The sequence below is a fragment of the Bacillus sp. ES1-5 genome (assembly GCF_022487605.1).
Lineage (GTDB): Bacteria > Bacillota > Bacilli > Bacillales > Bacillaceae_G > Bacillus_A > Bacillus_A wiedmannii.
Genome location: NZ_JAKVPU010000005.1, coordinates 1 through 115343, shown reverse-complemented (window position 1 = coordinate 115343; position 115343 = coordinate 1). Strand labels below are relative to the sequence as shown.

113 protein-coding genes, 2 pseudogenes and 1 riboswitch (1 of these 116 running past the window's edge) are annotated in these 115343 nt (G+C 37.1%); of the genes and pseudogenes, 29 read left to right on the top strand and 86 right to left on the bottom strand.

What is annotated here, in order from left to right:
* The 6 genes in view from nuoI to nuoA are tightly spaced (at most 25 nt apart) and all read right to left on the bottom strand, a layout consistent with a single transcriptional unit that may run on beyond the window.
* A protein-coding gene (nuoI, locus tag MKO96_RS17480) for an NADH-quinone oxidoreductase subunit NuoI (RefSeq protein ID WP_000677191.1) crosses the window boundary here: on the bottom strand, nt 1–284 show its 5' portion. Its footprint begins 136 nt before the window's first position; 284 of the gene's 420 nt are visible here — the first part of the coding sequence; its start codon is at nt 282–284; its stop codon lies beyond the left edge, outside the window.
* Nucleotides 285–309: 25 nt separating this feature from the next.
* On the bottom strand, nt 310–1311 hold the full coding sequence (nuoH, locus tag MKO96_RS17475; RefSeq protein ID WP_000573437.1) for an NADH-quinone oxidoreductase subunit NuoH: 1002 nt from the start codon (nt 1309–1311) through the stop codon (nt 310–312).
* Complete coding sequence (gene nuoD, locus MKO96_RS17470) at nt 1311–2411, bottom strand: NADH-quinone oxidoreductase subunit NuoD (RefSeq protein ID WP_240588204.1); 1101 nt, start codon at nt 2409–2411, stop codon at nt 1311–1313. The genes nuoH and nuoD overlap by 1 nt, the downstream gene beginning before the upstream one ends.
* A gap of 3 nt (nt 2412–2414) precedes the next feature.
* Complete coding sequence (locus MKO96_RS17465) at nt 2415–3476, bottom strand: NADH-quinone oxidoreductase subunit C (protein ID WP_240588203.1); 1062 nt, start codon at nt 3474–3476, stop codon at nt 2415–2417.
* The gene (gene nuoB, locus MKO96_RS17460; protein WP_000236331.1) at nt 3473–3991 is read right to left on the bottom strand and encodes an NADH-quinone oxidoreductase subunit NuoB; all 519 of its coding nucleotides are present in this window, start codon (nt 3989–3991) and stop codon (nt 3473–3475) included. The genes MKO96_RS17465 and nuoB overlap by 4 nt, the downstream gene beginning before the upstream one ends.
* The gene (gene nuoA / locus MKO96_RS17455; RefSeq protein WP_050279514.1) at nt 3982–4350 is read right to left on the bottom strand and encodes an NADH-quinone oxidoreductase subunit NuoA; all 369 of its coding nucleotides are present in this window, start codon (nt 4348–4350) and stop codon (nt 3982–3984) included. The genes nuoB and nuoA overlap by 10 nt, the downstream gene beginning before the upstream one ends.
* A 282-nt stretch (nt 4351–4632) precedes the next feature.
* Here nuoA and MKO96_RS17450 point away from each other — a divergent pair, with 282 nt between their 5' ends.
* Nucleotides 4633–7362, top strand: a complete 2730-nt coding sequence (locus MKO96_RS17450) for a putative bifunctional diguanylate cyclase/phosphodiesterase (RefSeq protein WP_240588202.1) — start codon at nt 4633–4635, stop codon at nt 7360–7362.
* A 16-nt stretch (nt 7363–7378) separates the two neighbouring features.
* Here MKO96_RS17450 and MKO96_RS17445 read toward each other — a convergent pair whose 3' ends face one another.
* The 19 genes from MKO96_RS17445 to MKO96_RS17355 all read right to left on the bottom strand — a co-directional run bounded on the left by MKO96_RS17445 (nt 7379) and on the right by MKO96_RS17355 (nt 21593).
* Entirely contained in the window at nt 7379–8032 is a 654-nt protein-coding gene (locus MKO96_RS17445) for a DUF975 family protein (protein ID WP_048560283.1), read from the bottom strand.
* Between the two features lie 47 nt (nt 8033–8079).
* Nucleotides 8080–8862, bottom strand: a complete 783-nt coding sequence (locus MKO96_RS17440; protein ID WP_087983306.1) for a DUF975 family protein — start codon at nt 8860–8862, stop codon at nt 8080–8082.
* Nucleotides 8863–8992: 130 nt separating this feature from the next.
* Nucleotides 8993–9394, bottom strand: coding sequence for a F0F1 ATP synthase subunit epsilon (gene atpC, locus MKO96_RS17435; protein ID WP_000847207.1), 402 nt, complete (start codon nt 9392–9394; stop codon nt 8993–8995).
* 20 nt (nt 9395–9414) lie between these two features.
* Nucleotides 9415–10824 (bottom strand): F0F1 ATP synthase subunit beta, encoded by a 1410-nt coding sequence (gene atpD, locus MKO96_RS17430; protein WP_240588201.1) that lies wholly within the window; start codon nt 10822–10824, stop codon nt 9415–9417.
* 117 nt (nt 10825–10941) lie between these two features.
* Entirely contained in the window at nt 10942–11802 is an 861-nt protein-coding gene (gene atpG, locus MKO96_RS17425; RefSeq protein WP_000157704.1) for a F0F1 ATP synthase subunit gamma, read from the bottom strand.
* Nucleotides 11803–12007: 205 nt separating this feature from the next.
* Nucleotides 12008–13516 carry a F0F1 ATP synthase subunit alpha gene (gene atpA, locus MKO96_RS17420; protein ID WP_000027511.1) on the bottom strand — a complete coding sequence of 503 codons (1509 nt, stop codon included), beginning with the start codon at nt 13514–13516 and terminating at the stop codon, nt 12008–12010.
* A gap of 11 nt (nt 13517–13527) precedes the next feature.
* Nucleotides 13528–14070, bottom strand: coding sequence for a F0F1 ATP synthase subunit delta (gene atpH / locus MKO96_RS17415; RefSeq protein WP_000064683.1), 543 nt, complete (start codon nt 14068–14070; stop codon nt 13528–13530).
* The gene (gene atpF, locus MKO96_RS17410) at nt 14067–14573 is read right to left on the bottom strand and encodes a F0F1 ATP synthase subunit B (protein ID WP_076541432.1); all 507 of its coding nucleotides are present in this window, start codon (nt 14571–14573) and stop codon (nt 14067–14069) included. Before atpF ends, atpH begins: the two co-directional genes overlap by 4 nt.
* 129 nt (nt 14574–14702) lie before the next feature.
* Nucleotides 14703–14921 (bottom strand): F0F1 ATP synthase subunit C, encoded by a 219-nt coding sequence (gene atpE / locus MKO96_RS17405; RefSeq protein ID WP_000052064.1) that lies wholly within the window; start codon nt 14919–14921, stop codon nt 14703–14705.
* A gap of 56 nt (nt 14922–14977) precedes the next feature.
* On the bottom strand, nt 14978–15697 hold the full coding sequence (gene atpB / locus MKO96_RS17400; RefSeq protein ID WP_000399874.1) for a F0F1 ATP synthase subunit A: 720 nt from the start codon (nt 15695–15697) through the stop codon (nt 14978–14980).
* A gap of 7 nt (nt 15698–15704) precedes the next feature.
* Nucleotides 15705–16097: an ATP synthase subunit I gene (locus tag MKO96_RS17395; RefSeq protein ID WP_000567600.1), complete on the bottom strand. Its 393-nt coding sequence runs from the start codon at nt 16095–16097 to the stop codon at nt 15705–15707.
* Entirely contained in the window at nt 16097–16321 is a 225-nt protein-coding gene (locus MKO96_RS17390; RefSeq protein ID WP_001171220.1) for an AtpZ/AtpI family protein, read from the bottom strand. Before MKO96_RS17390 ends, MKO96_RS17395 begins: the two co-directional genes overlap by 1 nt.
* A 26-nt stretch (nt 16322–16347) precedes the next feature.
* Nucleotides 16348–16461, bottom strand: a complete 114-nt coding sequence (locus tag MKO96_RS17385; protein WP_000232961.1) for a DUF4024 domain-containing protein — start codon at nt 16459–16461, stop codon at nt 16348–16350.
* Nucleotides 16462–16831: 370 nt separating this feature from the next.
* Nucleotides 16832–17461 (bottom strand): uracil phosphoribosyltransferase, encoded by a 630-nt coding sequence (gene upp / locus MKO96_RS17380; protein ID WP_000517539.1) that lies wholly within the window; start codon nt 17459–17461, stop codon nt 16832–16834.
* Nucleotides 17462–17733: 272 nt separating this feature from the next.
* Entirely contained in the window at nt 17734–18975 is a 1242-nt protein-coding gene (gene glyA / locus MKO96_RS17375) for a serine hydroxymethyltransferase (protein WP_140386953.1), read from the bottom strand.
* Between the two features lie 253 nt (nt 18976–19228).
* A complete protein-coding gene (locus MKO96_RS17370) occupies nt 19229–19846 on the bottom strand; it encodes a TIGR01440 family protein (protein ID WP_240588200.1) in 618 nt (205 codons plus the stop codon).
* A 21-nt stretch (nt 19847–19867) separates the two neighbouring features.
* A complete protein-coding gene (gene rpiB, locus MKO96_RS17365) occupies nt 19868–20311 on the bottom strand; it encodes a ribose 5-phosphate isomerase B (RefSeq protein WP_000869917.1) in 444 nt (147 codons plus the stop codon).
* A gap of 96 nt (nt 20312–20407) precedes the next feature.
* Entirely contained in the window at nt 20408–20848 is a 441-nt protein-coding gene (locus tag MKO96_RS17360; RefSeq protein ID WP_240588199.1) for a low molecular weight protein arginine phosphatase, read from the bottom strand.
* A gap of 247 nt (nt 20849–21095) precedes the next feature.
* On the bottom strand, nt 21096–21593 hold the full coding sequence (locus tag MKO96_RS17355) for a PTS sugar transporter subunit IIA (protein WP_000473649.1): 498 nt from the start codon (nt 21591–21593) through the stop codon (nt 21096–21098).
* Between the two features lie 386 nt (nt 21594–21979).
* Between MKO96_RS17355 and MKO96_RS17350 the strand changes: the two genes are divergently transcribed.
* Nucleotides 21980–22366 (top strand): DoxX family protein, encoded by a 387-nt coding sequence (locus MKO96_RS17350; RefSeq protein WP_000968694.1) that lies wholly within the window; start codon nt 21980–21982, stop codon nt 22364–22366.
* 159 nt (nt 22367–22525) lie between these two features.
* Nucleotides 22526–23137, top strand: a complete 612-nt coding sequence (locus MKO96_RS17345) for a flavin reductase family protein (RefSeq protein WP_000949076.1) — start codon at nt 22526–22528, stop codon at nt 23135–23137.
* Between the two features lie 391 nt (nt 23138–23528).
* Here the strand turns inward: MKO96_RS17345 and MKO96_RS17340 are convergent, their stop codons facing one another.
* The 16 genes from MKO96_RS17340 to spo0F all read right to left on the bottom strand — a co-directional run bounded on the left by MKO96_RS17340 (nt 23529) and on the right by spo0F (nt 37001).
* A complete protein-coding gene (locus MKO96_RS17340) occupies nt 23529–24044 on the bottom strand; it encodes a hypothetical protein (protein WP_061680025.1) in 516 nt (171 codons plus the stop codon).
* A gap of 10 nt (nt 24045–24054) precedes the next feature.
* Nucleotides 24055–24330, bottom strand: a complete 276-nt coding sequence (locus MKO96_RS17335) for a DUF3935 domain-containing protein (protein WP_000197468.1) — start codon at nt 24328–24330, stop codon at nt 24055–24057.
* A gap of 81 nt (nt 24331–24411) precedes the next feature.
* A complete protein-coding gene (locus MKO96_RS29405; RefSeq protein WP_255290233.1) occupies nt 24412–24543 on the bottom strand; it encodes a hypothetical protein in 132 nt (43 codons plus the stop codon).
* A 19-nt stretch (nt 24544–24562) separates the two neighbouring features.
* Nucleotides 24563–25111 (bottom strand): manganese efflux pump MntP, encoded by a 549-nt coding sequence (locus tag MKO96_RS17330; RefSeq protein ID WP_000142485.1) that lies wholly within the window; start codon nt 25109–25111, stop codon nt 24563–24565.
* 74 nt (nt 25112–25185) lie between these two features.
* Entirely contained in the window at nt 25186–26229 is a 1044-nt protein-coding gene (locus MKO96_RS17325) for an L-threonylcarbamoyladenylate synthase (RefSeq protein ID WP_087983316.1), read from the bottom strand.
* 108 nt (nt 26230–26337) lie between these two features.
* Nucleotides 26338–26796, bottom strand: coding sequence for a GNAT family N-acetyltransferase (locus MKO96_RS17320; protein WP_240588198.1), 459 nt, complete (start codon nt 26794–26796; stop codon nt 26338–26340).
* Between the two features lie 49 nt (nt 26797–26845).
* On the bottom strand, nt 26846–27709 hold the full coding sequence (gene spoIIR, locus MKO96_RS17315) for a stage II sporulation protein R (protein WP_240588197.1): 864 nt from the start codon (nt 27707–27709) through the stop codon (nt 26846–26848).
* Between the two features lie 112 nt (nt 27710–27821).
* Entirely contained in the window at nt 27822–28673 is an 852-nt protein-coding gene (prmC, locus tag MKO96_RS17310) for a peptide chain release factor N(5)-glutamine methyltransferase (protein WP_240588196.1), read from the bottom strand.
* Nucleotides 28673–29740, bottom strand: a complete 1068-nt coding sequence (gene prfA / locus MKO96_RS17305; protein WP_002096180.1) for a peptide chain release factor 1 — start codon at nt 29738–29740, stop codon at nt 28673–28675. The genes prmC and prfA overlap by 1 nt, the downstream gene beginning before the upstream one ends.
* Before the next feature lie 191 nt (nt 29741–29931).
* A complete protein-coding gene (locus tag MKO96_RS17300) occupies nt 29932–30516 on the bottom strand; it encodes a thymidine kinase (RefSeq protein WP_000281086.1) in 585 nt (194 codons plus the stop codon).
* Between the two features lie 110 nt (nt 30517–30626).
* Entirely contained in the window at nt 30627–30872 is a 246-nt protein-coding gene (locus MKO96_RS17295) for a type B 50S ribosomal protein L31 (protein ID WP_000643447.1), read from the bottom strand.
* Nucleotides 30873–31315: 443 nt separating this feature from the next.
* Nucleotides 31316–32587 (bottom strand): transcription termination factor Rho, encoded by a 1272-nt coding sequence (gene rho, locus MKO96_RS17290; RefSeq protein WP_001053898.1) that lies wholly within the window; start codon nt 32585–32587, stop codon nt 31316–31318.
* Nucleotides 32588–32858: 271 nt separating this feature from the next.
* Nucleotides 32859–33824 carry a class II fructose-bisphosphatase gene (glpX, locus tag MKO96_RS17285; RefSeq protein ID WP_000442336.1) on the bottom strand — a complete coding sequence of 322 codons (966 nt, stop codon included), beginning with the start codon at nt 33822–33824 and terminating at the stop codon, nt 32859–32861.
* 117 nt (nt 33825–33941) lie between these two features.
* Nucleotides 33942–35231: a UDP-N-acetylglucosamine 1-carboxyvinyltransferase gene (gene murA / locus MKO96_RS17280; protein ID WP_000413265.1), complete on the bottom strand. Its 1290-nt coding sequence runs from the start codon at nt 35229–35231 to the stop codon at nt 33942–33944.
* 332 nt (nt 35232–35563) lie between these two features.
* Complete coding sequence (locus tag MKO96_RS17275) at nt 35564–36421, bottom strand: class II fructose-bisphosphate aldolase (RefSeq protein ID WP_001131858.1); 858 nt, start codon at nt 36419–36421, stop codon at nt 35564–35566.
* A gap of 211 nt (nt 36422–36632) precedes the next feature.
* Complete coding sequence (gene spo0F / locus MKO96_RS17270) at nt 36633–37001, bottom strand: sporulation initiation phosphotransferase Spo0F (RefSeq protein ID WP_000398593.1); 369 nt, start codon at nt 36999–37001, stop codon at nt 36633–36635.
* 202 nt (nt 37002–37203) lie between these two features.
* On the opposite strand from spo0F, the gene MKO96_RS17265 reads away from it, so the two are divergent.
* Nucleotides 37204–37728 (top strand): DUF2529 domain-containing protein, encoded by a 525-nt coding sequence (locus MKO96_RS17265; protein ID WP_087983320.1) that lies wholly within the window; start codon nt 37204–37206, stop codon nt 37726–37728.
* Between the two features lie 31 nt (nt 37729–37759).
* Here MKO96_RS17265 and pyrG read toward each other — a convergent pair whose 3' ends face one another.
* The 8 genes from pyrG to MKO96_RS17225 form a co-directional block, all read right to left on the bottom strand.
* Entirely contained in the window at nt 37760–39367 is a 1608-nt protein-coding gene (pyrG, locus tag MKO96_RS17260; RefSeq protein ID WP_240588195.1) for a CTP synthase, read from the bottom strand.
* Nucleotides 39368–39624: 257 nt separating this feature from the next.
* Nucleotides 39625–40158, bottom strand: a complete 534-nt coding sequence (gene rpoE, locus MKO96_RS17255; protein WP_240588194.1) for a DNA-directed RNA polymerase subunit delta — start codon at nt 40156–40158, stop codon at nt 39625–39627.
* 154 nt (nt 40159–40312) lie between these two features.
* On the bottom strand, nt 40313–40942 hold the full coding sequence (locus MKO96_RS17250; protein ID WP_000238598.1) for a TetR/AcrR family transcriptional regulator: 630 nt from the start codon (nt 40940–40942) through the stop codon (nt 40313–40315).
* A 66-nt stretch (nt 40943–41008) separates the two neighbouring features.
* Nucleotides 41009–42148 carry an acyl-CoA dehydrogenase AcdA gene (gene acdA / locus MKO96_RS17245; RefSeq protein WP_000545531.1) on the bottom strand — a complete coding sequence of 380 codons (1140 nt, stop codon included), beginning with the start codon at nt 42146–42148 and terminating at the stop codon, nt 41009–41011.
* 21 nt (nt 42149–42169) lie between these two features.
* The gene (locus MKO96_RS17240) at nt 42170–43300 is read right to left on the bottom strand and encodes an acyl-CoA dehydrogenase (protein WP_240588193.1); all 1131 of its coding nucleotides are present in this window, start codon (nt 43298–43300) and stop codon (nt 42170–42172) included.
* Nucleotides 43301–43372: 72 nt separating this feature from the next.
* Complete coding sequence (locus MKO96_RS17235; RefSeq protein ID WP_240588192.1) at nt 43373–44224, bottom strand: 3-hydroxybutyryl-CoA dehydrogenase; 852 nt, start codon at nt 44222–44224, stop codon at nt 43373–43375.
* A gap of 56 nt (nt 44225–44280) precedes the next feature.
* Entirely contained in the window at nt 44281–45564 is a 1284-nt protein-coding gene (locus MKO96_RS17230) for an acetyl-CoA C-acetyltransferase (protein WP_240588191.1), read from the bottom strand.
* 9 nt (nt 45565–45573) lie between these two features.
* On the bottom strand, nt 45574–47685 hold the full coding sequence (locus MKO96_RS17225; protein ID WP_240588190.1) for a (Fe-S)-binding protein: 2112 nt from the start codon (nt 47683–47685) through the stop codon (nt 45574–45576).
* Between the two features lie 352 nt (nt 47686–48037).
* On the opposite strand from MKO96_RS17225, the gene cls reads away from it, so the two are divergent.
* From cls to MKO96_RS17210, 3 genes are all read left to right on the top strand, one after another.
* Nucleotides 48038–49231: a cardiolipin synthase gene (gene cls / locus MKO96_RS17220; RefSeq protein WP_240588189.1), complete on the top strand. Its 1194-nt coding sequence runs from the start codon at nt 48038–48040 to the stop codon at nt 49229–49231.
* 33 nt (nt 49232–49264) lie between these two features.
* Entirely contained in the window at nt 49265–50218 is a 954-nt protein-coding gene (gene uvsE, locus MKO96_RS17215) for a UV DNA damage repair endonuclease UvsE (RefSeq protein ID WP_240588188.1), read from the top strand.
* 128 nt (nt 50219–50346) lie between these two features.
* A complete protein-coding gene (locus MKO96_RS17210; RefSeq protein WP_240588187.1) occupies nt 50347–53025 on the top strand; it encodes a DUF4084 domain-containing protein in 2679 nt (892 codons plus the stop codon).
* A gap of 16 nt (nt 53026–53041) precedes the next feature.
* Here MKO96_RS17210 and MKO96_RS17205 read toward each other — a convergent pair whose 3' ends face one another.
* Nucleotides 53042–53188: a quorum-sensing peptide PapR gene (locus tag MKO96_RS17205; RefSeq protein ID WP_000734732.1), complete on the bottom strand. Its 147-nt coding sequence runs from the start codon at nt 53186–53188 to the stop codon at nt 53042–53044.
* An 87-nt stretch (nt 53189–53275) separates the two neighbouring features.
* Nucleotides 53276–54133, bottom strand: coding sequence for a transcriptional regulator PlcR (gene plcR / locus MKO96_RS17200; RefSeq protein ID WP_000542917.1), 858 nt, complete (start codon nt 54131–54133; stop codon nt 53276–53278).
* Between the two features lie 168 nt (nt 54134–54301).
* Here plcR and MKO96_RS17195 point away from each other — a divergent pair.
* Nucleotides 54302–54863, top strand: a pseudogene (locus MKO96_RS17195) (M4 family metallopeptidase); the annotation flags it as partial.
* A gap of 15 nt (nt 54864–54878) precedes the next feature.
* On the opposite strand, the gene MKO96_RS17190 reads toward MKO96_RS17195, so the two are convergent.
* The 4 genes from MKO96_RS17190 to MKO96_RS17175 are packed head-to-tail and all read right to left on the bottom strand — an operon-like array spanning nt 54879 to nt 58242.
* Nucleotides 54879–55481 carry a response regulator transcription factor gene (locus tag MKO96_RS17190; protein WP_240588186.1) on the bottom strand — a complete coding sequence of 201 codons (603 nt, stop codon included), beginning with the start codon at nt 55479–55481 and terminating at the stop codon, nt 54879–54881.
* A complete protein-coding gene (locus MKO96_RS17185) occupies nt 55478–56608 on the bottom strand; it encodes a sensor histidine kinase (RefSeq protein ID WP_240588185.1) in 1131 nt (376 codons plus the stop codon). The genes MKO96_RS17190 and MKO96_RS17185 overlap by 4 nt, the downstream gene beginning before the upstream one ends.
* Nucleotides 56609–57343 (bottom strand): ABC transporter permease, encoded by a 735-nt coding sequence (locus MKO96_RS17180; RefSeq protein ID WP_001202423.1) that lies wholly within the window; start codon nt 57341–57343, stop codon nt 56609–56611. It lies immediately after the preceding gene.
* Nucleotides 57340–58242, bottom strand: coding sequence for an ABC transporter ATP-binding protein (locus MKO96_RS17175; RefSeq protein WP_240588184.1), 903 nt, complete (start codon nt 58240–58242; stop codon nt 57340–57342). The genes MKO96_RS17180 and MKO96_RS17175 overlap by 4 nt, the downstream gene beginning before the upstream one ends.
* A 157-nt stretch (nt 58243–58399) precedes the next feature.
* Here MKO96_RS17175 and map point away from each other — a divergent pair, with 157 nt between their 5' ends.
* From map to MKO96_RS17155, 4 genes are all read left to right on the top strand, one after another.
* Complete coding sequence (gene map, locus MKO96_RS17170) at nt 58400–59194, top strand: type I methionyl aminopeptidase (protein WP_002081265.1); 795 nt, start codon at nt 58400–58402, stop codon at nt 59192–59194.
* A gap of 827 nt (nt 59195–60021) precedes the next feature.
* Nucleotides 60022–69879 carry a SpaA isopeptide-forming pilin-related protein gene (locus MKO96_RS17165; RefSeq protein WP_240588183.1) on the top strand — a complete coding sequence of 3286 codons (9858 nt, stop codon included), beginning with the start codon at nt 60022–60024 and terminating at the stop codon, nt 69877–69879.
* A 488-nt stretch (nt 69880–70367) separates the two neighbouring features.
* Complete coding sequence (locus tag MKO96_RS17160) at nt 70368–71768, top strand: M28 family metallopeptidase (RefSeq protein WP_240588182.1); 1401 nt, start codon at nt 70368–70370, stop codon at nt 71766–71768.
* Between the two features lie 147 nt (nt 71769–71915).
* Nucleotides 71916–72290, top strand: a complete 375-nt coding sequence (locus tag MKO96_RS17155) for a hypothetical protein (RefSeq protein WP_240588181.1) — start codon at nt 71916–71918, stop codon at nt 72288–72290.
* A 25-nt stretch (nt 72291–72315) separates the two neighbouring features.
* Here the strand turns inward: MKO96_RS17155 and MKO96_RS17150 are convergent, their stop codons facing one another.
* The 5 genes from MKO96_RS17150 to MKO96_RS17130 form a co-directional block, all read right to left on the bottom strand.
* Nucleotides 72316–72987, bottom strand: a complete 672-nt coding sequence (locus MKO96_RS17150) for an ABA4-like family protein (RefSeq protein ID WP_240588180.1) — start codon at nt 72985–72987, stop codon at nt 72316–72318.
* Nucleotides 72971–73285, bottom strand: coding sequence for an anti-sigma factor (locus tag MKO96_RS17145; protein ID WP_076541365.1), 315 nt, complete (start codon nt 73283–73285; stop codon nt 72971–72973). The genes MKO96_RS17150 and MKO96_RS17145 overlap by 17 nt, the downstream gene beginning before the upstream one ends.
* Complete coding sequence (locus MKO96_RS17140) at nt 73272–73799, bottom strand: RNA polymerase sigma factor (protein ID WP_240588179.1); 528 nt, start codon at nt 73797–73799, stop codon at nt 73272–73274. The genes MKO96_RS17145 and MKO96_RS17140 overlap by 14 nt, the downstream gene beginning before the upstream one ends.
* 200 nt (nt 73800–73999) lie before the next feature.
* Nucleotides 74000–75670 carry an arginine--tRNA ligase gene (gene argS, locus MKO96_RS17135; RefSeq protein WP_240588178.1) on the bottom strand — a complete coding sequence of 557 codons (1671 nt, stop codon included), beginning with the start codon at nt 75668–75670 and terminating at the stop codon, nt 74000–74002.
* The gene (locus MKO96_RS17130) at nt 75670–76107 is read right to left on the bottom strand and encodes a YwiB family protein (RefSeq protein ID WP_000414868.1); all 438 of its coding nucleotides are present in this window, start codon (nt 76105–76107) and stop codon (nt 75670–75672) included. The genes argS and MKO96_RS17130 overlap by 1 nt, the downstream gene beginning before the upstream one ends.
* A gap of 202 nt (nt 76108–76309) precedes the next feature.
* Here MKO96_RS17130 and MKO96_RS17125 point away from each other — a divergent pair, with 202 nt between their 5' ends.
* Nucleotides 76310–77296, top strand: coding sequence for a S66 family peptidase (locus tag MKO96_RS17125; protein WP_240588177.1), 987 nt, complete (start codon nt 76310–76312; stop codon nt 77294–77296).
* A 25-nt stretch (nt 77297–77321) separates the two neighbouring features.
* On the opposite strand, the gene MKO96_RS17120 is transcribed toward MKO96_RS17125, so the two are convergent.
* Nucleotides 77322–77684 carry a YxeA family protein gene (locus MKO96_RS17120; RefSeq protein ID WP_000779940.1) on the bottom strand — a complete coding sequence of 121 codons (363 nt, stop codon included), beginning with the start codon at nt 77682–77684 and terminating at the stop codon, nt 77322–77324.
* Between the two features lie 234 nt (nt 77685–77918).
* Between MKO96_RS17120 and MKO96_RS17115 the strand changes: the two genes are divergently transcribed.
* The gene (locus MKO96_RS17115; RefSeq protein WP_087983355.1) at nt 77919–78956 is read left to right on the top strand and encodes a PTS sugar transporter subunit IIC; all 1038 of its coding nucleotides are present in this window, start codon (nt 77919–77921) and stop codon (nt 78954–78956) included.
* A 112-nt stretch (nt 78957–79068) separates the two neighbouring features.
* Here the strand turns inward: MKO96_RS17115 and speB are convergent, their stop codons facing one another.
* The 4 genes from speB to MKO96_RS17095 form a co-directional block, all read right to left on the bottom strand.
* Nucleotides 79069–79941 carry an agmatinase gene (gene speB, locus MKO96_RS17110; protein ID WP_001209823.1) on the bottom strand — a complete coding sequence of 291 codons (873 nt, stop codon included), beginning with the start codon at nt 79939–79941 and terminating at the stop codon, nt 79069–79071.
* A gap of 218 nt (nt 79942–80159) precedes the next feature.
* Nucleotides 80160–80987 carry a polyamine aminopropyltransferase gene (gene speE, locus MKO96_RS17105; RefSeq protein ID WP_000424696.1) on the bottom strand — a complete coding sequence of 276 codons (828 nt, stop codon included), beginning with the start codon at nt 80985–80987 and terminating at the stop codon, nt 80160–80162.
* Nucleotides 80988–81173: 186 nt separating this feature from the next.
* A complete protein-coding gene (locus tag MKO96_RS17100; RefSeq protein ID WP_240588176.1) occupies nt 81174–82337 on the bottom strand; it encodes an MFS transporter in 1164 nt (387 codons plus the stop codon).
* Nucleotides 82338–82342: 5 nt separating this feature from the next.
* Nucleotides 82343–82750 (bottom strand): MerR family transcriptional regulator, encoded by a 408-nt coding sequence (locus MKO96_RS17095; RefSeq protein WP_000276564.1) that lies wholly within the window; start codon nt 82748–82750, stop codon nt 82343–82345.
* A 152-nt stretch (nt 82751–82902) separates the two neighbouring features.
* Here MKO96_RS17095 and MKO96_RS17090 point away from each other — a divergent pair, with 152 nt between their 5' ends.
* Together MKO96_RS17090 and MKO96_RS17085 are read left to right on the top strand one after the other, a co-directional pair.
* Nucleotides 82903–83628, top strand: coding sequence for a glycerophosphodiester phosphodiesterase (locus MKO96_RS17090; protein ID WP_087983359.1), 726 nt, complete (start codon nt 82903–82905; stop codon nt 83626–83628).
* Between the two features lie 102 nt (nt 83629–83730).
* Nucleotides 83731–85782 (top strand): transglycosylase domain-containing protein, encoded by a 2052-nt coding sequence (locus MKO96_RS17085; RefSeq protein WP_240588175.1) that lies wholly within the window; start codon nt 83731–83733, stop codon nt 85780–85782.
* Between the two features lie 34 nt (nt 85783–85816).
* On the opposite strand, the gene MKO96_RS17080 is transcribed toward MKO96_RS17085, so the two are convergent.
* On the bottom strand, nt 85817–86326 hold the full coding sequence (locus tag MKO96_RS17080) for a YwhD family protein (protein WP_240588174.1): 510 nt from the start codon (nt 86324–86326) through the stop codon (nt 85817–85819).
* Between the two features lie 25 nt (nt 86327–86351).
* The gene (locus MKO96_RS17075) at nt 86352–87026 is read right to left on the bottom strand and encodes a site-2 protease family protein (protein WP_098273105.1); all 675 of its coding nucleotides are present in this window, start codon (nt 87024–87026) and stop codon (nt 86352–86354) included.
* A gap of 111 nt (nt 87027–87137) precedes the next feature.
* Between MKO96_RS17075 and MKO96_RS17070 the strand changes: the two genes are divergently transcribed.
* Entirely contained in the window at nt 87138–87323 is a 186-nt protein-coding gene (locus tag MKO96_RS17070) for a 2-hydroxymuconate tautomerase (RefSeq protein ID WP_001147171.1), read from the top strand.
* A gap of 39 nt (nt 87324–87362) precedes the next feature.
* On the opposite strand, the gene MKO96_RS17065 is transcribed toward MKO96_RS17070, so the two are convergent.
* The 6 genes from MKO96_RS17065 to MKO96_RS17040 form a co-directional block, all read right to left on the bottom strand.
* Nucleotides 87363–88667 carry an HD domain-containing protein gene (locus MKO96_RS17065; RefSeq protein WP_000262747.1) on the bottom strand — a complete coding sequence of 435 codons (1305 nt, stop codon included), beginning with the start codon at nt 88665–88667 and terminating at the stop codon, nt 87363–87365.
* Between the two features lie 146 nt (nt 88668–88813).
* Nucleotides 88814–89761 carry an ABC transporter substrate-binding protein gene (locus tag MKO96_RS17060; RefSeq protein WP_151630147.1) on the bottom strand — a complete coding sequence of 316 codons (948 nt, stop codon included), beginning with the start codon at nt 89759–89761 and terminating at the stop codon, nt 88814–88816.
* A 189-nt stretch (nt 89762–89950) separates the two neighbouring features.
* Nucleotides 89951–90763, bottom strand: a complete 813-nt coding sequence (locus MKO96_RS17055; RefSeq protein ID WP_000212065.1) for an ABC transporter ATP-binding protein — start codon at nt 90761–90763, stop codon at nt 89951–89953.
* Between the two features lie 15 nt (nt 90764–90778).
* Entirely contained in the window at nt 90779–91795 is a 1017-nt protein-coding gene (locus tag MKO96_RS17050; protein WP_001260774.1) for a FecCD family ABC transporter permease, read from the bottom strand.
* On the bottom strand, nt 91792–92847 hold the full coding sequence (locus MKO96_RS17045) for a FecCD family ABC transporter permease (protein ID WP_000388283.1): 1056 nt from the start codon (nt 92845–92847) through the stop codon (nt 91792–91794). The genes MKO96_RS17050 and MKO96_RS17045 overlap by 4 nt, the downstream gene beginning before the upstream one ends.
* Nucleotides 92848–93160: 313 nt before the next feature.
* The gene (locus tag MKO96_RS17040) at nt 93161–93385 is read right to left on the bottom strand and encodes a YuzB family protein (protein WP_000526075.1); all 225 of its coding nucleotides are present in this window, start codon (nt 93383–93385) and stop codon (nt 93161–93163) included.
* Between the two features lie 284 nt (nt 93386–93669).
* Here MKO96_RS17040 and MKO96_RS17035 point away from each other — a divergent pair, with 284 nt between their 5' ends.
* The gene (locus MKO96_RS17035) at nt 93670–94362 is read left to right on the top strand and encodes an RsfA family transcriptional regulator (RefSeq protein WP_240588173.1); all 693 of its coding nucleotides are present in this window, start codon (nt 93670–93672) and stop codon (nt 94360–94362) included.
* Between the two features lie 28 nt (nt 94363–94390).
* Here MKO96_RS17035 and MKO96_RS17030 read toward each other — a convergent pair whose 3' ends face one another.
* Nucleotides 94391–94981 (bottom strand): lipoprotein BA_5634 family protein, encoded by a 591-nt coding sequence (locus MKO96_RS17030; RefSeq protein ID WP_240588172.1) that lies wholly within the window; start codon nt 94979–94981, stop codon nt 94391–94393.
* 175 nt (nt 94982–95156) lie between these two features.
* Here MKO96_RS17030 and lipL point away from each other — a divergent pair, with 175 nt between their 5' ends.
* Nucleotides 95157–96002, top strand: a complete 846-nt coding sequence (lipL, locus tag MKO96_RS17025) for an octanoyl-[GcvH]:protein N-octanoyltransferase (RefSeq protein ID WP_240588171.1) — start codon at nt 95157–95159, stop codon at nt 96000–96002.
* Between the two features lie 48 nt (nt 96003–96050).
* Here lipL and pta read toward each other — a convergent pair whose 3' ends face one another.
* The gene (pta, locus tag MKO96_RS17020) at nt 96051–97022 is read right to left on the bottom strand and encodes a phosphate acetyltransferase (protein ID WP_000067226.1); all 972 of its coding nucleotides are present in this window, start codon (nt 97020–97022) and stop codon (nt 96051–96053) included.
* Between the two features lie 279 nt (nt 97023–97301).
* Here pta and hemQ point away from each other — a divergent pair, with 279 nt between their 5' ends.
* From hemQ to gerQ, 4 genes are all read left to right on the top strand, one after another.
* Nucleotides 97302–98045: a hydrogen peroxide-dependent heme synthase gene (hemQ, locus tag MKO96_RS17015; RefSeq protein ID WP_001287595.1), complete on the top strand. Its 744-nt coding sequence runs from the start codon at nt 97302–97304 to the stop codon at nt 98043–98045.
* A gap of 349 nt (nt 98046–98394) precedes the next feature.
* The gene (locus MKO96_RS17010; RefSeq protein ID WP_240588381.1) at nt 98395–99672 is read left to right on the top strand and encodes a serine hydrolase; all 1278 of its coding nucleotides are present in this window, start codon (nt 98395–98397) and stop codon (nt 99670–99672) included.
* A 175-nt stretch (nt 99673–99847) separates the two neighbouring features.
* Entirely contained in the window at nt 99848–100270 is a 423-nt protein-coding gene (cwlJ, locus tag MKO96_RS17005; RefSeq protein WP_000538163.1) for a cell wall hydrolase CwlJ, read from the top strand.
* A gap of 27 nt (nt 100271–100297) precedes the next feature.
* On the top strand, nt 100298–100726 hold the full coding sequence (gene gerQ / locus MKO96_RS17000) for a spore coat protein GerQ (protein WP_000068647.1): 429 nt from the start codon (nt 100298–100300) through the stop codon (nt 100724–100726).
* Between the two features lie 31 nt (nt 100727–100757).
* On the opposite strand, the gene MKO96_RS16995 is transcribed toward gerQ, so the two are convergent.
* The 3 genes from MKO96_RS16995 to MKO96_RS16985 all read right to left on the bottom strand — a co-directional run bounded on the left by MKO96_RS16995 (nt 100758) and on the right by MKO96_RS16985 (nt 102478).
* A complete protein-coding gene (locus MKO96_RS16995) occupies nt 100758–101126 on the bottom strand; it encodes a DUF423 domain-containing protein (protein ID WP_000688322.1) in 369 nt (122 codons plus the stop codon).
* A 65-nt stretch (nt 101127–101191) separates the two neighbouring features.
* Nucleotides 101192–101479: a YwdI family protein gene (locus tag MKO96_RS16990; RefSeq protein ID WP_087983379.1), complete on the bottom strand. Its 288-nt coding sequence runs from the start codon at nt 101477–101479 to the stop codon at nt 101192–101194.
* A 6-nt stretch (nt 101480–101485) separates the two neighbouring features.
* Nucleotides 101486–102478, bottom strand: coding sequence for a potassium channel family protein (locus MKO96_RS16985; RefSeq protein WP_240588380.1), 993 nt, complete (start codon nt 102476–102478; stop codon nt 101486–101488).
* Nucleotides 102479–102573: 95 nt separating this feature from the next.
* Between MKO96_RS16985 and MKO96_RS16980 the strand changes: the two genes are divergently transcribed.
* From MKO96_RS16980 to MKO96_RS16970, 3 genes are all read left to right on the top strand, one after another.
* Nucleotides 102574–103857, top strand: coding sequence for a purine/pyrimidine permease (locus MKO96_RS16980; RefSeq protein WP_240588170.1), 1284 nt, complete (start codon nt 102574–102576; stop codon nt 103855–103857).
* 433 nt (nt 103858–104290) lie between these two features.
* Entirely contained in the window at nt 104291–105112 is an 822-nt protein-coding gene (locus MKO96_RS16975; RefSeq protein WP_087983385.1) for a Cof-type HAD-IIB family hydrolase, read from the top strand.
* A 209-nt stretch (nt 105113–105321) separates the two neighbouring features.
* Complete coding sequence (locus MKO96_RS16970; RefSeq protein WP_061680068.1) at nt 105322–105615, top strand: DUF3817 domain-containing protein; 294 nt, start codon at nt 105322–105324, stop codon at nt 105613–105615.
* A 41-nt stretch (nt 105616–105656) separates the two neighbouring features.
* Here MKO96_RS16970 and MKO96_RS16965 read toward each other — a convergent pair whose 3' ends face one another.
* From MKO96_RS16965 to MKO96_RS16945, 5 genes are read right to left on the bottom strand one after another with little or no spacing between them, the layout of a single operon-like run.
* Nucleotides 105657–106334: a uracil-DNA glycosylase gene (locus MKO96_RS16965; RefSeq protein ID WP_240588169.1), complete on the bottom strand. Its 678-nt coding sequence runs from the start codon at nt 106332–106334 to the stop codon at nt 105657–105659.
* 19 nt (nt 106335–106353) lie between these two features.
* Complete coding sequence (locus MKO96_RS16960) at nt 106354–107346, bottom strand: ABC transporter permease subunit (protein ID WP_240588168.1); 993 nt, start codon at nt 107344–107346, stop codon at nt 106354–106356.
* Nucleotides 107339–108256 (bottom strand): ABC transporter ATP-binding protein, encoded by a 918-nt coding sequence (locus tag MKO96_RS16955; protein ID WP_088047717.1) that lies wholly within the window; start codon nt 108254–108256, stop codon nt 107339–107341. The genes MKO96_RS16960 and MKO96_RS16955 overlap by 8 nt, the downstream gene beginning before the upstream one ends.
* Nucleotides 108253–109134: an SGNH/GDSL hydrolase family protein gene (locus tag MKO96_RS16950; RefSeq protein WP_141525220.1), complete on the bottom strand. Its 882-nt coding sequence runs from the start codon at nt 109132–109134 to the stop codon at nt 108253–108255. The genes MKO96_RS16955 and MKO96_RS16950 overlap by 4 nt, the downstream gene beginning before the upstream one ends.
* A 10-nt stretch (nt 109135–109144) precedes the next feature.
* Entirely contained in the window at nt 109145–110122 is a 978-nt protein-coding gene (locus tag MKO96_RS16945) for a LacI family DNA-binding transcriptional regulator (RefSeq protein ID WP_240588167.1), read from the bottom strand.
* Nucleotides 110123–110220: 98 nt separating this feature from the next.
* Here MKO96_RS16945 and MKO96_RS16940 point away from each other — a divergent pair, with 98 nt between their 5' ends.
* On the top strand, nt 110221–110847 hold the full coding sequence (locus MKO96_RS16940) for a YczE/YyaS/YitT family protein (RefSeq protein ID WP_240588166.1): 627 nt from the start codon (nt 110221–110223) through the stop codon (nt 110845–110847).
* A 30-nt stretch (nt 110848–110877) separates the two neighbouring features.
* Here the strand turns inward: MKO96_RS16940 and MKO96_RS16935 are convergent, their stop codons facing one another.
* From MKO96_RS16935 to MKO96_RS16925, 3 genes are all read right to left on the bottom strand, one after another.
* Complete coding sequence (locus MKO96_RS16935; RefSeq protein WP_240588165.1) at nt 110878–112173, bottom strand: homoserine dehydrogenase; 1296 nt, start codon at nt 112171–112173, stop codon at nt 110878–110880.
* A 141-nt stretch (nt 112174–112314) separates the two neighbouring features.
* A complete protein-coding gene (gene metA / locus MKO96_RS16930; protein ID WP_240588164.1) occupies nt 112315–113220 on the bottom strand; it encodes a homoserine O-acetyltransferase MetA in 906 nt (301 codons plus the stop codon).
* Nucleotides 113204–114502, bottom strand: a complete 1299-nt coding sequence (locus tag MKO96_RS16925) for a bifunctional O-acetylhomoserine aminocarboxypropyltransferase/cysteine synthase (RefSeq protein WP_240588163.1) — start codon at nt 114500–114502, stop codon at nt 113204–113206. Before MKO96_RS16925 ends, metA begins: the two co-directional genes overlap by 17 nt.
* 93 nt (nt 114503–114595) lie before the next feature.
* Nucleotides 114596–114700: riboswitch (SAM riboswitch) on the bottom strand.
* Between the two features lie 281 nt (nt 114701–114981).
* On the opposite strand from MKO96_RS16925, the pseudogene tnpA reads away from it, so the two are divergent.
* A pseudogene (tnpA, locus tag MKO96_RS16920) lies at nt 114982–115224 on the top strand (IS200/IS605 family transposase); the annotation flags it as partial.
* 3 nt (nt 115225–115227) lie between these two features.
* Nucleotides 115228–115343 (top strand): helix-turn-helix domain-containing protein (locus tag MKO96_RS16915; RefSeq protein WP_240588379.1); only part of this gene is annotated, 116 nt, incomplete at its 3' end.

Sequence of the window (115343 nt, the reverse complement as noted above, 5' to 3'; positions counted from 1 at the left end):
GTACATAAATCACACAGAATACAAATTTCAAAATTAATATCGTACGTGTCGATAATTTTTCCTTTTTTCGTAGGATCCGGATGTTTTTTCCCCGTTAACTGAATACAGTCTGTCGGACAAATGTTGGAGCACTGGTTACAAACAATACACTTTTCCGGATAAAACTTTTGAATACCTCGAAAGCGGTCTGGCAATGGCAACGGTTGATTCGGATAATCGTAAGTCACCTTCTTCTTACTCAAATTGCTTAATGTATATTTTAATCCTTTAAATAGTCCTTTCATCTCTTACTGGCACCCCCCTCATAGATTAGAAGAATAACTCCTTAATCAATGCCGTTAAGAAAATATTCGCAAGTGCAATTGGCAATAATACTTTCCAGCCAAACTCCATTAACTGGTCACCTCTTATACGCGGAAACGTAACGCGGAACCAAATTAATAGAAAGACTACACTGCTAAATTTCAAAGCAAACCATACAGCTCCTGGAATAAATCCAAGGAACATAACTGGATTCCATCCGCCTAAAAAGAGCACTGTAATTAAAGATGCCATTCCGAAGAAATATACGTACTCTGAAAGCATGAAAAACGCCCATCGAAACCCTGAGTATTCCGTATGATATCCAGAAACAAGTTCCGACTCTGCTTCTGGTAAATCAAACGGCGTCCTATTTAACTCTGCTACCGCCGCGATCAAGAAAACGACGAAACCGATTGGCTGCACGAAAATGTACCAAACATTCTCCTGCGCCGCTACAATTTCATTTAAATTCAGGCTACCAGCTAACAAAACGACGCCAATTACACTCATTACGAGCGGAATTTCATAAGAAATCATTTGCGCCGCCGCACGCATCCCTCCTAAAAGGGAATATTTATTATTTGATGCCCATCCTCCGGTTACGACACCAATCGTCGTAATGCCAGAAACAGCAATGTAATACAGTAAGCCTACGCCAATATCCGCGAACTGAAATTTATCAGTAAACGGGATGACTGCAAGCACCATAAATGCCGGTGCGAATGCAATGACAGGCGCTAATATAAACAACGGTTTATCTGCCGCTTTCGGAATACTATCTTCTTTCAGTAATAGTTTTAAAACATCAGCTACCGTTTGCAGTAAACCGAACCGGCCCCCAACTTGGTTTGGGCCAATCCGCCCTTGCATAAAACCCATCACTTTCCGTTCTGCCAAAATACCATATGTAACGAAGCCAAGGACTGCAAATAATAGAAGCACCGCTAATCCGAAAAAAATGAAGAAATTCGTCCAGCTTGAAGGTGATTGTAAGAGCGTTTCAATCATTAGCCATCAACCTCCCCAAGTACAATATCAACTCCACCTAAAATCGTAATTAAATTGGCGATGTTTTCACCTTTCAATAATTTTGGTAAAATTTGCAAATTATAAAAAGACGGCCTGCGAAACTTCAAGCGGTACGGCTCTTTCTTTCCATCACTAGCAATATAGCAACCAATCTCTCCTCGCGGTGATTCTATACGGACGAACGCTTCCCCTTTAGGCGCCTTAATGATTTTCGGCACTTTCGCTAGCACAGCTCCGTCTTTCGGGAACTGCTGGACAGCTTGCTCAACAATTTTTAATGACTCCTCAATCTCTTGCATACGGCAAACGTAACGATCCCAAGCATCTCCCACACTCCCAACAGGAATATCGAAATCAAAACGATCATAAATGGAGTACGGTTCATCCTTGCGAAGATCCCAGTTTACTCCGGTACACCGCAAATTCGCTCCGCTTAAAGAATACGAAATCGCTTCTTCCGCGCTATATATACCAACGCCTTTTACGCGATTTAAGAAAATCTCATTACCGCTAACGAGATCATGATAACCTGCCAATTGCTCTCGCATATACGGAACAAACTCTTCCACTTTTTCAATCCAACCGTCCGGCGCATCCCACTTTACACCCCCGACTCTCATATAGTTAAAAGTAAGCCGGGCACCGCATAATTCATTTAATAAATTTATAATCATCTCTCGTTCACGAAACGCGTATAAAAACGGGCTGACCGCTCCTATATCAAGAAGATTTGTCCCCCACCAAACGAGGTGGCTCGCAATCCTTCCAAGCTCCATTGCAAGTACTCGCAAGTATTCAGCCCGCTCCGGGATTTCAAGCCCCATCATCGTCTCTACAGCATGGCAAATGACGTAATTATTCGTCATGGCCGATAAATAGTCCATTCGATCTGTATAAGGGATAATTTGCGTATAATGTAAGCTCTCGGCAATCTTTTCAGTCCCGCGATGCAAATATCCAATAACTGGTGTAGCTTCTTTAATAATTTCCCCGTCAATCTTAATAACAAGCCTGAACACACCATGCGTACTCGGGTGCTGAGGCCCTACATTCAAAAGCATTTCTTCCGTACGGATCATAAGCTACACCTCCACATCATGCGGTTCATAATCTTTCCTAAGCGGATACCCTATCCAATCATCAGGCATTAAAATACGTGATAAATTCGGATGTCCCTTAAATACAATGCCGAGCAAATCATACGCTTCTCGTTCTGGCCAGTCCGCGCCTTTCCAAAATGCTGTTACCGATTCTACTTGCGGCTCTTCCCTATCCAGCTTCACCTTCACCGCTACTGACTGTTTCTTTCCATATGAAAATAAATGAACATACACTTCCATATGTGTCACAAAATCCGTCGCATGTAACTCTGACATATAATCAAAAGCAAGTCCCTCATGGAATCGCAGTAACTCCATTACTTCATAATATTTTGAGGGCTCCACCACAAGAGTTGGCACGTCTTTTGAAAGTTTATTAATGTAGGAATCTACTAATGTATCCTCTCCAATTTTCCCCTTAATAACTTCAACATACTGATTTAAATACGGCTGATTCACGGATGGCTCTTCCTGCTTCGGCTCCTCTTCTGCTTTGCCCTCAGCGCCCTTTGTCTTCGCCCTTGCTGCCGCAGCCGCTTTTGCCTTCGCTGCTGCAATTGCCTTCGCCTTTTCATCTCCCGAATCCCCGTCACCTTGAGAGGCCTTCTGCTTCGCTAACGCCGCTGCTTTTGCCTTTGCGGCCGCCACGGCCTTTGCTTTCGCCTTTGCCTTGTCTTCTTCCGTTACCTCTTCTGTTCCTTCTCTTTTTTGCTTCGCTAATGCCGCCGCTTTTGCTTTTGCCGCCGCTGCTGCCTTCGCCTTCGCTTTGGCCTTGTCTTCTTCCGTTACCTCTTCTGTTCCTTCTCTTTTTTGCTTCGCTAATGCCGCCACTTTTGCTTTTGCCGCCGCTGCTGCACGTCGTTTTGCTTCTTCCACAGTCATACCATCATTTTTTGGTAGCGCTTTCTCTTTTTCTCGATCTTCTTCCTCAAGTTTCCTTATTTCCGCATCATGTTTCGCAACGAGACGCTTTCTCGCCTCTTCTTTCGCACGCCTAGCCGCTTCTCTTTTCAAATCCTCTAAGTCTTTATTTGGATCACTCATTTATTCGTCACCTGCTTTCCCGTCTTTGCCTCGTAACGAATTTTTTCTTTCAGTTTATTAATTCCATAAATTAAAGCGGCGGGGTTTGGTGGGCAGCCAGGAATATACACGTCAACTGGTACAATTTGATCTACACCTTTCACAACAGCGTATGAATTTACATATGGACCACCTGCTGTCGCACAAGATCCCATTGCAATCACCCATTTTGGTTCAGGCATTTGATCATATAAACGCCGAACAATAGGAGCCATCTTCTTCGTTACCGTTCCCGACACAATCATAACGTCCGATTGCCTTGGTGAAGTCCGAAAGAATGACCCAAATCGATCTAAATCGTAATGTGACGAACCTACTCCCATCATTTCAATTGCACAGCATGCTAGTCCGAATGTCATCGGCCATAAAGAATTGCTGCGTGCCCACCCTTTCAACTGCTCCAATGTAGAAAAAAAGATATTTCGTTCTAATTCCGCTCGTTCATTTGGATGTAATTCCTCAAAATTTATAACCATTGTAACACCTTCTTTTTCCAAGCATACGCTAATCCAACTAGCAACATTACAACAAAGATGAGCATTTCAATCAGTGCAAATAAACCGAGCTTGTCATATGCAACAGCCCATGGATATAAAAATAAAGTTTCTACATCAAAGATGACAAACAATAAAGCAAAAATATAATAACGAGCATGAAACCGAATGTTTGCATCATGAAAGGGCTCAATCCCACTCTCATACGTCGTCGCTTTCGCTGCACTTGGTTTGTTTGGACGCAGCATCCTTCCTAATGTAAGAGCCACTACCGGCAGCAATATACCTAATAGCAAGAAAATCAAAACGATCATATAACTATTTTCATATACACTTACCATTGTGAAACCCTCCCCCCTGAATTAAGAACAAGTTCACTTAGTAAACAATATGTCCTAGTTGCAGTAATTATTATTTTTAAATTTTTCTAAATAATGCAACTATTTTAATCATTATAGCAAACTTCAAATTCCTATGTCGATATGTTGGGGACAGAAACGAGAATTATTAAAATCTATTTTTATAACTCGCTATACCTGTGCAAAATAAGTATAGAAATTATATATGTTTTTCAATAAAAAATAAAAAGAGGAATTTATATGTATATACCGTGGGTGAGATAAATGAAAAAACAAACACATGTAAGTATTCTTATAAGCATTATATTATTGTCTATAGCGATTCATTACGTGGCAATGCCTTTTCTATATGAATACTCATTTCCTTTTCAAATATTAATTGGAATGAGTACCTTATTCATTGATATTATCGCTTGTAGTTATATACTTTATTTTTCAAATAGAAAAGAAGGGTTACCTCGTTTATTTTGGACCATATTATCTGTTGGAACCCTCTCTTATTTCATTGGTGATTTAGTCGTTGCCTATCAACGTTTAATTTTAAAGGATTACTATACATTCGTTGATCCGTCTGACTTTTTTTACCTACTTTTTTTAATTAGCTTTGCATTTGCCTTTCTATATGAAATCATCTATAACCGAGATTTATTAGAAAAGCTTTTTATGATATGTGATATTTGTATTATTGTTACAGCCCAATTCACTTTAAGTTACTACTTACTTATCGAACGAACCATTCACGTTTCTTCAACATCCTATATTGACATATTTGTTCAACTTACCTATCCAATGGCCGATTTACTCTTTTTTCTCATAGGAATCAATCTTTTATTCAAACCTTTATCCTTATTATCAAAAAAAGTTGGTGCGCTTCTTGGCGGTGCTTTAATTTTGTATGCCACTACAGACGCGATTTATGCTTATATCAAATACTTCACACCAGAGTATTCTATGTTTACAGTTACTCCTCTCTATCAAGTAACTTTAGTACTAGTAGCAATGGCCTGTATTCTGCATACAAAAGAACCTGAAAAACAAGAGCAAGTACTATTAACCCCTAAACTTGGGGAATCGATCAGATTATCATTACCTTATATTTCTGTAGTAATGCTTATTGTTTTTATATTAGTTGAATATGTTTTTGCACCTATTGTAGTAATCGGGCTTATGATAACTTTCTCCTTCGTTCTCATACGACATAGTTTAGTTCGAAGACAAAATAAAATATTATTACTAGCCCAAATGCAATTCAACTCGGAGCTCGAAAAACAAATTGAACTACGTACAGAAGATTTAGTAGAACAAAAAAATGAACTATATCATAACCAACAGATGTTTAAATCTTTATACGAGCATCATCCAGATCCAATCTTCACCTTAGATTTGTACGGTAATTTTCTCAAAGTGAATAACGCTGGTACTACTTTGCTCGGTTATCAAACGAATGAATTATTAAATCAGCCTTACTATTCACTTATGTATGAAGAAGATTTGGAAGAAATCATTACTGCCTTTCATCGCGTAAAAAAGGGGAAATCTATTTCTTTAGACATACGGGCATATCATAAAAATAGAGATATTTACTACTTGCATGTTACAGCTGTTCCTATCTTTTTAAAGAATCATATTTCTGGCGTTTATTTAATGATTAAAGATATTACGGAAAGCAAACAACAACAAGAACAAATTAATTTTCTGGCATACCATGATACTTTAACAGAGCTTGCAAATCGCCGTGCATTTCATCAATATGTAGAACAGGCAATTGCTCGATCCGAAATATCAAAAAGGTCTTTTGCTGTTATGTTTCTCGACCTAGACCGCTTTAAGGTTATTAATGATACCCTCGGTCATAGGGTAGGAGATCTTCTATTAATTGCAGTAGCAAAAAGACTCGAAAGACTATCGACACCAAATATGAAGCTTGCCCGGCTAGCTGGAGATGAGTTCACAATCCTTATCGAAAATTATAAAAAAAGACCAGATGTAAAAAAAATAGCTGATACGATTGTAGCAGCCATGAACGAACCATTCGAAATCGAAAATCAACATTTACAAATCTCACCGAGCATCGGGATTGCAATATATCCTGAAGCAGGTGAAGATCCATTGTCTATTTTACAGCATGCCGATATGGCCATGTACGAAGCAAAGAACAAAGGAAAAAATGGTAGCTCTCTGTACACGAAAGAATTGTATAAAAAAATGGAACGAAAAGCCCGAATTGAAAAAGATTTACCACTCGCTTTAGTAAACGAAGAATTTTATCTCGTCTATCAACCACAAGTTGATATTACGACGAAAAAGATTATTGGTGCCGAAGCATTAATACGCTGGAAACACCCACTCCTAGGTGACATTCCGCCATGTGAGTTCATTCCAATTGTAGAAGAGACGCCACAAGTCGTTCCGCTCGGTCATTGGGTATTAAAAGAATCTTGTCGCCAGTTAAAAATATGGCATACTTTCGGCTACACAGATTTAAAAATAAGTGTGAACTTATCAGCAAAAGAGTTCCAGCAAGAGAATTTAATTAAGAACATTTCACAAATACTAACAGACATTAAAGTCGATCCAAAGCATGTAACACTTGAGCTAACAGAACGAATTGCGATGATCAACGAAAAAGAAACATTATCCAGGCTAAAGCAATTAAAGGAATATGGTATTCAAACGTCCATTGATGACTTCGGTACCGGCTATTCTTCTCTCGCTTATTTATCAATTTTCCCTATCGATACATTAAAAGTACCGAGAGAATTTACACAACTAGCCGATCATCGGCCTGAGGAAAGAGCCATCGTTTCCACTATCCTTTCCCTTGCGAATACTTTAAACCTTTCTGTCGTTGCTGAAGGAATTGAAACAGAAAAACAACTTAAGTTTCTACAAAATAACAACTGTAAATATATGCAAGGTTACTATTTCAGTAAACCACTTACTAGTCATCAATTTATAAAATTTCTACAAAAAACACCCAGTATGAACCAATAGCTCATACTGGGTGTTTTTATAATGTCGGAATTTTTTTCTCGTAATATTCCTCTGCAATTTCTTCATAAAAAGCTGCTGACGTCGTATAAAAATATGGAATGAGCCATAGGAATCCAATCCCTAATGTAATACAACTTAATATAAACCAACCAATAAAGCTTAAACATAAAATGAAATACTCCATCTTATGTCCATCCATCATACGACGGCTTTCTGTAATAGCTTGGTTTATAGAATACTCAGGATGATCATTTATAATAAAGTACGTCATCGCATAAGAAAATGATTTAATAATGCCCGGAATAATAAATAGTAAAAACCATAAGAAAATATAAATGTTTACTACTATATATAATAAAAATGACTTTATAAACTTACTTCCTTCTGTAAACCATCTGAATATATGCCCAATACGCGCTTCCTTTTCACGAATGATATGCAGTGCTAAACAATAACCACCTAGCGTTAATGGACCTACCATCAATATTGAAATAACGTCTACTGAAAGTGAGCCATTTACTTCTTTCCAATCCCAAACCTGAGAGAAAACGAAATCAATACTAAAACTAAAAGCTGAAATAAGAATCGAAATCAATAATGTTGCACCGACAGCTAATCCCCATTTCCCTTCTAATGAATCAAGCGCTTCTCCTTTTAAGTCACTAATCATAATGTTCCTCCTATACGTAATAACTCTATTAGTATAGCATGTCCCTACTACAATTCATCTTTTGAAAGATAGCGATAAAAATGCGCTGTCGTTGTACTCATATACGGGCTAAGCCAAAGAAAACCTATTCCAAGTGTTAAAATCGCTAAAATACCCCATCCTATAAAACTAAGCCATAAAAGAAACAAATCTAACTTATGTCCCTTCATAAGATGCTTACTTTCTTTCATTGCTCGTGACACACTATACTCTGGGTTTTCAATCATTACATAGTACGTCATCGTATAAGAAAAATACATCACAATCATAACAACGATTGAAATAGCTAATAGTACAAAGAAAGCGATAGTAAACGACGTATTTCCTTCTTCACCGAAAAATGCGAATAAGGCTACTAGCAACATTGGAATCCATGTACCTGTATATAACAAAATCGCAAGCATTGCCCACATCGTTTTCATCATTCTTTTAAAGCCACGAAATCCTTCGAATAAGTGATCTACTTTAGCACCTTCTCGTTTACTAATCTGTAAAAATACATTTGTATAACCGTATGATGTAATTCCATACGATGCGTTACTCAAAATTATTATGATGCAATAAAAAATACCAAATGTAATACCTGCTCCAATTGATATCGTTTCCTCTTCAACTGATCCAGTTAAGCTAATAACTAAGAAAAATATAATAATTCCTGGAATTAACAGTATAAGCATTGCAGCCATTGAAACAACATAACTTAAAATAAAATATAAAATCGTTGATCCAACACCTAGTCCCCATTTTCCCTTTAAAGAGTGCAACGCTTCTCGTTTCATTTCACCGATCATTTATTCATCCCCTTTATAAATTGTTGTACATTCTCTACTTATACGAGCATCAATATAATTATACCATTTTTGTAAAATTATCCATGAACTACACAAAAAAATCCGTAAAGGCAAAGCCTTTACGGATTTTTTATTTCATATCGGAAACGTTTAAACGGTTCACAGCACGTTGTAATGCCATTTCTGCACGTCTAAAGTCAACATGTGCTTGTTTATCTTGCATACGTTGCTCAGCGCGACGCTTCGATTCATTTGCACGATGGATATCGATATGGTTTGCTTCTTCAGCAGATGATGATAATACAGTTACTTTATCTGGACGAACTTCGATAAAGCCACCGCTTACTGCTACATAATCAGTGTGTCCACCATGTTTCAGACGAACTGCACTAATCTTTAATGGTGCAACAGTTGGAATGTGACCCGGTAAGATCCCCATTTCCCCACTCTCTGCTTTTACGCTTACCATTTCTACTTCTTTTTCGTAAACCGGTCCATCAGGAGTTACAATACTGACTGGAAATGTCTTCATAATTCGTCCCTCCTAAGGCCTTACGCCATCATTTTCTTCGCGTTTTCAATAACTTCTTCAATACTACCTACAAGACGGAATGCATCTTCTGGAAGGTCATCATATTTTCCTTCTAGAATTTCTTTAAATCCGCTAACTGTATTTTTTACAGGTACGTAAGAACCTTTTTGACCTGTAAACTGCTCAGCTACGTGGAAGTTTTGAGATAAGAAGAATTGAATACGACGAGCACGATGTACAACTAACTTATCTTCTTCAGATAACTCATCCATACCTAAGATAGCGATGATATCTTGAAGCTCTTTATAACGCTGTAAAGTTTGCTGTACTTGACGAGCTACTTCATAATGCTCTTCTCCTACGATTTCTGGAGAAAGTGCACGAGATGTAGATGCTAATGGATCTACGGCTGGGTAAATACCCATTTGTGTTAAACGACGCTCTAAGTTTGTTGTTGCATCTAAGTGAGCGAACGTTGTAGCTGGTGCTGGATCCGTATAGTCATCGGCTGGTACATATACCGCTTGGATAGACGTGATAGATCCTTTATTTGTAGATGTAATACGCTCTTGTAATTGACCCATTTCTGTTGCAAGTGTTGGTTGGTAACCTACCGCAGATGGCATACGACCAAGAAGGGCAGATACTTCAGAACCTGCTTGCGTGAAACGGAAGATATTATCGATGAACAGAAGTACGTCTTGTCCTTGCTCATCACGGAAATGTTCAGCCATTGTTAAACCTGTTAATGCAACACGTTGACGTGCTCCAGGTGGCTCGTTCATTTGTCCGAATACCATCGCAGTTTTCTTAATTACGCCAGAATCGCTCATTTCGTGGTATAAATCGTTACCCTCACGAGTACGCTCACCTACACCAGCGAATACAGAGATACCACCGTGTTCTTGTGCGATGTTATTAATTAATTCCTGAATTAATACCGTTTTACCTACACCGGCACCACCGAATAGACCGATCTTACCACCCTTAATGTAAGGAGCAAGTAAGTCTACTACTTTAATACCAGTTTCAAGAATTTCTACTTTAGTAGATAATTCTTCGAATGCAGGTGCTTGACGGTGAATTGGATCACGGTGTACATCCGCAGGAAGTTCACCATCTAAGTCAATTGCATCACCTAATACGTTAAATACACGACCAAGTGTTGCATCACCAACTGGTACAGAGATTGCTTTACCAGTATCTTCTACTTCTGTGCCACGAACAAGTCCATCTGTGGAAGACATTGCAACTGTACGAACTGTGTCATCACCTAAATGAAGTGCAACTTCAAATGTTAAGTTAATGTTTGTTCCGTTTTCGTTGCTTTGTTTTACCGTAAGGGCGTTGTAGATTTCTGGTAGCTTTCCGCCATCAAACTTAACGTCTACAACCGGACCCATGATTTGCGTAACGCGCCCTTTATTCATCGGGTTCCCTCCTAGCTTTCTTTTAATTAGCCAGCTTTCTAAGAGAAGTCGGCTTTTAATTTTTTATTAGTGTAGCTTTCGCAGTTCTCCTGAAAAAACCGCTTCCGCTTTTTAATACTATTCTAACGCTGCTGCTCCACCAACGATTTCCGTAATCTCTTGCGTAATCGCTGCTTGACGCGCACGGTTGAATGAAAGTGTAAGTGAGTCGATAACTTCCATTGCGTTGTCTGTAGCACTCTTCATTGCTGTCATACGCGCTGCGTGTTCACTTGCTTTACCGTCTAGTAATGCACCGTACACTAAGCTTTCTGCGTATTGTGGCAATAATACTTTTAAAATTTCTTCTTCAGAAGGTTCGAATTCATAAGCTGTCGTCGGTTTGTCAGACGCCACATCAGTAAGCGGTAAAATTTTATTTTCCGTTACTTCTTGTGAAATTTTACTTACGTAATGGTTGTAGTAAATATATAGCTCATCATAAGCACCATCTGCGAACATCGCAATTGCTCGAGAAGCAAGGTCTTTAATATCAGTAAATGATGGGTGGTCAGATAATCCAACTACTTCATCAATGATGTTAAAGCCGCGACGTTTTAAATAATCACGTCCTAGTCGGCCAAGCACAATAATTGAATATTGGTTTGAATCCATATTATGACGTTCACGAATTACGTTACTTACTGTACGTAATACGTTACTGTTATAACCACCTGCTAGTCCGCGATCAGATGTAATAACGATGTATCCTGTACGCTTTACAGGGCGCGAATTTAGCATTGGGTGATTAATCCCTTTACTTCCTTGCGCAATGCTCGCTACTACTTCTTGAATCTTTTCCATATACGGAACGAAAGATTTAGCATTTTGCTCTGCACGGTTTAACTTAGATGCAGATACCATCTCCATCGCTTTCGTAATTTGGCTCGTTTTCTTTGTCGAGGTAATCTTCGCTTTTATATCGCGTAAAGATGCCACAGGTTTTCACCACCTTTTTTCCAGAAGTTGGCACGATTAGTAAGAATCCTCTTCCTAATCTACGTTGCAAGATATTCTTGCTCATGATTGAAGGAAAAGAATAGGTGCACCTACTCTTTTCCTTTACATAACCGTCAGCAATCTCAAATCTTGAGATGCCTTTTATATGATCTAGCTAAGCCACAATCGGCTTCACTTTTATTTATTATTCAGAAGCTACGAATACTTTTTTAAATCCGTTAATTGCTGCTGCAAATTTGTCGTCATCCGCAAGTTTCTTAGTTGTGCGGATTTCTTCTAATAAGTCAGTCGCATTAGAATCTAACCAAGCATGGAATTCTTCTTCGAAACGAGTGATATCTACTACTGGGATATCATCTAGGAATCCACGTGTTAAAGCGTAAAGAATGATAACTTGTTTCTCTACACGTAATGGTTTGTGTAATCCTTGTTTTAATACCTCAACAGTACGAGCACCACGGTTTAGTTTCGCTTGAGTTGCTTTATCAAGGTCAGAACCGAACTGAGCGAACGCTTCTAACTCACGGTAAGATGCAAGGTCAAGACGAAGTGTACCTGATACTTTACTCATTGCTTTAATCTGAGCAGATCCACCTACACGAGATACAGAAGTACCCGCATCGATCGCTGGACGTACGCCAGAGAAGAATAGGTCAGATTGTAAGAAGATTTGTCCATCCGTAATAGAAATTACGTTTGTTGGGATGTAAGCTGATACGTCCCCTGCTTGTGTTTCGATGAAAGGTAGTGCAGTTAAAGAACCGCCGCCTCTTGCATCACTTAATTTTGCTGCACGCTCTAATAAGCGAGAATGTAAGTAGAATACATCCCCTGGATATGCTTCACGACCTGGAGGACGACGTAATAGTAATGAAAGCTCACGGTAAGCCGCTGCTTGTTTTGATAAGTCATCATATACTACTAATACGTGTTTACCATTGTACATGAACTCTTCACCCATTGTTACACCAGCATAAGCAGCTAAGTATAATAATGGAGCTGGTTGAGAAGCTGATGCAGTTACAACGATTGTGTAATCTAATGCACCGTGCTTACGTAGTGTTTCTACTACGTTACGTACAGTTGATTCCTTTTGTCCGATAGCTACATAGATACAAATCATATCTTCATCTTTTTGGTTAATGATTGTATCAAGTGCAACTGCTGTTTTACCTGTTTGACGGTCACCAATGATTAACTCACGTTGACCACGGCCAATTGGTACAAGAGCATCGATCGCTTTAATACCTGTTTGAAGTGGCTCATGAACAGATTTACGATCCATTACACCTGGTGCTGGACTTTCGATTGGACGAGTGTTTGTTGTATTGATTGGGCCTAAACCATCAACTGGTTGACCTAATGGGTTTACAACACGACCGATTAGTTCTTTTCCTACTGGTACTTGCATGATGCGACCAGTACGACGAACTTCGTCACCTTCACGAATTTCTGTGTAAGGTCCTAAAATAATGATACCTACGTTGTTTTCCTCTAAGTTTTGTGCTAGTCCCATAACGCCGTTAGAGAACTCTACAAGTTCACCAGCCATAACGTTATCAAGACCATGAGCACGCGCAATACCGTCACCAACTTGGATAACTGTACCAACATCACTAACTTCGATTTCAGACTGATAGTTCTCGATTTGTTGCTTTATCAGTGCGCTAATTTCCTCAGCTCTGATGCTCATGTGCTTCACCCCTATCTATTCTTCATTAATTCACGCTGAATACGTGCTAATTTTCCTTGTAAGCTTCCGTCGTAAATGCGATTTCCAATACGTACTTTAATGCCGCCTAGTAAATCTTCATCTACAACATTTTTTACGCGAATTGCATCTTTTCCCGTTCTCTTTGCAAATGCTTCTGCAATGTTAAGCTTCTCTTCTTCTGATAGAAGACGAGTAGAATATACAGTTGCGTCGGCTACGTTACGTTCTTCATTAGCAAGAACAACATATTCATCTGCAATTTCAGGTAAGATATCAATACGTTTGTTATCAATTAAAATATATAACGTATTTAAAATAGATTCAGAAACAGATCCGAATACGTTTGCAAGAAACGTTTTCTTCTGCTCTTTTGAAATGTTCGGTTGCGTTAAAAAGCTATGTAGTTCTCCGTTCTTTACATAAACGTTTTGTACAAGGCGTAATTCCTCTTCAAACATTTCTAATACGTGTTTTTCTTTTGCAATTTTAAAAAGAGCGACAGCATAACGTTTTGCTACAATCCCATTGCTCATCGCGCTTCTCCTACTTCTTTAATATAATCGCGAATTAACTTAACTTGATCTTCTTCTTTTAACTCTTTTTCAATTACTTTAGAAGCAATTTGAACAGATAAAGAAGCGACTTGTTCTTGTAAAGCAGCAATCGCTTGCTCTTTTTCGCGTTGAATTTCTTGTACAGCAGATGTTTTAATTGATTCTGCTTCTTCTTTCGCAGCAGCAACAATAACATCCTTTTGATCTACAGCTTGTTTCTTCGCTCTTTCGATTAACTCTTGTGCTTCAACACGCGATTGTTTTAACATTTCACGTTGTTCTTCTACTAATTTCTTCGCTTCAGCATTACTTCTTTCTGCAGCGTCGATTTCATTAGTAACATGCTCTTCACGTTCTTTCATAATTCCCATTAAAGGACCCCACGCGAATTTGCGTAGCATTACTAATAGAAGTAAGAAAATGAACAATGTATAAGCAATCGTTCCAAATGGAATGGAAGCCCCTAATAATAAAGTTGGCACAAGGATTCACTCCCTTCAAAATATCTAAATTGATCATATGAAAAAAAAAGACATACGTTTCGTTCATAAAGCAATGGCGAAGAAAGTTCGGAAAAACACTCTTCGCCATCTATGTAAGGGGAGTCTCCCTTATTTGTTCATTACGATGAATGCAATAACTACACCGATGATTGGAAGTGCCTCAACTAAAGCAACCCCGATGAACATAATTGTTTGAAGCGCGCCTTTTAATTCTGGTTGACGAGCAACACCTTCGATTGTACGTGATACGATAAGACCGTTACCAATACCTGCACCTAATGCTGATAAACCAATTGCAATTGCAGCTGCGATTACACCTAAACTCATTTAATTTGTCCTCCTTTGTATTATAAAAAAATAAATTTTTTCTTACTTAAATTATATTAATGGTCATGGCTTACTTTATGAGCCATATAAACCATCGTTAACATAACGAAAATAAATGACTGGATTGATCCAACGAATACACTGAATCCCATCCATGCTAACATTGGTACAAGCGCACCTAATGCTCCAAGGAATGATGCCCCGCCTAACTTAGCAAGTAATCCTAATAAGATCTCACCTGCATAAATGTTACCGAATAAACGAAGACCTAACGTTAATGTGTTAGCAAACTCCTCAATAACCTTTAATGGGAATAAGAATTTCATAGGTTGGAAATAACCTTTTACGTATTCTTTCGTACCCTTCATCTTAATTCCATAATAATGGGTGAGGGTAACTACCATCACGGCTAATGTTAATGCAACTGCTGGATCAGACGTTGGTGATCTCCACCATGCAATATGTTCGCCAGCCTCAACTGTTGAATACATGAATGGTAAACCAAGGAAGTTCGATACGATGATAAACATGATAAGCGTAACGCCAAGCGTTAAGAAACGTCCACCTGTTTTCCAGTCCATCGTACTATTGATAATCCCTTTCACGAAGTCAAACACCCATTCCATGAAGTTTTGCATACCGGTTGGGCGAAGGGCTAAACTGCGAGTTCCGATAACAGCGATTAAGAAAACAATAACTGCTGCTACAGTAACCATCATAACTGATGACAAATCGAACGTTAAACCTAGAAATTCAACTAATTTACCGTGTTCCACTAGTAATTCACCTCTCTTCCCTGCTCTTATACTCTAAATAAAGAAAATCTATGATCATGACAAGGTATCCTGTCAGCAATCCTACACCTAGGCCCCACATCGCAATTAACTCTTGATATTTGGCTGCAAATAAAATTAATAACCCAATCGTGGCGAATCTTGAATATGTACTTACCGCTGTCGCCTTAAACTTCACGTTTTCTCCATTTGTTACGCGATCCAACAGCTTGTCTGTTCTACGTGCAATGATGCGCAAACTAAGAAAACTGAAAATCGTTCCGATAATCAGCCCAAGAAATACATCCTTGTAAGAGGTGAATCCCCATCCTAGCACTAGAAGCGCAAGCAAGTAGTACATATATTTCTTTTGTCTTTGGACAAGTCCATGTACGTCTATCATCATTGCTCTCCCGAATAGTAATGTCGAATGAGTCGAATCATTGCGTATATCCCTGTTCCTAATCCGAGTAATAACCCTATAATAAGAAACAATGGAAACGTTCCAACCTTACTATCAATCCACTGCCCACCAAAGATTCCAATAAGAATAGAACCGACTAATTGAGCAAGAATACCTGACATTAAAGCATAAGCTTTTATATGGCTGCGATCGTTTTTTTGCAAGGATTCATCCCTCCAATATGTAACCCTCATTCACGATGTGTTAATAATAACTCATTTTTTTGCATAAATCCTATACAAAACAAAAAGTTTACATTTTCGTCACGGAATAGATGTATTTTTGTCACTGAAAGCCCTACCATCTATCCCCGTTGTTAGCATACAATAGGGTATTAACAGTGTCAACGAGAAATCGTAAAAAATCAAAAAATTTGAGTATCAGGTATTTCCTCCCAAAAATGAAAACGTTACCCTTCTAAATACTGGTTATAGATATGCAATTTCTAACAGTTTTCTATTTATAATAGAAGAGAATGTTCACAAGTTTGTCACTATTATGTTTTTAAAATATAACGCTTCCCTTCCATATATAGTGTTTGCTAGACGTAAGACTTCTATATTATATGTGATGTGTATACAACTTATGTTGTATATAGCCTGTATATTTATCTCCCTCCCCTGCTTGCTTAGGACACAAAAAAACGAGAGGGGAATCCCCTCTCGTCAGTTGTCTTACTTCGTTCCGAATAAACGGTCACCAGCATCACCAAGACCTGGTACTACATATCCGTGGTCATTTAATTTCTCATCTAATGCTGCTACATAAATATCAACATCAGGATGTTCTTCTTGTACTACTTTTACTCCTTCTGGAGCTGCAACGATACACATTAATTTAATTTGTTTTGCACCGCGCTTTTTCAGAGAGTTAATTGCTTCAGCTGCAGAACCACCTGTTGCTAGCATCGGATCTAGTACGATAAAGTCACGCTCTTCTACATCCGTTGGAAGTTTCACATAGTATTCTACCGGTTGCAATGTTTTAGGGTCACGGTATAAACCAACGTGTCCTACTTTTGCTGCTGGAATTAATTTCAGAATTCCATCAACCATTCCTAAACCTGCACGTAAAATCGGAATTAAACCAAGCTTTTTACCAGCGATCACTTTTGTTGTCGCTTTGCTTACAGGTGTTTCAATTTCAATGTCTTTAAGTGGAAGATCGCGAGTAATTTCGAAAGCCATTAAACTCGCTACTTCGTCCACTAATTCACGAAAATCTTTCGTACCTGTATTCTTATCGCGAATATATGTAATCTTATGTTGAATTAACGGGTGATCAAATACATACAGTTTTCCCATGTGAATCTCTCCTTTAGATGATATTCATGCGTTCGCACGCTTTTTTACACTATTTACGATTGTAAAGAAAACGCTACTAATATTCAAGGGCAAATTTGGCAAAATCATGATTTTACGATGAATCTATCTAGTATCTTTACCAATTATGGGAGCTGTATCCTTCATTATATCGCCAAAATTTATTCATCATTTGTATACATACTTAAAGAACAATATATGTCCAAAAAAAAACTGCCAAAACAATTACGTCTCAGCAGTCTTCTTTAATTCTATTATAGGTCTGTGTACATTGGGAATTTGCTCGTTAACGCTTCTACACGCTTACCTGCTTCTTCTAATGCAGCTTCATTTTCATGATTTTTTAATGTGTAAGCAATAAGTGACGCAATTTCATCCATTTCTTCTAAACCGAAACCACGAGATGTTACAGCTGCCGTACCGATACGTACACCGCTTGTTACAAATGGGCTTGCTGTTTCAAATGGAATTGTATTTTTGTTCACTGTAATACCAACTTCATCTAATACGTGCTCTGCTACTTTACCTGTGATTTCTAAGTTACGAACATCAATCAGGATTAAATGATTGTCTGTTCCACCAGAAACAAGTGTAAGTCCTTCTTTTTGAAGACCTTCAGCTAAGCGGTTCGCATTATTAATGATATTTTGTGCATATGTTTTAAAATCATCTTGTAGCGTCTCACCAAATGCAACAGCTTTTGCAGCAATTACGTGCATAAGTGGACCACCTTGAATACCAGGGAAGATTGATTTATCAATTTGTTTTGCAAATTGCTCTTCACATAAAATCATACCACCACGTGGACCACGTAATGTTTTATGTGTTGTCGTTGTAACGAAATGTGCATGTGGTACTGGGTTTGGATGTAAACCAGCAGCTACTAAACCAGCGATATGTGCCATATCAACCATAAAGTATGCACCCACTTCATCTGCAATCTCACGGAATCGTTTGAAATCGATAACACGAGGATATGCACTTGCACCTGCAACGATTAATTTTGGTTTATGTTCTTTCGCTTTTGCTAATACATCATCGTAATTAATACGGTGAGATTCAGCATCCACGCCATATTCTACGAAATTATATTGTACTCCACTGAAGTTAACAGGGCTTCCGTGTGTTAAGTGACCACCATGAGATAAATTCATACCAAGTACTGTATCGCCTTGCTCTAAAATCGTGAAGTATACTGCCATGTTCGCTTGTGCACCAGAATGCGGTTGAACATTTACATGCTCTGCGCCAAAAATTTCTTTCGCGCGATCACGTGCGATATCTTCCACTACGTCTACGTGCTCACAGCCACCATAGTAACGTTTTCCAGGATATCCCTCAGCATACTTATTCGTTAAAACAGAACCTTGCGCCTCCATTACTGCTTCACTTACGAAGTTTTCCGAAGCAATTAACTCAATCTTTGAACGCTGTCTTCCTAGTTCTGCCTCAATTGCAGCAAATACCTTTTCATCTTGACGTTTTAAATGATCCACCAAAATCCCCCTTTTCTGAACGAATTACATCGATTCCCAATAGTTTTTTCTCATTTATTCAGAAAAAACGAAAATTCAGGTTGTAATTCTTTCGAACCTTCATGTTTTCAACTACATTCTAACATGACTTTCTATATCATAAAAGAAAAAAAAGACCGAAAATCGGTCTTTTCTTTCTTCTATTATAAAGTCAGACTACATACCTTTTATCTTTCGATATAAAGCTATTATGCGACTTTATAATTTTTCATGTCTAACGGCAAGAGATAGTCTCTTCCTTCGCCGCATAAACAGCACGTGCTCCACCAATTAGTTTTCCACGTGTCGTTGCCATCGTTACATGCGCACCTCCAATTTCCTTCACACTTGTACGAACCGGAACAGCTACATGCTTTAAATGCATACCGATAAATGTATCACCAATATCCATTCCTGCATCTGCTTTAATAAATTCAATTACTACCGGATCTTTCAAATTGTGATACGCATATGTTGCTAATGCACCACCTGCTGATCTAACAGGCGTAACTGTTACAATTTCAAATTGATATTTCATCGCTAACTCTCTCTCAACTACTAAAGCACGGTTTAAATGCTCACAACATTGAAACGCCAACTCAATACCTGTTTGCTCTTGAAATTGTTTTAACTCAGAAAAAATCGCCTCTGCTACTTCCATCGTTCCTGATGTTCCAATTCTTTCTCCTAGCACTTCGCTCGTGCTACACCCCACTACAAAAATTTGACCACTTTGTAATGAAGCTTGTTCTTGGAAATCAGAAAGCGACATTTGTAACTGTTCTCTTACCTTTACGATTTCTGTCATTACGCCTCTTCCTTTCACAGGTTGGTTCACCAGATTATATTTCATACTACTTCTAGTTAGAATCTATTACTTTGTTTCGTATGTTTTAATTTTTCCTACGCGGTTTTCGTGACGACCACCTTCATAGTCAGTTGTTAACCAAATTTTTGCGATATCACGTGCTAGACCTGCACCAATTACACGCTCGCCCATTGCTAACATGTTCGTATCATTATGCTCTCTCGTTGCTTTCGCACTGAAAGTATCATGAACTAATGCACAACGAATACCATTTACTTTGTTTGCTGCAATTGACATACCGATGCCTGTCCCACAAACTAAAATACCACGATCTACTTCGCCATTCGCTACCATTTCCGCTGCTGGAAACGCAAAATCAGGGTAATCAACAGAACCAGCTTCACATTCACAACCTAAATCAATATATTCAATATTTAACTCTTCTAATAAACTTACAAGTTCTTTACGGATATTCATGCCGCCGTGATCAGATGCTACTACTACTTTCATTTTTACCCCTCCAAAGTTTCAATCATTTATCTTCATTTCTCACTCACTACCATAATGGAACAAAGTGATCTCCAATATCGTATTATACACGAAACATCAACCTTCTGAATGTTTTTTCAGTAAAGTTTGTACAAGTTTTTCCATCTCTTCTAACGTTTCTTTATAAATAGAAAGTGATCCGCCAAATGGATCTGAAATATCCTTACTTATCCCCTCAGTTACTCCATATAATGTATCTACTTTCTTTTCAACACTCGGGTAATGCCCAAGTACAATTTGCTTATGGTTTTCCGTCATCGTTACTACAATATCTGCCCAATCAATCAAAGTTTCATTTACCTGCTGCGAAGCATGATCGATTGCAATTCCCTTTTCAACTAAAGCTTCCTTTGCATATATCGACGCATCACTTCCTGGATAGGCGAAAACACCGGCAGATTGCACTTCAAACTTACCTTCTCCATAGTGACGAAGTAACGCCTCGGCCATCGGGCTACGGCATGTATTTCCAGTGCAAATAAATAACACTCGTTTCATCCAAACCCACCCCTTTTCTTCTTTTTCCTACTTTTTATCATAACGTACATAAGAATAGAACAAAAGAAATGTGAATATACGAAAGGCGCATTTCTCTTATATCTTTTCTAAGAAAAATGCGCCTTATCCACATATATGTGAAACCCTATTTCCAAGTGCCCAAAGTATTTTACCATACATAAGGAACAGACTACAAAACAAAATAAGGAATCCATTTCATACGAAACGGATTCCTCTTATACAATAATTATTTCATTGTAACTTTCATTACTTCTGTTGAACCTTTTGTAGCTGTTACACCTACAGTTGTTTTAATAGACTCAGCTGCATCTGTGTTTGTAATAACGATTGGAGTAATTGTACTTTTCGCTTTTTCACGGATTAATTCTAAGTCGAATGAGATTAATTTATCTCCCGCTTTTACAGCTTGGCCTTCAGAAACGTGAGCTTCGAAACCTTCGCCTTCCATTTTTACAGTTTCTAATCCAACGTGGATTAAAATTTCTGTACCGTTTTTCGCTTTAATTCCTACAGCATGTTTTGTGTGGAATAACTGTACAATTTCACCATCAACTGGAGATACAACTACACCTTCAGTAGGATCGATTGCAACACCTTCACCCATCATACGACCAGCGAATACTGGATCTGGTACTTCTTCAATATTTTTCACTGCTCCAGTTAATGGAGCTACGATTGTTTCTTCATTTGTTTTTGAACCAAAACCGAATAATTTTTTAAACATAGGATAGTCCTCCTCATAATTTACCTAAAAGTTTATAGGGCAATCCCTAGTAAAACTCGGGATACATGTAAGACTTCATACTTCGAATATTATACTGTAAAAACGCTTTCGAAATAAATTACGTCATTACTAATAGACTCTTATTGTAGCTCTTTGCAAAATTCCAGTCAATTCTGATTGTCTGAATAACAATAAGAAGTTAACTTCTACTTATATTTTCTCTTTTTTTACCCAACTTGTCTAGAGGTCTTTACTACATTTTGTTTTTTGTCGCTAATTTGTAAAATTAATTTCAAACTTTTTTCGAAATCCACTTGACTAAAGTAAGTAACTATTTTATTATTACTTACATAAGATAAGTTAATAACTTTTAGGAGGTTTTTGAAATGATGGATATCGGTCTTCTTATTATTCGTCTTATTATAGGTATTACATTCATGGGTCATGGTGCTCAAAAATTATTTGGGTGGTTCGGCGGTTACGGTTTAAAGGGAACTGGCGGCTGGATGGAATCAATCGGTTTACGTCCTGGTGTATTCATGGCATTTATGGCTGGCGCAACTGAATTATTAGGTGGCTTCTTATTCGCATCAGGTATTTTCACTGCAATTGGTTCACTATTTATCGTTGGAACAATGTTAATGGCAATCTTCACTGTTCACGGAAAAAATGGTTACTGGGTAACACAAAACGGATATGAATACAATTTAATGTTAATCGCTGTTGCGATTGGTGTAGCTTTAATCGGACCTGGCGCATACGTTTTATTATAATTTTTATCTTGAATTCGAGATTATTTAGACAGAACTTACTTCATTGTGATTGAAGTAAGTTCTTTTCATGTAATAAAAATATTATTTTCAGCAGGAGTTTTCCACTAACATCTTGTAAACAAACAATAAGTCGTCATATTTAGAAAGGGGATTTTTAGCATGTTATCCATTAATCCAAATGAACAAACGGAAAAAGAGAATTACAAATTATTAACGGGAAGTATCATTCCACGCCCCGTCGCATTCGTTACTTCTGTAACAAAAGACGGCGTATTAAACGGAGCACCATATAGTTATTTCAATATTGTCGCTGCTAACCCACCACTTATCTCAGTTTCTGTACAACGAAAAGCAGGAACACCGAAAGATACTTCTCGAAACGCAATTGAAAAGGGTGAGTTTGTCGTACATATTTCTGATGAATCTTACGTAGAAGCAATTAACGAAACAGCAGCTAACCTCCCGCCAAATGAGAGTGAAATTGAACTAGCAAAACTAACACCAATTGAAAGTGATGTCATCTCCGTTCCAGGTGTAAAAGAAGCAAATATTCGAATGGAGTGCGTACTAGAACGCGCAATCCCTCTTGGCGGAACAGAAGACTCACCAGCTTGCGATCTACTAATCGGGCGCGTCGTTCGTTTCCACGTCGCAGAACACCTATACGAAAACGGCCGCATTCATGCAGAAGGACTAAAACCAGTAAGTCGCCTAGCAGGACACAACTACGCTAAACTAGGCGAACAATTCGAGTTGGTAAGACCAGTTTAAAAGCGGAGGCGGCTCGTTCAGAATCGCAGGGGGATGGAGCTTCTGACGCAGGGGCGTTTTTTGCCTCGCAGGAAGACGCGAAGCCACCAGAGATTCTAGCCGCTGGAGCTGGATATCACCCCCAAAAGCGGCAACAGTTCAATCAAAATAGGAGTAACAGTAAAGTAAAAGAGGCTGTACCAAATTACTTTGGTACAGCCTCTTCATAGAAGAAGAAAAATAATTTTTCATTATTGGTCATCGACCTCTTTTACCATCATTGGTCATTGGTAAAAAGTAACAGTGTGATTGGTTATTGGATGATTGGTTGTACCCTTTGCCATCACAAAATCTCATTTTACAAAAGTGGTCTTCTTCTATGCCTTGAAGCGGAGTCTCACCACTTCAAGGTTTAAAAGTATTTTTCACCATCGAAGTCTAGTTCAATCGCGTAGTTTTTCGCATTAATTAAATTGGACAATCTATTAGCTTGTCTCTCTAACTCTAAACCTTTTACACGATATACTTCCGGATCAAACATCGCTACTTTTAAAAGAGACGATGTTTCACCGTAAGAATATACATGTTCTTCTTTCTTACTCACGCCAAACTCTTTACACTTTCGAGCTTTCGCACGTAACTGTGTTGCGAGCTCTATCGCTTCAACAATCGTTACGTTTTCTCCGTTGAAATTAACTTCATTTTGAATATTTGCTTCATACATCAATTTATCTAAAAGACGAAAATCAGCGCGAACTTCATCTAGTTCCTGTTCAACCTGTACCAATGTACGCGTCTGTTTTGGAAGTGTATCACCTTTTTCAATTTCAACAAATCCAATTTGATTCATCTCTTCTTCTAATTCATGTATTCTTTTCGACAATACACTTTTTAATTTTACAGCTTCTGCTAAAGAAATGTTAGACATAGTCTCCCCCTTATATCTCTTCCTTCTGCTCCTCTAAAGTAGGTACTTTCTCTTTTTTCGGTTTCCCAAGCTTAATTACTAAGAAATATAGGGAAAGCAATGTAATAAGAAAAACGATTATAAACGGATACGGAGAATAAAAGGCACGCGCCGCCTCCGTTTTTCCCGCAACAAACTTCAATGACTCAATATCTAAAAACTCAGCAAACATTTGTACACCGAGCATACTAAACCAAAAAACAAAAAAACTAATAATAATACCAAAAACTTGTTTCAATCTCGTCATTCATCTCATCCTTTCTATATGTGTAATTTTTTAGCGCAATCAGTATAGTATAAATAAAACTATGCACAGAAAGGAGCTATCTTACCATTCGCAAATTAACTTCATCCAACCTAAAATTGAAATTTGTAAAATAATACCCCAAATAACAAGCAGTCGCAACCATCTAGGAAAGAAAGTGACAAATCGAATATACCATTCCAATAGCTTGTTCATAACGCCCTCCTCCTTAAAATTATATAGGAAAAAGGAGATATAATCCAAATCCAACCAAAATGATACCGCCTACTATCTCACCATATGTACCGAGCATATCTTTCGCATGCCTACCAATTAATAAACCAAGCCACGCTAATAACATACTAACAAACCCAAAAAGTAATATCGTAATAAGTGTCTGTGCCCCGTAAATACCAAGACTAAGACCTACTGAAAAACTATCTATACTAACACCAAATGCAAATACGAATAAACTAATTCCAATAGGGGCTGTTCTAGTCTCTTCATTCTCCAAAATAGATGAATATACAATATAAAATCCTAGTCCAATTAATAAAATAGCACCTGCAAAATGTGCAATGTCTCCATACTGCTCTGATAAAAAGCGACCTAATACCATCCCTATAAATGGCATGATAATATGAAATATCCCTATCGTCATACCGATATACAGGATTTGTCTTCCCTTTAAGGTCATCATTCCCATACCAAGACTCACCGAGAACGCATCCATCCCTAGGGCGAATGCCATAATTGTTAAAGGTATTAGCTGTTCAAACGTCATTCATGTCCCTCCTCGGACGTGCTACTTCAAAATATGCTTATCCGAGGAGAAATATTCGGTTTGCTAATCGTACCTTATGATTCAGTAATAACCTGATGTCCTGCCGCTTTCGTTAAGCGATTCATAATGGCATTCCCTATTCCTTCATTCGGGAATGATTCACTAAAAATAACATCCACTTCACTTGCATCAAACGTTCTAAGCACATCATATAATTTAGTCGCAACGCTAGCTAAATCACTTCGAACACCACAAGATAATACAACATCCGCACTATATACATGCTGATATTCTTCTGTCGTTAATATACCTACTTTAAACCCTTCTTCTTTCTTCTCATCCACAAGGCGTTGAATAAATTCACGCGAACCTTCCACAATACTCAGTGGCGCTTTCGGTGCATAATGTGTATATTTCATTCCAGGTGATTTCGGTTTTTCCTTCTCGTCCTTTAAAGCTGGATCTAAAGAAACAGTACCGATTACCGCTTCTAATTGTTCTTTCGTAATCCCACCTGGGCGTAATATCGTTGGAACCTCGCTCGTACAATCAATTACAGTCGATTCAACACCTACTCCCGTCGCACCACCATCTACAATACCTGCAATTTTTTCATTTAAATCTTCATATACGTGAGACGCTAGCGTCGGACTTGGGCGCCCAGAACGATTCGCACTCGGTGCTGCAACAGGTACATTTGCCTCTTCAATAAGAGCAAGCGCTACTGGATGATCAGGCATTCTTACTCCAACCGTATTAAGTCCTGCCGTCACCTTCTCTGAAATCCCTTCTTTTCTAGGTAAAATAATTGTTAACGGGCCTGGCCAAAAATGCTCCATTAACTTCTCTGCAACTGGCGGAATTTCTTTCACAATCCCATCTAACTGTGACTTTGTACCGATGTGGACAATAAGTGGATTATCACTCGGTCTTCCTTTCGCTTCAAAAATTTTCGCGATTGCTTCATCATTCATCGCGTTTGCGCCTAGTCCATATACCGTTTCTGTAGGGAAGGCAATCGCCTCGTTTTCCCTTAATAATTTTGCTGCTTCTTGTAACTGTGGATAATATTTTTTTCTTTCCACAACATTATCCACAACCCACATATTTGTATGCATTTTTTCCCACGTCCTTTTCTACCCTGAAATACTTGTCTATTTTTAGTTTACTATGAGATTTATCCAAAAGACAAACAAGGTTTATCCACAAAATGTGGATAAACCTAATTAATCCGTGGATAACTTTGTGAATAGCTGACAATTTAGTATTATTGCATTTGGCTCTTTTATATTTTTACAAAAGTGTTCTAACTGTCGAATTCCCTCTGGTACGTTTTCTTTCTCTATAGTAACAAAGTCAAAAAACTGAAAGATTGTTATAGATTGTGGATGATTTGTTAGTAAGTACAATTGTCGAATATTTTTTTCGTTCATATACTGCAAAAACATTTCAAAAAAATATAAGAAAGTCTGTTTATCCACATTAGGTGTGAATAAACAAGAACGAATCAGTGCGTGTTCTTCACTTTGTTCATATCCGATAACAGCCCGTGTTTCTTCCGCCTCTTCCAAAATCATAAATTGCGCGTACAGCTCATTTATTTTATCATCTTTTTTATTAGCTTGTCCGAAAAAAGAATGCAATCTTTCTACATCTGCTTTCGTAGCAAAATATACTTTCTTCATAGTAAATCCCTCCTCTTTTTTATATATGAGAAGGGACCTACTAATAGTACTATTTAGAGAATAAAGATGTAAAAGCTTCTACAATAAATAACTTAACTTCCGGCTTTTCTTCTTCCTCCTCTACTTTTACATACTCATTTTGTTTTTCTTGCTTTTGTTCCACAGGCTTCTCCACTTTGTCCACAGTTTTTGTTTCTTCTTTACTTACAGGTTGTTCTTCTACTTTTGTTTCATTTTTTACTACTTTCTTTTCAGGAGCTGTTACTTTTTTTGCAACTTCTTGCTTTACAACTTTCGTTTCTTTCACTTTATCCTCTTTCTTCTCTGGTACATCCACTACTTCCTCATCTTGCTCCTGAACTTCCCCCTCTTCAGGAGATTCAGCCTTCACAACATGTTCTTCCTTCCTTACAGCCGTACCACTTGAAAAATCTAAGAAACACATCGGTGGAAATAATACACACCACCAGTTTGCCCCTTCACCTTCCCCAATTGTAATCAATACCGCCTCATATTCCCCTGCTGGATAAATAAAATTCCCATATACCTTTGTAGGAAACTTTACATTCTTACTAAATTTCACTTGAAATGGATCTTTACTTCCTTCTTGTTTCAACGTATTTGCCACTGTTTTTTCGATTTCTGGAATATGACTTTGAATGACTTTACGCGCCTCTTCAAATGAAGTTAAATCTGCTACCCATCCATCAATTTGTGCTTTTACTTCATCACGCACTTTTCGCTTTAACGCCTGGTCTTTATCTGAATCACTATTTGCTAAAATCCGTAATCGAACGGCCTCTTTCGGAATAACTGAAGGCCCTTTCGCATCAGCTTTCATATATCCAAACTGCACAAGCAACTGTGCACCAATTAATAATAGAAGAAGATAAGCAATAACTTGTTTTTTCATTTCCTCCACCGTCCCTTCTACAAACAGTGTGGACAGACTTTCATCTTTCTAAACTATTAAATTCAAAATCTATATAAATTTTTAAACAAAAAAATAGAGTAAGGCCTGAACCTTACTCTATCTCTGCAAATACCATACGATCTTTTCCATTAATATCAAAAACAACCTCAACATGAGCATGTGGAAAAGCTTGTTGTAACAACCCTTTTACATCCTCGCCTTGCCCTACTCCAATTTCAAATGCCACAATTGCTTTCTTCTGCAACACATTCGGCAACTCTTCCATAAAACGGCGATAGAAATCTAATCCGTCTTCGCCACCAACAAGTGCTCTCTTTGGCTCATACTCTTTCACCACAGGAGAAAGACCACGCCAATCCTCTTCCGGTATATATGGGGGGTTTGAAACAACAACATCTAACTTTTGACCTGTTTTATAAAATGGTGACAATAAATCACCATGATAGAACGTTACTTCTGCTCCCAAAGTTTTTGCATTTTCTTTTGCAACTTCAATCGACTCTTGTGCAATATCTACCGTGTACACATGAAGATTTTTACTTTCTAAGGCAAGTGTAATAGAAATCGCTCCACTACCTGTACCGATATCCGCCACATGCAGTTTCTCATCACCAAAATGACGCTCGATTCTTTCTAACACTCCTACTATAAGCTCTTCAGTTTCCGGTCTTGGTATTAATACTTCTTCATTCACAAAGAACGACCGTCCATAAAACATTTCATAACCAATCATATATTGAATAGGAATACCTTCTACATGCTTGTGAATAAACTCCGTAAAACTTGTTTCTTGTTCCACAGTTATTTCTTCACGCATATTCATAAGCATTCCGGTTCTGTTCGTCTTTAATACATGACAAAGGACAATTTCTCCCGCATTTTCATCTCGTCCATTTTCCTGTAAAAAAGAAGAAGCCCATTTCAGGGCTTCATAGACACGCATTACTCAGCTGCCTCCATCTTTTGAGCCTGATCTTCCATCACTAAGGCATTGATGAAATCATCTAACTTACCTTGTAAGATTTGATCTAGCTTTTGAATCGTTAAACCGATTCGATGGTCTGTAACACGGTTTTGCGGGAAATTATACGTACGAATACGCTCTGAACGATCACCCGTACCAACAGCTTGTTTACGGTTTTGATCATACTCAGCTTGCGCTTCTTGTCTAAACTTATCATAAACACGTGCGCGTAATACTTTCATCGCTTTTTCTTTATTCTTGATTTGTGATTTCTCATCCTGACACGATACAACTACACCAGTCGGTAAATGCGTTAAACGTACCGCTGACATCGTTGTATTAACACTTTGTCCACCAGGACCACTAGAAGCAAACGTATCAACACGAACATCTTTTTCATGAATACTAATTTCTACTTCTTCTGCCTCTGGTAATACAGCTACAGTTGCTGTAGATGTATGAATACGTCCACCAGATTCCGTTTCAGGAACACGTTGTACACGGTGAGCACCATTCTCGAATTTCAGCTTCGCGAACGCACCTTTACCATTAATCATAAAGATAATCTCTTTGTATCCACCTAACTCTGTATAGCTCGCTTCGATAATTTCAGTTTTCCAACCTTGTACCTCAGCATAACGGCTATACATACGATATAAATCACCAGCAAATAAAGCCGCCTCGTCACCACCAGCAGCACCACGAACCTCAACGATAACGTTTTTATCATCATTAGGGTCTTTTGGAACAAGTAAAATTTTCAGACGCTCTGACAATTCTTTATCTTGTCCTTCTAATTCAGAAACCTCTTCTTTTACCATGTCACGCATATCAGCGTCTAACTTATCTTCTAACATTGCTTTTGCATCTCTTAATTGCTCACGAACATCTTTATACTCACGGTACACCTCTACCGTTTCCTGCATATCAGATTGTTCCTTTGAATACTCACGAAGCTTATTCGTATCGCTAATAACCTCTGGGTCACTTAACAATTCATTTAACTTCTCATAACGATCTTCTACAGCTTGCAAACGATCTAACACACCATTCACCTCTACATCCTAGTATCTAATACAAATAGTATATGGTACTTAATCAAAAAAACGCAAATTATATTTAAAAGCGCAAGCGGCTCGCTCAGCTCTGACTGGCTAAAGTTCTTAGCTGTACGAAGAGCTGGCCACCAATCTTCATCTATTTTCGAAAAAAACCCGCTCTACATAGCGAGTTTCATTTATCTTTGTTTTGTAGGTACTGCATGACAATGACGACAACGTGGTTCATACGATTCCGAAGCCCCAACTAAAATAATTGGATCATCAAATGCTGCTGGTTCTCCATCGATTAAACGTTGCGTACGACTTGCAGGAGATCCGCATGCAGAACAAACTGCCTGCAACTTAGTTACATGTTCAGCAATCGCCATCAACTGAGGAACTTGTCCAAATGGTAGACCACGGAAATCTTGGTCTAATCCAGCTACAATGACACGATAGCCACGATTTGCCAATACTTGCACCACTTCCACAATGTCCCCATCAAAAAATTGTACCTCATCGATTGCAATAACATCCATTTCTTCTGTTACATGGTTAAATATATCTTTTGAAGCTGAAACAGGAACTGCTTTAACCTTTAATCCATTATGTGATACAACATCTTCTTCACTATAACGATTATCAATACATGGTTTAAATACAATCGCATGTTGTTTCGCAAATTGCGTACGTCGTATACGGCGGATGAGCTCTTCTGATTTTCCAGAAAACATACTCCCGCAAATCACTTCAATCCAACCATTTTGATTCATTAAGTACATTGAGCTCTCCTTTCATCTACTTTCCTAATCCAAAGTAGGGTAAAGGTTTAATATTTTTGCAAAAAAAACAGACAAGCGAATACATACACTTGCCTGTTTTATGTTCTTTATTACTTGATACCGTATTTCTTATTGAAGCGGTCAACACGTCCGTCTGCAGTAGCAAACTTCTGACGTCCAGTGTAGAATGGGTGAGAATCAGAACTGATCTCAATTTTTAGTAATGGATAAGTGTTACCATCTTCCCACTCAACAGTTTCGCTAGAGCCTTTAGTAGACCCGCTTAAGAATTTGAAGCCTGTGTTCGTGTCCATAAATACAACTTTATTGTAATTTGGATGGATTCCTGCTTTCATTCTTTTCATCTCCTTCCGCCCTGAATCATTTTCGAAACAGAGTTTTTCATCTTCAGCTGCTTACACAACTATATTGATGAAACACATATGATGAAATTATAACAAGGCTAACTCCATTTTGCAACTACCTGTTTTTGTCTTTTTAAAAATTAAAAGCACAAGCGGCTCATTCAGAATCGCAGGACATTGGAGCTCTCGACCAAGAAGCGCTTTTTGCTTCGACCGAGAGAGCGAAATGGCCGGAGATTCTAGCCGCTGGAGCTGGATAGCACCTAAAAGTGGAGGCGGCTCGCTCAGAATCCAGAACACTTCAAACTCTCGACCCAAATATGATTTTTATCTCAAAAAACAAAATTTTTCCCATATATTACTCTCTCTAATATTCCCTTAAAAACATAAAAAACTCGCTTACTACGAAATAAGCGAGTCCCGATCTTTTCCCTTTACTTAGTTGTTACATATCTTTTTGAGTCTGCAACAATGTTTTGTAAAAATTCTTCATTTGTCTTTGTTTGACGAAGTTTACGTAAGAAACCTTCGACAAAGTCTGGTGTATCACGCATTGTTTTACGAATACCCCATAGCTTGTCTAAATGTTCTTTCGGAATTAATAGATCTTCTTTACGTGTACCAGAACGGCGAATATCAATTGCCGGGAAGATACGACGCTCAGCTAATGAACGATCTAAGTGAAGTTCCATATTTCCAGTTCCTTTAAATTCTTCGTAAATTACATCGTCCATACGAGATCCTGTATCAACAAGCGCTGTTGCTAAAATCGTTAAGCTACCGCCTTCTTCAATATTACGTGCGGCTCCAAAGAAACGCTTCGGTCTATGGAAGGCAGCTGGGTCGATACCACCCGATAATGTTCTACCACTTGGCGGAATAACAAGGTTGTAAGCTCGCGCTAAACGGGTAATACTATCCATTAAAATGATAACATCTTTTTTGTGCTCTACAAGACGCATTGCACGTTCTAACACAAGTTCCGCTACTTTAATATGATTTTCTGGCACTTCATCAAAAGTAGAGCTTACAACATCTCCTTTAACAGAACGTTCAATGTCTGTTACTTCCTCTGGACGCTCATCAATTAAAAGTACAATTAATTCAGCTTCCGGGTGATTTGTTGTAACACTGTGTGCGATTTCTTTTAATAGACTTGTTTTACCAGCCTTTGGAGGCGCGACAATTAAACCACGTTGTCCAAATCCAACTGGTGCGATTAAATCCATGATGCGTGTCGGTAACTTTTTCGGTTCCGTTTCCAATTTCATTTGGCGATCTGGGTATAATGGTGTTAATGCAGGGAAATGCACACGCTCTTTTGCTGACTCTGGATCATCTCCGTTTACAGCTTCAACTTGTAATAATCCAAAATAGCGTTCATTTTCTTTCGGAGGTCGTACTTTACCAGAAACCTTGTCTCCATTACGTAAATCGAAACGACGAATTTGCGAAGCTGAGATATAAATATCTTCTGAGCTTGGAGAATAGTTGATAGGACGTAGGAATCCAAATCCTTCTGATTGAATAATTTCTAATACGCCTTCCATGAAGAAGAAACCTTCTTTTTCTGCTCGAGCTTTTAGGATAGCGAAGATTAACTCTTTTTTCGTTAATTTGCTATAATACGAAATCTTAAATTCTTTCGCAAGCTCGTATAACTCTTTTAATTTCATGTTTTCTAATGCTGCAATTGACAAATTCATTCAGACACCACACTTTAACGTTATTCTCTTTTCACATGGGTAAAGGGAAAAATACGGAAGGCAAATAATTAATAATGAAAGGCAATAAGTTCAAGTAGGGTAATATTCACTATTGTAACCCTTTTATCTAGTTTTAATCAATACGTTGAAACACAAATACAAGAAGCGAAGACAAGAAAATTTGTCTTCGCTTTTATTTAACCTAGTTCCAGTAGCTAGAATGGTCAGGAGCTACAATGCCTTCCCATTCTGAACGATCTGCTTACGCTTTTTACTTAATAACCAAGTTTGGTTTTTTATTCAAGCTATGACGTCCGTCTACGAAGCGTACTGTGCCTGATTTTGCACGCATAACAAGGGATTGTGTTGTTCCTACGCTACCTTTAAATTGAACGCCGCGTAATAGTTCTCCGTCTGTTACGCCTGTTGCCGCAAAGATTGCATCGTCACCTTTTACTAAGTCTTCCATACGAAGGATACGATTTATATCTTCAATACCCATTTTTTTACAACGAGCTAATTCAGCTTCATTTTGAGGCAGAAGCTTTCCGTGGATTTCTCCGCCTAAACATTTTAATGCAACTGCTGCTAATACACCCTCAGGTGCTCCACCAGAGCCGAATAAAATATCTACACCTGTGCGATCAAATGCAGTGTTAATTGCTCCAGCCACATCTCCATCGTTAATTAATTTAATACGAGCACCAGCTTTACGAATTTCTTCGATAATCGCTTGATGACGTGGACGGTTTAAAACTGTCGCTACAACATCTTCAATATCTTTATTTTTCGCTTTCGCAACCGCACGTAAGTTATCGATAATAGGCGCATCAATATCGACCGCCCCAACCGCTTCTGGGCCAACCGCGATTTTATCCATGTACATGTCAGGAGCATGTAACAAATTACCATGATCTGCAATTGCAATAACAGCAAGAGCATTCCATCCACCAGCTGCTACGATGTTTGTCCCTTCTAAAGGATCAACTGCAACGTCTACACGTGGTCCATATCCTGTACCTAATTTCTCTCCGATATACAGCATTGGTGCTTCGTCCATCTCACCTTCACCAATTACAACTGTACCTTTCATCGGGATTGTATCAAATACATCACGCATAGCTGATGTTGCTGCACCGTCTGCCTCATCCTTTTTCCCGCGCCCCATCCAACGCGCTGATGATAATGCTGCAGCCTCTGTTACACGTACTAACTCCATAGATAAACTTCTTTCCACGATAATCCCTCTCCTTTAAGTCTTTATATTTCTGCCGTATTTTGTGAACCGTGTTTCTCTACAAAGTATACTTCCGCAAGTAGTGATGCTTCGCTTCCCCCCTTGCGGAAGTATCACTTATGCGTTCTTCATCTCTTCAATTTCTTGGCTTGTCATTTGTTCTCGCCAAATGTTTGCGCCAAGCCCTTTAAGCTTGTCTACTATATTTTCATAACCTCGATCAATATGCTCAAGTCCGGTTACTTCTGTAATTCCATCCGCCATTAACCCTGCAATAACAAGAGCCGCTCCAGCTCGCAAATCACTTGCTTTCACTTTTGCACCTTGCAATAAAACAGGACCAGTTACAATTGCCGAACGACCTTCCACTTTAATTTGTGCATTCATACGACGTAATTCATCAATGTGTTTAAATCGTGCGCCGTAAATCGTATCGGTTACAACACCCGTTCCGTGCGCCTTTGTTAAAAGCGTCGTAAATGGTTGTTGTAAATCTGTTGGGAATCCTGGATATACAAGCGTTTTTATATCAACTACTTTTAACCTTCTATTACCGTTCACTGTAATTTGGTCATCGTTCGTTTCAACTTGGACACCAGCTTCTCTTAACTTCGCTGTAACTGACTCTAAATGCTGAGGAATCACATTATCAACGGTTACTTCTCCTCCTGATGCAGCTCCTAAAATCATATACGTACCCGCTTCAATACGATCTGGAATGATCGTATGGTGACAACCGTGCAGTGAATCCACACCATCAATTCGGATTACATCTGTGCCAGCACCTTTAATGCGTGCACCCATGCTTGTTAACAATGTAGCTACATCAATAATCTCTGGTTCTTTCGCTGCGTTTTCAATAACAGTTCTACCTTTCGCTCGCACAGCTGCTAGCATAATATTAATTGTAGCTCCTACACTAACAACATCTAAATAAATACGTGCCCCGCGCAATTCATCTGCTCTTAAATAAATCGCACCCTGTTCATTCGTAACATGTGCACCTAACGCTTCAAACCCTTTAATATGCTGATCAATCGGCCTCGGTCCTAAATGGCATCCACCTGGAAGCCCAATAACAGCTTTTTTAAAACGGCCAAGCATCGCACCCATTAAATAATAAGAAGCACGCAATTTTTTCACTTTTCCATTCGGTAAAGGCATTGCAACCATGTTAGAAGGATCGACTACCATCTCTTCCTCCTGTCCATAAGTTACTCTTCCTCCAATTTCCTCTAGCAAGTCTCCTAACATTTTCACGTCCGAAATATTAGGGACACCACCAATAGTTACTGGAGTATCTGCTAAAATTGTCGCTGGAATTAGTGCAACGGCGCTATTTTTTGCACCACTCACTCGAATTGTTCCATTTAAAGCTCTTCCGCCTTCAATTAGCAATTTTTCCATATTGAGCTCCCTTCTTGTGAATGTATTTACTTTCTATATCTTTATAGAAAGCTCCCCTTAAGAATCTCAATCACTCTTTCCACCCTAAAACTCAATAAATAGGAAACCATTATCTTCATTTCTCCCGTAGTACGAATAGATAAAGATTAACTATTCATCGAATTTACTTTATCAATTTAGATACATTATCACATTTATTAATAGGACTATGCACATTATTTTCTATTTCAAAAACAAAATGATAAAAATCTTTAGACTTGTTCACGCTTTCATTATACAACGAAAGGAAACCGTCTAAAAGACTAGACGGTTTCCAAAACGGAATTTTATTCTTACGCTTTACCGTTAGAACCGAATTCACGCATTTTACCAGCAACAGTTGCTTTAATCGCGTCGCGGCCAGGTCCAATATATTTACGAGGATCGTAAACTTCTTGGTCTTTGCTTAATGCTTCACGAACAGCTTTTGTAAACTCAATTTGGTTCTCAGTGTTTACGTTAATTTTTGAAGTACCTAAAGAAATAGCTTTTACGATATCAGCAGTTGGGATACCAGTACCACCGTGTAATACTAAAGGTACGCCAGTGAAGTCACGAACTTGTTCCATTTCAGCGAATCCTAAGTTAGGCTCACCTTTGTAAGGACCGTGTACAGAACCTAAAGCTGGAGCTAGGCAATCGATACCTGTTGCTTCAACAAGGTGCTTACACTCTGCTGGATCAGCGTAAATTACGCCTTCAGCGATGATGTCGTCTTCTTGTCCGCCAACTGTTCCAAGCTCAGCTTCAACAGATACGTTACGAGCGTGTGCGTATTCTACTACTTTTTTAGTAGTTTCAACGTTTTCTTCGAATGGGTGGTGAGAAGCGTCGATCATTACAGATGTGAAACCTGCATCGATTGCTTCTTTACATTTTTCGAAGCTTGAACCATGGTCAAGGTGAATCGCTACAGGAACAGTGATGTTCATTTCTTCGATTAAAGCTTTAACCATAGCTACAACTGTTTTGAAACCAGTCATATGACGAGCTGCACCCTCAGATACACCTAGGATTACAGGAGATTTTTCTTCTTCCGCAGCAGCTAAGATAGCTTGAGTCCACTCTAAGTTGTTCATGTTGAATTGACCAACTGCGTATTTTCCTTCTAGTGCTGTGTTTAGCATTTCTTTCATAGAAACTAAAGGCATGGTGAATCCTCCTAAAAAACGTTTTTTGTATCCGATAAGTTCTTATCGCTGGTAGTATGACCAGAATAAGGTAAAATATGTATATTTACATACCGGACTTTTTTCTACACTCAATAGGATAACAACTTGTACTCAAAAACTCAACCGTATTCACCTGCTCAATAGTCCATGTAAACGCTTTTTTCCATATTTTTTATAAAAAATTCATTTTTTACGCCTCTACAGCAAGCTGTTCTCTCACCGCTTGACGAATCTCATCAATATCAAACGGTTTAGCAAAGTGCATTAAAGCTCCTAAATCTTTCGCTTCTTGGATCATATCAAGCTCTCCATAAGCAGTCATTAAAATTACTTTAATACTCTCATCAATTTCCTTTACATGTTTTAAAATCTCTATACCATCCATACCTGGAATTTTCATATCTAACACTACTAAATCTGGATTATCTTTTTTCACGATATCTAAAGCTTGAAATCCATTCGCTGCTTGGAATGTCTGATAACCTTCTTTTTGGAACACTTCATGTAATAACACACGAATGCCATATTGATCATCAACGATTAAAATTTTACCTTCCATAACTCCCAACCTTTCTGTGTAAATACAAGATTTAAAGCTTCTTATATCTTAACGATTAATTTTCGCTATTCTTTGGCAAATTCCTTCCTATTCTTTCTTATTTTACCGTTTCCTATTTTGTTATGCTACCCTTCGATTTCACCTTTTTAAAAAAATAAACTATAATGAAAGCCGGTAAACACGTACGAAAGGGAGTAAAATTATGTTAAAAATTTTTTCAACTCAATTAAGTGGTTATTTCTCCAGAGTTTCTCAAAAAGAAGAAATGAATATAGAAGATAGCGCCCGTCTACTTGCTCAAGCATTAGTTGGCAACGGTTTCATTTATTTGCATGGTACAAATGAAATGGAGGGCGTTGTTGCTGAAGCATTATTCGGTGCTGAGCCAATGAAGCAAGCAAAACGATTATTTGAAAATGGTAAAGAAGTAGAAGTAACTTCTGCAGACCGTGTACTTCTTATTAGCCGTTTTTCAACAGATGAAGAAGTTGTAGCAATGGCAAAAAAACTTCAAGCTGATGGACACTCTATTGTCGGCATCTCTGCTATTCAAGAAGGTACTGAATCACTAGAACAATATACAGATGTACATATTGATACTAAGCTGTTAAAAGGCCTTATCCCAGACGATGAAGGCAATCGCTACGGATTCCCAAGTTTAATGATAGCTTTATTTGCATATCATGGGATCAAATTTACAATCGATGAAATGTTAAATGAATATTAAAAAAGCGCCCTATTTCAGGCGCTTTTTTTTATTACTTGCTCTCTTTATTCGTAATAGAGGCACTTACGAAGTCATGGAACAATGGTTGTGGACGGTTTGGACGAGAAACTAGTTCTGGGTGGAACTGTGCTGCCACGAACCAAGGATGTTCTTTTAATTCAATGATTTCAACTAGACGGCCGTCTGGGCTTGTACCAGAGAATACAAATCCTGCTTTTTCCATATCCGGACGGAATTGATTGTTGAACTCATAACGATGACGATGACGCTCATATACAACCGGCTCATTGTAAGCATTGTAAGCATTTGTTTCTTCAGAAAGCTTACATGGGTATAGGCCAAGACGAAGTGTACCACCTAAGTCTTCTACATCTTTTTGTTCTGGTAATAAGTCAATGATTGCATAAGGTGTGTCAGGATTAATTTCAGAAGAGTTAGCTCCTTCTAATCCTAATACGTTACGTGCAAATTCAATTGATGCAAGTTGCATACCTAAGCAAATTCCTAAGAATGGTACTTTGTTTTCACGAGCATATTGAATTGCAACGATTTTCCCTTCTACACCACGATCGCCGAATCCACCAGGTACAAGGATACCATCTGTGTCACCAACTAATTCTTGTACGTTCTCTGGTGTTACGTGCTCAGCGTTTACCCATTTCACTTCTACATCTGTGTCGAATGAATAACCCGCATGACGAAGTGCTTCTACAACAGAAATGTATGCATCTTGAAGCTCTACGTATTTACCAACAAGAGCAATTTTTGTTTTCTTAGAAAGGTTACGTACTTTATTAACTAGCGCAGTCCACTCTGTCATATCTGCAGCTGGATTGTCTAATTTTAAGTGATCGCAAACGATTTGGTCCATATTTTGCTCTTGAAGAGATAATGGAACCGCATATAAAGTATCTGCATCGCGTGCTTCGATAACTGCTTTTGTATCAATGTCACAGAATAATGCAAGCTTGTCTTTCATATCTTGAGAAACAGGCAATTCTGTACGAACAACGATAATATTTGGTTGAATACCTAAGCTGCGAAGCTCTTTAACGCTATGTTGCGTTGGTTTTGTTTTCATTTCACCCGCTGCTTTTAAGTACGGGATTAACGTACAGTGAATGTACATTACATTGTCACGACCGATGTCGCTCTTAATTTGACGGATTGCTTCTAAGAATGGTAGAGACTCGATGTCACCAACAGTTCCACCAATTTCTGTAATAACAACGTCCGCGTTTGTTTCGCGACCAGAACGATATACACGCTCTTTAATTTCGTTAGTAATGTGAGGAATAACTTGAACTGTTCCTCCTAGGTATTCACCACGACGCTCTTTTTGAAGAACTGAAGAGTAAATTTTACCTGTTGTTACGTTGCTGTATTTGTTTAAGTTGATGTCGATGAAACGCTCATAGTGACCAAGGTCTAAATCAGTTTCTGCACCATCATCTGTTACGAATACCTCACCGTGTTGGTATGGGCTCATAGTCCCTGGGTCTACGTTAATGTATGGATCAAACTTTTGAATAGTTACGTTTAAACCACGATTTTTTAAAAGTCTTCCAAGAGATGCTGCTGTAATACCTTTTCCTAAAGACGATACTACACCGCCTGTTACAAAAATATACTTAGTCATGAAAAAGCTCCCTCCTATTTTGCTGTTATATAATCACCGTTGCAAAGCGCAACGTATGTAGATAACACTGTATCCATCTTATTGTTAGACTCTTTTTATTTTCTAAACAAAAAACAAAAAAGAAAATTGCTCCCCTCATCACATAAAGTAATAAGTAGGGAGCAATTTTCTTTTATATTTACACTTTAAAAGTATTATCGTCCTTTTTTAAAGAGCCCAAAAATGATTCTACATGGACGATAATGAAAAGTCAAGAACTACAGTTCTTCCTCTTCTTCTTCTTCAGTTTCATCGTACTCAAGTTCTTCTTCGGCGAAGTCATCGTCATCATCTTCATCTAAATCATCAAGATCATCGTCATCTCCGTCTTCTTCTTCAAGAACCTTGTCCAAATCTTCTACCTCTTCTTCGTCTGCATTTCCTTCTGCATCGCTGAATTCGTCTTCATCTTCTTCGATGTAGTCGTCAAAACCGTCCTCTTCAACTTTACGTTTCTTCTTCGGTTTTGGCTGAGGTAAGATTTCTTCATCAATTTGCTCATATGGGTACCAGCTGCGTAGCCCCCAACGATTTTCTCCTAAATTAATGAAACGTCCATCGATGTTTAAATCTGTATAAAATTGTGCGAGTTTCGCATTAACTTGCTCTTGAGATAGTCCCAGCACTTGAGCGATTTCTCGAACCAACTCATTGAATGTCGTTGCTTGTCTTTTATCCCCTAAAACGCTATGTACAACTTCAATCATTGAACATTCTTTTAGCTCTTCTGGTGAATATTGCTTAAAATTCACTTATGCGGCACTTCCTTTCTTCAAATATAACCTTATATATAACGGTCTGCTTAAAAAAATCCATACTATTCATTATAAACAAAAGTCGCACAAATATGCTACAAAAAAAACGGGAAACTTTAATATGGTAATAAAATTATAATTTGTCTATTCCTTATTTCGGAAACATATGCGCTCCTTGCAGTACATACCTAATTTGCATTTCAGTATATTCTTCCAGCGTATACAGTTTTTGCAGGGCCCAACGTCTAAATCCCCACATTTGTCCTTGTATGAAAATGTTATGTGCAAGAAGCTGTATCTCTTTTTTATTTAATGTAAATGTCCCATTTTCCGTACACTGTTCTAAAATATTCTCAAACATCCCGACCATTTGAAACTCTTTTTCTAATACATATGGGAGTGATTCTTTCGGTAAAAAACGTACCTCTTGATACATAATTAATACTTCTTCTTGCAATTCATCCATCACTTTAAAATAATTCGTTATCGCTATCTTTAAGCTTTCTATGCTTCCCTTCTCTGTACACACTACTTCCTCTAATCTTTCTTTTACATGTTCATAAATACTATCACAAACTAAATATAAAACATCATCTTTTGTACGAATGTACTCATAAAGTGTTCCAATACTAAACCCAGCCGCCTTCGCAATCTCTCTCGTTGTTGTACGTGGGAACCCTTTTTGCTTAAACAATTGCACCGCACCTTTAATCATTTGTTCACGTCTTAACGCAACTAATTTTTCATCTTTCACGGACGCATGTACATTATGTTTAACCATCCCCTTCACCTCTCTCTATTATTTTTTGGAAGGAAAAAGCGTAGGAAAATACCTACGCCTTTGCTCCTACTTCGTTAACATACGCGAAATTACAAGCCTTTGAATCTCTTGTGTTCCTTCATAAATCTGTGTAATCTTTGCATCTCGCATATAACGCTCTACTGGATAATCTTTCGTATAACCGTAACCACCAAATACTTGTACCGCTTCAGTCGTCACCTTCATCGCTGTATCACCTGCAAATACTTTTGACATCGCTGACTCTTTCCCATACGGAAGCCCTTCCGATTCAAGCCAAGCCGCTTGGTATGTTAGAAGGCGCGCCGCCTCCACATCCGTTGCCATATCTGCAAGTTTAAAGCCAATTCCTTGCTGCGCCGCAATAGGTTTCCCAAACTGATGGCGCTCTCTTGCATATTCTACCGAAGCATCTAAAGCCCCTTGCGCAATACCGACTGCTTGCGCGGCAATACCATTACGACCGCCATCTAATGTTTGCATCGCAACTTTAAATCCTTGCCCCTCTTCCCCGAGTAGGTTCTCTACAGGAATACGGCAATCTTCGAACATAATTTCAGTTGTTGGTGAAGAGCGAATCCCTAACTTACTTTCCTTCTTCCCAACTGAAAATCCTGGTGTATCACTTTCCACAATAAACGCGCTCGTACCACGCTGCTTCGATTCGGGATCAGTTAACGCAAAAACAACATAAATATCAGCAATACCGCCATTTGTAATAAAGATTTTTGATCCATTTAAAATGTAATGGTCTCCATCTCGTTTCGCAGTTGTCCTCATTCCGCCAGCATCTGAACCAGAACTTGGCTCCGTTAAACCGTATGCGCCAATTTTCGTTCCTTCTGCCATCGGTCGTAAAAACTTTTGCTTTTGTTCTTCCGTTCCAAATTTAAAAATTGGCCAACCAGCAAGTGAAGTGTGTGCAGACAGTGTTACACCTGTTGAAGCACAAACACGAGATAATTCTTCGATAGCAATTACATACGCTAAGTAATCGCTTCCAATTCCACCGTATTCTTCAGGCCACGGAATGCCGGTTAAACCAAGCTCTGCCATTTGATCAAATAGTGCACGATCAAATCTCTCTTCTTCATCACGCTCAGCTGCCGTCGGTGCTACTTCGTTCTTAGCAAAATCCCGAACCATTTTTCTTATCATTTCATGTTCTTCTGATAGTTTAAAATGCATTCCCGTCTCCCCCTTGTCCTTTTATAAAGCTCGACTAATAACAAGTTTCTGTATCTCACTCGTTCCTTCGTATATTTGCGTGATTTTCGCATCACGGAAAAATCTTTCTGCTGGATAGTCTTTCGTATAACCGTAACCGCCAAATACTTGCACCGCTTCAATCGCAACTTCAACAGCCGTCTTAGAAGCAAATAATTTCGCAATAGAAGCTTCTTTACCGCATGGTAATCCTTGCGCTCTTAGCGATGCCGCTCTGTATACAAGTAATCGCGCTGCTTCTACGCTAGTCGCCATATCTGCAAGTTTGAATCCGATTCCTTGCTGCGCCGCAATTGGCTTGCCGAATTGCTCACGCTCTTTCGCATAATCAATCGCACATGCAAGCGCCGCTTCCGCGATTCCTAATGCCTGAGCTCCGATTCCAATTCGTCCAACATCTAAATTCGCCATTGCCACCTTAAATCCTTGTCCTTCTTCACCAAGTAAATTCTCGGCCGGCACTTTCATATCTTCAAACGTAAGTTGTACCGTGCGAGAACCAAGAAGTCCCATTTTATGCTCATCTTTTCCGATAATTAAGCCTGGCGTATCTTTCTCTACTATAAATGCAGAAATCCCACTTTTTCCTGCCTCTGGATTTGTAGAAGCGAATACAATGTACGTACTTGCTTCACCGCCATTTGTAATAAATACTTTCGATCCATTAATAATGTAGTGATCGCCTTTCTTTACAGCTCTTGATTTCAAACTCCCTGCATCTGATCCTGCATTTGGTTCTGTTAATGCAAATGCCCCTAAATATTCACCAGTCGCAAGTTTAGAAACATATTTCTGCTTCTGTTCTTCTGTTCCAAAATATAAAATCGGGTTCATTCCAACTGACGTATGTACAGCTAAAATTACACCAACTGTTGCACTCACCTTTGAGATTTCTTCAATCGCTAAAATGTAAGAAATAAAATCCATTTCTGCACCGCCGTATTTTGCAGGCGCTGGAATACCCATTAGTCCAAGCTCACCCATCTTCTGCAAAATCTCTTTTGGGAACACCCCTTGTTCCATACTAGGAACAAAGGGAGCTATTTCCTTCTGCGCAAAATCTCGAACCATTTTCCTCATCATTTGTTGCTCTTCAGTAAAATGAAAATTCATGTACTTCGCCTCCGTTTGCTATATATCTTTTTAACAATTTGGTAAGACCACTATTTTAATAAAGGGAGGACTTTATTCGTAAACGTAGAAACCACGACCCGTTTTACGTCCTAACCATCCTGCGTTCACATACTTGCGTAATAATGGACATGGGCGATATTTACTATCTCCTAATCCTTCATGCAACACTTCCATAATGTATAAACATGTATCTAAACCGATAAAATCAGCTAATGTAAGTGGTCCCATCGGATGATTCATACCTAGTTTCATCACTTCATCAATCGCTTCTTTCGTCGCTACACCTTCATATAACGTATAGATCGCTTCGTTAATCATAGGTAATAAAATACGGTTCGATACAAATCCTGGGAAATCATTTACTTCAACTGGCACTTTCCCGATTTTTTTCGTAATATCTTCAATTGTTTCGTACACCTCATCATCTGTAGCTAAACCACGAATAATTTCAACAAGCTTCATAACCGGAACGGGATTCATAAAGTGCATACCGATTACTTTCTCCGGACGTTTCGTTACCGCTGCAATTTCTGTAATTGGTAGAGATGACGTATTCGTCGCTAAAATTGCGTGATCTGGAGCAATTTCATCTAGATTCGCAAAGATTTTCTTTTTTATATCCATTTTCTCAACAGCCGCTTCAATAACAAGATCCGCTTCCTTCACACAATCTAAATCAAGCGTTACTGTAAGGCGATTTAACGTCGCTTCCTTCTCTTCTTCCTTCATGCGTCCTTTTTCTACTTGGCGCGCTAAGTTTTTCGTAATAATAGCCAATCCTCTGTCTAATTGCTCTTGTTTTAAATCTTGTACCCTCACATCATATCCTGCCATTGCACATACTTGTGCGATTCCCGAACCCATTTGTCCTGCACCAATTACAACTATTTTTTGTACACCCATTCTTTCTTCCCCCTTAATATAAATTTTTAATAAATCAAAAATCACCTACACGTAAATTAACGAACTTCAATCATAATTGCGTCACCTTGACCACCACCGCTACAAATAGAAGCAATTCCAATTCCGCCGCCGCGCTGCTTCAGTGCGTGGATAAGTGTAACGATAATACGCGCGCCACTTGCTCCAATCGGATGTCCCATTGCCACTGCACCGCCATTTACATTCAATTTGTCTGGGTCAATTCCTGCAATCTCTGTACTTGCAATTGCTACCGCTGCAAATGCTTCATTAATCTCGAATAAATCGATATCTTCAATTGTCTTCCCTGTTTTTTTCAACAATTCGTTAATTGCATAACCTGGCGTTCTTGGGAAATCTTTAGACTCCACCGCAATTGCTGTATGTGCCAAAATTGTCGCTAATGGCTTTCTTCCTTCTTGCTTCGCTCTGTCTTCGCTCATTAATACGAGCGCAGCACCGCCATCATTTAGTCCAGGAGCATTACCCGCTGTCACTGCCGACGTCTTATCAAATACAGGTTTTAATTTCGCTAATTTTTCAACCGTTGTATCTTCACGTGGCGCCTCATCTTTTGCAACGACAATAGGATCACCTTTTCTTTGCGGAATCGTTACTGGCACGATTTCCTCTTCAAAACGTCCTTCTTTATGCGCCGAAACCGCACGTTGATGGCTACGATATGCCCATTCATCTTGCGCTTCGCGAGAGATTCCATCTTCCTTCGCAACTTCTCCGCCATAAACACCCATGTGTATACCTGAAAATGCGCATGTTAAGCCGTCAGCAACGTTTAAATCAATCACTTCGTTGTTGCCCATTCTGTATCCCCATCTTGCTCCGCGTAAAATGTAAGGACTGTTACTCATCGACTCCATACCGCCAGCTACAATAAGTGATTGATCGCCAGTACGAATAATTTGATCCGCTAACGTAACCGCACGAAGCCCTGATGCACAAACTTTATTCACTGTTTCCGTCTGCACTTCCCAAGGGATTCCAGCAGCCCTCGCAGCTTGGCGTGATGGAATTTGTCCCTGTCCCCCTTGAATAACTGTTCCAAATATAACTTCTTCAACATCAATAGCAGAAACATTTGCTCTTTCAAGCGCTGCTTTAATTGCAATTCCCCCAAGTTCTGTTGCTTTCACGTCTTTTAAAGATCCTCCAAATTTCCCAACCGGTGTTCTTGCAGCACTTAAAATAACTGTTTTACTCATATCTATTTCCCCCATCTCTTTTTTTAGCACCGAGCGCTCGCTCGGTGTTCTTACGTTGAGAAGAGGTGCAATGATTGCACCTCTCTCTAAAGTTGTATTCATTCCTACAAATTACATCGCTTCTTTCTTCTGTCCGATAACAGAGCGTTCTAAAATCTCTGTTACATCAAGAGTTTGAACCTTCTCTTCTACTTCTTTCGCTTTCGTCCCATCGCTAATCATCGTTAAGCAATATGGACAACCTGTACCGATAATGGATGGCTCTACAGCTAGTGCTTGTTCTGTACGAGCAACGTTAATACGTGAACCTGCTGTCTCTTCCATCCACATTAAGCCACCACCTGCGCCACAGCACATTCCGGTTTCACGATTACGTGCCATTTCTACAAGATTCACACCAGGAATTGCTCTCAAAATATCGCGTGGTGCTTCATATACTTCGTTGTATCTTCCTAAGTAACAGGAATCATGGTACGTAACTGTTTCCTCAATAGAGTGAACAGGTTTTAAGCGTCCTTCTTTCACCCACTGAGCTAACAATTCTGTATGATGATAGACTTCTGCTTGCAAACCAAAGTCTGGATACTCATTTTTAAATGTGTTATAAGCGTGAGGATCAATCGTAACGATTTTCTTCACTCCTGCTTTTTCAAATTCCTCGATATTCTTTGTCGCCATCTCTTGGAAGACAAATTCATTTCCAAGACGTCGCGGTGTATCTCCAGAATTCTTTTCTTTATTACCAAGTATCGCGAATGAAATGCCTGCTTCGTTCATTAACTTAGCGAACGATATCGCAATCTTCTGACTACGATTATCATATGATCCCATTGAACCAACCCAGAATAAATATTCGAACTCCTCGCCAGCTTTCGATTTTTCTTTTACAGTTGGAACCGTTACTTCATCATCACCTTGGCGCCAAGTTTCACGCTCTTTACGGTTAAGTCCCCACGGATTCCCTTGACGCTCGATGTTTGTCATCGCACGCTGCGCTTCCGCGTCCATCTTTCCTTCTGTTAAAACGAGATAGCGGCGTAAATCAATAATTTTATCAACATGCTCATTCATAACCGGACACTGATCTTCACAGTTACGGCACGTTGTACAAGCCCAAATCTCTTCCTCTGTAATAACATCTCCGATTAAACTCGGATCGTAAGCGAGCGTTGTAGCTGCTGATTCTTGTTGCCCTTTCCCAGCTGCCATCATCGCTAACTGATTTCCTTGTGTATTATTAAAGGCAACTACTGGAACCCACGGTGCTTTTGATGTCACTGCTGCTCCTTTATCAGTTAAATGATCGCGAAGTTTTAAAATTAAATCCATCGGCGATAACATTTTCCCTGTTCCTGTTGCCGGGCACATATTTGTACAGCGACCACACTCTACGCAAGCGTATAAATCAATAAGCTGATTCTGTCTAAAGTCTTCGATTTTACCAACACCAAATGTTTCTTGCGTTTCATCTTCAAAGTCAATCTTTTCAAGTTTCCCTGGATTTGAAAGACGACCGAAGAAAACGTTAACTGGTCCCGCAATTAAATGCGCATGTTTTGATTGTGGAACATACACTAAAAACGTTAACAAAATTAGTAGATGCACCCACCAAGAGAAATAGAACACAGAAATGGCTGCGGTTTCATTTATTCCCGAGAAAACGTAAGCGATTGCAGAAGCGATCGGTTCACTCCATGAAAGCTCCTCGCCGTGCCATATGATTCCCATCCCATTACCGAGTAGCACAGAAATCATTAAGCCACCAATAAAGATAAGAACAAGGCCTGATTTGAAATTACGTTTTAAACGAACTAGCTTCTCAACATAACGTCTATGAAAAGCCCAAAAGACTGCAATTAAAATAACAAGTGTGACAATTTCCTGGAAGAATGTAAATGCAGGGTATAGTGGTCCAAGTGGAAGATGTGATCCTGGTGCGAGTCCTTTCCAAACGAAGTCAATTGCTCCAAATTGGACAAGAATAAATCCGTAAAAGAACATAACGTGAATAATGCCGCTCTTCTTATCTTTCAGCAGCTTTTTCTGACCGAAAACATTGACCTTAAGGAGATCCCAACGCTCTTTAAAACGACGGTCAAATTCAATCTTTTTTCCTAACTGTATGTAGGCCATCCTCGTCCGTATAAGATACACAAACAAATATCCCGCATAAGCAATAACAGCAATGGCAGCCAGCCAATTAATGATCAGTAAGCTATTCATTTTTATGCTACCCCTCTCTTTGTAAGCCCTCTTTCTTTTTTAGAATCTTCAAAAACATATAATTTTCTGAATTTTTTCCCTATCTTCATTATATAATGAGTGAGCATTCAGTCAACAGTTTTTTGTTATACAACAACATATTTTTTAATAAAGCTGTTTATTTCGGTGAAACTATAAAGTGAAACTTTAATCCATAGGGGGTTGTTTCCTCTCGCCTGATTCCTTTAAGTAAGCCTAATTTTTAAGTAGGAGGCTTACCGCCCCTTAATATGGGATAAGGTGAAACCAATCGGGCTTTTCCGGGTAACCAGCAAAATGAAGGTGAAAAGAATGCAAAGGAGGGAATTTACTTATGTTCTTCTTATCTCTCTTGTTAATATGCGTTACTCTTTGGATCACAATTGACCTTTTATATGGGAGGATTCTTCATTTAAAGCGTGTGAGCTCTCGTACTTTCCCTTTACGTCAAAGTAATTTTCACCTTTATACATACGGGCAAGATTTATATGATGCTTTATTTACTGATATACAACAAGCAAGGCACCATGTGCACGTTTTGTTCTTCATTGTAAAAAACGATAAAATCAGTCGTGAATTTTTAAAGTTACTTATCGATAAGGCACAGGAAGGAATTGAAGTAAGACTTTTACTCGATCGATTGGGAAGCCATTATTTATCAAACGAGGCAATTCGTTCCCTACAAAAACACGGCGTCTCTTTTTCATTTTGTCATAAAGTGAAATTTCCTTTTCCGTTCTTTTCTGCAAATCAAAGAAACCATAGAAAAATTACAGTTATTGACGGGAAAATTGGTTATATTGGTGGGTTTAATATTGGAGAAGAATATTTAGGGCATAATCAAAAATTAGGATTATGGCGCGATTATCATTTACGCCTTACAGGAGAAGGAATACAAGATTTACAAAAGCAATTTTTACATGATTGGCTCGACGATACGAAGCAAAATTTATTAGATTCACCTCTTTATTTTCCTAAGCAACAACCAGGAATCATTCTACATCGTTTTATCCCTACTGATGGTGCCTATTTGCAACATACATTTTTACATTTAATCGAAAGTGCGGAAAAAGAACTCTTTATCGGTACACCATATTTTATTCCTGGGAAGAAAATTATGAATGCATTATTAAAAGCGCGAAAACGCGGGGTTCAAATCACGGTTCTCGTTCCAGAAAAAGCGGATCACGCCCTTGTTCGCGAAGCAAAATTCCCATATTGTCGAAAGTTAATACAAGCTGGGTGTAATATTTACGCATTTCAACAAGGTTTTTTTCACGCTAAAGTTATTATAGCGGACGATCATATTTGTGATATCGGAACTGCAAACTTTGATATGAGAAGTTTATATATTAATCATGAAATCAACTGCCTTTTATATGATAAACATTTTATACAAACAGTAAAAAACAGATTCCATAAAGATTTAGAAAACGCGTCCTTACTTTCCTTTAAAGATGTTAGCCCCCTTTCTCTTATTGATAGAGGGAAAGAATGGCTAGGAACGATACTTTCTTTCTTCTTATAGGAAAGATAATGAGTAAAAAGAGGTGTATCACATATGATTATGCGGTTCGGATATGTTTCACATGCAATGGCACTCTGGGACTGCTCTCCTGCCAAAACGATGACATTTACAAGCTTTCAAAAGCTCAGTAAACAAGAACGAGAAGATAAATTGTACGATGTTACAAGGCAAAATCTTGAGCATACAATACGTATTCTTCATTACAATATAGCGCATGAAATTCCGTTATATCGTTTATCCTCTTCCATCGTCCCACTTGCAACACATCCCGAAGTCGAGTTTGATTATATCGGGGCATTTACACCGCTTTGGCGTAAAATTGGGGCATTAATTAAAGAACACAATTTACGAGTAAGTTTTCATCCAAATCAATTTACGCTATTTACAAGCGACAAGCCACATATTACAACTAACGCTATTACAGATATGGCCTATCATTATAAAGTATTAGATGCCATAGGAATTGCAGATTCTTCTTATATTAACATCCATGTAGGTGGTGCCTATGGAAATAAAGAACAAGCGGTTGGACGTTTCCATGAAAACATAAAAAAACTTCCTGCACATATAAAAGAGCAAATGACGCTTGAAAATGATGATAAAACATACACAACTGCTGAAACTTTATTGATTTGCCAAAAAGAAAAGATTCCATTCGTATTTGATTATCATCATCACATGGCAAACCTTTGCGAAGAACCGCTAGAAGTATTACTCCCTGCAATTTTTGAAACTTGGTCACATACAAATGTCCCTCCTAAAGTTCATATTTCCTCCCCTAAATCAAAAAAAGAATTTAGGGCTCACTCTGAATATATTGATTTAGGGTTTATTAAGCCTTTCTTACACATTGCAAAAAAAATCAACCATAATTTCGATATTATGATTGAAAGTAAACAAAAAGATTTAGCAATGCTGCAATTAATACATGAATTATCCTCTATAAGGGGGATAAAAAGAATAAATAGCTCAACATTACAATGGTAAATTGTAATGTTGAGCTATTTTTTTCAAAAAAAGTAATTTTTATAGTAAAAAACACCCTATTGTATATGCTATGATTGGAATTAGCATTTTCCACCTGCGATTCAACTTTATTGAAACGGAGTCATAATATGATTAATCAAAAAAAATATGTACACTTTGTCACGATGTATATAATTATATTTTCCCTTTGGATATTTCTTATCCCTAAGGACTTGAATATAAAAGAAATTGGAATTCTCTTCTTATTTTGTTTTGCTGCACTCTTTTCTTGCTATTGTTTATATAAAGCTATTAAGAAAATGAAGCGTAGTGATAAATTATTTTGGGTTTTATTACTCTGCACTTGCATATGCGGACTAACTATGGAAATAACTTTATTCCTTCATTCACTTTCTATATATGATCAAGTCATATTCTCATATAAGGCACTACCTTTTTTCATCATACAATATATTTTGCTCTTTTCTGGGTTTGCTATCAAATTCATAAAACATTACTCTATTAGAGGCCTTGCTCAATTTTCATTCGATAGCATCTTTATTGTTATTATGAATATTTATTTTACCTTAACTTTTATTTTGGACCTCTCAAGCTTTCGTATGTTAACAATAGATCACTGGGTTTTAATTGGATACTTTATTGCACAGGCATTAGTAATTTACGCCGTTATTAGCCTATATAGACGAGAACAATATTCTTCTAGCAGAATTTCATTAATTATTGGCTTTACTATCATACTTGTGTACGGATATATACATCTGTTCCAACTAAACACGGGGATGGAAACTTCTTCTGAAGTCTCTTACTTAATACATACTGCTTCGATTTTATTAATTGGTTTGTCGTCCATACTTTACATTTTGGATAAACCAATGCAGCATGAAACGAAAACAAAATATTATCGATTTGACTACGTGCGCTTTATATTACCTTATTTTAGTATAATCATTACCTTTTCCTTTATTCTTATTCAACCTTGGGATGATAAGTTCATGTTAATCGGTCTAGTATTATCACTCATCTTATTATTCCTACGACAACTTTATATGTGGAAAGATAATCGAGCACTAATCGATACATACGAACAGTTGACTACACAACTAGAAGGCAAAGTAGAAGAAGGTGTATCTGCGTTATCAAAGAGTGAACAACGCTATAAATCTTTATTCGAAGATCATCCTGATGCCGTTTTCTCTTTAAATATGAATGGTATTTTCCAACAATCTAATACAGCTTGTGAAAGCCTATTTACCGCCTACTATTGTGAAGTAGAAAGCTATTCTCTTCTACACTTTATTGACTCAAAAGACCATGATCTACTAAAGAAATCTTTACAACTAACAACAGAAGGTAGACCACAAACTTTAGAAGTTCGCACAAAAGAAAAAGAAGGCTATTACTATTACCTTCACATTACACTCATCCCTACTTTCATAAACAAAGAAGTTGTTGGGATGTTCGGCATAGCACGTGATATTACAACTTTATATGAAAAACAAAAACAAGTAGAACATTTAGCCTTTCATGATGCACTTACTGGATTACCAAATCGTCGAAAGTTTGAAAAAGATTTAAAAAACATTTTAAATACAGCTCAAACTAGCGCAAATGATGTTGCCGTCATGTTCCTTGATTTAGATCGATTCAAAAAAATTAACGATAGACTTGGACACGACGTCGGAGATTTATTATTAATTGAAGTAGCAAAAAGATTACGCGGTTGCTTACGTTCAAAAGATGTCGTTGCTCGTCAAGGTGGAGATGAGTTTACAATTCTATTACCAGATATGTACTCAGAAAAAAGTGCGGCTTTTATAGCTGAACAGATTTTAACCATTTTAAACAAACCATTCTTCATTAAAGATGAAGAACTATCCATTACACCGAGTATCGGAATTGCCATGTATCCTGATTATGGAACCGATGTTACTGAATTAATGAAAAATGCTGATATGGCTATGTATCGCGCGAAAGCAAATGGAAAAAATAGATTTGTTTTCTTCTCAAAAGAAATGAGTATCGCCCAAAATGAGATCCAATTCTTAGAAGGCGAGCTTGCAAAAGCATTACAACAAAATGAATTTTTCCTTGAATACCAGCCGCAAGTAAGCACCGTAACAAAACAAATTATCGGTTTTGAAGCATTGATTCGTTGGAAGCACCCAAAACTCGGCATCGTGTCTCCTGCCCAATTCATTCCTCTAGCGGAGGAAACTGGATTTATTATTGAACTTGGAAATTGGATTTTACGTACCGCTTGCTTAGAGGCAAAAAGATGGCATAATCAAGGTTTTTCTCACTTGAAAGTTGGTGTAAATTTATCTGTTGTTCAATTTAACCATGCAGATTTAATCCCTACTATTTCAAAAGTGTTAGAAGAAACTGAACTAAAATCAGAAGCACTAGATATTGAAATTACGGAAAGTATCGCCATTAATCAAAATCAATCTGTAGTTGCAAAACTAGAACAGCTTCAAAATCTCGGTATTCAAATTTCAATCGATGACTTTGGAACTGGTTATAGTTCTTTAGCTTATTTAACAAAATATCCAATCAATACATTAAAAATTGCTCGAGAGTTTATTTGTGGAATTACAAATAGCCCTTTAGAGGAAGCAATTATCTCCTCCATCATTACACTATCTAAAGAACTAAATTTAGAAGTTATTGCAGAAGGTGTAGAGACCGAAGAACAATGGAAGTTTTTATATGAACAAAACTGTGACCACATTCAAGGATTCTTTATTAGCAAGCCTGTTTCTAGTAAAGATGTTTGGAGGTTACTCCACAAAAAAACAACCGTCTAAGTAAGACGGTTGTTTTTTAATATTCAAAAGGTAGATCTCCTGCTAATTGTACCTCTTGATCATTATGAGAAATTACTTGGCTTTTCTCTAATGCTGTATCACCTAATGAAATACCCCATGCCATTGCTAACGTTAATAGGCTACCAATAAGTAGTTTCTTCATATTCCATCACCCACATTTTTTATTTTAATATATCATGAAATTTTATCCATATCCTATGCAATTATGCATATCCATTTTTTGGGTTATTTATCTACTGATTTTATCTGCGAGCGCTTCTTTATATGCATGCATCTCTAATATATCAAAAAAGAAACTTGCCTTTTTATATGCATCTTCAATCTCTGCCTCATCATACCCCAATTTTCCTAGGCATTCGCCCCTTTGATAATATAACTGTCCAATTAATGCCATACTATTAATTCGGCATGATATTTCAATTGCCTTATTTACTTGATAAAGTGACCCTTCATATTGCTCGTCTAAGTATAATGCTTTTGCATGATTATATCTTACCTTCACGTCGAATTCTTCATTATCATGCAATGTCTCTAATTGTTTTAATATATCTTCAAATAACTCAATACTTTTCTTAAAATAATTATTTTCAGCATAAATATTTGCAATTGCATTCTCTATATAGAGATTTTGGTATACGTCTATTCCAGCTAATTGTTGGTTTAACAATTTTTTTAATTCTAAAATACAATATTCGTAATCGATTTTCTTCAATATGTAAGCTGCTACATGATATTGCCATTGAAGAAACTGTTGGAATTCAGGATGATATTCTTCCTTTTTTAGCTCATTCCATACTCTATTATAAATCTCTTTATATTTTTTTTGCTTACACAGCATAATGACTTGATCTTTAAACTGTTTTTTTCTCTCAATATTCGAATAAATGAGTACCTCATAAAAATGAATAATGGGAACTTGTAACTTTGCTGCAATACCTTGCAATATATCCATACTTGGGTATACTGCGCCTGATTCAATTCGACTCACTTCCGATTGATGACATATGTTATCGGATAACTGTTTTTGTGTTAATCCCCTCATTACCCTAATCTTCTTAATTTCACTTCCTAATTTTTCTGCGTGCATACTTACTCACCATCCCATTATAACAATCTAATTTGTTAAGTTGTCATACCACTACCATAATGTGAATTCGACAATTTTTGATATGAAATAATGCATAATATATATAAAATTCGGCAAATTCTTCATACAATCCATCTCACATACAATAATAGATTAGTAGTTTTATAGATAAATTATAGAAAATTTGCCCGTGCCTTCGTTATATTCGGTCTTCTTTATCCTTTATCAGCAGAAGCTATTCACACCCAAGAACTAGATAAAAATGAAGTGAAAATTGAAATTGCTTAGCCTAGTTTAACGCTTAAAAAATTACACAACCTCAAAATGATACGAAAAAATATGGCGAAAAAGTATTTAAAGGGTGAGATAAACGAGGCTAAAGCTCAACAAGGGTGAATGACAACTGAAATGAATGTAGATTCCCAACCTACAAATAAAGAAACAAAAGAAAATTAAACCGAAGTTCGCCTTGCACAAACTTACAAAAACTATAAAATATATAGTCAAGATTTCATTGTAAAAGTAGATAAAAATGGAGTAATTACAACTGTTAGTGGCAAGGTTGTCCAAAATTCAGACCAATACCCTAATCTAACTATAACAAATTTTTTGTCGAAAAATGAAGTAAAATCTATATTACGTACTACACTTCAAATTCCAAGCGTTTCAACTGAGATGGAATTTGAAGTGTGAAACCGTTGTTTATAAGAAAAAAGAAGTTTACCACTCATAGGTAAACTTCTTTTCATATCCATCCCTTTTCTTCCGCAATTGTAATTGCCTCAATTCTATTTTTCGCATCTAGCTTCGTTAATACTTCAGAAATATAATTACGCACTGTACCAGGCGAAAGATAAAGTGCCTTCGCAATTTCATTTGCCGTCTTTCCTTCTTTCGCAAGTAGCAATACTTCTTTTTCACGATCTGATAACGGATTTTTCTCCTGCCATAAGCCGAACATTAAATCTTGAGAAATCTCTCGTTTGCCTTTCATTACATTACGAATCGCTGCAGCTAAATCTTCACTCGGGCTATCTTTTAATAAGTATCCGTGCACGCCAGCTTTCATTGCTCGTTCAAAATATCCAGGGCGCGCAAATGTTGTTAAAATCATTACCTTACATGCTGATTTTTCTTTCTTTAACGTTTCCGCAACATCTAATCCGCTTTGAATTGGCATTTCAATATCCATAATACTTACATCAGGTTGTAGCGATTCAATTAGTTTTAGCGCTTCTTCCCCGTTCGCAGCTTGCCCAATTACTTCAATATCATCTTCTAGATCAAGTAGGGCCCCCAATGCACCACGAAGCATCCGCTGATCTTCTGCAATAATAATTCGAATCATGCCCTCACCTCATCTTTTCCTGTTCGAATAACAACTGGAACTTTTACTGTTAATAGTGTCCCTGGATTGATCGTACCTAGTTCAACAAACCCATCAATAAGAGCGATGCGCTCCTTCATACCGCGAATGCCATTTCCATCGTGGTTTTGATCTGCTAAACCAATTCCATTATCTTCTACTGTCAAAATTAATTCACCTTGTGATTCCAGTACAGAAACTGTGCAACGCGTTGCCTTACTATGCTTTACAACATTCGTAACAGCCTCACGTAAACACATCCCAACAATGTTTTGCTCAATTGGTGATAACGAACTTGCAATCGTTTCTTGTTTTATTTCTAATTCAATAGTAGCAGCTTGTAAGATTGCTTTTATTTGCTCAAGCTCTTCTTCCACTGTAATCATACGCATATCAGAAATTAATTCCCTTAGCTGCTTTAAAGCGGTACGAGATGTTTGTGTAATTTCCTTCGCTTCCGTACTTGCACGCTCAGGATTTTTTACAATTAACTTCTCCACGAGCTGACTTTTTAACGTAATGAGTGATAACGTGTGACCTAATGTATCATGAAGATCCCTTGCAATTCGCTGACGTTCTTCACGTTTTACTAAGTCTTTAATTTGCTCGTTTGCTTCGTTCAACTGATTCTTTAACATCTTTTTTTGATTAAAATTACGCATTCCAAATGGTGTAAGAAGCATTAAAATAAACATTGGAACGATATTCACTAAACTCGGGATTGTTAGTTGATTCATATTTACAAATATAAAAGCTCCGAGCATTACAACTAATAAACATAACAACACACGAAACGCTTTTTTACTTGGCGCAAATCCCATCGCACTCGCCGTAAAATATCCAAACAATATCATGAAGGGATTATAAAATAAGGCAAATGAGAAGGTGAGCGCCATTTGAATACACGCCCATAAAATGAACGTCTTCTTAACAAAATAAAGCTGTCGGTATGTGACAATAAAAGCTAGCAACATACCAATACCTATTACAAGCTTCCATCCAGATACTTGTGTTAAATTATAAATTGGAAATAACAGATAAACGAACCACATATACGGGAAGAAACCCATATGTTTCGGAAAAATCTCAATCCTCTTCTTCTCTATCATTTATACCGCTTCCTGTCTTTTTCTTATATATATTGATACTACAACAAATATAAGGAAATAACCTCCTAATACCGCGATATTTTCCCAACCAACTGATTTTCCAGCTACAATATCCCATGCACCGCTTCCGAAGTGATATGTTGGTGTCCATTCACCAATCGTTCTTAATATTTTTGGGAATACTTCAATTGGCATCCATAGCCCGCCGATTACAGCTAGACTCATATTTAAAATATTCGCTAAACCCGCTGCTGCATCTGCCTTTTTAATAGAACCTATTACTGTTCCTAACGCTAAAAATGGTGTTACACCTAACAATAACCATAATCCAGCGCCAATCCATTGCCCTACTGTTAACTCGACATGATTAATTAATATTCCTGCGATAAAGATAACTAAGATTGAAAAAGCATTCACTACAGTTTGAGCGATGATTTTGGCTGTTATATATGCACCCTCTGGAAGTGGTGTAATTTTCAGCAAATGTGTCCACCCTTGCCCCTTTTCCTGAGAAATCCTTACACCGAAACTAAAAAGTGCCGTCCCTACAATACTGAACGTCGCCATTGAGATTAAATAATGCGCTTTCCAAGCATCTCCGTTTTGTGGCACTTGAATAACATTTGTGAAAATATAGTAAAACATAACTGGCATTAGTAATGAGAAAAAGATAAACAATTTATTGCGAAACGTACGTAAAATTTCTATTTTGCATTGCATCCATAAAGCTCTCATGCGATTCCCTCCTCCTGATTTGCGACAAACTGTTCAAATGCTTCATCAAGACTTCCACGTTCAACTGAAACATCCGTTACAGGTAAGTTCTTTTGATAAATCGCTTTTAAAGTTGCATCTGTATCTTCAGTTGTTAAAGTGAAGTGCCCTTCGTTTGACTGTACTTCTGTTACGTTTGGTAATTCTTTTAGTAATTTTGCAGGAATACTTTCCTTCGAATAAAACTTGATTGTTTTTCGCGAAATCGTCGCCTTCATCTCATCTGGTGTACCGTCTGCGATAATCTTTCCATTTGCAAATAATAAAATACGATTCGCCAATGCATCCGCTTCTTCTAAATAGTGCGTCGTTAAAATAATTGTTTTCCCTTCACTTGCTAACTTTCGAATTGTTTCCCAAAACGTTCTTCGAGACGTAATATCCATCCCAACTGTCGGCTCATCTAAAAATAACAAATCAGGATTTCCTGCAAGTGCGAGCGCAAAATTTAATCTTCTTTTTTGCCCACCTGATAATTTCTCACATCTTTGCTTTCGCTCCGATTCTAAATTTGATAAATGTAGCAACGTTTCTTTCGCTACCGGATTCGTATAATAACTACGGAATAACTCAATTGCCTCTTCCACCGTAATGCTATCAATCACACTTACTTCTTGTAACATCGCACCGAGGCTATTACGAACATCTCTATGCTTGGGACTCTTTCCAAATATAGAAACAGTTCCTTCCGTCGGATCCTTTAATCCAAGCATCATCGACATCGTCGTCGTTTTCCCTGCACCATTCGGTCCAAGTAGTGCTACAATTTCTCCTTTATTCACATAAAATGAGACGTTATTTACTGCCTTTTTATATTTAAATGTTTTAGAAACACCATTTACTTCTATAATCTTTTCCATCTCTCCACCCCCGCTGTTTCTTATATTTACATTGTATGTGTTGGAAAACTTAGGAAACAGTATGATGCGTCATGACATCGATATGACAATTGTCATGTATTCCTTATGAGAGGAATCCAACTACATACCGCAAGCGAGTAGCAGGACGAAAATAAACATGATACAATCGGGTAAGATATACATTCGAGGAAGGACAGTGGTTTTCATGATTATTCGTAATGAACAAGATTTAGAAGGCTTACGAAAAATCGGCCGCATCGTTGCACTTGCACGTGAAGAAATGAAAAAAGAAGCGAAGCCAGGTATGACAACGAAAGAGCTTGATTTGATCGGTAAAAAAGTATTAGATGAGCATGGTGCTATTTCTGCACCTGAAAAAGAATATGATTTCCCAGGCGTAACTTGTATTAGTGTAAACGAAGAAGTTGCTCACGGTATTCCAGGAGATCGCGTATTAAAAGAAGGCGACTTAGTAAATGTCGACGTATCTGCTGCACTTGATGGCTATTATGCAGATACAGGTATTTCATTTGTACTTGGAGAAGATGAAGCAAAAGAAAAGCTTTGCCAAGCAGCTGTTGATGCATTTTGGGCAGCAATGAAAAAGGTGAAAGCTGGTTCAAAACAAAACCAAATTGGTCGTGCTGTTTCAAACTTTGCACATAAAAATGGATATAATGTGATTCAAAACTTAACTGGTCACGGTATTGGTCTTAGCTTACACGAAGCACCAAACCACATTTTAAGCTACTTTGACCCAATGGATAATGCGCTTCTAAAAGACGGTCTTGTTATCGCTGTAGAGCCATTCATTTCTATGAAAGCTGATCATATTATCGAGCGCGGCGATGATGGTTGGACATTCGTTACACCTGACAAGAGCCTTGTTGCACAATGTGAACATACAGTTGTCGTAACACGCGGTGAACCGATAATCTTAACAGAAGTATAAAAATAAAAATGACCGTTTTTTAGAATTTTTCTACTAAAACGGTCATTTTTATTTTTTGGAAAATATTTGTTAAACCTTTGTTGAACTCTTTATCATTTAAGTATATAATCTTTAGCGAAGGTTATTCATAATCATCTTCAAGAGAAGATAACACTATTATCAAAAGGAATACCTTCTTTTTTCATATGTAAAACAGCTTCAAAAATGACCGCAGTAATGATTTAGTCGAATATTATAAATAACTTATATCCTACTAAATCCGAAAAGGAACTGTACCATCTTAACTTCGGTCCACAAATTGTACAACTCTCTCTAGGCAAAAAGTTAATTTTCATAAATGTAATAAGTAACATTCTTAAGATACAATTATCTCAATTTCATATTACATAAATGAATATTTTCAAAGTGCATATTGTCTTCAACCTAACCAAAATCAACCCTATTCAGATTTTTTCCACACAATTTTAAAGCAAAAAACAAACTTTTAACTTGGGATACATTACTTTGGTTAGCATGTATCGTAAAACTTACCTTTATGACTATCCATTTCATAACACATTCACAAGAAAACGCTCTTGTATATAAAGGTCTGATATTGTTCCTTTTATCAGCATGCTTTCGACATTTTTTGTCGAATTATGTATATTCCAGATTTTTACGTTACTTTATATATGCCTTTGATTAAACATCTATTCTGTCAGAGAACGTACATAGAAACGGAGGGATAGTAGCAACAAATACTTTATAACAATTAACTTTTTTTATATTCCATTTGTTCATGTGGAATATATTCCTCAGTGAACAAATGAATGTTCAAAGGAGGCAAAATGAAAAAACTTTTCAATATATGTTTAATTGTATTTGTACTATTTTCACAGTTTATTAGTTTCCCATACAATCAGGCAAAAGCTGAGACTTTAAAGGAAACTTCATTATTTGACACTGTTGAGATGAAAGATGCAACGGATCACATTATTGACGAAGCAAAAAATCCTAACAACTTAATAAAGATAGGATCAACCATTCAAGTAGAATATGCTTGGTCAATAAAGGATCAAAAAGTTGTACATGCAAACGATACAGCAGTAATTCAAATACCACTTGCGTTAAAAGTATCTAAAGATTTGCAAGGAGATTTAGTAACAGATCAAAAAAATATTGGTCAATATTTCATAACAGCTAACGATAATAAATTAAAACTAATATTTAATGATCAAGTAGAAAATTCGAAAGATGCTAAAGGAAAAATTAAAGTTGATACTGTGTTTAACCCAACTTTAAAAACCGAGGAAAAATCAGTTCAAATCGCTTTTCCTTTAGGGACACTGGTTCAGCCTATAACAGTTCCTATTCAAGTAGAAGATTCTAAAGAAGATGGCACCAAACAGGATACTAATAAACAAGTACAAGATCGAGTAGCTAAACCTGTTACTGATAATTCGGAACAAAATCCAGCAACTAAACCTGTTACTGATAATCCGGAACAAAACCCAGCAACTAAACCTGTTACTGATAATCCGGAACAAAATCCAGCAACTAAACCTGTTACCGATAATCCGGAACAAAACCCAGCAGCTAAAATTGCTACTGATAATCCAGAACGAAAGCTAGCAAGCGACCCTACTGAGAATACAAATTCAGGTCCAAAGCAAATAACAACAAACATTTTAACCGGTGTAAAGCTGACGGATAAAGACGGAAAACCATTTACAGAGGATAACCGTCCAAGTACAGATTCCCCTGCCAATATTGAGTTTACATGGGAACTTTTAAAATCAATGAATGTGAAAAGTGGAGATTACTATATCTTTGATCTTCCTAAACATTTTAAGATTTACAATACAATTAACAGTCCTTTATATGATAGTGAAAACAATCAAATTGGTAATTTTACTGTTACAAAAGATGGAAAAGTCACGATGACATTCAACGATTATGTTGAAGAGCATCCAGATGTTGCTGGTAACCTACAATTAAAGACAGAATTTAATAAAGCTGAAATTAAAGGTACAACAACACAAGAAATTCCTTTCCCGATTAAAGATAAGGATGTTTCTATTACAGTTGACTTTAAGCCTAATGTACAAACAGCTACGAATAAAAAAGGGTTACCTGATAGACCAATTAATACAAATGAAATTAATTGGAAAGTAGAAATGAACAAAACGAAAGACACCCTTAAAAACGCTGTTTTTAAAGATAACATTCCACAAGGTACAAGTTTAAATAAGGATTCTATTAAAGTTTACTATTTAGAAGTTGATGTTAACGGGAACACAACACGTGGTAAAGAAGCTGAGCCAGCAGATTACAAAATTATTTCATCAGATAGTTCAAAATTGGAGATTGCTTTTAAAGATTCTATCAATAAAGCATATCAAATTGAATATGTTACAAAAATTACTGATGAAAACGTAAAAAGCTTCCAAAATAACGTTACGATAACGAGTGATAATCAAAAGCAACAAAATGCAAGCTCTACTGTAACGGTTTCTCGTGGTACACATTTAAACAAAACAAGTAAATATGATCCCAAGACACAAACAATTGAATGGACAATTACTTACAACGGTGATCAAAGAAATATCAAAAAAACAGATGCACTTTTAAAAGATATTTTTGACGATACACATGAACTAGATGAAAATTCTATCGTTGTGAAGAACGCTTCATACGATGATAAAGGCAGACTTGTAACAGGCGACACTGTTAATAATTACACTGTAAGTAACAAGAAGAATGGATTCGATTTACAGTTTAATGAGGATATTAATAGTGCTTATGTAATTACCTATAAAACAAAGCCAACTAATAATGTCATAAAAGATGGAAAAGTAAAAAATACAGTTACAGCTGATAATGACTCCAGTAAAGAAAATGAGGCTAGCTTCCAGCAGCAAAATATTATTAAAGCTAATAATAAAGCTGAAACAAACTATAAAGATAAAACAACAACCTGGACAATTACGGTAAATAATAACAACTATCCATTAAACAACGCGATTATTACGGATACCTTTGACCATGGTGGATTACAATTAAAAGATAATAAACTAGAAATTAAAGACGGAGATTATACCCTTAAAGATAAGACTGACTATGTTTTAGATGTAACAGATAAAGGTTTCAAAATTACCCTTATAGGTACATATCAGTCTAATATGACAAAGACATTAGTCGTAAAATATACGACAGACTTTGACTATACAAAATTAGAAAGTGGTAAAACTTCATTTAAAAATACAGGTAACCTATCTTGGATAGATGCAGGGTCCAATCCACAATCAAATAAAGTTGAAGCAGACTTTGATCCTGATACTTTCACAAAGGCGAATGGATATAAATACGGTTCTTATAACGCCCAAACGAAAGAAATCACTTGGATAATAGGTTTTAATTATAATAATGTTGAGATTAAAGATCCATATGTTATAGACGTAATACAAGATAAACAAAAGTTAGTACCAGGATCCATTGAAGTGCGCCATATGATTTTAAATGGAAGCCCGGATAATGCAAGACCTGGTAATGCCCTATCACCTAAAGAGTATGAACTTGAAGAACCTACAGATAAAAATAAAAACACCCTACAAGTTCATTTCAAGCAATCAATTAATTCACCTTACTATATTATCTTTAAAACAAGCCTTGATGGTGAACTTATCCAAGGCACCTACAAAAACGAGGCAGAGTTAAAAGATGGCTCTAAACTTGTAAACACTCTTAAAGGTGACACTCAAGTAAATAAAGGTGGCAGCTTTGTTACTAAAAAGGCTGTGCAAGACGACAACTATATTAATTGGAGTATTGCAATTAACGAAAGTCAATCAACCATTGCAGACGCAGTTGTAACAGACGATCCAACAGACAATCAGGTACTTGTGGCAGATTCATTCCACTTATATCCTACAACTGTTGATCCATATGGAAATTTAACAAAAGATACAGCAAATGAATTAAAACAAGGAACAGACTATAAGTTAACGATCACAACAGACAATAATACTGGAAAGCAACTTTTTGAAATTGCTTTCTTGAAGAAAATTGATCGAGCTTATATTTTAGAATATCGCTCACTTATTAATGCAGACGATAAAGAAAAAGTGAGTAATAAAGCAAAAATCGCTGGCAATCAGTTAACAGTTAAGAATACAGAAACTGTTGAAACGATTGAAGTGAGAATGTCTTCCGGTTCAGGCGGAGGATCTGCTACTAAAGGGCGCGGAAACCTTGAAATTATAAAGGTAGATAACGACAATAAGAAAGTACCATTGTCTGGGGCAGAATTTACTTTATACGATCGTACAGGAAAAACCGTTATCCGCGAAATAACAACAGACAAAGATGGTATCGCTAAGTTTAATAACTTAAAGCGCGATAAATATCTATTAAAAGAAACAAAAGCTCCTGAAGGCTATGTGATTAGCTGGGATTTAAAACAGGGGAAAATTGTTGAACTTGGTTCACAAGAGACTACAACATATACACTTGCAAATAAGAAATTTGTCGGTAAAGTAGTTTTAACAAAGTCTGATGACCTGAATAAAAACGCAACACTGCAAGGTGCCGTTTTCACACTGCTTGATAAAGACAAAAAAATAATTTCAGAACACGAAAAATTAACAACAAATGATAAAGGACAAATTACTGTAGATAATTTAAAACCAGGAACGTACTACTTACAAGAAATAACTGCTCCTGAGCATTATAAATTAGACAGTACACCTATTCAATTTACAATCAAAGAAGATCAAACGACTGTAGTATACCGAACTGCAACAAACAGTTTGATTCCAGGATCGGCCATTTTAACAAAAGTCGATAAAGATGGAAAGACTTTAGCAGGCGCGGAGTTCAGTGTACGCGATCGACATAACAATATAATTCGTGGATATGAAAAACTAACGACAAATGATCAAGGTCAAATCGAAGCAAAAGATTTACGTCCTGGAGACTATCAATTTGTTGAAGAAAAAGCACCTGAACACTATGACATAGATAAAAAACCAATTGAGTTTACAATTGTAAAAAGTCAACAGAAAGCAGTTACTGTTACAGCAACGAATCACCTCATTAAAGGTGGCGTCACTTTAACAAAAACTGATGATATCGATGGTACAGCTCTTGCAGGTGCTGTATTTAAAATTATCGATGCTAATGATGAAAAGAAAGTCATTCGCGAAAATGTAAAAACTGGTGCAGATGGTAAAGTAACGGTTAAAGACTTAGATCCTGGTACGTATAAATTTGTTGAAACAGAAGCTCCTAAGGATTATGTGTTAGATGCAAACCCTATTGAGTTTACAATCGACAAAAGCCAACAGTCTTTTGCTACTGTGACGGCAACAAACAGTTTAAAAACAGGCGAAGTCGAATTATTAAAAGTTGATGAATTTGGTGATAAAAAACCTCTAAAAGGTGCCGTATTTAAAATCGTCGATTTAAATAATAATGACGTTCGTACTGACTTAACTACAGATGCTGATGGAAAAACAAAAGCTGATAAGTTACGCCCTGGTAACTATAAGTTTATTGAAACAAAGGCTCCTGAGCATTATGTACTAGACGAAACACCGATTCCATTTACAATCGATAGAAGTCAGAAAGAAACTCTACTTGTGAAAGCTGAAAATGCTTTAAAACCAGGAGATGTTGAATTAACGAAAGTTGATGATATCGATGGTACAACTCTTGAAGGTGCTGTATTTAAAATTGTTGATGCTAATGATGAAAAGAAAGTCATTCGCGAAAATGTAAAAACTGGTGCGGATGGTAAAACTATCGCTACTGGCTTACGCCCTGGCGATTATAAATTCATCGAAGTAACAGCACCGAAGTATTACGATAAAAATACAACGCCTATCGAGTTCACAATTAAAGAAAGTCAAGGAACTTCACCAATTACTGTTACTGCTAAAAACAGCTTAACAAAAGGCGGTATTGAATTAACAAAAGTGAATGCTGCAGATGAAAAGGAAACACTTGAAGGTGCAGTATTTAAAATCGTTAATAGAGATACGAATGAAGATGCTCGTACGGAACTTGTTACGAATAGTAAAGGAATGCTAGTTGTTGACGACTTACGTCCTGGTAACTATACACTTATCGAAACAAAGGCTCCAACTTATTACGATGTAAATGTAGAACCTATTGAATTTACAATCGAAAAAGGACAACAAAAACTTCTTCCACTTACATTTAAAAATAGTTTAACGAAAGGAAAAGTTAAACTTATTAAAGAAGATGATGTGGAAAGTAGTATCGCTCTTTCCGGCGCGATGTTCACATTACAAGACGCAACTGGCAAAGAAATTGCGAAAGATTTAAAAACAGATGATTACGGAGTAATAGTTATTCCTGATTTAGCACCAGGAGATTACCAATTTATTGAAACAGCTGCTCCTGAACATTATAAATTAGATCAAACACTTATTAAGTTCACGATTAAAAAAGGTAGCAAGGATGATATTCCAGTCCCTGTCACTGTAAAAAATAGTTTACTTACAGGTGGCGTTACTTTAACTAAAGTTGATGATGTTGATGGCATTACACTTGAAGGTGCTGAATTTATCATTGTTGATGCTCATGATACGAAAAAGGTAGTTCGTAAAGGGTTAACTACTGATGAACAGGGTAAAGTTTCTGCTTCTGATTTACGCCCGGGTGACTATCAATTTATTGAAGTAAAAGCTCCAAAAGACTATGACTTAAGCAAAGAACCTATTCCGTTCACTATCGGAAAAAGTCAAAAAGAAAACATTACCGTTACTGCTACTAACAGCTTAACGAAAGGCGCTATCACTTTAACTAAAATTGATGACATCGATCGTACAATGCTGAAAGATGCAGTATTTAAAATTGTTGATATGGATGGTAAAGAAGTTCGCACAAACCTTGTTACAGACGACAAAGGCAAAATTTCGGTTTCTGACTTACGCCCTGGAGACTATCAATTTATTGAAACTCAGGCTCCTGAACATTATGTGTTAGACGAAACAGCGATTCCATTTACAATTAAAAAGAGTCAAACAAAAACTATTACTGTTACAGGTAAAAACACGTTAATAAAAGGTAGCGTGGAATTAACAAAGATTGACGATATTGATACTGATACGAAGCTCGCTAATGCTGTATTTAATTTATTAGATGCAGACGGAGAGATAGTTGAAGAAGGCTTAAAAACAAATGATGAAGGAAAAATTGTTGTTGAAAACCTACGTCCTGGTACGTATAAATTTATTGAAACAGCTGCTCCTGAACATTACGATTTAAATAAAACACCGATCGAATTTACAATTAAGAAAAGCCAAACTGAAACTCTTCATGTTACGGCTAAAAACGCCCTAACAAAAGGTGCAGTGGAACTTTCTAAAGTAGATGACATCGATGGCACTACCCTTGAAGGTGCAGTATTTAAAATTGTTGATATGAATGGTACTGTAATTCATAAAGACCTTGTTACAAATGGTAAAGGGAAGATCGAAATTAACGACCTACGTCCTGGTGATTACCAATTCATCGAAACAGAAGCTCCTAAGCATTACGTTTTAGATGAAACACCAATCAATTTCACTATTGAAAAAGGACAGAAAAAAACTATTTCTTTAACTGCTAAAAATAGTTTAAAACAAGGTAGTATCGAATTAATTAAAGTTGATGATTTAAACGATCAAACAAAACTTGCCGATGCTATGTTTAATTTACTAGATCAAAACGGGAAAGTACTTAAAACGGATTTAAAAACGAACAGTGAAGGAAAAATCATTGTTGAAAACTTACGTCCTGGTACGTATCAATTTGTCGAAACAACGGCTCCTAAACATTATGATTTAGACAAAAAGCCAATTGTAGTTACAGTTGAGAAAACCCAGAAAGATATTGCTACTGTTACTATGAAAAATAGTTTAACAAAAGGCGGCGTTGAACTTAATAAAGTGGACGACGTCGATGGTACTACTCTTGAAGGCGCAGTATTTAACATTGTTGATATGAATGGTACTGTAACTCGTGAGAATCTTACTACAAATTCACAAGGTAAAATTAGCGTTTCTGACTTACGCCCGGGTGATTATCAATTCGTCGAGACGAAAGCTCCGAAACACTACGATTTAAATAAAGAACCGATTCCTTTCACTATTGAAAAAGGACAAGCTGAACCGATTTCTGTTACTGCTAAAAATAGTTTAACAAAAGGTGCGGTAGAGCTTTCTAAAGTGGATGATATCGACGGTACAGCTCTTGAAGGCGCAGTATTTAAAATTGTTGATGACAAAAACAATGATGTTCGTACTGACTTAACTACTGTTAAAGATGGAAAAATCTCTGTTCCTGATTTACGTCCAGGGGACTATCAGTTTATTGAAATAAAAGCTCCTGAACATTATAAATTAGATAGTACACCGCTTAAATTTACAATTAAGAAAAGCCAAGCAGAGAAGCTACAAGTCACTGCTACTAACAGCTTAATTGAAGGTGCTGTTGAATTAATTAAAGTGGATGATATAAATCCAGATACAAAACTTTCTGATGCAGTATTTAACATCATTGATGCGAAAGGTAAAGTTGTTCGCACGAATTTAACTACTGATAAAGACGGGAAAGTTTCTGCTTCTAATTTACGACCAGGAGATTATCAATTCGTTGAAACGAAAGCTCCTAAAGATTATGATTTAAATAAAACACCGATTCCTTTCACTATCGAGAAAAGCCAACCAGCTCACGTTTCTGTTACTGCTAAAAATGGCTTAACTAAAGGTGGCGTGGAATTAACGAAAGTTGACTCTCTAGATGCGAAAGAGACGCTGGAAGGTGCGGTATTTAAAATTACTGATATGAACGGTAACGATATTCGTACGAATTTAGTTACCAATAAAGGTGGAAAAATCATCGCTAAAGACTTACAACCTGGAGACTATCAATTTATTGAAACGAAAGCTCCGAAACATTATGACTTAAATGAAGAGCCGATTAAGTTCACAATTGAAAGAAGTCAAACAAAACATGTCTTCGTTACAGCTACGAACAGCTTAACGAAAGGTAGTGTGGAGTTAATTAAAGTTGACGATGTTGAAGAAAACACAACACTTGAAGGTGCGGTATTTAAAATTGTTAATAAGGATGGACACGATGTCCGTACTGATTTAACTACTGATAAAAACGGCCGTTTAGTTGTGGATGAATTGCCACCAGGAGACTATGAGTTTATCGAAACAAAAGCTCCTAATCACTATGACTTAAACGAAACACCTATTAAGTTCACAGTTAAAAAAGGACAAGAAAAAATCGCTTCCGTTACTGCTACGAATAGCTTAACGAAAGGCGCTGTTGAACTTTCTAAAGTGGATGACGTTGACGGTTCTGTCCTTAAAGATGCAGTATTTAAAATCATTGATATGAACGGGCACGACGTTCGTTCTAATTTAACTACTGATAAAGATGGGAAAATTTCTGTTTCTGATTTACGTCCAGGAGACTATCAGTTTATTGAAACGAAAGCTCCTACTCATTACGACTTAAATCAAAATCCTATCAAGTTTACTGTTGAAAAAAATCAAACAACTAAAGCTTCTGTTACTGCTATTAACAGCTTAACGAAAGGTTCAGTTGAATTAACTAAAGTCGACGACATCGACGGCTCTACTCTTGAAGGAGCTATCTTTAAAATCGTTGATCATAACGGCAATGATGTTCGTTCTGATTTAACTACTGATAAAGATGGAAAAATTTCTGTTTCTGATTTACGTCCAGGAGACTATCAGTTCGTTGAAACGAAGGCTCCTAACCATTACGACTTAAATCAAAATCCTATCAAGTTTACTGTTGAAAAGAGTCAAACGGCTACAGCTTCTGTTACTGCTACAAATAGCTTAACTAAGGGCGCTGTTGAATTAACTAAAGTCGACGACGTTGACAACTCTATTCTTGAAGGAGCTATCTTTAAAATTGTTGATATGAACGGCAATGATGTTCGTTCTGATTTAACTACTGATAAAGATGGAAAAATTTCTGTTTCTGATTTACGCCCTGGGGACTATCAGTTTATTGAAACGAAAGCTCCTACTGGATACGATTTAAGTGCTAAGCCAATTCCTTTCACAATTACGAAAGGACAATCTCAAGTTACTTCTGTTACAGCTTTAAATAGTTTAACAACAGGTTCAATGGAGTTAACTAAAATTGATATTGATCACCATGGAACACTTGAAGGTGCCATTTTCAATATTTTAGATCACGACGGAAAAGTAGTACGAGAAGGTTTACAAACAGACGGGCATGGTAAATTAATCGTAAATGATTTGAAACCTGGTAATTATCAATTAGTGGAAACAAAGGCTCCTAAAGGCTATCAATTAGATGCATCACCAATAAACTTTACAATTGAAAAAGCTCAAGCTGCACCACTACAAGTTACAGTTTCAAATAAAAAAATCGATTCTTCATCCGGTGGAGATGATAAACCAATTACTCCTCCTAATAAAGAAGAGGAAACAGGGAAAGAAACTTCTGAAGAACTAGAAAAAGGAAATCCTGACACACAAATAAACAAACAGCAAGATGACCGAAATAAGGGTAAAGAACTTCCAAATACAGGTCACAAAAATGATCCTACTCAAACAGTAGGCATCGTACTTCTACTAGCTGGTTTGTTAAGTATTTTAGCTACAAAACGAAAAAAATATTATTAATAGTTTTTCACACCTAATCAAGTGAACGTTTGATTAGGTGTTTTTTTATGCAAAAAAGGACGATACATAGAGTATCGTCCTTTTAACGGGGTGAGGCTGTCCAAAAGTACGGAAAACCTTTGAACAGCCTCGTATTTTCATATGGATGCCTTACATATATCACTGATAATAAGTATGAAATGCGGAAACATATTTATCATCACATGATTCAAACATGAGAAAAGAAACCCTATAGGATTCTTTTCTCTACATAATCTAAAGTTTGGGTACACTAGATTCATGCAATGTAGGAGCTTTCCAAGCAGAAAGCGAACCTTCATTTAAAATGATAGCATACATATCTCCATCAAAAATATGCAAATATGCATATAGCGTTTTTTATTTATCAATGTCAGAATATTTAAAATTAATGAGGGTAATGGTAAAATGTAGTCGTTATCCGTCTCCTTTTGTCAGTCAGAGAGAATAGAAGAATAGGAGAGGAAAAAATGAAAAAATCTTTGAAACAAAAAATAGTAAGCTCTTTGCTTGCTGTATCACTCGCTGTTAGCTTAGCTCCAATTGGACAAGCCAAAGCTGATTCCACGTCAGAAATCACACAGACTTCACTTATCACAAAACAAGTTGATGCAAGCCGCTCCATCGAACACATCCGTTTCTTATCCGAAACAATTGGTCCTCGCCCTGGTGGGACGAAATCAGAAGAATGGGCTTCTCGCTACGTTGGTATGCAGCTTAAATCAATGGGCTATGAAGTAGAATATCAACCATTTCAAGTGCCGGATCAATACGTTGGATTTATTGAATCACCATTATCCACAAAACGTAATTGGCAAGCCGGCGCTGCCCCTAACGCACTAATTTCTACAGAAGCTGTTACAGCTCCTCTTATCTTTGTTCAAGGTGGAACAAAATTAGAGGATATCCCAAATGAAGTAAACGGAAAAATTGTTCTATTTGAAAGAGGAACAACAGTTGCAGACTATAATAAACAAGTTGAAAATGCTGTTAGCAAAGGAGCAAAAGGTGTCCTTTTATACAGTTTAATTGGCGGACGCGGAAATTATGGACAAACCTTCAATCCCCGCCTAACGAAAAAGCAGTCTATCCCTGTCTTTGGTCTTGCTTATGCGCAAGGAAATGCATTTAAAGAGGAAATCGCTAAAAAAGGGACCACTCTTCTTTCTCTAAAAGCGAGACATGAATCTAACTTAACATCACTTAATGTTATCGCTAAAAAGAAACCAAAAAATAGTACAGGTAATGAAAAAGCTGTCGTTGTAAGTTCGCACTATGATAGTGTCGTTGGAGCACCTGGAGCAAATGATAATGCTTCTGGTACAGGATTAGTATTAGAGTTAGCTCGTGCTTTTCAAAATGTAGAAACTGATAAAGAAATTCGTTTTATCGCTTTTGGTTCTGAAGAGACTGGCTTACTTGGCTCCGATTATTACGTTAATAGTCTATCCCAAAAAGAACGCGATCGAATTTTAGGTGTCTTTAACGCAGACATGGTTGCAACAAATTATGATAAAGCAAAGAATTTATATGCTATGACGCCTAACGGTTCTCCAAACCTTGTAACAGACGCAGCCTTACAAGCAGGTAAACAATTAAATAATGACCTCGTACTGCAAGGGAAATTCGGCTCTAGTGATCACGTGCCATTTGCTGAAGTTGGTATTCCTGCCGCCCTATTTATTTGGATGGGTGTCGATAGTTGGAATCCATTAATCTATCATATTGAGAAGGTATACCATACACCTCAAGATAATGTGTTAGAAAACATTTCGCCTGAACGTATGAAAATGGCATTAGAAGTTATCGGGACAGGAGTTTATAATACACTTCAAAAACCTGTTGCTCAAACTGAACAGAAAGCTGCTTAATCATTTAAAAGACCACTGATTTTTATCGGTGGTCTTTTATTGAGAAAATATATATATGCATAAAAGCATATTTCCTCCTGCACATTATCCTATACAATATTAAGTGTAACAAAAATGATTACAACTACTAAGGAGGCTTTTTCTACTATGAAAAAAATGATTTTAGCCAGTGCTTTAACTTTAGCAGGAATTACTGGCGCTACCGCTTTTATTCCTGAAACAAACGTTGCTGCTGCCACTCAAGAACAAAGCTTTACAAAATTTTATTCTTTGCAAACTGGAAGTAGTTCTGAAAAAGAACCTATTTTCCTTCAAAAAGGACAGGAACTAACAATTCAACCTAACAGTAAAACTCCTAGTTACAGTGTTTATGACTCAAATCATAATCTTATTGGACGCCATTCTGATGGTTACGGCCGAATTTTCACTGCAAAAACAGATGGGAATATGTATGTTCAATTTCATGCACCTTTCGTTTACTATAGTCCTGTTAGCTTTTCCGTTACGTATACAATCCAATAAAATAAAGGGCCTTTCTCAAGGCCCTTTATTTTATTTCCCAATTCACTTTTACAAAACCATCTTTCACCATTACACCACTTATATTAAATACATACTTTTCATTTGCTTTTAATGTAGCTTTGAAAGTACCTTTTTTCGATTCACAGATCTCTTTTAACTCTCTTATACCTTCTCCTTTCCTTTCATACAAGCTAAAACATAAATTCCCACGTTTTGCATCTGTCTCATAAGAAAATGTTACTTCTATATCTTTTGCATACTCAAGTTCAATATCTTTCCCAGCAATATCCCATGATGAGAATTTTGCCTCGTAACTGGTCTCTCCTTGCTTCTCATTTTCTAAATATATATCACCAGCCCTCCACATATCATCTAACGTTTGAACGAAAGCAAAGCCACTCAGTAATACGAACATCGCACTTGCAAATATGACAACTAATGTTATCTTTTGTTTTTTCATAGCCTTCATCGTATGTTCTCCTTCTATTTTCTTGTTACTTCTTCGTATCATATATAACAAAACTCCAATAAAAAATGGTAATACAATCGCTATAACACTCCACCACTTACTTATTCCACGCGTTTTCGCATCTGTATACACCCATGATGCTACACATACTAAAAGTGCTATAAAAGTCAAAAGCATTGTAATCCCAGCTATCTCAAATACTACAAATGGATTAGCGAACTCTATCATGTAATTTATACTCCTTCTTTAAAAATGACTGTATGACAACATATATAGGAACGTATAGATGCATCATAATCACACTTGCTATCAACATAGGGACTTTATGATTCAAATGAGTGACAAACTGCTCCATAACAACGGTTAATAAAATAATCCAAATAGCATGAATACAAATAACCCATCTCTTCTCTAATTTTCGAGCATTTCGTACGCTCTGTTTCGTATTATTTATCAGCTCTTCGCTTGGAATCGTGTCTCCAGCTAAGCTGCTCCTTATCTTCTGATCAAACTTATCTTCCGTCATAAACGAACCCCTCCAAATGTTCCCGCATTTGCTTCTTCGCATAATTAAGGCGGTATTTCACCGTACCAATCGGTATATTTAATATTTCGCTCATTTCTTTATAAGAGTATTGTTCATAATAGTAGAGTACGAGCACGGTTTTATATTTTTCATTCAATAGCTGTATAACTTCCCGTATCATTTCCGCTTCCACTTTTTGAATAAATTCTTCTGATATATTCACTTCATCTGCGAAATTGATTTCTCCACCATCCTCTTTATGAAACAAATCCAATACTCGATCTTTCCACCTTTTCTTTTTACGATAAAAGTCATAAAACGTACGAACACAAATTGTAGTAATCCATTCTTTATAATTTTCCACGCAAGAAAGCTGGTGCCGAGAGGAAAAAACTTTTATCCAAGTCTCTTGAAAAATATCTTCTGCATCTTCTTTCGTTTTCGCTAATTTATAGCATAAGGAATATATTTGCTGCTTATATATATCAATTAATTCTTCTACCTTTTCTTCCATCTTAAACCTCCTGTCATTTATATAAGACGACGCAAATTCTCCCTTTGTTTGATAAAATTTTATTTTTTTATTATCTCCATACAAAAAGGCAATCACAACATCGTGTGATTGCCTTTTACTGAAAACGAAAAATCGACTAGAATACTCAGTGGCTTCGCGCCTTCCTCCTATTCTGAACGAGCCGCTTCCACTTTTCTTTATTACATTTTTTCTGGTGCAGATACTCCTACGATTGCTAATGCGTTTTGAAGTGTAGTGCGTACTGCTTTCATTAACTCATAGCGAGCTTTACTTAACTCTAAGTTATCTTGGTTTAATACTTTTTCTGCATTGTAGAAGCTGTGTAATGCTGCTGCTAATTCAAATGCATAGCTTGTAATGCGGTGTGGCAGACGTTTTTGCGCTGCATCCGCAACTACAGCTGGGAATTCACCAAGTTTTTTCAGTAACTCTACTTCTTTCTCCGAAGTAACAAGCTTGTAATTCACGTCTCCGCTTGCAGCTAGTCCTAGCTCTTCACCTTGACGAAGGATACTGCATACGCGAGCATGAGCATACTGTGCATAGTATACTGGGTTTTCATTAGATTTTGATACAGCTAAGTCCATATCAAAGTCTAAATGAGAATCACCGCTACGCATTGCGAAGAAGTAACGCATTGCGTCCACGCCTACTTCTTCCATAAGCTCACGAAGTGTAACTGCTTTACCTGTACGCTTACTCATCTTCATTTTTTCACCATTTTGGTACAGTTGTACCATTTGGATGATTTCTACTTCAAGTGTTTCTTTATCGTAACCAAGTGCTTGAATAGCAGCTTTCATACGAGGAATGTAACCGTGGTGGTCAGCACCCCAAATGTTGATTAACTTATCAAAACCACGCTCTAATTTATCACGGTGGTAAGCGATATCTGGCGTTAAGTATGTGTAAGAACCGTCGTTTTTAATTAATACACGGTTTTTGTCGTCACCGTAAGTCATAGAACGGAACCAAGTTGCACCGCCTTCTTCAAAGATCTCATCACGCTCTTTTAATACTGCAAGTGCAGCATCGATTTTTCCGTTTTTGTATAATGATGTTTCTGAGAACCATACATCAAATTTAACACGGAAGCTTTCTAAGTCTTTTTGAAGTTTTGCTAACTCATATTTTAAACCGTATGAACGATAGAACTCATAGCTTTCTTCTGCATCAGCTTTTGCGTAACGATCACCAAATTCTTCAGCTAAAAGCTTACCGATTCCAATGATGTCCGCACCATGGTATCCGTCTTCTGGCATTTCTTTCTCTAGGCCTAAAGCTTGCATGTAACGAGCTTCAACAGAAAGAGCTAAGTTATGAATTTGGTTACCAGCGTCATTAATGTAGTACTCACGAGATACATCGTATCCTGCTTTTGCTAATACGTTACATAAAGTGTCACCCACTGCCGCACCACGTGCATGTCCTAAGTGAAGGTCACCTGTTGGGTTCGCAGATACGAACTCAACTTGTACTTTTTCACCTTTACCAGTATTCGTTTCACCGTAAGCTTCGCCAGCGTTAACGATTGTTGGGATTAAGTCTGTTAAGTAGCTATTATCCATGTAGAAGTTAATGAAACCAGGACCCGCGATTTCAATTTTTTCAATAGAAGCTTTTGCTTTATCGAAGTTTGCAACTAATTCTTCTGCAATCATACGAGGTGCTTTTTTCGCAACGCGTGCAAGTTGCATTGCCATATTTGTAGAGAAGTCACCATTTGTTTTATCTTTTGGAGATTCTAATACAACGTTTGGAATCTGTTCTTCTGTCGCTAATTCTGCCTTTAATACAGCAGCTTGAATTTCTTCTTTAATTAATCCTTTTACTTGTTCTAAAGAATTCATTATTTTGCCTCCTTCAAATTAAGTGTAATTGTATATCTGCCAGCTTCTTGTTCACTTAGAAGCAATGCGTACGTTAAGAAAAGTTGTCCTTTTTTCTTTTCATCCGACCATTTAAAAAGAACGTTATCAGTTTTCGTTTGCAATGCAAACGTACCAAGTTCACTCGTATACGTACCAGTTGTCCATTCACCTTTCACATGCGTTTGACGCATTGAAACAGCACCTGAACGCATAATGAGAACTTGTTCATCTTGAATTTTAATAATTGTTTTCACTTCGCCCTGTTCGTTCGGCTCTTGGAATGTTACATATGTACCTTGACCTTTTACATAGTATTGACCATTTGCTTCAAAAGCAACGGTTTCCTTCCTCGCCCCTTCACGGATTTCTGTTACGAAATGAACGTGTACCGGCAAGCCTGCAAGTTGTTTCTCCACGTCTTGCACACCCTTCACATGTTATAGATATTAAATAATGTATATAATAAATCACTTTTCCTATCATATCAAAAAAAACCTCTGTCTGTCTGCTGAAAAATCAGGAAAACTCCTTTTCAAAAAATAATTCACCTTCACCTTATTTCATATGATAAAATATTTTTTAAATCTAAATATTCTTTCATTTAAAGAGGTGAATTATGTGCTACCAACAAAATTGAAAAAAGGTGATGAAATTAGAGTTATTTCACCATCTTGTAGTTTAAGTATTGTCTCAAATACGAACCAAGAGCTTGCAATAAAAAGATTAACTGACATGGGCTTTCAAGTTACATTCTCAACATATGCTGATGAGATCAATCGATTTGCTTCCTCTTCTATTTCTTCACGCATTCAAGACCTCCACGAAGCATTTAGAGACCCGAATGTAAAAGCCATTTTAACGACACTTGGCGGATACAACTCTAATGGCTTATTGAAACATCTCGATTATAATTTAATTCGAGAAAATCCGAAGTTTTTCTGTGGCTATTCTGATATTACCGCTTTAAATAATGCCATCTACGCAAAAACAGGACTCGTTACATATTCAGGACCCCATTTCTCTTCATTTGGAATGGAGAAAGGGCTCGAGTATACGAACGATTACTTTTTAAAATGCTTAACTTCTAATGAGCCTATTGAATTCCTGCCATCTGAAACATGGAGCGATGATTCTTGGTACATTGATCAAGAAAATCGAGAGTTCATTAAAAATGAAGGATACGTTTCAATTCACGAAGGTGAAGCAACTGGAGAGATTATCGGTGGTAATATGAGCACATTGAATTTACTACAAGGTACACCGTATATGCCAAATTTACAGGATAAAATTTTATTTCTTGAAGAGGATAGTTTAACTGGAACAGCTACCCTTAAAACTTTTGATCGTTATTTACATTCCCTTATGCAGCAGTCAGATTTTGAGTGCGTAAAGGGCATCGTTATAGGAAAGATGCAAAAAGGAGCAGAATGTACGATAGAAGACATTCAAGAAATGATTGCTTCAAAGCCTGAACTTACACATATCCCTATCATTGTAAACGCAAGTTTCGGGCATACAACCCCGATTTTCACTTTCCCAATTGGTGGACGTGCAAAAATCATTTCCAACAAAGAAAAGACATCTATCACCATTTTAACGCACTAAAAAAGGAGCGAATGAGTCGCTCCTTTTATGGTTTTTCTATTTTTTCCAACGCTTTTTGTGGAATTGATTCTTTTGAGATTTCAGCCCATCCTTTTCCTTGCATACCTTTTGCATAAATTTTTATAAATGCTCCCGTGTGCAATTCACGGTTCATCATTCTTTTCACAACTTGTAACTTTCCGTCTTCTGTATACCCTTTAAATGTATACAAGTATTCACCGTCTTTTTTCTCACCTTTATCTATCACCGCATAATAATCTTGTATTTCTTTATTTGAAAAGAAGTTGTCTACAAAAGCATGTACACCTTCTGTTTTTGTGTTCAAATAGTACGCTGTTCCACCTAGAATGATGGCGAATACAACTAAAACTTTAATTACCAATTTCATACATGCGCCTCCTGTTTGTACTTCTTTCTCACTAATCTTATGTCTATACCTGTATTATACGGAAAAAGGCATACTATACTCTATTGAAAAGTCTTACACTTTCCTTACATTATTGTAAGGGTTTTTCAACTTATAGCAATTTCCCAATAAAAATTTTTTCCGTTTCATGAACTTTTATATTATTATTGAATGATACAAATTTTTATTACAAAAATCAAAGGAGACAGTTTTCAAATGGCTATCTTGCAAGGTTTAGCACTATTACTTGTTGTACTTTGTCTATTTACACTTTTTAGTTACCGTGCTCCTTACGGAATGAAAGCAATGGGTGCTTTAGCTAATGCAGCAATCGCAAGTTTTCTTATTGAAGCATTTCACCGTTATATCGGTGGAGAAATGTTTCATAATGACTTTTTACAATCAGTAGGAGAAGCTTCTGGTAGTATGAGCGGTGTCGCAGCGGCAATTTTAGTCGCACTAGCAATCGGTGTTTCACCCGTATATGCTGTTTTAATCGGTATCGCTACTAGCGGATTCGGTATTTTACCAGGATTTTTCGCTGGATACGTTTGTGCTTTCGTCGTGAAATTTCTCGAAAAGAAATTGCCGGCTGGTGTAGAGTTTTTAGCAATTTTATTTATTGCTGCACCAATCTCACGCGGAATGGCCATGCTTATGGATCCGCTCGTGAACGCAACACTCGGCAAAATCGGTTCTATGATTTCAGTTGCAACTACAGAGAGTCCTATCATTATGGGTATTATGCTTGGTGGATTAATAACAGTTATTTCTACCTCTCCATTAAGTTCTATGGCACTAACTGCAATGCTTGGATTAACAGGTTTACCAATGGCAATTGGTAGTCTTGCCGTAGCAGCCTCAGCCCCAATGAACTTTATTTTCTTTAAACGACTAAAAATTTGTTCAAAGAAAGACACAATCGCTGTAGCAATCGAGCCTTTAACACAAGCCGATGTTGTTTCAGCAAATCCAATTCCAATTTATGCGACAAACTTCGTTGGCGGTGCACTTGCTGGTATTATTACATCTCTGTTCCAGCTCGTTAATAATGCACCAGGAACAGCATCACCAATCCCAGGACTTCTTGTCTTATTCGGATTTAATGACGTTGTAAAAGTAACAATTGCTGCTGTATTATGTGGAATCGTTACCACGATTGTTGGATACGTCGGATCAATCGTGTTCCGTAAATATCCAATTCGTTCTGCTGATGAAATTCGCGGCATTACTTCTGAAGAGAAGGTTGCATAAGAAAAAGAGCTATTCTCATCGTTTGAGAATAGCTCTTTTTTATCCAGCTACGACAGCTAGACCCTTGCGTCTAAGAACCTTAGTCACCAGGTCTAAACAGTCGGCTTCACTTTTATTTTACCCAACCGAGCAGCATTTCCCGCACGAATTTGCTTGCTGCGACTGGTGTTTGATCACTATGGTCGTAGACAGGAGCTACTTCTACTAAGTCTGCTCCAACTACATTTATATTTGAATTTGCAATTGCCACGATGGAATCTAATAATTCTTTAGATGTGATACCTCCAGCTTCTAACGTTCCTGTTCCTGGAGCGTGAGCTGGGTCTAATACGTCAATGTCGATTGTGACATAAACTGGGCGTCCTGCAAGTTTCGGTAATACTTCTTTTAACGGTTCTAATACGTCAAATTTATATAAGTTCATACCTACTTCTTTTGCCCATTCGAATTCTTCCTTCATTCCAGAACGAATACCGAAAGAATATACGTTTTCCGGACCAATTAAATCGCACACTTTACGAATAGGTGTAGAGTGGGATAAAGGCTCCCCTTCATACGATTCACGTAAATCAGTATGAGCATCCATATGGATGATTGCTAAATCCGGATATTTTTTTGCCATTGCCTTAAAAATTGGCCAAGACACTAAGTGCTCACCGCCGAGACCTAGTGGAAACTTATCGGCATCTAAAAGTTTTGATACATACTCTTCAATCATGTCTATGCTGCGCTGTGGATTTCCAAATGGTAATGGAATATCACCCGCATCAAAGTACTTTACTTCTTCTAGTTCACGATCTAGATATGGACTGTATTCCTCTAGTCCAATCGATACTTCACGAATACGTGCAGGGCCAAAACGAGAACCTGGACGGTAGCTTACTGTCCAATCCATTGGCATCCCGTAAATAACTGCCTCTGACTCTTCAAAACTTGGATGACTTTTAATAAATACTTTACCTGAATAAGCTTCATCAAAACGCATACTCTTTTCCTCCTTGTGTGGAACTTAAGGTATCCCAACCTTTCATTATTTCTCAAATTTGGAGCCTATAACTCCTCTTTCTCGATTTACCTGTGCCTTCTTTTTCTTACAAGAAGACTACTTCATTTGTAGCAGTGTAAGTAACTAGCATGTTCAAGCCTTCTAGACAAACACCTTAAATGAGTCACTTACACTTTATTTATTTCAATTTAACGGTCTTACTTAATTAAATCGCCAACAAATTTCGGTAATGCGAATGCTGCATTGTGTAATTCTTTTGTGTAGTATTTCGTTTCGATTTCGTGGAAACGCTCTTCACTTACTTCTAATGGATCATGTTTTTTAGATCCAATTGTGAACGTCCAAAGACCACTTGGGTAAGTTGGAATGTTCGCTGTGTATAAACGAGTAATTGGGAAAATCTCTTTTACGTCTTTAAACACAGTCGTAATTAGTTCTGGTGTGAACCAAGGGTTGTCCGTTTGTGCAACGAAAATACCATCTTCTTTTAACGCTTTAGAGATTCCAGCGTAGAAGCCTTTTGTAAATAGGTTTACTGCTGGTCCTACTGGCTCAGTAGAATCTACCATAATTACATCATATTCATTTTCGCTTTCTGCGATGTGTAGGAAACCGTCTCCTACTTTTACTTCTACACGCTCATTGTCTAATGCGCCTGCAATTGATGGTAAGTATTGTTTAGAGTACTCAATTACTTTTCCATCGATTTCAACAAGAGTTGCTTTCTTTACGCTTGGGTGTTTTAACACTTCACGGATAACACCGCCATCGCCACCACCTACAACTAATACGTTTTCAGGGTTTGGATGTGTAAATAAAGGTACGTGCGCTACCATTTCATGATAAACGAACTCATCTTTTTCTGTTGTCATAACCATGCCATCTAAAATAAGCATGTTTCCGAACTCTTCCGTTTCAACCATATCAAGTTTTTGGAATTCTGTTTGCTCCGTATGTAATGTGCGGTTAATACGCGCCGTAATCCCAAAATGTTTTGTTTGTTTTTCAGTGAACCATAGTTCCATCGTACAATCACGCCTTTCAATGCAAATTTATAATAGGGACATCATTAATGTCCCCTAACAAAAATAAAACAAAACATCCAAAAAGTATAGTTAAAAGTACAAAAATACCGAAAATATATTTTAGTCAGAGGGTTCTAACATATGTACGAAAAGGGATTGCCCTGTAATAGGAAAGAAAACCCTTTCTTAAGAAAGGGCTTTTGTCTCTACTTCTATCGGCTTTCGAACAGGAATTAAAATCATTACACAACCGACTAACACAACAATTCCACCGACTAAAAACGGACTTTGCGGTGAAACAGTGTGGCCGATGATTCCTGATAAGATTGGAGCAATTGCGCCACCTAACCAACGAACGAAGTTATAAACACCTGATGTAACAGATCTTTCATAAGGTGAAATATCCATTACATAACTTGTAAATAATGCATTATTTAATCCAGATGCTAATCCTGATAGAACAATTAATACAATTTGTAACCACATAACTTTCACGAAGAATAGTGCAATTAAGAAAAGCGCAAATACGAGTAAACTACCTTTCAACAATGCTTTCGGCTCGTATTTCCCTTCTAGCTTATGAGCCAAAATTGCAGAACCGTAAGCTAATGCTAATCCCCATCCGCAAAATACAAACCCTAATTGAATAGCAGATAAATGCATAATAAGTGGTGAATATGCTAACACAACGAAAAATCCGTAGTAGTATAACATTCCTGAAATCGCACCTTGCATAAACGGTTTATATTTCACTAGGTTAAGTAATTCTCCTACGCCTGCCGCTTTACGTTTCACTTTTCGCTCCGGTTCTTTTACAAAAAAGAAAACTAAAATAAATGCTAAGAAAATTAAAATACTCGTCGCAAAAAATGGGTAACGCCAAGAATGTCCACCTAATATCCCGCCTAATAACGGTCCGCCTGCCATCCCTAAACCGATAGCTGCTTCATATAATCCTACTGCTTCATGAACTTCTTTACTTAATGCAATCAATAATGTCATCGCCGTTGCGAAGAACATAGCATTCCCTAATCCCCATCCAGCGCGGAAAAGAGATAATTGAGCAATCGTTTGCGATATACCGCATATAAACGCAAATACAGTCACGATCGCAAGACCAATCGTCATCATTCGTTTATCACCAAATCTCGATGCGAATATTCCAGCTGGTAACATCATAATTGCCATCGTTAAAATATATGCTGTAAATAACATCTCTACTTGCCAATGCGATGCACCAATTTGCTCAGCAATACTTGGTAAGATTGGGTCGACTACCCCTATACCCGAAAAGGCAAGGAAGGTAGCCACCACTGTAATCAATCTCCCTAATTTTTGTTTGCTCTCCATTTTGATCATTCTCCTTTTGTACTCTCTAAAAATGTCGCTGCACGATGCAGGCTATCTTCAAGTTCCGCCTTTACACGCTGCATTTGCTCCATTTTCTCGTCTAGCGTTTGCACTTGTTTTTCAAGCATCTCTTTAATTTCTTGAATCACTTCGCGGTCACGAGGATTCTCACTATTTCTTCTTTGCTCCATTCTTTCTTTTAACGATAAAAAATGTTGCATTTCTTGAAGCGTAATCCCTAATACTTCTTTCGCTTCTACAATCCTTTTAATTCTCGCGATGTCCTCGTCCGTATACAGGCGAATGTTCCCCTCACTACGTTCAGGGGGATGAATTAAACCAATTTCCTCATAATAACGAAGTGTACGTTTTGTTAAACCAACTTGCTTTGTGACTTCATCAATTTTATACATGTTTATTCCTCCCTTCACTCGATTATTACATTTTACGTTAACGTTAACTTTTGTGCAACTGTTAGACTTTTGTAAATGTTTATCTCATTCAATTGTATTTTTCCAAAAGCAGTTTCATAATGAAGGAAAAGAAACGATAAGGAGATTTCCGTATGAATAAACCACTTATTTTCGCCCACCGAGGGGTAAAAGGAACACATCCTGAAAATACGATGATTGCTTTCCAAGAAGCAGAACGTATTGGTGCCCATGGAATTGAGCTTGATATCCACCTATCAAAAGATGGTGAACTTGTCGTGATTCACGATGAAACAGTAGATCGCACAACAAATGGCATAGGTCTTGTTTCTGAAAAAACGGTAGCGGAATTACAAGCTTTAGATGCTGGTAGCCATAAAGACCCTTCTTTCCATGAAGCAAAAATCCCAACGTTACGTGAAGTATTCATTTGGTTATCTACGACAAATTTACAGCTCAATATTGAGTTAAAAACAGATGTTATCCACTATCCAACTATTGAAGAAAAAGCTGTTGCTCTCGTTCGTGAATACCATCTATCTAATCAAATTGTATTCTCATCATTTAACCATGACTCTGTTTCGTTATTAGCAGAAATAGCTCCTGAAATCCCAAGAGCAATTTTATATGACACACCACTTGCTGATCCTATCGCTGAAGCAAAAAATAGAGAAGCAACTGGTTTACATCCAAACTTTCAATTACTAACAAAGGAATTTATTCAATTTGCACAAGATCAAGGGTACGTTTTCCGCCCTTATACGATTAACGAATACAAAGATTTACAAACTATGATTGACTATGGCGTAGATGTCATTATTACCGATTGGCCCGCACGTGCCCTTGAGCTCCTTTCTTAATTGAAGGAGCTTTTTGTTTTCGAAATTTCATTGTTTAAAATAACCGGAAACCCTCAATACTAATACAATAATGTTTGTATTAGTATTGAGGGGCTGAAAAAGATGGATCAAACTATGAATCCGAAACTTAAAAAATATAAACGTCTTTTCTTCACCGTAATGTTTTCTTCTGTTCTTTTTTTCGTTTTTTCCTTTTTTGTTATTATTATAGTTGCAAAAATTATGGGACCTCCTCCTGTTGCTGTCCCACAAACAAGTGTCTTTTACGCTAATGATGACACTGTTATCGGACAAAGTAATGAAATGCAAAAACGTTACAATGTATCTCTCAATGAAATCTCTCCTTATGTAAAAGAGGCGACACTATCTATCGAAGATCAACGATTCTACAAACATCATGGCTTTGATATGAAACGTATTGCTGGTGCTATTGTTGCCGATTTAAAAGCGATGGCAAAAGTCCAAGGTGCTAGTACGATTACACAACAGTATGCTCGTAACCTATACTTAGATCATGATAAAACATGGAAACGTAAACTATTAGAAGCGATGTACACAATTCGCCTTGAAGTGAACTATAATAAAAATCATATTTTAGAAGGATATTTAAATACAATTTATTACGGGCATGGTGCTTACGGAATCGAAGCTGCGTCTCGTCTATATTTCGATAAAACAGCAAAAGAATTAACATTAGCAGAAGCTAGTATGCTCGCAGGTATTCCGAAAGGACCTAGTGTCTACTCTCCCTTTTTAAAAGAGGATCGTGCGAAAGGACGACAATCTCTCATATTAGACGAAATGGTAGAACAAGGTTATATTACGAAGAAACAAGCAACGTCAGCGAAGAAAGAGCCATTAACTTTTGCCTCATTAGATACGAAGAAAGTGGCAGAGGTCGCGCCTTATTTCCAAGATGCTGTACAAGCTTCTCTTCTTCGTGATATCGGATTAGATGAACAAGCCTTACAAAAAGGTGGTTTGCGTATTTATACAACGCTAGACCCTAAATTACAATCGGTTGCAGAGCAAGCTGTAAAAGATCACATACCCGACACAACAAACATACAAACTGCGCTCGTCTCTATGAATCCAAAAACAGGTGAAGTAGCTGCCCTTGTTGGTGGAACTGATTATAATACAAGTCAATTTAACAGGGCTACGCAAGCAGCTCGCCAGCCTGGCTCTACGTTTAAGCCATTCCTATATTATGCGGCATTAGAACGAGGATTCACCCCTGCTACGCGCTTAAAAAGCGAATACACTGTGTTCACTTTAGGTGATGGTGTTTCAAAGTATAAACCGAAAAACTACAAAGACTATTATGCAGACGATTTTGTAACAATGGCGCAAGCTCTTGCGGTCTCTGATAACGTATATGCCGTGAAGACCAATTTATTTTTAGGCGAAGACATTCTTACAAAAACAGCGAAGCAATTCGGTATTACTACCTCATTAAAAGATGTTCCGTCTCTCGCTCTCGGTACATCTCCTGTAAAACCAATTGAAATGGTTAACGCTTATAGCATGTTCGCAAACGGTGGAAAAGAAGTAAAACCGATGTTTATTCGCCGCATTATGGATCATGAAGGAAATATGCTATACGATGCTCATTTGGAGAGTAAACAAGTTCTCGATAAAAGCAAAGCGTTTGTAATGGAAGAAATGATGACAGGTATGTTTAATAAAAACCTAAGTAGTTATGCCGCTGTAACCGGCCAATCAATGTTATCAAAGCTATCAAGAACATATGCCGGAAAGTCTGGTTCTACAGAAACAGATAGTTGGATGATAGGGTTTACCCCGCAACTTGTAACTGGTGTGTGGATTGGATACGATCAACCTAAATCGATTTCAAACATAGCAGAACAAGGATATGCAAAAAAAATATGGACCGATACGATGGAAAAAGGATTAGATGGACAGCCTAAAAAAGATTTCAAACAACCAAGTGATGTCGTAGCGGTGAATATTAACCCTGAAAACGGTAAGATTGCTACAAAAAATTGTCCAATTTCAGTTAAAATGTATTTCGCAAAAGGTACAGAACCGACTGAATATTGTATGGATCATGTTGATGATATAGAGGAATTTGAAAAGACAACTGAAGAAAAGAAAAAAGCAAGTTGGTGGAAAAAATATCTTCCTTGGTAAAAAAAATAGCTGACGGGCATCCGTCAGCTATTTTTTATTCACTTAATAATGCACGGCGCAATTCTTCACTAGATTCGTTCCAAATCGCTTCATTATGTTCTTTCAAGAACGTACCAAGTACTTTTTTAGATGTTTCATCCATATGGTCAACCATAATGTGACGCTTCATTGATTTATCCATTTTGTTTACGTGCTCTGGAAGTGATTTATATCCGCGGCGAATTTCGCGGTCAACTGTCATTTCACAAGCTGTTACACCTGCATAATAAGCTCCTGTCGCAGTTCTTTCAACCGTTACCCACACAAGCCAAAATGGTTTTCCGTTTGGAACTTCATCTTTATTTGTTAAAAACTTAATACCTTTTTCGACTGTACTACGCGCATGCATCGCACCAATATCAACAAATGCTGTTTTCTCTAGTACATCGACAAATACAGGCGAAATGTTTTCTAGACTTAATGACCCAACGCCAAAACCACCATGTCCATCTGTTGAATCATTTTTCACGATATTAAAACCAATTTTTTTCTTTTTCTCTGTCATATGTAAACTCCTCCTCGCTTAATGATTAAAAAAGCCTGAAAATAGGCGCAATGATATTTTGTAAAAACATTAACACATGCGGAATAACTACCTGGAAAATAGGTTGGATCGTGTAATTGCTAAGTGGTGTAATAACAAGAATTAATAACGCGATTGCTCCATATTTTTCATACTGCGTCATTTTCGCACGAATATTTGCTGGTGCTAAATCCTCCACGACGCGATATCCATCAAGTGGCGGGATTGGTAATAAGTTAAATACAAGTAAAACAATATTTAACATAATAAAGATTTCAAAGAACTTCCCTAATGTATCGGCTACTGCAACTGGAATTGCATCAAATACTCCGAATACCGTTAAGCTATACAAAATAATTAAACCAATCGCACTTAAAATAAAATTACTAATCGGTCCTGCAATCGAAACCAATATCCCTGCAAGACGTGGTCTTTTAAAATTGTACGGGTTAACTGGTACTGGTCTTGCCCAACCAAAACCAAGAATTAATACAGCAATCATACCGATAGGATCTAAGTGTGCCATCGGTGATAAAGTTAAACGACCTTGTCTCTTTGCTGTATCGTCTCCAAATTTATATGCAACATATGCATGCGCAAATTCATGCACTGATAACGCAATAATAATCGCCATTGCTACTAACGGGATTTCTTGCAATGGATATCTAAATAACTGATCCATACTCCAACTCCTCTTCAATATGTCAAAAAAGAAAATATTTGTTTTTTCGATTGTTCTTCCCCATAATCCGCTATAATAAGAGTGTAACTTACATAAAAGGAGCGATTATATATGCCATACGTAACAGTGAAAATGCTAGAAGGACGCACAGAGGAACAAAAGAAAGCTCTTGCTGAGAAAGTAACAGCAGCAGTAAGCGAAACAACTGGTGCTCCTGAAGAAAACATCGTTGTTTTCATCGAAGAAATGTCTAAAAACCATTATGCAGTTGGCGGAAAACGCTTAAGCGACAAATAATTTCAAGTTCTTTCATAAGAAGCAGCTCTTAGCTGCTTCTTATTTTTTTCCTTCTAGTAACTCGATGATTCTCTCTTTATATTTTCCTTTTCTTCCATCTTCATAGATTAAATCATGCGGATAGAATAGTTTTTGATCCCTTCTCTTCTTACCAGTAATCGCCTCAACAATATCCGATTCACGCGAAAGCTCTCTAAGCTCTCCATTTGGCATAAGAAGTAAGATTGGCAGACGTTCTTCTTCTTCACCAGCACGGTAAAAGTCATACGGTAAGTCTGATGTTGAATCAACTACTAAATAGTATTCTGGATCAAGTCCAATCTTTTTAAATAAGCTACTTAATTCCATCCAATTATCTAAGCCGTGCTTATCTGTAAACTCTACATATTTAAATAGGTTTCGATTCATAAAACGGCGGCATAAATCACTTAAAATTGGATCTTCTTCGTCTTGCCATACTTGGAAGTAATAATACATAACGTTCTCGTCTAACTTTAAATAATCCTCCACTGTTACTTCTTCTTCAAATAAAGAATAGAAATGAACCGGATGATTTTTAAATGTATAATACTTCTCGTGCAATGATTTTGCACGGTGTAAAATCTTCGTTAAAATAACTTCAGCACTGCGCGTTACCGGATGGAAGTATACTTGCCAATACATTTGATAACGACTCATAATATAATGCTCAACAGCATGCATACCACTATTTTTAATGACTACTTGATTCCCGTACGGACGCATGACACGCAGTATACGTTCCATATCAAAGTTTCCATACTTTACGCCAGTGAAATAAGCATCTCTTAATAAATAGTCCATACGATCTGCATCAATTTGACTGGAAATCATACTAATCGCTAATTTATTCGTAGATGTTTTGGCGATTACATCGGCTACCTTTTGCGGAAAATCTTTATCCACACGGCTTAATATACGATTAATTTCCGTATCTCCAACGATAATCTTTTGCGTAAATTTCTCATGATCTAATGAAAATACTTTTTCAAACGAGTGAGAAAATGGGCCGTGACCGACATCATGAAGTAATGACGCACATAAACATAACAATCTATCTTCAGCATTCCAGTTTGGTCTGCCATCAAACACATCATCAATCATACGACGAATAATTTCATATACACCTAACGAATGAGTAAAGCGACTATGCTCTGCACCGTGAAATGTAAAAAATGTCGTTCCAAGCTGCTTTATACGGCGCAAGCGTTGAAATTCTTTCGTTCCGATTAAATCCCAAATAACACGATCGCGCACGTGCACATATTTATGTACCGGGTCTTTAAACACTTTTGTTTCGCTGAGTTTGTCGTTTAAATATACCACCTTCCGACATCCCCCTTTCTTTACTGCATTCTTACTATATATTATAAACGAAATAGGAAACAGAAAGAAATGAAAGACTATATTAATTGCCCTTATATAAAGAAAAAATCACTTTTACCGAAGTAAAAGTGATTTCTTTTTATACATTATTTCCCTAAAACGAATTCAGCAACTTCATCTAAGATCATTTCTTTACCTAGAGGGAAGTAACCTTTGTTTACATCTTCGTTTTTAATTGTAAATACGTGGTTGTTTTTAACAGCGTTCATATTTTTCCAAATTGATTCTTCTTGGAATTCTTTTAGACGCTGAGAACCATCACCAGTCGTAAATACGAATAAGTAATCTGGGTTGTAATCGATTAAAGCTTCTTTTTGTACTTGTACTAATGGTTTATCCGTTGGTGTACCTTTAACTGCTGGTAATTTCAAGTCATTAAAGATTACGCTACCGTAACCGTAGTCACCGTATACACGGAAAGCATTTGGATATGCAGCCATTTTCATGAATTTAGCATCGCCAGTTTTCGCAACGATTTTGTCATGTAATTTGCTTGCTTTTTCATCATACTGCTTGAACCATTCTTTTGTTTCTTTCTCTTTACCGAAGATTTGACCTACTTCTTCGAATTTTGGACGCCATTGGTCTAATGGAGTTTTTAACATAACTGTTGGTGCAATTTTAGATAATTGGTCATAGATCTTTTCTTGACGATTGTTTACAAGAATTAAGTCTGGTTTTGCAGCAGCTACTGCTTCGATGTTAATTTTATCGCCCCAAGCAGAACCAACTGGTTTTACGTCTTTTAATTTCTTTTCAATATGTGCATCAATTTTTTCTTGAGATGTATTAGCAGTAATAATTGGTTTCATACCAAAAATTAATAATTCTTCTGTTGAACCACTAAGGTCAGCAATTTTCTTTGGATTTGCAGGGATTTTAATTTCCCCTTTTGCGTGTTGTACAGTGCGCTCTTCAGTCTTAGCATCCTTCGCATCTGCTTTCTTCTCTTCTTCTTTGTTAGAACAAGCTGCAAATAGTACAGAAGTCACGACTAGTACCATTGCTAATAGTGCCATTTTAAAATTCTTCATGTTCCCACTCCTTCTAGCTGTATTTCTCTTATAAGTTACAATGAACTATAAGAAACGAGGATAACAATCAATCAATATATATTTATTATTTATTGTTAATAACCCATTCTAACGGGCGTTCAACTTCCCATTCGTATATAAGAAGCTCAACGTCCATTAGAAGCCCCCCTCTTAGGGAGGGGGTTCTACTTATGCTTTTTTACGTAATTGATTATTAATCATCATTAAATCGTATGTTAAACAAATCGGTTTACAGTTTACTGGACATGGAACGATTTGAGCTTCAATCTCAAATACGTTACGAAGTGTTTCACTTGTCATCACTTCATCTGGCGTTCCTTGTTTCATTAACTTACCTGCTTTTAATGCAATCATATGATCTGAGAAACGAGAAGCATGGTTTAAGTCATGGATAACCATAACAATCGTTCTACCTTCTTCTTCATTTAACTTTTTCAATAAATTTAATACTTCTAATTGATGGGCCATATCTAAATACGTTGTCGGTTCATCTAATACGAGTAATTCTGTTCCTTGTGCAAGGGCCATCGCAATCCATACACGTTGACGTTGCCCGCCTGATAATGCCTCTGCTGAACGATTTGCGAATTCTGTCATTCCCGTCACTTCAAGTGCCCAGTGAATGTAACGATAATCCTCTTCTTTCAACGTTCCAAATCCTTTTTGATGAGGAAAACGTCCATATGAAACAAGTTCAAACACAGTAAGGCCAGTTGGCACTTCTGCAGTCTGTGGTAAAATCGCCATTTTCTTTGCGATTTCTTTCGTTGGTTGTTTCTCGATTGCTTTTCCGTCAAGATAAACAGTACCTTTTTTCGCCTTCAAAATACGAGAAGCCGTTTTTAATAATGTGGACTTCCCACAACCATTTGGTCCAATAATTGTTGTAATTTTCCCTTCCGGAATTTCAACTGTTAATCCATCAATAATTAACCCTTCATTATAGCCAACAGATACCGCATCAACTGCTAAAGTTGCCATACAAAAAACCTCCCTTTATTTTGTCCTCATAAGTAAGTATATGAAATATGGTGCACCAATTACAGAAATAACAAGACCGACCGGTATTTCTGAAGTTGTTAACACACTTCTTGAAATTACGTCTGCGAATAAGAGTAAAAACGTCCCTATTAGTGCAGCCGTAGGCAGCATAATTTGATGTTTACCACCAACAAGGCGCCTCGCTAAATGCGGAGCCATTAAACCGATAAAACCAATTCCTCCGGCAACAGCGACAGAGGCACCAGCTAAGCAAACTGCAATAAATAATAATTTACGTCTTTCTTTTTCTACATTTAAACCAAGACCAACAGCTGTGGAGTCGCCTAGATTCATTACATTTAATATGTGCGCCTTACTAATAGCAAGTGGCAAGAAAATAACCATCCATGGAAGTACACTTAGCACGAACTTCCAATCTGTGCCCCATAGACTTCCTGCTAACCAAATCGTAGCAAAGCGGAAATCGTTAGATGTCATCTTCATAGAAAAAATTAAACTAACAGCACCAAACCCGGCTGCAACAGCGATACCAACTAGTATTAATCTCGTTGATGAAACGCCGTCTTTCCATGCTAGTAAATAAATAATAACCGCCGCTAATATTGCACCCACTAACGCGAAGAATGGAAGGATAAATACAGATAAAAATGTACCAGTCCCAACTTTTCCGAAGAAAAAGTAGACGAAGATAACAACTGTTAATCCCGCTCCAGCGTTAATACCGATAATACCTGGATCAGCAAGTGGATTTCGTGATAATCCTTGCAAAATCGCACCTGACATCGCTAAAGCGGATCCGACTAATATAGCAATAACCATACGCGGCATACGGAATTCAAATAAAATAACAGACTGATCTTCAGCCCCAAGTCCAACCAATGACTTTAATACGTCCATTGGCGGGATTTTGAATGTCCCTGTATTTAAACTTACTAAAAATACAGTAACGATTAATCCTACTAAGATTGTTAAAACAGAAACGTTCTTTTTTGTTAAGACACTTGTCCTCACATTTTCCCTCTCCCTTCGTTACGTGCTAAGTAGAGGAAGAATGGAACCCCAATTAGCGCTGTAATTGCTCCAATTGGCGTTTCAAACGGCGGATTAATAACGCGAGATAACATATCTGCACATTCAATTAACAGCCCACCTAAGACCGCAGAACATGGAATAACCCATCTATAGTCTGACCCTACAAGAAAACGAGTCATATGCGGGATTACAAGACCAACAAATCCAACCGATCCTGCCATAGAAACCGCAGAACCTGTTAACACAAGAACAAGTACTGTTCCGATAAATTTAATTAATGTCGTATTTTGACCAAGTCCAATCGCAATTTCTTCACCGAAGCTTAAAATTGTAATATACCTCGACATCATAATTGCAATAAAGAGACAAACAAGGCCAATCGGTACTAACATATTAATACTTTCCCATTTCACTCCCGCAACTCCGCCTGCATTCCACATACTCACCTCTTGGGCAAGGTTGAAATATAGCGCAATTCCAGATGAAATGGCCCCTAATAAAGCACTAATTGCTGCGCCCGCTAAAGCTAACTTAACAGGTGTTAATCCACCTGGTGAAGAAGACCCAATTCCATATACAATGCTCGCTCCAAATGCAGCCCCAATAAAAGATGCGATAACGAACATTAAATAAGGTGAATTAGGGAAGAATGCATACATAATTGCAATTCCAAATACAGCTCCATCTGTAATTCCCATTAACGATGGTGAAGCAAGTGGGTTTCGCGTCATACCTTGCATAATTGCCCCTGATACCGCTAAAAAGGCACCTGCAACTACGCCCCCTATTGCTCTAGGCATGCGAAGTTCTTGAATTACGTTATGATGCGTAATAGAACCGTCAAACTGAAACACAGCTTGCCATACAGTCTTTAAACTAATATCTGCAGCACCAAACGAAATAGAAACTGCCATGCTTAAAGCTAACAAAACTGTACCTGCTACTAAAATAATAGAAGCAACGAGCGGTCTGCTCTTAATCTCTTTAACATTCACATCTTGCTGTTCTATACTCCTTGCGCTCGCTTCCATACCTCAACCATCCTAACCAACAACATATATTTAATGAAATGAAATTTATTCTCAAATAGTAATAAAAAAATTAGGTTAATTGACCTTTTCCTGATAATGATTATCAGAATCAGACACTATCTATTCTACCTATCGCTTCAAAAGACTGTCAACCATTATTTTGAAATATAAATTTATATAAATTGAAATTTGAATGAACAGATGATGCCCCTCCTTCATTGAATGTTAATCTACTCAATTGTATTTTCGTAGAATAACTCATTCCTCTTATGGGCATAAAAAAAGAAGAGTAATCTGTTCACTCTTCTTTTTCTTACTTATTTAACTTTGCTTCAATTTTTACAATTAATTCATCTTCTGTTGGAGCCGCAACTGGACGATTATTTACAAATGCGAATGATTTTTTACGACCAGGGCCACAGTAAGACTGACATGCAACTTCGATCGTTGCACATGAATCTACTTTTTTTAACTTTGGAATCAACGTTTTAACGTTCGTTGCCTGACAATCATCACACACACGAAATTCGTTCCCCATTATATAACACTTCCTCTATTTTAAACTTTTCTCAAGTACATTTAAAAATAAACACTAAATGGTATTTTACCGCTCTTTGAAGCTCGTTGCAAGTTTCCTTGCGACGCTCTTTCTTCATATAATGCTACATATTTATATACTCTCCTACAGAAGCTCTCATCATTCATAGCAAAATTTTCACCTTTCATCGAAATCTACCATATTTTTAAAAGCTTTGTATAAAAGCTCATTTTTTTGCCCATTATAAAAATAGGAAGTTCATAAAAAGAAAGGGAGTTGAATCTATGAAAGTAAGACAAGATGCTTGGACGGATGAGGATGATTTATTACTTGCTGAAACTGTACTTCGTCACGTTCGAGAAGGAAGTACTCAATTAAATGCATTTGAAGAAGTAGGAGATCAATTAAATCGTACATCGGCTGCCTGCGGTTTCCGTTGGAATGCTGTTGTTCGCTACAGCTATGAACAAGCTCTTCAACTAGCAAAAAAACATCGTAAAGATAAAATGCGTGCTGCAAGCGGTGAACAAGCGAAAAAACGTTTACTTTATACACCACCAGCTTTGGATTCGATAACTGATTATGAAGAATTCGTACAAGAAGAAGAAATTGTACAATATAAAGAAGCTATTCCATATAAAGAATCTACTGTTCCTGCTGCAAAAAGCTCTATGACCATGCAAGATGTTATTTATTTTTTACAAACAGTCGGATCTTCAAATATAAAAGTGACAACTCTTGAAAACGAGAATACGAGATTGAAACAAGAAATTAGAGTACAAATCCTTCGAAATGAAGAACTAGAAAAGAAACTAGAAAAATTAGAAAAACAATCTCATACTGTACAAGAAGATTACGAAACACTTATGAACATTATGAACCGAGCTCGTAAGTTGGCAGTCATGGATGACGAAGAACGTTCTCAAACATCTTTCCGAATGGATCGAAACGGTAATTTAGAAAAAATTGCAGAATAAAAAGGATGCATTACATGCATCCTTTTTATTATTTCACTTCAACCATATGTGCTTCTTCTACGTTAGAACCTTTCTTTATATCTGGGAAAATCTTTTCCTTTGGATTCTCTTTAAAAGCTGCTAATCCAATCGTTTTTACCGGTTCATTTATCTTTACATATTCCGTATCACTAACAACTACATACATATCTGTATATTTACGCGCATCACCAATTACTACATTACCTTCATACTTCATTTTCTTTCCATCAATTACTACATCTTTTTGTTCCTCTTTAGCAAATACGATTCCAGCTTCATCAGAAATAGCCGGCAATGCTTTAATAGGTTCTACATCTTCCTTCACTACTTTTTTCAGCATGTTTTCTTTTACCATCTTTTCAGCTGTTTTTTTATTCATAATTAAAACCTTTTTCTCATTGACAGTACCTAATTTTGCTTCAAATGTATTTTTGGATTCAATTTTATCTTTATATTGATCCATTGTTTTTTGAACGCCAGTTTCATCTCCGTACATAACGACACCCTTTGCTTGTGGTGCAATCATATCCATAATAGAACAACCACTAAATACAGCAGCAGACATAATTGCTACGATTCCTAATTTAAATTTTTTCATGTGTATTCCTCCTAAAAGCATAATTGCATCTCTTAGTTTAACTATCGCAGCTCGTTTAACCAATTCACTTTCCTTACAAAAACCTTACAGTTCAGTAAGGTTCCCTCTTAAAAACTAATTTCATTATTTTTTGCTATAATAGAGATTGTCATTTTAAAGATAAGGGGTTAGTTATATGAGCAATTCCCGTTCCATTTTATCTCAGCCAGAGTGGCGTATTGTAGATCAGTCTAGTTTGGGACCAACATTCCATGCATTGCAGTCATTCGCAATGGATGACACACTGTGCACAAGCATTGGAAATGGTCAATCTGCTGCAACAATGCGTTCTTGGGTTCATCACAATACAATTGTTCTTGGCATTCAAGATTCACGCCTACCACACTTGGAAGAAGGTATTTCCTTTTTACAAGAAAACAACTTCAATGTTATCGTTCGTAATTCCGGTGGACTTGCAGTCGTACTTGATGAAAGTGTTTTAAACGTATCACTTTTATTCCAAGAGACAGAAAAAGGTATCGATATTGATCTTGGATACGATACAATGTGGCATTTAATTAAGGAAATGTTAAACGATTACGATGTTACAATCGAGGCAAAAGAAATTATTGGTTCTTACTGTCCTGGTAGCTATGACTTAAGTATTCGCAATCAAAAATTTGCTGGCATTTCACAGCGCCGTATTCGCGGTGGTGTCGCTGTCCAAATTTATCTCTGCGCTACAGGAAGTGGCTCTGAGCGTGCTGCACTCGTTCGTGATTTCTACAACCTAGCCATTCAAGGAGAAGAAACACGCTTTACGTATCCTGAAATTGTACCAAGTACGATGGCTTCACTTTCAGAATTACTTGGCGAAACCATTACAGTACAAGATTTAATGATGCGCCTTTTAAAAACACTGCAGCAATTCGCTCCAAAGTTAACACCATCTCAATTAACAATAGATGAAATACCTTTATATGAGACGAATTTACAACGTATTATTGATCGTAACAATAAAGCACTTGGCTTAGAAAAATAAAGACCGTCGCTATAATAGCGACGGTCTTTATTTCGATTCATTATAGAATTAAAGTGCTTGAGCTGCTGTAATTAAAGCTAATTTGTACACTTCTTCTTCGTTACATCCACGAGATAGGTCATTTACAGGCATATTTAAACCTTGTAAGATTGGTCCTACTGCTTCGAAGTTACCTAAACGTTGAGCGATTTTGTAGCCAATATTACCAGCTTCTAAGCTTGGGAATACGAATACGTTAGCATCACCTTTAATTGTAGAACCTGGAGCTTTTTTCTCAGCTACAGATGGTACGAATGCAGCATCGAATTGGAATTCTCCATCTAAAGTTAATTCAGGAGCCATTTCTTTTGCAATACGAGTTGCTTCTACAACTTTTTCTGTTTCTGGAGATTTCGCAGAACCTTTTGTAGAGAAGCTTAACATAGCAACGCGTGGATCAATACCGAATAGTTCAGCAGTTTTCGCACTCTCGATACCAATTTCAGCTAAATCTTGGCTGTTTGGTGCAATGTTAATTGCGCAATCAGCGAATACATATTTCTCTTCTTCACGTACCATAATGAATACGCCAGAAGTTTTTGTAACGCCTGGTTTTGTTTTAATGATTTGAAGTGCTGGACGAACTGTATCAGCTGTAGAGTGAGCCGCACCACTTACTAAACCGTGTGCTTTGCCCATGTATACAAGCATTGTACCGAAATAGTTTTCGTCTTTAAGGATTTTGCGAGCATCTTCTTCAGTTGCTTTACCTTTACGGCGTTCAACGAAAGATGCTACCATTGCATCCATTTCTTCGTATGTAGCTGGGTCATAAATATCAACGCCTGCTAATGTTAAATTCATGCTAGCAGCTTTTGCGCTAATCTCTTCTTTATTACCAACTAAAATTGGTTGTACTAACTCTTCTTTTGCTAAACGCTCTGCAGCGCCTAAAATTCTTTCATCAGTTCCTTCAGGAAGTACGATAGAAATGCCTTTTCCTTGAACTTTTTCTTTTACTGTTGTAAATAAGTTGCTCACGAATAAACCCTCCTACATATGTTAAAAAACTCTATCTTTAAGAATACTGCTTTTCCTCTATATTTTAAACTTATAGCTCCCAAAAAATAGATAAAATGAAAATGATTATATTTTCATAAAATTCAGCCTAGAAATAAATCCCCGTTAAGCCTTATCTCCTCCTATTTTCAAGTAAATTTAAATGTGACAATTTTATGTGCCAAGGCTTTATATAGATGATTTTAAAACTATATATGCTATAGTTAACGTGTAAAACTATCATTAACTGAGGTGAATAGAATGAGTGAAGCAACAACAACGTTAGATGGCTGGTATTGTTTACATGATTTACGTTCTATTGATTGGGCTGCATGGAAAACATTATCTAGCGACGAACGCGGACAAGCTGTGTCTGAATTTTTAAATGTCGTTGAAAAATGGAACGAAGTAGCTACTGCGAAAAAAGGCAGTCATGCAATGTATACAGTTGTTGGCCAAAAAGCTGATATTATGCTTATGATTTTACGTCCAACAATGGAAGAGTTAAATGAAATTGAGACAGAATTGAATAAAACAACATTAGCTGAATATATGGTTCCTGCATACTCTTACGTATCTGTTGTTGAACTAAGCAACTACCTTCCAGCTGATGAAGACCCATATCAAAACCCACAAATCTTAGCTCGCTTATATCCAGAACTACCAAAAGCAAATCACATTTGCTTCTACCCAATGGACAAGCGTCGCCAAGGTGATGACAACTGGTACATGCTTCCTATGGAAGAACGTAAAAAAATGATGTACAGTCATAGTAAAATCGGTCGCCAGTACGCAGGTAAAGTACGCCAAGTTATTTCAGGATCAGTTGGATTCGACGATTTTGAGTGGGGCGTAACATTATTCGCTGACGATGTTCTTCAATTTAAAAAACTTATATATGAAATGCGCTTCGATGAAGTAAGTGCTCGTTATGGTGAATTCGGAACATTTTTCGTTGGAAACATTTTACCAGATGAAAAGGTAGAGAAATTTTTACACATATAAAGTGAAACTTTAATCAGTGGGGATTTTGTTCATCCCCACTGATTATTAGTTGAACCAATCGGGCTTTTACGAGCAGTTGATCGCCCACCTAACTTCTTCGCTTTCTCTTAATTTTGAGGTGGGGATCTTACTGCCCGGCAAATAGCGGGGCAAATCGTGAAAAAGGAACGAAATTCGTTCCTTTTTTTATTACCCTCTATATTTCTCTTCAAAAAACTTCTTTTCTCCGCAAATTTGAACAAAAATCGACAAATTCCTTTCAAATTCCTTACAAAATTGTAACCTTTCTATATCCAAATTTATGCTAAAATGGTACGAGCTACATGCTAATAACGATGCGAAGGTGATAATCTATATGAAGAAAATCTTGTCTATTTTACTAGTGCTTTTATTGTCAATTTCTTCCTTAGGAGTAACAACATCCCATGCGGAAGAAAAAATACAAATTGAGGCAGCCGCTGCACTTCTATTTGATGCAGATACAGGAAAAATACTGCATGAACAAAATCCAGATGAATTACTAGCTATCGCTAGTATGTCAAAACTAATTGTTGTTTATGCTGTATTAGAAGCAATTAAAGAAGGAAAAATCACTTGGGATACAAAGGTAAACATTTCTGATTACGCTTATGAAGTTTCACGTAATAATGAATTCTCTAACGTTCCGTTTGAAAAGGGACGTCAATATACTGTAAGAGAATTATATCATTCTATCGTTATCTTCTCTGCAAACGGATCTAGTATTGCCTTAGCAGAACTTCTTGCAGGGAGTGAGAAAAACTTCTTAAATCTTGCAAATGAACATGCAAAAAAACTAGGGTTAAAGAAATATAAATTTGTAAACGCTACTGGGTTAAATAACGCTGACTTAAAAGGAAAACACCCTGAGGGAACGGATCCGAATGGAGAAAATTCCATGTCAGCTCGCGATATGGGTATGCTTTCAAAAGCAATGATTACAAAGTATCCAGAAATGCTAGAGGATACAAAACAAAGATTTAGAAACTTCCCAGATAATCATCCGAAACCAATTCGTATGGAAAACTGGAACTGGATGTTACCAGGTGCCGCTTTTTCTTATGAAGGAACAGATGGTTTAAAAACTGGTAGTTCTGATACCGCTGGATACGGATTCACCATTACAGCAAAACGTGGTGACTTACGCCTTATTTCAGTAATTATTAAAACAAAATCAATGGACGAGCGTTTCACTGAATCTCGTGCATTAATTGAATATGGATTTAATAACTTTGAAAAGCAAAAATTAAAAGTTGATAAACACAACACAATCTCTGTAGTAAAAGGTAAAGAAGATCAAGTAACTATTGCACCTGAAAAAGAAATAACAGTCATTGCGAAAAAGGGTGACAAATCACCTTACAAAATCTCTACTGAAGCGGATAAGTCCCTCGCTGAAGATGGACATTTAGTCGCTCCTATTAAGAAGGATGCAAAGGTAGGTTCCATCGTTCTAGAACCAACTGATAAATACGGATTTTTAGATGGAAATAAAAACATGAAAGTTACTGCAAAAACGACAGAAGAAGTTGAAAAGGCAAATTGGTTCGTATTAACAATGCGCTCTATCGGAGATTTCTTCTCAAACTTATGGTCTAAAGTATTTTAATGATGGAAAGCTAGCTCACGCTAGCTTTTTTTATTTCCCTCTCTCCATGTAAAACTTCGTTTGGTTGTCATATCTGAGTCCTTTTTCTCATACGTATGAACTAGTAATCGTTACACACTTCATCTAGAAATAAACCTCTTTCCACAAGGTATTCCAAAAAGAGAGGTGACACATAATGGGTGTTATTGCTTATAACGAAGAAGATGTAAAGTTATTAGCTAGACTGATGCGTGCTGAAGCCGAAGGAGAAGGACAACAAGGAATGTTAATGGTCGGAAACGTAGGGGTAAATCGTGTTCGCGGAAATTGTTTAGATTTTAAAAAAATACGTAATTTACGTCAAATGGTTTATCAAAATCCTGGCGGTTTTGAGGCAACGCAAAAAGGGTATTTTTATCAGCGTGCAAGAGAACAAGATATCGCATTAGCAAGGCGAACGATTCAAGGACAACGTTTTTGGCCCGCCAACTTTTCCTTATGGTTTTTTAGACCGGAAGGCCCTTGTCCGCCAACTTGGTATAATCAACAAAACTCTGGTCGCTTCAAAAAGCACTGCTTCTTCCAGCCATCTGGCGAGGATTGTCCTGGCGTATATTAAGGATTGATAATGAGGAGGGATTTTTGAATGGCACAGCAACAAAACCCGTATTACGGAACAGGTTTCTATCAACCATCTGGAACTTATGTACAACCGCAACAAATGACCCCACAGCAACAGCAACAACAGCAAGCAATGCAACAACAAGCTGCGCAAGCTCAATATGCCGTTTCTCAAGGCATGTTACCATTAGAACAGTCGTATATTGAAAATATTCTTCGCTTAAACAAAGGCAAGCAAGCCACCGTTGTAATGACTTATGAGCGTGGTAGTTCGCTCGGTACACAATCTTATACAGGTATTATTGAGGCAGCTGGTCGTGATCATATCGTAATTAGTGAGCCCCAATCAGGGAAACGTTTTTTACTATTAATGATTTACTTAGATTATGTAGAATTCCCAGAAGAAATTACTTATTTACCTAGTCAACAAGCAACTTATGCTCCAAGACCATAAAAAAAAGCTGGCGTATGCCAGCTTTTGTTTTTTATAACCCTTTTACAACTGCAGTTCCGACTAAGATCCATGCCACGATAAACGCTACACCACCAAGAGGTGTAATTGGGCCAAAGAACTTAATACCTGTCGTACTTAATGCATACAAACTACCTGAAAACATAATAATCCCAGCTACCATAAGCCAGCCAGCAGTAGTTAAAAGTGATGATTGAATTTTATCCATTAATAAAGCAACTACAAATAGTCCACCTGCATGAAACATTTGATATGTAACGCCTGTTTTCCACACTTCTAACATTTTTGCAGAAACTTTATTTTCTAAACCATGCGCTCCAAAAGCCCCTAGCGCAACAGATAGCCCTGCCGCAATACAACCTAGTAAAAAGAAAATTTTCATCTTAATTCCCCTTTTTTTACCTTTATCATAAGCAATTTTTTCATATAAGCCAAACGATTTATCTTCTAAAAATCAAATAAAGAATTACCGTTTGCGCCTTCTTCTTTTATATAAACAGGTTCTCCAGAAACCGGCATAACTGGTTGAACCGTCGTCATAGGCTGAGATCCAATTACTTGTGTTGGAATCTCAGGTTCTCTATACATAGAAGGCTCAGCTTGTTCATCTAATAATAAATCACATAACGCTCGCACAACTAATAAATGCGCTTTTGATTGTTGCCCTTCACTGCTTTTTGCCTTTGCAATTTCATTCGCCATTTTATTTAAAATCTTATCGCTCGATATTTGCATTCCTTGTCACCTCTTACTTTGTAGTTCTTTCTCAAATTGTCCTAGCTTCTCTACTGAACCAAACACTATTATCATATCATGTTCTTGTAGTTTTTCCTGCCCCGTTGGATTATGTATAACATTCCCATTTCTCAAAATCGCTAAAATTGTTACATCAAATTGATTTCTCACATCACTCTCTAGTAACGATTTACTAGCTAAAATAGAACCCTTGCCGACTGAAATTTCTTCAATTACAAATGACTGATCCACGCCATATAGTACTGTATCAATATAATGAACTGTTAGCGGATTCGCAATACCTTTTGCAATATGAATTCCTGCCATGCTAGATGGATTAATCACCTTATTTGCCCCAGCCCGCTTTAGCTTGTCCTCAGTTTCTGGTTTTTCTGCTCTTGCCACAATTTTAATTGCATCGTTTAATCCTCTTGCTGTCAATGTAATAAATACATTTTCAGCATCATTTGCTACGATGGCAACTAAACCAGCTGCCTTTGAAATTCCAGCATAATGTAACACTTGGTCTTCCGTTGCATCTCCGTGTACATACAAAAGTTTTTCCTTCTCTAATATGCTTTCATCTTTATCTACAACGACAAATGGAATTTTCTTTTCTTGCAATTCATGTACAACTTGAAGCCCTACTCTACCACAACCACATACGATAATATGATTTTGTAACTGTGCTATTTGTTTATCCATCTTCTTCCTCCGAACTGCATGAAATAAATTCCCTTCAATAATCATAGCTGCCACTACACCAATTGCATATGTAACAATACCGACTCCAACCGGTATGATAAGAAGCGCAAAAACTTTTCCTGCCTGTGTTACAGGAACTGCATCTCCGTACCCAACAGTTAATACAGTAATCATCGTCATCCAAAATGCTTGAAACAAACTAATCTCTTCAATCGCCATAAATCCTAACGTTCCTAGAATTACAACAAAAGTCATACATATAACTGCTATCCATAATTGCTTACGTGCATTCATATCGTGTTTCAACTCTTTTCTCTATCTACAATCTTTGCCAGTGGAAATGAAATACATATATACTAGATACGGAATCTATGAAAGAGGTTGATATAATGAAAACATTTCTTTCCGCCTTACAATGGGCGCTATTTATTTTAGCTGGGAGCCTTATTGTACCAATAAGCGTCGCAACTAGTTACGGCCTCGATGGCGCTGAAGCTATTGCATTCGTACAAAGAACATTATTTGTTCTTGGCTTTGCTGGCCTACTGCAAGCTATATTTGGGCATAAACTTCCTATTCAAGAAGGTCCTGCTGGACTTTGGTGGGGGATTTTCTCCCTTTATGCAAGTTTAGGTGTCGTATTATTTGGATCCAGCAATGAAACGCTTAAAGTCCTTCAGTACGCTTTCCTATTAAGTGGTATCATTTGTATTATCCTTAGCGTTTTTGGACTCATCGATAAACTAGTTCGCTATTTTACACCGACAGTCATTGGAACATATTTATTTCTTCTTGTCGCGCAACTTAGCGGGTCCTTCTTAAAGGGAATGTTCGGTCTTGACGGACAACATACAGAAGTACAAGCTGACGTATTTATTCTTTCACTCATTGTTATTTTACTATCCTTTTTCATCATGAAGCTACCTATTATCGGACAATATTCCGTTCTTTTCAGTATCGTCTGTGGCTGGATATTATTCGCATGCTTCGGATTATCAAATCCAGTAACGCCTGTGACAGATATAATCCGTTTTCCGTCTCTATTTGTTTTCGGAATGCCTCGTATTGAATGGAACATGGCAATTACGGTCGTTTTCGTTACACTATTACTTCTAACAAATATGTTAGCAAGTATTCGCGTTGTGCAAAGGATTGTCTCTAAGTATGAAAAGAATGCAGCACCAGATCGTTTCAAACAAGCCGGCATTATAACAGGAATAAATCAATTGCTAGGAGGCCTTTTTTCAGCTATTGGACCTGTCGCGATTTCTGGATCAGCAGGATTTATTGCAACGACTAATATTTATAAACGACTCCCATTTATGTTAGGATCAAGCTTTATTATTCTCGTTAGTATATTCCCAAAGATTACTTCATTCTTTGCGGCGATACCTATCGCAGTCGGATATGCTGCCATTTACCCTGTATTTGCAAGCATGATTGGTCTTGCCTTTCGCGAATACGAAACAGTACAGGATAAAGAGCGATTATTTAAAGTAGCGGGTCTTTCGATCTTTACAGGAGTCGGTGTTATGTTTGTTCCAGCAGGAGCATTTTCTACACTCCCGCCGTTTCTAGCATCGTTTTTAAGTAACGGCCTTGTTCTTGGATCTGTAATGGCAATTTTGCTCGAAATACTATTTTCTCGTTCTACAGAAAAACAACCATCGTAAATTGGAAAACTTCCATTATTGCACTCTATCTTTAGAGTTGTTACGATAATGATAAAGTGAAACTTTAATCAATGAGAGCTATTCATCTTTACTAATGATTAGCTCTCACCGATCGGGCATTAGCAGTATAAATTATCATGGGCAACGTGCTCGTGGTAATTTATACTAAAAGTACAGAACTTCTTCTAGCTTCACATAAAGTGAAACTTTAATCAGTGGGGGTTTTGTTCATCCCCCACTGATTATTAGTTGAACCAATCGGACTTTTACGGGCAGTTGATCCCCCACCTAACTTCTTTGCTTTCGCTGAATTTTGAGTTGGGGGTCTTACTACCCGTTAATGTGGGATAAAGAAGTTCGATGTCTTACTATATATTCCCCAATATCTTCATAAAACTTTATTTCTATTTCAACAAAGAGAGGAATTTTTAATATGACTTATAAAATGATTGTTTTAGATTTAGATGACACTTTATTACGTGACGACCATACCATTTCACCTCGTACGAAAGAGGCTCTAATGACTGCACAAGAGCAAGGTGTAAAAGTTGTACTTGCTTCTGGACGTCCAACATTCGGTATGCGCAATGTAGCGAAAGAACTCCGTTTAGAAGAATACGGTAGCTTCATTCTGTCCTTTAACGGTGCAAAAATTATTAACTGTAAAACAAACGAAGAAATCTTTAGTAGTACGCTATCTCCTGAAATCGTTCACAACCTATTTGAAATTAGTAAAACTGAAGATGTATGGATTCATACTTATATTGGCGATGATATCGTAACAGAAGAAAATAATCCTTATACTGAAATTGAGGGCGATATTACTGGTATGCCAATTGTTGTAGTAGATGACTTTAAAAATGCTGTTAAAGAGCCTGTAGTAAAAGTATTAATGAATAAAGAAGCTGAACGACTTGTTGTAGTAGAAAAGAAACTACAACAACAACTAGAAGGCCAATTAAGTGTTATGCGTTCTAAACCATTCTTCTTAGAATTTACTGAAGCCGGTGTTACAAAAGGAACAAGCTTAAACAAACTGATTCAAAAACTTGGCATTAAGCGTGAAGAAGTTATCGCAATGGGCGATAGCTATAATGACCAAGCGATGATTGAATTTGCTGGTCTTGGTGTTGCAATGGGAAATGCACCAGATGATATTAAGGAAATTGCCAACTACGTAACAGATACAAATATGAACGATGGCGTTGCAAAAGTCGTAGAGAAGTTCGTACTAAAAAACGAAGTACTTGTTTAATATTTTCATTCATAAAACCTATTTGAAGTCAAATACTTCAAATAGGTTTTTATTTAAATTAATATGCTTTTGTGACTATATTTTGAACTTTGCACTATTCTCGTAGTGTAAACTTTCTTTTTGTATATAATGGAACAAAATAGACTATTTTATTTTGAAAAAGAATACAAATTTACTATATACAAGCATACATTAAAGGAGGCTACTTCATGTTATCTACACCAATCGGACGATTAAGAGCAATCGGCTTAATTGAGGGGATTTCTTTCCTATTACTATTATTTGTAGCAATGCCATTAAAATATTTTGCAGGATTTGCAACAGCCGTTAAAATTACAGGTATGGCTCATGGTGTTTTATTTATTCTATTTATCTTTGCGGTAATTCAAGTAACAATCGTACACCGCAAATCAATTGCATGGGCACTTGGGGCATTTGTTTCATCAATTATCCCATTCGGTACGTTTGTACTAGATGCAAAATTAAAGAACGAACAACAATAATAACAAAAAGGTAGTTAACGACTGTTAACTACCTTTTTTATTTACAAATTTGGAATTTCCCAATCAATTTCTCTTTCGCCCATATTAGCTAATATCGTATTTACTTTAGAGTATGGCTTACTCCCAAAGAAACCACGTCTTGCCGATAATGGGCTTGGATGTACAGATTCGATAATATGATGCTTCGTATTCGTAATTAATTTTTTCTTCGCCTGTGCATGACGTCCCCACAATATGAAAATAATTGGTTTTTCACGTTCATTTAATAGCTCAATGACACGATCTGTGAAATGCTCCCATCCTTTTCCTTTGTGAGAATTTGCTTCACCTTGTCGAACCGTTAATACCGTATTTAATAATAAAGCTCCTTGCTCTGCCCACTTTACTAAATAACCGTTATTCGGGATTTCATACCCATATTCATCTCGAAGTTCTTTATACATATTTAGCAATGACGGTGGCGTTTTAATGCCTGGTTGTACCGAAAAGCTTAAACCATGCGCTTGATCCGGTCCGTGATATGGGTCTTGTCCTAAAATAACGACCTTTGCATTTTCATAACTTGTATATGCTAGAGCATTAAAAATATCTTCTACTTTCGGATAAACAACATGTGTGCTGTACTCTTCTTTCAAAAAATCAGCTAGTTTGCGATAGTATTCTTTCTCAAATTCCAGTGCCAATAATGGCCCCCAATCATTTTTTAAAACATTTTTCATGCTTTCACTTCCCGTCCAATTAATTCACCATATCCTGCTTTGTAAATACTACAAACGAAATAATAAGGGACACAACGGCCCATATAGTTAAATTCATTAAAGAAAACCCCATCGATAACCCTTGTAATGCAGGTAATTTTCCTGATAGATAATCTGTTAATGATAAATTCACACTAAAAATATATTTCGCACCTTCCCAAGATGTTGCGAATGAGCTTAAAATACCACCTGCAATTAGTGCGGCTAACATGACGCCCATACCAGCTGGTGTATTTCGAATTAAAACGGAAACCATAAATGATATAGTTCCGACAACGATAGCAACAAACCAAGCTAATCCATACGCCATCAAAATATATTGCCACTGCGGAATAAGATGTACAAAATTCGTATTTAACGTTTCCTTATCAATAACAAACCCAGTTAAAACGGGTAAATTCCATCCTGAGTATCCAAATACAAGCCCTGATAATACGTAAGCAAACAAACCGACAAGGAGCAGTATGAGTGAAATGAAAAATAACATCGTCACGTACTTACTAAGGAGTATTTTCCAGCGCCGAATCGGCCGCGTAAGTAACATCTTCATCGTTCCATCACTTCGTTCTCCTGAAACAATATCAATAGCGACAATCATTACAAGAAGCGGAATAAACAATGTAATTCCTTGCTCAATAAACGCCCTTACAAAAGTGGGTGCGCCCGGTGCCATCGGGTTAATATCATGATCTAAATAATATTGTTGCTGCTCCACTCTTACCTTTAGCCAATCACGCCATTCTTCTGGTAGTCTAGAATTGTTCAAGCGGTTTTGAGAATCAACAATTTGTTGTTGCAGCGAAACTTTCCAATCCGTTGTACCTAGCCTTTTTTGTGTCGTTTCTACTTCACGATACTGCGCATACACAAAAAGTGGGATCAAGATTGCTAAAATAAGCATGACAACAAAAATACGTTTCTTACGATAAATTTTCTCCGATTCATTTAAAACTAGATTCGCAAATTCACGCATGCTGCTCACCCCTTGTGAGTTCAATAAATAAATCTTCTAGCGTAAATACAAGCTCCTTAACGCTATGCACATCTATCCCATTTTCTACAAAGTTTTTATTCCAACTACTTATAGATGCAATATCCATGCGGCATAGTAATCGATTATCTTCTATACTCACTTCTCTTACTTCCTTAGCATCTTCTAGCATATCTTTCGCTTTAGAAATCGGTGTAACAATCCATTCTACACGATCACTTGCTGTTTTAATTAAATCCTCAATCTTGGCAACTGTTATCATTTTTCCTTTATGAATAATCGCAACCCGATCGCATATCATTTGTACTTCACTTAGCAAGTGACTTGAAATAAACACACTCATATTTTCTTCTTTCACAAGCTTATGTATAAATTCCCTAAGTTCTCTAATTCCAGCTGGGTCTAAACCATTTGTTGGCTCATCTAATATGAGCAATTTTGGATTTCCAAGAAGCGCTTGCGCAATGCCAAGGCGCTGTTTCATACCAAGTGAGTACGTTTTTACCTTATCGTGAATTCTTTCATCTAAATGAACCATTTGAGCAATTTCAATAATACGTTCATCTGATATATCACCTAGCATACGGGCAAATTGCTTTAAATTTTCCCATCCAGTTAAATATGTATACAGTTCTGGGTTTTCAACGATACTCCCTATTTGACGCATCGCTTCTCTGAAATTTTCCTTAATTGAATAACCACCGATAGAAATCGTACCTTCTGTTTCTTTAATCAATCCAACTAACATTCGAATTGTAGTTGTTTTTCCAGCACCATTCGGCCCTAGGAAACCAAACACTTCCCCTTGTTTTACATCGAAGGAAATATTCTCTACAATTGTCTTCTTTCCAATTACCTTCTTCACGTCTCGTACGGAAAGTATCGTCGTCATTTTACCCCTCCTTGTTCTAGTTTTAATTTACTCACAACATTTTGAACTAATCGGTCTGCCATATATGTATACCCTACTTCATTCGGATGAAAATGATCGGAGTATAATAATTCTTTCCCACGATTTTGGAATAAATCAAATGTGGGTGTAATATACACATTTTTATCATTTAGCGCTAATTTTTCTAAAGATGCATTCCAGTCTACAACGATGTTTGAAGAACCTTTTAAATCTTCTACATCTTCAAAAGGATTGTATAAACCAAGCCAAAAAATAGGGCTACCTGTATTTAACTTACGAATTTCTTCTATTATTTTCTTCGCTTCATTTTGGAACGTCGCTGTATCAGGACGGTATGTTTCTAAATCTATCTTTCCAAGCGATTCCCAACCTGGAAATAAATCATTTCCTCCAATTGTTAAAACGATTACATCTGCTTGCTTAATTGAATATTGAGCGCCACTACTCTCAATTTGTTTTAATAGATCGGGCATTTTTGCACCACTAACAGCTAAGTTTGTTAATGCAACCTTTTGCTTATAATCTTTTTGTAAATCCTCTTTCATACGCCCAATATAGCCAATTCCTTCTTTATCACCAACACCACGTGTTAATGAATCACCTAAACTAACGATTTGTAACGTTCCCGTTTTCTTTTTCTCTTTTGCCACTACATCGGTCTTTTTAATTAAATTTGAAGCTTTCGGATTTAACACATCATTTACACCTGAAACAAAGCCATATGCAAATAAACAGAAAGATGCAATTGTAATGAGTAGAATTACTTTTACTACTTTTGATCTCATATCAAAACCCCTTTTAGCCCTCATAGATTGTCCATAATTATACCAAACGCAATTTTGAAAAGCGATTTTCACACCTTATCTATTATGTTGTTTCCCTATGTACTAGTTCTGGCAATAACTCTACGTGCTTTACATCTATTTTCTCATCATTAATCTTTTCATATAATAATTCAAATGCCTTCACGCCAACATTTTTACTAGAATATGAAATCGTCGTAATGCCTAAAATATCTGCGACATCTTGATCATCACAACCGATAATCGTAATATCTTCTGGAATACGAATTCCTTGTTTTTTTGCTTCCGTTACCATTCCCGCTGCAATATGGTTGCAAGATACAAGAAACGCAGTTGGTTTCACTGACATACAGACCCATTCCCTGATTACATTACGTCCATCTTCCACTGTAAAACAGCCCTTAAACTTCCAGGCCTCTATCGGTGTTACAGCAATCTGTTGAAGCGAATCCTCATACGCTTGTTTTCTTCTCTGACTATTAATGCTATTACTTCTTCCAATGCAATACCCAATACTTGTATGGCCGGCATCTATTAAGCTCTTCATGCCGCGCGAAAAGACTTTATAGTAATCAATATGCACACTCGAAATGAAATTCGAGTCTATTTCTTCACACATAACAATTGGACCAAATTTCATATATTCTTCAAGCTTTTCCTTACTATTTGCTCGGGAACATATAATAACCCCATCAAGCTTTTTCATTTTTAACATATTCAAAATTTCTAATTCTCTTTCCTCACTATAATTCGTCTGACAAAGCATCATATTATAGTTATTCTTTGCTGTTTCCTTTGATATTCCCTCGATAATAGCGCTATAATATTGATCATTTACGTGCGGTAATAAAACACCAATGACATTCGTTTTTCCTTTCACTAAATGAATTGCATTCACATTTTGCGTATAATTTAATTCTTCTATAATTGTTAAAATTTCTTTTCGTTTCTGTTCATTCACATATGGATGATTATTCAGTACACGTGAAACAGTTGAAACAGATACCCCAGCAAGTTCAGCAATTTTTCTTATATTCGTCATCTCATTTTCCCCTTCTCTGCAAAAATTCTCCCTTGACCTGGTAAGCTTTCCACAATATATCCTTTCCTAGCAAATACATTTTGAAAGGATATACAACTATGCTTCGATTCAAATTAGAATATATATTTTTCATTGGCGGTCTACTCACTCTCGCCATCGGTATTAATATGATGACGACAATTACTTCCTTTGGACTTAGCCCTTATGATTCCTTCTTTATTGCACTATATCAAAATTTTGGGATAAGTATCGGTTTTTGGATTTTCATAATTAACTTTGCTTTTACCCTTATCGTACTCTTTTGGAATAAAAAACAAATTACGATCGGTACAATTGTAACGATGGTTCTTATTTCTCTTTTTGTTGATTGGATCGGTTCCATGCCAACTATTATGGACGCTATCCGTTCTCTTCCAAAATATATAACACTTATTTGCGGAAATCTATTCGTTGGAGCTGGGATTGGTCTTTACGTCTCTACAAACCTTTGCGCAGCACCTCAAGAAGCTTTCGTTTTAACCGTTGCTGAGAAAAAGAAATGGACATTTAGAAGAACAGAAATTTCGTTAGCGTTTTTATTTTTAACATTAAGCTTCCTATTAAATGGACCTATCTATTTTGGAACAATCATCTTATCCTTTACAACAGGCTGGATTATCCAAGCATTTATTCAAATTGGTACGAAGATTTTAAATAGAAAAGAGCCTATTAAGCAAGCTGCTTAACAGGCTCTTTCTGTTTTATGATAAGGGATACTATTTAGCATCCCCTTCAATTCGATAGTTTGCTTTCAAACAATCTATTTCTTCATACCCTTGCAACGTATGTAGAATATAATCATAATCAGCGAGAGACGCACGATGCGTCACGATTACAATTTCAGCCTTCCCTTTCTCTTCAAGCGGCATTTGAATAATCTTTTCAAAGCTAACGCCACGCTCAGAGAATAATGAAGTAATTTTTGCAAATACACCAATTTCATCTTTTACATGAAGTCTTAAAAATTTCTTCACAACAATTTCGTCTGGCTCTTTTAATACCTTTTTATACTGCGGGGATACCGCACTATTTCCGTTTACACCTAATCGAATATTTTGCATTACAGCTACTAAATCTGAAACAACAGCTGTTGCTGTTGGTAAACTTCCTGCACCTGGTCCATAAAACATCGTTTCTCCGACCGCTTCACCATACACATATACAGCGTTATATTCGTTTTGCACGGCCGCAAGAGGATGTGTATTTGGAAGTAGTGTCGGTTCAACTGTCACCTCTAATTTTTCACCATCTCGCTTCGCAAGACCGATTAATTTAATCGTGTATCCTAAACTCTTACTATATTCAATATCTTCTTCTGTAATAGAAGTAATCCCTTTTACCTTCACATCTCCAAGCTCTACATTTGTAGAAAAACCAAGGGTAGCCAAAATCGTCATTTTTCTCGCTGCATCTAAACCTTCCACATCTGATGTTGGATCTGCTTCTGCAAATCCAAGTTGTTGGGCTTCTTTTAACACGTCGTTATATGCTCTCCCTTCATCTGACATTTTCGTCAAAATAAAATTTGTCGTTCCATTTACAATTCCCATTACTTTCGTAATAAGATCTGAAGAAAGTCCTTCTACGATACTTCGTAAAATCGGAATCCCTCCGGCTACACTTGCTTCATAAAACAAATCTGTTTTATTATCTTTTGCTACCGCTAAGAGTTCCGCCCCATGTAACGCCATTAAATCTTTATTGGCAGTCACAACATGCTTCCCGCTCTGTAAGGCTTGCAAAATATATGCTTTTGCATCATCAATGCCACCCATCACTTCGATGACAACGTCAATATTTGGATTATCTAAAATTTCATTTGCATCTTGTGTCAATAGAGTAGAAGATACCTCTACTTCTCTCTCTTTTTCAATATTTTGTACTAGTACTTTCGTTACTTTTACAGGACAACCTACTTGGTGGATAAGTCGCTCTTGATGATCTGTAATGATACGAACTACACCGCTACCAACTGTCCCAAGACCTAATAAACCAACTTGAATTTCTTTCATAATACTGTCCACCCCTCAAAAATTGTGTTTAGATGAAATTATATGAGTAAAAAATCTGAAAAACAATGTTTTTCGAACATTCGGAAAAATATAAGTTAATCTTTACAAAGAAAACGTTACCACGTGTTACACAATCTTTTTTTATAATACATAAGGGGTTTCTTGATACACGTAATAATTCAGCCAATTCGAGAATAATAGATTCCCATGGCTTCTCCACCTTACAAGCGGTTTCTCATTTGGATTATTATGTTTAAAATAATTTTTCGGCACATCAATATTTAACCCTTTCTGGCGGTCACGTTCGTATTCTTGCTTTAACGTATCACAACTATATTCACTATGCCCGAGCGCAAACACTTGCCTTCCTTCTTGCCCAATGACAAGGTGAACACCCGCTTCCTCAGAATTTGCTAATAATGTTAAGTCTGTCACCTCTCTAATATCACTCTCTCGTACTTCTGTATGACGAGAATGCGGGGCAAAAAACAATTCATCAAACCCTTGTAACAATTTCACATGTTGCTCACGGACTTCATGTTCAAATACACCGAACATTTTTTCCTTAAGAGGATACTTTGGAACACCATAATGATGATACAAGCCAGCCTGTGCCCCCCAGCAAATATGAAGCGTAGATGTTACATTCTTTTTTGAATACTCCATAATACGTTTAAGCTCTTCCCAATAATCTACCTCTTCAAAAGAAAGAGTTTCAACTGGTGCTCCTGTAATAATAAGTCCATCAAATCTCTCATTCTCAATATCACGGAATGTTTTATAGAAACTCGTTAAATGGTCCTTCGCTACATTGCGAGACAAATGTGATTCCATATGAAGTAAGTGAACATCTAATTGCAACGGTGTGTTGCCAATTAAACGAAGTAATTGCGCTTCTGTTTCTTGCTTTGTAGGCATTAAATTTAAGATAGCAATTTTCAATGCCCGGATATCTTGTGTTTCTGCTCGCTCCTTCGTCATTACAAAAATATTTTCCTTCTGCAACACTTTGCGAGCTGGTAAATCTTTATCAATTATGATCGGCATGTTCTTTGCCTCCGACTAGCGCTGCTTCTAAATCTGCAATAATATCAGAAACATCTTCTATACCAACCGATAAACGAATTAAATCTGATGTAACGCCAGCTAGACGCTGATCTTCAGCACTTAATTGTCTATGCGTTGTGCTAGCAGGATGTATAACGCAAGTTCGTGCATCCGCTACATGCGTTACGAGAGTGGCTAGTTTTACATTTGCGATAAATTCTTTCGCTGCTTCTAATCCGCCCTTAATGCCGAATGTTAACACACCACTAGCACCTTTTTTCAAATACGTTTGTGCTAACGAGTAATTTTCATTACTATCTAATCCCGGATAATTCACCCATTCAATACGTTCATGGTTAGCAAGCCACTTAGCAACTGCGAGAGCATTTTCACTATGACGCTCCATTCTTAAATGCAGCGTTTCTAAGCCGATATTGCTAATATACGCATTGAATGGGCTCATACAGTTTCCGTAGTCTCTTAATAATTGAACACGCGCCTTCACAATATAAGCTGCTGCACCAAAATTTTGAACGTAACTTACGCCGTGATAACTTGGATCCGGTTCAACAAGTTCAGGATATTTCCCATTTGTCCAATCGAAGTTCCCTCCGTCAATGACAATGCCGCCTAAAGAGCTTGCATGACCATCGATATATTTCGTCGTAGAATGAACGATAATATTTGCTCCGTGCTCAAATGCTTGGCATAAATAAGGAGTTGCTAATGTATTATCCACGATAAAAGGTACTTCTAACTCTTTCGCTGCATCTGAAAATTCTTTGAAATTTAAAACGTTCATCGCTGGATTTCCTAACGACTCTGCATAAACAAGTTTCGTCTTATCATTAGCAAGGGCCACAATTTCATCAGCACTTAAATTCGGATTAAAGAACGTAACGTCAATACCAAGCTTACGCAAACTTACTCCAAATAAATTAAACGCTCCGCCATAAACTGTGGAAGAACAAAGCAAGTGGTCTCCGCTACTACAAATATTTAAAACAGCAAGCATAATAGCAGCCTGCCCAGAAGCCGTTGCAACCGCTCCTACACCACCCTCTAAATCCGCTAACTTTTGCTCAAATGCAGCTAAAGTAGGATTTCCAATACGCGTATATATATATCCTTCTGCCTCTAAATTAAATAGCGCTGCTAAATCATCTGAAGTATCGTATTTATACGTTGTACTTTGATAAAGTGGCAAAACACGCGGTTCACCATTCTTCGGTGTATAGCCACCTTGCACACAAATTGTTCCTTTTCCCCATGACTCTCCCATCTCTCATTCTCCTTTCTTTTATACAAAATAAAAAAACTGCTCCTTTCCTGAAAACAAGAAAGGAGCAGTTTGAAAACACGCTCTAAAGGCTCTTTCTTATCTTTCAGGATTATTACCTGCAGGATTTGGCACAATTCCGTTATACGGCTGTTGCCAAGGTTTCATCGGGCCTGTCCCTCCACCTTTTCTTGATAAGACTATGCAATTACCGTTGATTTTATATCAATAATTTCCCAATGTCAATTAGTTTTTCTGAATGTTCTAAATTAAACACAAAGAATTTGACATGCATAACAAAAGAAATATATTCCATATTCATTTGAAAAAGACCTTTTAAAACCCACGATTACTATATAAAATTAAGTAAGTAGTTTAACTGTATACATTTCAAATTCTCACGAGACCTCAATATATTGAATAAGCCAACCTCTCAAAAAGATACTATACATATTCATTTCGTTTCGCAGGAACATATTTAATGGAATCATGATGTAGACCATGTACATATCTTATTCAAGGCACATCCGAATACAGAAATGACAAAGTTCATTAATGCTTATAAAAGTGCAAGTTCTCGACTCATCAAGAGAGACTTTCCCCACGTGAGAAAGAAACTTTGGAAAGAAATGTTTTCAAGAAGCTTTTGCTTGATTACTACGGGTGGTTCACCGATAGATGTAGTAAAGAAATATATTGAAAATCAAGGGAAAAGTGAGGTGTAGGAAATGTTAAAATCATACAAATATCGTATCTATCCAAATAAGGAACAACAAATGTTTTTCTCAAAAACATTTGGATGTGTTCGATTTGTATACAACAAGATGCTTGCAGATAGAATCAA

Bases quoted from the DNA above. Each gene is read 5' to 3' on its own strand.
- MKO96_RS17225 (WP_240588190.1), bottom strand. From the start codon at position 47,685: ATGAATAGCTTACTGATCATTAATTGGCTGGCTGCCATTGCTGTTATT.
- nuoD (WP_240588204.1), bottom strand. From the start codon at position 2,411: ATGATCCGTACGGAAGAAATGCTTTTGAATGTAGGGCCTCAGCACCCG.
- MKO96_RS16935 (WP_240588165.1), bottom strand. From the start codon at position 112,173: ATGAAAGAAATTCAAGTTGGTTTATTAGGTCTTGGGACAGTTGGTAGC.
- MKO96_RS17040 (WP_000526075.1), bottom strand. From the start codon at position 93,385: ATGGGGAACGAATTTCGTGTGTGTGATGATTGTCAGGCAACGAACGTT.
- rpiB (WP_000869917.1), bottom strand. From the start codon at position 20,311: ATGAAAGTAGTAGTAGCATCTGATCACGGCGGCATGAATATCCGTAAA.
- MKO96_RS29405 (WP_255290233.1), bottom strand. From the start codon at position 24,543: ATGAACAAGCTATTGGAATGGTATATTCGATTTGTCACTTTCTTTCCT.
- MKO96_RS17335 (WP_000197468.1), bottom strand. From the start codon at position 24,330: ATGACGAGATTGAAACAAGTTTTTGGTATTATTATTAGTTTTTTTGTT.
- MKO96_RS17115 (WP_087983355.1), top strand. From the start codon at position 77,919: ATGGCTATCTTGCAAGGTTTAGCACTATTACTTGTTGTACTTTGTCTA.
- MKO96_RS16995 (WP_000688322.1), bottom strand. From the start codon at position 101,126: ATGAAAATTTTCTTTTTACTAGGTTGTATTGCGGCAGGGCTATCTGTT.
- MKO96_RS17450 (WP_240588202.1), top strand. From the start codon at position 4,633: ATGAAAAAACAAACACATGTAAGTATTCTTATAAGCATTATATTATTG.
- MKO96_RS17035 (WP_240588173.1), top strand. From the start codon at position 93,670: ATGAAAGTAAGACAAGATGCTTGGACGGATGAGGATGATTTATTACTT.
- MKO96_RS16925 (WP_240588163.1), bottom strand. From the start codon at position 114,502: ATGGGAGAGTCATGGGGAAAAGGAACAATTTGTGTGCAAGGTGGCTAT.
- MKO96_RS17360 (WP_240588199.1), bottom strand. From the start codon at position 20,848: ATGAAACGAGTGTTATTTATTTGCACTGGAAATACATGCCGTAGCCCG.
- MKO96_RS17080 (WP_240588174.1), bottom strand. From the start codon at position 86,326: ATGACAGAGAAAAAGAAAAAAATTGGTTTTAATATCGTGAAAAATGAT.
- MKO96_RS17210 (WP_240588187.1), top strand. From the start codon at position 50,347: ATGATTAATCAAAAAAAATATGTACACTTTGTCACGATGTATATAATT.
- MKO96_RS16975 (WP_087983385.1), top strand. From the start codon at position 104,291: ATGACTTATAAAATGATTGTTTTAGATTTAGATGACACTTTATTACGT.
- map (WP_002081265.1), top strand. From the start codon at position 58,400: ATGATACAATCGGGTAAGATATACATTCGAGGAAGGACAGTGGTTTTC.
- MKO96_RS17160 (WP_240588182.1), top strand. From the start codon at position 70,368: ATGAAAAAATCTTTGAAACAAAAAATAGTAAGCTCTTTGCTTGCTGTA.
- MKO96_RS17095 (WP_000276564.1), bottom strand. From the start codon at position 82,750: ATGTATAAAATTGATGAAGTCACAAAGCAAGTTGGTTTAACAAAACGT.
- MKO96_RS17340 (WP_061680025.1), bottom strand. From the start codon at position 24,044: ATGTCTAACATTTCTTTAGCAGAAGCTGTAAAATTAAAAAGTGTATTG.
- gerQ (WP_000068647.1), top strand. From the start codon at position 100,298: ATGGCACAGCAACAAAACCCGTATTACGGAACAGGTTTCTATCAACCA.
- uvsE (WP_240588188.1), top strand. From the start codon at position 49,265: ATGATTATGCGGTTCGGATATGTTTCACATGCAATGGCACTCTGGGAC.
- MKO96_RS16980 (WP_240588170.1), top strand. From the start codon at position 102,574: ATGAAAACATTTCTTTCCGCCTTACAATGGGCGCTATTTATTTTAGCT.
- MKO96_RS17190 (WP_240588186.1), bottom strand. From the start codon at position 55,481: ATGATTCGAATTATTATTGCAGAAGATCAGCGGATGCTTCGTGGTGCA.
- cls (WP_240588189.1), top strand. From the start codon at position 48,038: ATGTTCTTCTTATCTCTCTTGTTAATATGCGTTACTCTTTGGATCACA.
- MKO96_RS16955 (WP_088047717.1), bottom strand. From the start codon at position 108,256: ATGACGACGATACTTTCCGTACGAGACGTGAAGAAGGTAATTGGAAAG.
- MKO96_RS17145 (WP_076541365.1), bottom strand. From the start codon at position 73,285: ATGACGGAAGATAAGTTTGATCAGAAGATAAGGAGCAGCTTAGCTGGA.
- cwlJ (WP_000538163.1), top strand. From the start codon at position 99,848: ATGGGTGTTATTGCTTATAACGAAGAAGATGTAAAGTTATTAGCTAGA.
- MKO96_RS17350 (WP_000968694.1), top strand. From the start codon at position 21,980: ATGATGGATATCGGTCTTCTTATTATTCGTCTTATTATAGGTATTACA.
- acdA (WP_000545531.1), bottom strand. From the start codon at position 42,148: ATGCATTTTAAACTATCAGAAGAACATGAAATGATAAGAAAAATGGTT.
- MKO96_RS17275 (WP_001131858.1), bottom strand. From the start codon at position 36,421: ATGCCTTTAGTTTCTATGAAAGAAATGCTAAACACAGCACTAGAAGGA.
- MKO96_RS17385 (WP_000232961.1), bottom strand. From the start codon at position 16,461: ATGGTAGGGCTTTCAGTGACAAAAATACATCTATTCCGTGACGAAAAT.
- MKO96_RS17265 (WP_087983320.1), top strand. From the start codon at position 37,204: ATGTTAAAAATTTTTTCAACTCAATTAAGTGGTTATTTCTCCAGAGTT.
- atpD (WP_240588201.1), bottom strand. From the start codon at position 10,824: ATGAATAAAGGGCGCGTTACGCAAATCATGGGTCCGGTTGTAGACGTT.
- pyrG (WP_240588195.1), bottom strand. From the start codon at position 39,367: ATGACTAAGTATATTTTTGTAACAGGCGGTGTAGTATCGTCTTTAGGA.
- MKO96_RS17155 (WP_240588181.1), top strand. From the start codon at position 71,916: ATGAAAAAAATGATTTTAGCCAGTGCTTTAACTTTAGCAGGAATTACT.
- upp (WP_000517539.1), bottom strand. From the start codon at position 17,461: ATGGGAAAACTGTATGTATTTGATCACCCGTTAATTCAACATAAGATT.
- MKO96_RS16990 (WP_087983379.1), bottom strand. From the start codon at position 101,479: ATGCAAATATCGAGCGATAAGATTTTAAATAAAATGGCGAATGAAATT.
- spo0F (WP_000398593.1), bottom strand. From the start codon at position 37,001: ATGGAAGGTAAAATTTTAATCGTTGATGATCAATATGGCATTCGTGTG.
- MKO96_RS17180 (WP_001202423.1), bottom strand. From the start codon at position 57,343: ATGAGAGCTTTATGGATGCAATGCAAAATAGAAATTTTACGTACGTTT.
- MKO96_RS17230 (WP_240588191.1), bottom strand. From the start codon at position 45,564: ATGAATACAACTTTAGAGAGAGGTGCAATCATTGCACCTCTTCTCAAC.
- MKO96_RS17320 (WP_240588198.1), bottom strand. From the start codon at position 26,796: ATGAAGAAAGTATATTTTGCTACGAAAGCAGATGTAGAAAGATTGCAT.
- MKO96_RS17370 (WP_240588200.1), bottom strand. From the start codon at position 19,846: ATGAAATATAATCTGGTGAACCAACCTGTGAAAGGAAGAGGCGTAATG.
- MKO96_RS16960 (WP_240588168.1), bottom strand. From the start codon at position 107,346: ATGCGTGAATTTGCGAATCTAGTTTTAAATGAATCGGAGAAAATTTAT.
- MKO96_RS17235 (WP_240588192.1), bottom strand. From the start codon at position 44,224: ATGGGTGTACAAAAAATAGTTGTAATTGGTGCAGGACAAATGGGTTCG.
- argS (WP_240588178.1), bottom strand. From the start codon at position 75,670: ATGAATTCTTTAGAACAAGTAAAAGGATTAATTAAAGAAGAAATTCAA.
- MKO96_RS17295 (WP_000643447.1), bottom strand. From the start codon at position 30,872: ATGAAAGCAGGAATCCATCCAAATTACAATAAAGTTGTATTTATGGAC.
- MKO96_RS16970 (WP_061680068.1), top strand. From the start codon at position 105,322: ATGTTATCTACACCAATCGGACGATTAAGAGCAATCGGCTTAATTGAG.
- speE (WP_000424696.1), bottom strand. From the start codon at position 80,987: ATGGAACTATGGTTCACTGAAAAACAAACAAAACATTTTGGGATTACG.
- MKO96_RS17250 (WP_000238598.1), bottom strand. From the start codon at position 40,942: ATGGTTAAACATAATGTACATGCGTCCGTGAAAGATGAAAAATTAGTT.
- MKO96_RS17440 (WP_087983306.1), bottom strand. From the start codon at position 8,862: ATGATCGGTGAAATGAAACGAGAAGCGTTGCACTCTTTAAAGGGAAAA.
- MKO96_RS17150 (WP_240588180.1), bottom strand. From the start codon at position 72,987: ATGATAGAGTTCGCTAATCCATTTGTAGTATTTGAGATAGCTGGGATT.
- MKO96_RS17240 (WP_240588193.1), bottom strand. From the start codon at position 43,300: ATGAATTTTCATTTTACTGAAGAGCAACAAATGATGAGGAAAATGGTT.
- nuoB (WP_000236331.1), bottom strand. From the start codon at position 3,991: ATGGTTATAAATTTTGAGGAATTACATCCAAATGAACGAGCGGAATTA.
- atpC (WP_000847207.1), bottom strand. From the start codon at position 9,394: ATGAAGACATTTCCAGTCAGTATTGTAACTCCTGATGGACCGGTTTAC.
- MKO96_RS17205 (WP_000734732.1), bottom strand. From the start codon at position 53,188: ATGAAGAAACTACTTATTGGTAGCCTATTAACGTTAGCAATGGCATGG.
- plcR (WP_000542917.1), bottom strand. From the start codon at position 54,133: ATGCACGCAGAAAAATTAGGAAGTGAAATTAAGAAGATTAGGGTAATG.
- MKO96_RS17100 (WP_240588176.1), bottom strand. From the start codon at position 82,337: ATGGAGAGCAAACAAAAATTAGGGAGATTGATTACAGTGGTGGCTACC.
- atpE (WP_000052064.1), bottom strand. From the start codon at position 14,921: ATGAGTTTAGGTGTAATCGCAGCTGCAATTGCAATTGGTTTATCAGCA.
- MKO96_RS17300 (WP_000281086.1), bottom strand. From the start codon at position 30,516: ATGTACTTAATGAATCAAAATGGTTGGATTGAAGTGATTTGCGGGAGT.
- atpH (WP_000064683.1), bottom strand. From the start codon at position 14,070: ATGAGCAATGGGATTGTAGCAAAACGTTATGCTGTCGCTCTTTTTAAA.
- MKO96_RS17090 (WP_087983359.1), top strand. From the start codon at position 82,903: ATGAATAAACCACTTATTTTCGCCCACCGAGGGGTAAAAGGAACACAT.
- lipL (WP_240588171.1), top strand. From the start codon at position 95,157: ATGAGCAATTCCCGTTCCATTTTATCTCAGCCAGAGTGGCGTATTGTA.
- MKO96_RS17120 (WP_000779940.1), bottom strand. From the start codon at position 77,684: ATGAAATTGGTAATTAAAGTTTTAGTTGTATTCGCCATCATTCTAGGT.
- MKO96_RS17355 (WP_000473649.1), bottom strand. From the start codon at position 21,593: ATGTTTAAAAAATTATTCGGTTTTGGTTCAAAAACAAATGAAGAAACA.
- MKO96_RS17045 (WP_000388283.1), bottom strand. From the start codon at position 92,847: ATGGAAGCGAGCGCAAGGAGTATAGAACAGCAAGATGTGAATGTTAAA.
- MKO96_RS16965 (WP_240588169.1), bottom strand. From the start codon at position 106,334: ATGAAAAATGTTTTAAAAAATGATTGGGGGCCATTATTGGCACTGGAA.
- atpA (WP_000027511.1), bottom strand. From the start codon at position 13,516: ATGAGCATCAGAGCTGAGGAAATTAGCGCACTGATAAAGCAACAAATC.
- MKO96_RS17060 (WP_151630147.1), bottom strand. From the start codon at position 89,761: ATGAAGAATTTTAAAATGGCACTATTAGCAATGGTACTAGTCGTGACT.
- MKO96_RS17085 (WP_240588175.1), top strand. From the start codon at position 83,731: ATGGATCAAACTATGAATCCGAAACTTAAAAAATATAAACGTCTTTTC.
- prmC (WP_240588196.1), bottom strand. From the start codon at position 28,673: ATGCGTGTCTATGAAGCCCTGAAATGGGCTTCTTCTTTTTTACAGGAA.
- MKO96_RS17395 (WP_000567600.1), bottom strand. From the start codon at position 16,097: ATGATAGACGTACATGGACTTGTCCAAAGACAAAAGAAATATATGTAC.
- murA (WP_000413265.1), bottom strand. From the start codon at position 35,231: ATGGAAAAATTGCTAATTGAAGGCGGAAGAGCTTTAAATGGAACAATT.
- MKO96_RS17465 (WP_240588203.1), bottom strand. From the start codon at position 3,476: ATGAGTGATCCAAATAAAGACTTAGAGGATTTGAAAAGAGAAGCGGCT.
- MKO96_RS17330 (WP_000142485.1), bottom strand. From the start codon at position 25,111: ATGACGTTTGAACAGCTAATACCTTTAACAATTATGGCATTCGCCCTA.
- MKO96_RS17185 (WP_240588185.1), bottom strand. From the start codon at position 56,608: ATGATAGAGAAGAAGAGGATTGAGATTTTTCCGAAACATATGGGTTTC.
- MKO96_RS17445 (WP_048560283.1), bottom strand. From the start codon at position 8,032: ATGATTAGTGACTTAAAAGGAGAAGCGCTTGATTCATTAGAAGGGAAA.
- MKO96_RS17345 (WP_000949076.1), top strand. From the start codon at position 22,526: ATGTTATCCATTAATCCAAATGAACAAACGGAAAAAGAGAATTACAAA.
- spoIIR (WP_240588197.1), bottom strand. From the start codon at position 27,709: ATGAAAAAACAAGTTATTGCTTATCTTCTTCTATTATTAATTGGTGCA.
- MKO96_RS17140 (WP_240588179.1), bottom strand. From the start codon at position 73,799: ATGGAAGAAAAGGTAGAAGAATTAATTGATATATATAAGCAGCAAATA.
- MKO96_RS17070 (WP_001147171.1), top strand. From the start codon at position 87,138: ATGCCATACGTAACAGTGAAAATGCTAGAAGGACGCACAGAGGAACAA.
- MKO96_RS17055 (WP_000212065.1), bottom strand. From the start codon at position 90,763: ATGGCAACTTTAGCAGTTGATGCGGTATCTGTTGGCTATAATGAAGGG.
- MKO96_RS16945 (WP_240588167.1), bottom strand. From the start codon at position 110,122: ATGACGAATATAAGAAAAATTGCTGAACTTGCTGGGGTATCTGTTTCA.
- rho (WP_001053898.1), bottom strand. From the start codon at position 32,587: ATGAATTTGTCAATTGCAGCATTAGAAAACATGAAATTAAAAGAGTTA.
- MKO96_RS16940 (WP_240588166.1), top strand. From the start codon at position 110,221: ATGCTTCGATTCAAATTAGAATATATATTTTTCATTGGCGGTCTACTC.
- nuoH (WP_000573437.1), bottom strand. From the start codon at position 1,311: ATGATTGAAACGCTCTTACAATCACCTTCAAGCTGGACGAATTTCTTC.
- metA (WP_240588164.1), bottom strand. From the start codon at position 113,220: ATGCCGATCATAATTGATAAAGATTTACCAGCTCGCAAAGTGTTGCAG.
- nuoA (WP_050279514.1), bottom strand. From the start codon at position 4,350: ATGGTAAGTGTATATGAAAATAGTTATATGATCGTTTTGATTTTCTTG.
- MKO96_RS17325 (WP_087983316.1), bottom strand. From the start codon at position 26,229: ATGCATACAAATATGTGGGTTGTGGATAATGTTGTGGAAAGAAAAAAA.
- speB (WP_001209823.1), bottom strand. From the start codon at position 79,941: ATGCGTTTTGATGAAGCTTATTCAGGTAAAGTATTTATTAAAAGTCAT.
- MKO96_RS17175 (WP_240588184.1), bottom strand. From the start codon at position 58,242: ATGGAAAAGATTATAGAAGTAAATGGTGTTTCTAAAACATTTAAATAT.
- MKO96_RS17165 (WP_240588183.1), top strand. From the start codon at position 60,022: ATGAAAAAACTTTTCAATATATGTTTAATTGTATTTGTACTATTTTCA.
- hemQ (WP_001287595.1), top strand. From the start codon at position 97,302: ATGAGTGAAGCAACAACAACGTTAGATGGCTGGTATTGTTTACATGAT.
- MKO96_RS16985 (WP_240588380.1), bottom strand. From the start codon at position 102,478: ATGAATGCACGTAAGCAATTATGGATAGCAGTTATATGTATGACTTTT.
- MKO96_RS17075 (WP_098273105.1), bottom strand. From the start codon at position 87,026: ATGGATCAGTTATTTAGATATCCATTGCAAGAAATCCCGTTAGTAGCA.
- MKO96_RS17030 (WP_240588172.1), bottom strand. From the start codon at position 94,981: ATGAAAAAATTTAAATTAGGAATCGTAGCAATTATGTCTGCTGCTGTA.